We start from the raw sequence: 95,397 nt of genomic DNA on the forward strand, positions 1-95,397 counted from the left end.
CCCCCCTCAAGATGAGATTTCCCAGTATGTAAGACCCCTTGTAGACGACGAGGTTGATAGGTTCGAGGTGGAAGTGCGGCAACGTATGCAGCTGACGAATACTAATCGGTCGAGGGCTTAACCTAAGTACCCAACCAAGTGAAGATAAGCTTTGTAGCTAATTCCGAATACTTGATTGGGACCCAGAAATCCTAAGAACATCTAACTTTACGCACGTTTCGTATCTAGTTTTCAAGGCGCAAACCACGCTTTGACTGTTTGGTGATGATGGCGGAGGGGACCCACGCGTTCCCATCTCGAACACGACCGTTAAGCCCTCCAGCGTCGATGGTACTTGAACCGCAGGGTTCTGGGAGAGTAGAACGTTGCCAAGCAGTTTTCCCTGATAGCTCAGTTGGTAGAGCACTCGACTGTTAATCGAGTTGTCACAGGTTCGAGTCCTGTTCGGGGAGCCATTGCTTCCATAGCTCAGTCGGTAGAGTGCATCCATGGTAAGGATGAGGTCACCGGTTCGATTCCGGTTGGAAGCTCCAGTAATTTTCTTTATGGCCCGTTGGTCAAGTGGTTAAGACACCTCCCTTTCACGGAGGTAACAGGGGTTCGAGTCCCCTACGGGTCACCATTTCCATTAAGTTCAATGGAGGCTTAGCTCAGCTGGGAGAGCATCTGCCTTACAAGCAGAGGGTCGGCGGTTCGATCCCGTCAGCCTCCACCATTAACTTCATAAGCCGTTGTAGCTCAACTGGTAGAGCAACTGACTTGTAATCAGTAGGTTGGGGGTTCAAGTCCTCTCGACGGCATGTTTCACATTGGGGATTAGCCAAGCGGTAAGGCAACGGACTTTGACTCCGTCATGCCAAGGTTCAAATCCTTGATCCCCAGTATCTTCTTATGAGTCATTAGCTCAGTTGGTAGAGCACCTGACTTTTAATCAGGGTGTCGTAGGTTCGAATCCTACATGACTCACCATTTGCCTTATTTACAACATGCGCGTATGGCGGAATTGGCAGACGCACTAGACTTAGGATCTAGCGGGTGACCGTGGGGGTTCAAGTCCCTCTACGCGCATTAAATCCTCAGAAGTATTCATACTTCGTGAGGTACCCTGCGGAAGTGGCTCAGCGGTAGAGCATCGCCTTGCCAAGGCGAGGGTCGCGGGTTCGATCCCCGTCTTCCGCTCCAATTTTTTAAGCGCCCTTAGCTCAGCTGGATAGAGTATTTGACTACGAATCAAAAGGTCGGGAGTTCGAATCTCTCAGGGCGCGCCATTTTTTCAAGAACTACATAAACTTTCGGGACGTAGCTCAGCTTGGTAGAGCACCTGCTTTGGGAGCAGGGGGTCGCATGTTCAAATCGTGTCGTCCCGATCTTTATTAACTACGCGGGCGTAGTTTAATGGTAGAACTTCAGCCTTCCAAGCTGATCGCGCGGGTTCGATTCCCGCCGCCCGCTTAACAGCAATGAGATCACCTTCGGGTGGTCTTTTTTCATTTATCTTGCCTATTGATCCCTAGCCAGACAATGGTAAAGAACCTATTCGCAGGTAGCAGATTAGGTTTATTTTATTTATCTGGGGAAAGATAGAGGGGCTTGTGGGATTGAATAAGACATAAATTACCACGGCTAAATCTCTGCTTTTTTTCGATAAAGACTATATGCAGCGGGCGGAATGTGGTAAAATATTCTGAAATGAGTTTTTCTAGCATCTAGCTTTTATAGAGAGAAGCATTAATGCAACATAGTGAATAGATGAGGTGGAGAGTTATGTTAGAGAATGTAAATGGCCAACAGAAGCAAGCTACGAATAACCTGCTGCGCAGGGACGTACGCTTCTTGGGGCACATCCTAGGTGAAGTTCTGGTACATCAAGGCGGGAATAGTTTACTTGATGTAGTCGAGAAAATTCGTGAGATGAGTAAATCTTTAAGAGCACACTATGTCATTGAGATCTATGATGAATTCAAGAAGACGATTTCTTCCTTAGATCCAGAGATTCGTCATCAAGTCATTCGGGCATTCGCTATCTATTTTCAACTTGTTAACATTGCGGAGCAAAACCACCGAATTCGCCGCAAAAGAGATTATGAGCGTTCATCAGGAGAAAATGTTCAACCTGGTTCCATTGAGAGCATTGTCCAAGAACTGAAAAACAATCATATTCCTTTCGAAGAGGTGCAAGAGATACTTAAAGCGATCTCATTGGAGCTGGTAATGACAGCCCATCCAACTGAGGCAATGCGCAGAGCGGTACTTGATATTAATTTGCGTATTTCAGACGGAATGATGAAGCTAGACAACCCTATGTTGACTTATCGTGAGCGTGAACAATTGCGTGAAAAGCTGCTTGGAGAGGTTCTGAACTTATGGCAGACGGACGAGTTGCGTGATCGGAAGCCGACAGTCATCGATGAGGTTCGCAATGGTTTGTACTATTTTGACGAAACCTTGTTCGATGTCCTTCCGGAGATTTATCATGAACTTGAGCGCTGTTTGAATAAATATTATCCGCAAGATACTTGGCATGTGCCTTCGTTCTTGAAGTTCGGTTCTTGGATTGGCGGAGACCGTGATGGAAATCCTTCTGTTAGAGCAAATGTAACGTGGGAGACATTAGGTTTGCATCGTCAATTAGCCCTGCAGAAATATGAGGAAGTACTTAAAGCTGCTCTTGAGCATATGAGTTTCAGTAAGAATATCGTGAACGTGAGCGATGCACTTATTGATTCTATTCAATGTGACCGCGAAGCTTTGGGGAATGTGCAGGACGTTTGGCGTAATGAGAAGGAGCCTTACCGCATCAAGACGACTTACATGATTGAAAAGGTGCATAATACAGGCAACCCTAACGTTCCAGCAAGCCAGAAGTACAACAATCCAGAAGAGTTCATTGCGGATCTTAAAATCATTGATGCTAGTTTGAGAACGCATTTCGCGGACTATGTAGCAGATAAATATACGAAGAAACTGATCCGTCAGGTTGAACTGTTTGGCTTCCACTTAGCAGCTCTGGATATCAGACAGCACAGCAAGGATCACGAAAATGCAATGACTGAGGTCATGGCCAAAATGGGCATTACCAGCGACTACAGCAAGCTCTCGGAAGAAGAGAAGATCCGTCTTCTGACAGATGTGCTGAACGATCCTAGACCGATCACTTCGACATACTTGAATTACTCCGAAGGTACGCAGGAGTGTCTGGACGTCTACCGTACGGTAGGCAAAGCACAGCAGGAATTCGGGCGTAACTGTATCAATAGCTACCTGATCAGTATGACGCAAGGAGCCAGCGACTTGTTGGAAGTGGTTGTATTCTCCAAAGAGGCTGGCTTATACCGTCAAGAGAGCGATGGCAGTGTGACAAGCACATTGCAATCTGTTCCATTGTTCGAAACGATTGATGATTTGCATGCAGCGCCCGGCATCATGAGCACTTTGTTAGCTATCCCAGCTTACAGAGGTAGTCTGGATCCAGAGACACAACTGCATGAAATCATGTTAGGCTACTCGGATAGCAACAAAGACGGCGGTGTGATTACAGCGAACTGGGAACTGCGCATGGCGCTTCAGGATATTACGGAAGCTGCCAAGAAGTTCGGCGTGAAGCTCAAGTTCTTCCACGGCCGCGGAGGAGCGCTAGGACGCGGGGGTATGCCTCTTAACCGCAGTATTCTGGCGCAGCCGGTTGAAACGTTGGGTGGCGGCATTAAGATTACGGAGCAAGGTGAAGTGTTATCTTCCCGCTATTCCCTGCAAGGCATTGCTTACCGCAGCTTGGAGCAGGCGACTTTCGCGTTGATTACAGCTTCCAAATTATCGCGCTCTCCTCAAAGGCACCCACTGGAAGAGAAGTGGGAGTCGATTATGCGTGGTATTTCTGAAGAAGCGCAAACGAAATATCAGGATCTTATTTTCCGCGATGAAGATTTCTTAACTTTCTTCAAAGAATCGACACCGCTCCCGGAAATTGGCGAATTGAATATCGGTTCGCGTCCTTCCAAGCGTAAAAATAGTGATAAGTTCGAAGATTTGCGCGCAATTCCTTGGGTATTCTCATGGACGCAAACCCGTTATTTGCTCCCGGCTTGGTATGCGGCAGGTACAGGGCTTCAAAGCTTCTATCAAGGAAATGCAGCTAATCTCGAAACATTGAAAGAAATGTACGAGGACTGGTCCTTCTTCCGCTCGATGATTGACAATCTGCAGATGGCGCTTGCCAAAGCAGATCTTCAAATCGCCAAAGAATACGGCAATCTAGTGAAGGAATCGGCGATTGCTGAGCGTATTTTCAACCTTATTAGGGAAGAATATGAGCTTACTTCCGCCTTAATATTAGAGATCACAGGGCAACAAGAAATTCTTGATAACGTGCCGGTCATTCAGGAGTCTATCCGCCTTCGTAATCCTTATGTAGATCCATTAAGCTATATGCAGGTTGAACTGTTGACGGAGCTTCGGGCACTTAGGGATAATAATGAGGATGACGCGATTTTGCTGCGTGAAGTATTGCTTACCATTAACGGTATAGCAGCTGGGCTTAGAAATACAGGCTGATCCACAACTTAGTGCATGAAAGATAAGACAGGATGATAAAGTCGAGGGCCACGTCAATCGTTGGCAGCTCGGCTTTTCCTGTACTTACGCTTGGTGCCCATAGACAGGAGTTGTAAACCAACATGGGGCGATGGTTAGCTATGGTCCTTGTAATTGTAGGAGCATCGAGCTACGGCTTGCTGTCATCTTTTATTAAGATGGCCTACGATTCAGGGTTTACGGATGGACAGATTACACCAGCTCAGATGACGATGGGAACTTTACTTGTCTGGCTGCTAATCCTATTTAACAAGAAATCATGGGTTAATCCGTTTAAGGGGCCTTGGGTGAAACTAGGCTTGATCGGCATTTTTGGGTTATCTTTAACGACGGTCTTTTATAATATCGCCTTGCAAGAATTGAATGCTTCTTTATCCATCGTTCTTTTATTCCAATTTACGTGGATGACGATTGCCATGGATTGTATCTTAAAGCGGAGACTTCCAAGGAAAGCCGAAAGTTTGGCCATCGTATTTATTCTGATAGGCACATTGCTTGCGGTAAACGTTCTTGATACGAACTGGGAGCATCTCAGTCTGCTAGGCTTAGTTTATGGTCTACTGTCAGCTTTGACATACAGTGTATTTCTCTTTTTTACCGGACATGTGGTCAGTCCTCTGCCTCCTCTGATGAATTCCGCTATTATGCTTACCGCGGCTATGCCCGTCATGTATATATTGTATCCTCCGACAGTTTTCGTGCATGAGAATGGGAGTATGCTGCTGTTGTGGGGGCTGCTCCTGGGTTTCTTAGGGCAAGTCGTGCCGACTGTGGCGTTCAATATAGGAATTCCGCGTATCGGGGGGACCCTAGCAGCTATGCTGGGATCTGTCGAACTCCCTGTTGCGATCATTGCCGCATATTTAATTATTGGAGAGCCTGTGAATGGGTTACAATGGTTAGGAATGGGTTTAATTCTGGGTGGCATCCTTATTTCTGAAAACAAAACGTGACTTGCTGCGTATGTATCAGAGAGACTTAATCGAATTGTCGAGAAGCCGGAGGAAATCGAATTGAATTTTGTAGAAGCACGTCTGGCCAAGTTAGCCAGGAATGGGGATCGCAATGCTTTTGCAGAGCTTGTAGAGCTCTATAAGGACAAGATTTTCCATTTGGTATACCGTATGTTAAATAACAAGCAAGAGGCTGAGGATGCCGTACAGGAAACTTTCCTGCGCGTGTATACGAATCTGCATCGTTATGATGAGAATCAGAAGTTTTCGACGTGGATTTTTCGAATTGGAACGAATCTATGTATAGATAAACTGCGCCGCAGAAAAAATACGTATTCCCTTGATGCCGAAATGTCGGATGGGGAAGGCAATGATTATTATGCTATGCTCCCGAGTCACGAGGACACACCCGAGAAGCAAGTGATTGTGTCTGAGACACAGGAACAGATTCGTAGAGCCATTAATTCGCTGCCCGAAAAATATAAATCAGTAGTCATCTTGCGCTACCTGCAGGATATGTCGCTGCAAGAGATATCAGATGTGCTGGAAATGCCCGTCACAACAATTAAAACCCGGGTGCATCGCGGTCGTGAGTATTTACGGAAACGGTTGGAGCAGGAGGAGCAAGATGCCAACACAAATCCTGTTCCATTGTGAAACATATTTGAAATCCAAACGTATGGTATACCACAACATGCAAAAGTCTAAGAAAGGGGTGGCTGAATGATGCAATGTAAAGAAGCCCTCCCGCTCATACATGAATACCTCGACGGTGATTTGCAAAGATCGGATTCTCAGCGATTGAAGGAGCATTTGATTTCTTGCCAGGCCTGTCATGCTTTGTTCAAGCAATTGGAGAAAACAGATGCGATGGTGAGAATGCTGCCTCCTGTGAAGGCATCGGATACATTAACGGCACAGATTATGAGCGGACTGCCACAAATGAAGAAAAGAAATACCTGGATGGACTGGATACGCAAGCATCCGGCTGTTTCGGTAGCTGTTGTTTTTGCAACGGTTATGTTTGGAAGTTTCATGTCTATGTGGAATGATGATACGAATCTGATGGTCAAAGGCAATGATCTTCAAGATGTTGTTATTCAGGGAGATACGGTTACTGTTCCGCAGGGGCGTACGGTGAAAGGCGATCTGGTCGTGCAGCGAGGTAAATTGAAGGTGGAAGGCGATGTAACAGGAAACTTAATTGTGATCGATGGTACCCTGAATCTCGCATCCACGGCGCATATTTCCGGCCAAGTTACCCAGGTTAATGAAGCGCTAGGTTGGATTTGGTATAAAATAGGAGAGTTTGTTGGCATGCTCTCGCGTTGATGCATAACGTCCCCATTCGGCTACAGGCTGAGGGGGACTTTTTTTGTTTTTAGAAAAATGAACTAAAGCAGTTTAGGGAACGTCTTGTGAGGAGAGAAAAATAGAAGTATAACAAGGTTTATGTTATGATTCTATTATAGAGAGATCACTGTGTTCAGTCGCTTGGGGGAGAATAATACATGGACTTACTCACGAGCATCTCGGCTAAGGATATCGTTGATATTCTAATCGTTAGCTATGTGATTTATAAGCTAATCCTGCTGGTACGCGGGACAAGGGCCATCCAACTGATGAAGGGGATCCTTGTTGTCGTTATTACCTGGGTATTCAGTATTTGGTTTAAACTCAGTACGTTGCAATGGATGATGAATCAAACATTCACCTTCGGGGTGCTAGGCGTAATTATTATCTTCCAGCCGGAGCTGCGGCGTGCACTGGAGCAGTTGGGCCGCGGGAAGCTGTTTAGCCGTTCGTCCTCGGAAGAAGACCAGGATGTGAATAAACGGATCAATGAAGTCATCCGGGCTGCGAATTATTTGGCCAAGCGAAAGATTGGGGCCTTGATTGTTTTCGAGAAAGAGACCGGTTTAACCGATTATATTGAGTCTGGTATTGCGATAGAGAGCAAGATCAGCGCGGAGCTGCTAATTAATATTTTCATTCCGAATACACCGCTTCATGATGGGGCTGTCATTATTCGACAAGGCCAATTGATGGCGGCGGGCTGCTATTTGCCTCTGTCGGAGAATCCCTTCATAAGCAAAGAACTGGGGACAAGGCATCGCGCAGCCATTGGGATGAGCGAGGTTTCGGATGGGATGTGCGTCATTATTTCAGAAGAGACAGGACAGATTTCTTTGACGATGAATGGTCATATCATTCGGGACATCAAAGAAGAGTCGTTGATTGCCAAATTGTTCGAGGAATTGAAGCCTAAGGCCAAAGCCAACGATAAGAACCCTTTCCTGAAATGGAGGGGCCGTTCGAATGGATAAATGGTTGAGAAATACGAATGTTGTTCGCATTGTTGCACTTGTTGTAGGGATACTGCTATGGGTTGTCGTCCATATGGAGGAAACGAATCTAGCGGGTAATTCTCCCTTGCGCGAGCGTGAAGAAACAATTAATAACGTCGCGATTACGACCAAATATGATGAAACTCATTATCATATTGCCTCGATGTCACCGGCTAATGTTCAGGTCATTTTGAAAGGGAAGGAAGCTTCCGTCAAGAAAGTGACAACGAGTAATACGTATCAAATTGAACTGGATATGACGCAGGTGGGCAAAGGCGATCATCAATTGACGTTGAAACCGGTGGGCTTCCCAGCGGATGTTGAAGTACAGATTGTGCCCAGAATGGTGCATGTCATTATAGAAGAGCTCCAAATGAAAGAAGTACCGGTTGTTATTAATGTGAAAGGTACGCCAGCAGCGGGACTCAAAGCCGGGCAACCGATCGTTAAACCGGGCAAGGTGTATATTACAGCACAAACCAGCAAGCTTGATCAGATCGAGAATGTACGCGGCGAAGTTTCCGTAGATAAGGCGCAATCCGCCGTTACGAAGCAGGTTAGATTGCAAGCTTACGATAAAGACGGCAAGGAAGTCACCGTCAATATGAATCCTTCTGTTGTCGATGTGGAAGTACCGATTACGAGTCCGTTCCAGACGATACCGCTGCAGCTCAAAATAAGCGGCGAGCCACCAAAAGGATTCGCGATTGCTATGGTCACGCAAAGTCCTGACAAGGTGACTGTCTATGGTACGCAGGATGTTGTCGATAAGTTGGAATTCTATCAAGGACCGCAACTGAATATCCAAGATGTCAAAGAAACCAAAGATTATTCACTGGACATTCCTTTGAGGAATAAAGTAACTCAACTGGATCCGGCCAAAGTAACGGTGCGGGTAGAAATTGTTCCTTCCACGACGAAAGCTTTGGAGAATGTCCCACTCACGATTATTGGTCAAAATGAAAACTACTTAACCAAAGTAATAACGCCGGAATCGGCTCAACTGAATATCACCGTAGAAGGTGCGCCTTCAATTATTGACCAAATGAAACTACAGGATGTGCAGGCGATTCTGGATGTTAGTAATTTACCACCTGGTAAGCACGAGCTGAAGGTGACTTTAAACTTGCCAACTTATGTTAAGCTTGGGATGCCGCAAGAAGTGAAGGCCGTTGTAGAAATCAGTGAGAAAACCGTTAAACCTGCTAGTTCAACAAGTCCAAGCACAAGTCCAGCAAATCCATAATGGGTCATAGAGAAAGAGGAGAATATTAGATATGGGGAAATATTTTGGTACAGATGGTGTTCGAGGCGTCGCTAATGGCGAGCTGACACCAGAATTAGCTTATAAAGTAGGCCGCTGCGGCGGTTATGTCTTAACCAGACAAGCAAAGCATCCGAAAGTCGTGATCGGGAGAGATACACGGATTTCGGGGCCGATGCTAGAGGCTTCTTTAGTAGCTGGTTTATTGTCGATTGGTGTCGAAGTTATTCGAATTGGTGTCGTAAGCACACCAGCGGTAGCTTATTTGACGAAGAAGCTTGGCGCAGATGCGGGCGTAATGATTTCGGCTTCGCATAATCCTGTTGAGGACAATGGGATTAAGTTTTTCGGCGGCGACGGCTTCAAGCTGTTGGACGAGACGGAACTTGAAATTGAGCAGCTGCTTGATGCAGCTGTTGATGAATTGCCTCGCCCGGTTGGCGGCGAGATTGGTACGGTTACAGATGAGCCAGATGCGAAGCTTGCTTATCTGGCGTTCTTGAAGGAGACGGTATCCCAGTCTTTCGTTGGATACAAGGTCGTTCTGGATTGTGCGAATGGCTCAGCCTATGAGCTTGCACCTACCATATTCCGCGAGCTGGGAGCGGAAGTAATCACCATCGGCGCTGAGCCGAACGGTCGCAATATCAACGATCATTGCGGCTCCACGCATCCTGAAAACCTGCGCGCTGAAGTGGTGAAACATGGCGCAGCCATAGGTCTTGCTTTTGATGGCGATGCGGATCGTCTGATCGCGATCGATGAGACGGGCGAGGAAGTCGACGGAGACTTCATTCTGAGCATTCTGGGCGACGCGTTGAACCGCGCAGGCAAGCTGAACCACGGCACCATTGTGACAACAGTGATGGCGAATATTGGCTTTTTCAAAGGGATTGAAAAAGCAGGTCTGAAAGCTATGCAAACGGCTGTTGGCGATCGCTACGTGATGGAAGAAATGCGTAAAGGCGGCTATAACTTAGGCGGAGAGCAGTCAGGTCATGTCATTTTCTTGGATTACATCTCTACAGGTGATGGGATTCTAACCGCTTTGCAATTGGTGAACACGATTGTGGAGTCTGGGCGTAAGCTAAGCGAATTGAAAGGTATCATGCGTAAATTCCCGCAACTACTGGTGAATATTCGTGTAGCTGACAAGAGCAAGCTGAAAGACAATGCTGTGATTGAAGAAGCTATTCGCAAAGTAGAAGATGAACTCGGCGACAATGGCCGCGTGTTAGTGCGTCCTTCCGGTACGGAATCCTTGATTCGTGTTATGGCTGAAGGCCCTGACAAGGAACAGGTGGAAGCTTATGTCCATGATATTGCGAAGGTCATCCAAGAACAATTGGTATAATATAGGTCATCCCCCCAAACGTTGTTTGCTAGGCTTCAGCGGATTGGGGGATTTTCCGAAGAAAAAATAAGTTGCACAAGACGCATAAAATGAATATGATGTATTTGACTCAAGAAGGAAAGGCAGGGTAGAGGTTGACCAATAATAATAGCGCCAGAACTCGCAAGCGGAACGGGAAATGTAGCAAAGCTGCTACTACGCAGGTGAGTTGACGAGGTGAAGGTGTTCGAAACATTCGGCGGGGACCTTCCGGCATGAGGAGTGCCGTTAAGTTGGAGAGCAAAAACGTCTGGGCGACCAGGCTGACAAGTATCCAACATCCATTTATTTCAGTATGCACTTATTGATCGTCCAAATATAGATTTATTTAGGCATGTCTTTTTATTATGAACATTAAGATCTTTGAAAAATAGCCCTTGTTGAAGAGGCTTATAAAACTATGGAGGTACTACACTATGTGCGGAATCGTTGGTTATATCGGAAAGCGGAATTCTCAGGAGATTTTATTGGAAGGGCTCAAAAAGCTCGAATATAGAGGGTATGACTCCGCGGGAGTTGCCGTATATACAGCAGATGGTTTGCAGATTAAGAAAGCAAAAGGCCGCATCGCGAATCTTGAATCCAAGCTGGAGGAGACTCCACTGAACGGAAGCGTTGGAATCGGACATACGCGATGGGCGACACACGGTAAACCTTCCGATGTTAATTCGCACCCACACACGGATAATTCTCTGAAATTCTCTGTTGTGCATAACGGAATCATCGAAAATTATATGACCTTGAAGGAAGAGCTTATTGCTAAAGGGCATAATTTTGTATCGGAAACAGATACAGAAGTAATTTCACATCTTATCGCTGATTTATATGAGGGTGATATTCTTAAAGCCGTTCAAAAAGCAGTGAAGTTTATGACAGGCGCATTTGCACTAGGTGTACTGACAGAGTACGAGCCGGATCGACTTGTTGCTGTTCGTCAAGCTAGTCCATTGATCATTGGCATTGGCGAAGGTGAGAACTTCATCGGTTCCGATATCCCTGCTATTCTTGAATACACACGGAATGTGTTCATTTTGAATGATGGCGAAATGGCGCTTTTAACACGAGAAGGTGTCGAATTAATGACGCTCGAAGGCAATTTTATTTCCAGGGAAATGTTTCATGTCGATTGGGACATTGTTACGGCGGAAAAAGCCGGATTTGATCACTTTATGCTGAAGGAAATCTACGAACAGCCCAAGGCTTATCGGGATACGATGGGCAGCCGCATTGCTTCGGATGGAAACAGTGTTACGTTAAACGAACTGACGATTACACCTGAAGCGATTCGCAAGATCAGTCGTGTTCATATTGTTGCCTGTGGTACGGCCTATCATGCGGGCATGGTTGGGAAGTATGTCATTGAGAAAATGGCGCGTATTCCCGTGGAAACGGACGTAGCGTCTGAATATCGTTACCGGTCTCCGATTATTACGAAGGATACCCTCGTTATTGTCGTTAGCCAATCCGGTGAAACCGCGGATACGTTGGCTGCGCTGCGTGAAGCCAAGCGTTGCGGTGCTCACGTTCTGGCCATTACGAACGTTGTTGGCAGTTCTGTAGCTCGCGAAGCGAACGACATTATTACAACGTGGGCGGGGCCTGAGATTGCCGTAGCTTCGACAAAGGCTTATACGTCGCAACTGATTGCTTTTTACCTGCTTGGGCTGCATTTGGCCCAAACACTTGGTACGCAAACAGCTGGACAAATTACGGAAGTTATCACAGCTCTGAAAGAGCTTCCTACCCAAGTGGAAGAGATTCTTGGGCAAGCAGAAGCCTTGAAAGTGGTTGCTGAAGAGATGGCAAAACATGATAACCTCTTCTTCATCGGTAGGGGATTAGACTATGCCGTAGCTCTGGAAGGCTCCTTGAAGCTGAAAGAGATTTCGTACATCCACTCTGAGGCTTACCCTGCTGGTGAATTAAAGCACGGTACGTTGGCTTTGATCGAGGATGGTATTCCAGTTATCGCGTTGGCTACACAGCATGACCTGCTGGAGAAAACGGTCAGCAACATTAAAGAAGTGAAGGCCCGCGGCGCTAACGTGCTAGGAATCGCCGTGGAAGGCGAGCTTGAGCTGCAGAAGTCGGTAGACAGTACTTTTGTGATTCCTAAGACTTTGGATGTGTTATCCTCTGCCTTAGCGGTTATCCCGCTGCAGTTGCTCTCTTATTATGCTTCGTTGGCGCGTGGCAATGATGTTGATAAGCCGCGTAATTTGGCGAAGAGTGTGACGGTGGAGTGATTTTTTACTGATGTGACAGAAGATTGGAGTTTGGTATTAAAGTTGTGTTCCTGATCGCATTAAAGTTGTGTATTGATGGAAAAGTTGTGTTCCGGCGGTATTAAAGTTGTGTACTGAGCTTTAATGTTGTGTTCTATTCGGGATTATAGTTGTGTGCTGAGTAATAAAGTTGGTGCTACGTATTGAAGACCCTGAGTTGGTTTCTCAGGGTCTTCAATACACTTACATCTATATAGAATAGTGGTGTTTTGGGATGAGTGATATAGGATTCCGAATTAAAAGTATTCGTAAAGCGAATAATCTTAATCAATCACAATTTGCTAAGACGATTGGAATTTCCCAAGGCAATTTAAGTGAAATTGAAATGGGAAATAGTAATCCTTCAGCGGAGACATTAATCTCAATTAGAGTTGAGTATAAAGTAAATCTTAACTGGTTGTTAGCTGGATATGACTCGACCGACGGGTTTACATATGATGACAGTAGTGAGAAAAAGTTAATTGAGGAATATAGAAGCTTGAATGATTACGATAAAAATGAAATTATTGAGATTGTTCAGTTAAAAAACAGATTAAGATCGATAACGTCGCCATGAAACAATATTAATTCGAGAGTCAAAGAAAGTTGTTGTGCTGTCTCTAAAAACACACCGCTATCTCACATAATCTGCCTATTACACTTAAAGTTTGACGTCAAACCGAACGAAATCCAGGGAGTCACTCCTGCATTTTGCTCGGTTTTTTCTTTTCCTTACGCACATTCTCAGTTAATATCTAGTGTTAAAAGAAAATAAACTATTAGACTTTGAAAATAAAGTGTTAGACTGAGAAAATATAGTATTAGACCGAACTGTGGCGGTATTTGAATAAAGACACAGAGAGGGTTTGGAGGGAGTTAGTAATTATGGCACACTGTCAGTCTTGTGGTGACAAGAAAGAAGAAAAAGAATTGATTCTTTTTGATGGCACTGCTCATCCCGAACTAAACGAACGACACAAAGGGGAATTTTCTACTCCCATGTCCATTTGTTTGCCATGTTATTATGCGATTACAGGAGTACGTTAAAGGATTGAAAGGAGTGGCTAGTATAGAAATCAATTGGAATGAAATAAACTTAATTCTTCAGGAAAGATCAAGTAAAGCATCATACATGGTACAGCCTAATGAAATGAATAACGAAGATTATTCAAAAATTGTTTTTTTGCTAAATGAGATCGATCGTTTTCCTGATAATCAAAAGACTGTTGCTGAATCAGGAGCTAACCTTAATAAATACCTGTCCGAGAAGTACCGTGATTTATCTACTGACAGTATTAACCGTTTAGTTACCCGATTTTGTTTCGTTAATAGATAGGGTCTTCCTCTAATTGTGGTTATTATGAAGGGGATGTCTACAACAACGGCAGCCTTTTTCTTGGTTACGGTTCGTAATACTTTTGCCCTGTTAATCAACACGTGTGAATGAGATAATGGAGCCAACCGAAGAGAAAAGCGAAATTGATATTTCTTTATGGAACCAATTCTAAGGGGGAGACCACCCATGAGATTAAATGGCAAGCGCATTGCAGATCTAACCGCAGAAGACATTGGCCAGCTTGTATTCAACAAAGTACCCGAATCGATCACACTGGAATACAAAGCAGAAGGACCAGCTCTAAGCAGCGATGGAGATAAAAAGGAATTTCTGGGCGATTTATCGGCCATGGCAAACACTAACGGCGGGTTGCTGATCTTCGGAATAAAAGAAGCCAAAGAAGACGGGAAAAATGCAGGCTATCCGGAAGAAATAACCGGCATTAAAGATCCCCGAAACGGAAATCCCGTAAACGTCGAACAACTGAAACAAGTTTTGGACAGCGTAATCCGAGACAACCTAGCCCCCCGTCTATCCGGAATCGAATACGCACCCATCCAATACGAGGATCGGCTGGTATTCATTATAGGCGTGCCGCGTAGCTTACAGTCCCCGCATATGATCACCTTCAAAAGCGACACCAAATTTTATAAACGAACCAACTCCGGAAAGTATCAAATGGATGTAAGGGAGATTCGAGAGGCGATGTTAAGAACAAGCAGATGGAAAGAAAGCGCAGAGCAATTTAGAGAGGTTCGAATCAACGCAAAACATAGGATAGACACTGGCCCGATCTATGGTGGAACCGTTTTGTTGCATGTCATACCGCTCGGGGACAGGGAAACCATAGATCTCAAGGGGAAGAGGCGGGAAGTGCTGGAGCTATTCCCGGAAATAGTAACAAACCGAGACACTGTAACCTTCAATCTGGATGGACTTAAAAAGCATTCAACATCAGCAGAGGAATACTATTATCAGATTTACCGAAACGGAGGCATGGAATCCTGTGAGATTATTTGTCACGATAAAGACGCGGACGGATCTTGGCAAGTCCAATTGCCCGAGATCACCAATACCGCTCTCAAGCATCTGCACCACTACATGGAGTTTGCCAAAAATCAAAATATCACAGCCCCATTCGTGGTGTTCTTGAGTGTCATTCGTATGGGCAAAGCCTACGTAAGAGTGAGCCATATCGGAAAACAACATTTTTCGCAAGGCGAGGATATGATCCTCTTCCCAGGAGTCGTCATCGATGAGGATAATGCAAATTTGCCTGCAATCATGCAGTCCACATTTGATATCCTCTACCAAGCATGTGGACTAGAATCATGCAATGTCTATGACAGCGCAGGCAATTACACGTTTGACTACTTAAGATAATCCCCGTATGGCCGAAAAAAAGAGGGGCTGTAAAGCACCGTCAATTTAAAGTGGATTTAGGATCTTCTGATAATGAATGGTTTTTCTCTCGGGATATACTGAACGCCCGTTTAGTATATGAAGAAGATTTATTTTTAGACTAAACATGAATCAGTAACAGGAACGGGTTAACCAACTAAATATATAAGTAACAGCAGCGGCAGTCTAAGACTTTATTTTTCAAGCCTTGGTCCGCCGCTGTTTCATTTTTATAGTCAGTCTAATACTTATTTTTCGAAGTCTGACGATTTTCAATCCTCATAAACCCCGTTAATTCAAGTCTTTCGGTCTATAACTTTATTTGTAATTGTCATCTAGCCCATCCCCAATCGTGTTCCCTTTCTCTTTCTTCAAACCTAAAAACTCCAAAAGCCATCACACCTGCATTTCCCCTGATTTCTTTCCCAACTTTTCATGCTAGATGGATTGATCATTTTCTCAATTGTCTTCTTCAAACGGAGACTACTAGTCCCTGATCTTTCCTTATGATTTTCTCCTGCTTTACATTAAACTTTATTTGCATTTTCGCTGGTTTGTCAGGCAGTTCCTCTAAGATTTTATTCGCCTTCGCATTAAACTTTTAGTGGTTTAGCGTAAAGAAGAAATGGGTGGATAAAAGGCTGAGAGACCAAGTGGGGCGGGGATTAGCACGGGTGGAAGTGTGAGGAGGCTAGAGGCAAACTTTAAGACAAATTGACAACTACATTACATTAAGTATTAAAAGATTGTTCCTTATCCACATACTCCTTTCTTTTTATTTACTTAATTAGCTCTCCTAAAACTCAGTTATCGTGCTTTTATAAGTATTATTTCGTTTCGACTGTGGTGTTCTAAAGTATGGTCTTCATTATTGTTATTTAATTGTTGCATAAATTGATAGTAATAAAAGAGAATGAAATGAACAATTAAAAATTTGAAAATTGACAACTTAAACCAAATAACGTATATTCATAAAGAGAAAGAGAGTGAAATGAACAAAGGAGTAATCATGATGTGATAAACCTAATTTCAGGTTGTGACGTATCGGTTGATCGTCTAGATCCATATTATTATCGTAGAACGGTAGAGTTAAAATCGGTATTGTCTGAAGACGAGAAATATACTTTGCTATCTGAATTGTGTGATGAAATTACTGATGGCTCTCGAAAAGCTCGTGATTTTGCGGATCATGGTATTCCTTATTTAAGGGTATCTAACCTCACATCTGGGGGTATAGATGTGAAATTCGCGAAGTTCATATCTTCAACTACTGATATTGAGAAAAAAGCCATTATAAGCTCAGGTGATATACTGATATCTAAGGTGGCATCGATCTGGAAGGTAGCTTTTGTGGATGAAGCTATGGAGGGAGCTGTGATTAGTCCCGATTTAATAAAAATCCGACCCAAAGACAAAGAATCACGGGATTTGCTGATGAAGTTTTTAATGTCGGAAATAGGGCGGTTGTCTTTTTCGAGAATGGTTACTCAGTCGGTTATTCCAAAAATATCTGTAAAGCAAGTTAGCCATATTAAAGTTCCGTTTGTTATTACAGATGTGGGCGATTTGTCTGATAAACAGCAAATAGAAGAGCGTAGAAATTTAAAGACGCAAATTCAAATGTATTATGAAATTGATGATACAAGTAGTTTTTGGGAGATGCCTAAAGAACTGTGGATCAATGAAAGACTTGCTAGTGACCGTCTTGATGTACCGTATTATCAATACCTTAACTCTTCTTTGAATCAAGCGCTAAGTGAACGATTGAAAAGAGAAAAATGGGTTAAGTTAAAACAAATGGCAACAGTTATAAAAAACACTGTAAGTCCATCGGAGTTTAGTAAGAAAGAAATATCTTACATCGGGATGAAAAATATAAACAAGGAAACTTTCGTAGTTGAAAGTGTGGAAAATGTCCTGTTCAATACAGTTAGCAGCAGAGCACGATTTAGGGTTAAAGAAAGAGACATTCTATTAGGGATTGTAGGTCCTACAATCGGGGGAATTACCCAGTCATTAGCATTTGTTCCGAGTTCGTTTCATGATGCAATAGCTTCCAGTGTTTTTGCAGTTATTCGCCCGGTACGATGTTCTACTTACTATTTGCTTTGGTGTTTAATCCACCCATTAGTACGTTTTCAATTTAGGATGCATTGTTTTGGAACGACACAACAGATGTTAAGCACCCACTCGCTTCTCGATACATATGTACCTTTACTGAATCAAGAAAAAGTAGCCGAAATTGAAAAGATCATGAGAGTTTATACAGGGGGTGTGTGATGTTTCTATATGACTATTTGAAAACACCAAAATCAACCGAAGAGTTACAATTTGTTGTCCGGGAGAAAGGGCTAAATTGGAATGGAAAACAAGTTGAACTTTACGCCTTACTAGACCAGGCTATTTTTTCTAATGAGCGTGGGAGTTGGGCAGTTCAACAAGATGATCGCAGGCAGGAAATATTGAATGGTATTGAAAAAGCTTTGGGTGATCGTCCAATGGTCAAAATTGATCCGGATGTGATGAATAATATTTCAGGACAATATATTATATCCATGCTAGAAGTGAAAGAAATTGCTTTGAGTGTCGGACGATATGAATCTCCTAGAGATAACATTTTAAGAATTAAACGAAAATAATACAGGGGGTTGTTAGAATGGAACAGCGAGTAAATGACTTGAAAGACAAATTAAAAATGAAGGGGTATGGCAAGTTCTCTGATCTAAGTATACATGAAGAGGATGGTACGACAATCTTTCTTGCAAAAGATACAGATGCTGAAGATAGTCCAGATAAAAAAGCAATATATGTGAAGGTATTTGCTAGAGATGCAGCGCTATCATTTGATGTGCAAGAATCAGCTTTGATTGAAGCTCAATATCATGAGGCTGCTCCTGATTTTATTTGGGCGACTAATGATGAAGTTAATTATTATGCAGATTGTATTGAGTCAATTCCGTTATCGGAGATCCCATCCGTAATCGATGTTACAAAAAAGGAAAAGAAACCGTTAACGAAAAGGGAATTGTGGTCACAAAAGACCTATTCAACTTTACAGAAAAAATTTGATGATCTTCACGAGTTGCTGTATGGACCTGCGGGAAAGGATAATATTAGCAGCACTAATGAAGCAATTGATGAACTGAGTAAATTTCTATTTATGGAAATTTTTCGTTTGCATCATCCGAATTATGTCCTTCAAGATGGTGAACAAGCAGGATTGAAATTATTGGAGATCTTAAAATTTGAGTATATTGAGGAAAATAGAAAAGAAGCGGTTAAGCAAATCCGTCAAGCATTCAAAGAAATTAAAAATCATGATGATTATGTGGCTACTAACGATCTTGGAGAAAAGTGTTACATCTTTAATGAAGATGAGTATATCAAACTCGAGAATCCAACTAATTATATAGCAGCATTTAAATCTTTTCAAAATCTAGGTCAATTTGAAGATGAGAATGGAATATCAATTAATGCGACATTAAAAGATGTTAGTGGAGATATTTTGGGTCGAATTTTCGATGTGTTAATGCGTGGTAAGTATGACAATAAGGTAGGGCAAGCAACATACTTAACGCCAAGACCGGTAACGGAAGCGATGGTAGAAATGGTATTCCATGATATTATTACTAACCCTAAAGAGGCTTCCAAAATTCTTAGAGTGGACGAAAAGGGAATACCAACATTTCGCATACTTGATGGAACTTGTGGTTCTGCAGGTTTCGAAATCAAAGCTTATGAAGTATTAAAGCGTTACATTTTGAATCAGTTTACAGGAACAATGAAAGATCGGATGCAGCAACTTTTTGAGTTAATGAAAGAACATACTTTTGTTGGCGCAGACAGTTCGAGAAACATGGTGTTGAAAGCGCGTCTTAATATGGCTATGCATGGGTTACCTAAAGCGCCAATATTTTGGGTGGATAATTCCTTAACAACCGCTTCGTTGGAACTCGAACATTATGATATTGTAATCACAAATCCTCCTTTTGGAGCAGGTTCTGTAAAAAATACGACTACAGAGGGTGAGGCTATCTTGAATTATTATACTTCGGGAATAGATGACCATGGAAAGTCTGGGAGAACGGGTTTGTGTTTAGGGGCGAAGCCAAATGCAAACGGAATTTGGAAACAAGTAAATGCTACAGATCAAGCTGTTTTGTTCATTGACCGTTACTTACAATTATTGAAACCAGGAGGACGTCTCATCATTGTTCTACCTGATGGCATATTGAGTAACTCTGGTTATAAGTATGTTCGGGAATATATTATGGGCAAGAAGAATGAAGTCACTGGAGAATTCGAAGGCGGGCGTGCGGTAGTTAAAGCGGTAGTTTCACTTCCAACGGTTACTTTTCAATTATCCGGAACAGGTGCAAAGACATCCTTCTTGTATATTAAGAAAAAAGAACATGAGAACGAGAAACAAGGTCCAGTATTTATGGCTGTTGCTGAAGAAATTGGATTTGATGTTAAGAACAAGCATGAAGTTCAACTTGGCAACGATCGTAACGATTTGTTAAAGATTGTTGAAGCGTATAAGAAGGGGATATAGAAGTTGATATCAAACTATTTGGTAACTACTGTAATTCATATTTCCATATTCTTAAAACATCAATAATATGATCTTGGTAAATAGAAAGGGAGTTAATTGAATTGGCATATTTTTTTACGGTGGTTCCCAATATAGAACTCAATTATAGGCTTGATGCAAATTATTACACGGTAGATGCATTAGAAGATGAAAAAAAAATTAAAGTTTTGGATTTTGACTACTTAGATAATAGGTTGATTTCTCTTGCTAGTGGTGCGACACCCAGTGGTGCTAAATATGTCGACCAAGGAGTTGTATTTATTCGGACACAAAATATTCAAGGTAATATGATTAATAAAGCTGATGTAAAATATATTACTGATGAAGATAATCGGGTTTTAAAACGCTCACAACTACGGAAGAATGACGTGCTTCTAACTATAACGGGAGTTGATTTGGGTCGATCAGCTGTTGTATCTGAAGAATTATTACCTGCAAATATTAATCAACACAGTGTTAGGTTGGAAATTAAAAATTTGGATCCTTACTATGTATCGACTTTTTTTAATTCAAGGTATGGTCAAAGTCAGATTTGGCGTAGAGTTTATGGAGCTACTAGACCTGCTTTAAATTATGATGATATAAAAGATATAATGATACCTACTCCGCGATTTGAAATTCAAAAATACATCGGCAATAAAATTCGTAAAGCCGAAGAATTGCGTGAAGAAGGAAATCGATTAATGGAAAAAGCGGAAGGGATTTTGAATAATAAAATAGGTACAGAATTATATGTTACATTTGAATCAAATGCATCTTTATTTAACTGGGTTGATTATACTTTAATTAATAATACTAGAATAGACGCTGATTATTTTAAAAAGGAGTATTTAGAACAACACAGATATTTTTTTGAGAACAAAGCTAAATTTGAAAGGCTTAATAAAATTTCTGGATTGTCAAAAAAAAGGGTTAATTTCAGTGACTACGGTGAATGTTTTAAATATTTAGATATAAGCTCTTTGGACGAAGAAACTGGCATTTTTAATGAAAATGAGGTTTTAGTTAAAGAAGCCCCTAGTCGTGCTCAAAAAATGGTCCAAACTAATAATGTTCTTGTAGCAACTGTTAGACCCAATCGTAAAGGCGTTGGTCTAGTAACAAGGGAATTTGATGGGCAGGTAAGCTCTACTGGATTTGCAGTATTAAGTGTAGAACATTTTGATACAGACCCGTATTATCTATACCTATTATTGAGATCCGATATTGTAACTAATCAATTGGTGAGATTGACATCAGGGGGGCTCTATCCTGCAATAAATGAAGATGATTTAATGAATATATATATTCCTAATGTATGTCAAGAATCTCAACTTGAAATAGGGAGATCTATAAAGACCTATTTTGAGAACCTTAATTATGCTAAAAAACTAATTTCCGAAGCGATACAAGACATAGAATATCTTATTGAAGGCAAGCTCGACGAATCTAAAATCTCCGAAGAAAGATGACTGATTTGTTAGTGGTGAGGAGAAATATGTTGGATATAAAGAAAGTAGAAAAAGCACTAAAACAGCTGTATGCATACGGTGAAACCGAAAACATTGGGGAATTGGCCTTTTTGCAACAAAATCAACTGATTGAGGTCATAGGTCATAAGGCTGTTATAACTCCAAATTGGATCGATTATGGCAAGCAATTTAAGTTCGAACAGGATCATTTACATTCACTGTTTTGTTTCGATAGAGAGTATCAACAATATTTAATTCAAGTCGCACTGCTTACAGTATTGAAAATTCGTGATGCTCAGGATACAAATGGATTGATAGAATTTGTATCCAAAGTACCAAAGCTAGCTGAATATGTTGTAGCTCTCTTGAAGGAAATCCGATCAGACAACAAAACCTACAACAATATTATTCTTGAAGAAAGAATAAAGCGAATGGAAGCTACTTTTCTGGAGACTAATCATTTTATCTTTGATGGGACACCCCAATATCAACGTATAATCTATTATCTTGAACATGTACAGTTTTATCAAATGAAAGAAGCAATGAGAACAGAATTATTGGGCAATACAATTGACCAAAATTGGATAAAGGGTCGCAAGATATCTTTAGAATTTCAATTATCACTTATTAAGGATTATCCTATTTCAACACTGATATCTTGTGAACCACTGAGAGCATTTTCTAATCCGTTTTTTAATAATCTGTTTTCATACCCTTGGAAGTTATTTGTCTTCTTGTGGTGTGTGGTTCGAGAACATTACGAAGCCCAAGGAACACCGGTTATACGCTTTCGCTTTGTGGATGGACATATTGATGTATTAATCATGTCTAATAAAAACCAAGAGTTCCGGTACGGTGGGTTCAACGAGTTTGCTTTGGCATTTTGCTATATTAACCAATTTCAATTGTTTCCCAATGTACAGCTTAATTTAGAAGGTATATTTAATGAATTTTTTGATCGAAAGGTATTAACAATTGATGATGAGGAATACCGTATGTCCTCACATGTCGAACATGAAATATACAATACTGATATTTTTATTCCGTTAATAGCTAAGAGCAAACTATTACGCCAACGAATGCAGCAGTGGATTGACGAATTGAGGGATAAGGCATGAGCAATATCAAACTGGCTATTGAGCGTTTTTGGATAGAACCGGGGAATTTTGAGATGTGGTGCGATGCACTATCTAAGATTCCATTAGAAACGAAAGCTCGTAATGTTAAAGAACTGGCAAAGTTGTACTTCAATAGAGATACAGATAGTACAGATAAGAAATTAGATCGTTCCAAGGAATTATTCGGGTTAATTGGGTATAACTATTCTAAAACTTCGAGACAACTGGATATTAAAGGTATGTACTTCTTAGAACGCAAAGCTGGGTGTCTATGTCTGACTCAAGATGCAGTGGAACTTATTGATGCGTACCGACAAGGGTATGATTGGGAAAAAAAATTAGCGCTACAATTACTTAGTTATTCACCCAGAACACGCGTTATCATGTTTCTTTTGCTAAATGGGGGCGTGATACAGTCCTATTGTAAATCTATGAATGAATTAGGTAAATGGCAAATTGTGTACGATGGAGTGGTATACTCTCCATTTACAAGTAATTTTTTACTTAATGATATGAACCGAATGCTGCACAGGTTTAAATTACAAGCTCTTGGTCCATTTTGGAAACAAGTTATTGAAGAAAATGGAATTATCCTGGAAGATGAGTGGCAGTTTATTGGATCGAGTGGAATAGAGCCTGCTATTCATAATCTTACTGCTTTTATGCGCTGTCCGATGCAACTATTTGATTATCTAGAATGGTTTGTAGAAATGGCAGATGGGACTAGAATCCTTAATATCAATAAAATAAGTAACGATATTGATGTCAAGAAGTTATTTAATCTCGAGATAACGCAAACTCAGTCTGAACTGCAATGGTTAAAAAACGAGGCGAAAAATTTTGCAGACCATAAAGGTCTTTTTCCAATAGAACCAGTTTTCGAGCAGTTGATGGCTAAGTATTATCCTACTTGGGAAAAAGGTCTGCCAAGATTTATTGATTATTATATAACCACTGGCATAAGTGAAAGATTATTTGTACTTGTTCAGCATGAATCCGGACAACCAAGGCACGGTCGTGGATATTTAGGTAAAAGAGAATATCAGCTAATCAAGTTAGACTTTAATCGTTAGGGGGATCGAAGATGAAAAAAACGATTTGGCTCAAAGATGGTGTTTCTACCTTTCCAGTACAGCAACCAATGGTAGGCCAAAAGGAATTTTACGATGCGTTTAAATCTTATTTGCAAGACTTAAAAGATGCCCCCATGGCACGTGTATTTCCTCTAATTGCAAAATGGGGAATAGGTAAGTCGCGGATAGCCTACGAATTGATAAGTGAGGCATTAGGAGTTGATAAAGGATGGACGATTCGTAATGTTGCAGGGGAGTTAACACAAGTTCGCTTACTTGAGAAGGATTTTGCTGATGGAATTTTGCCAATTTACATTCGTTACGAACAAATGAACGAAGATTTTCTCTATGGGGATAATTGGGTAGGATACGGTGCATATATTGCATTGACTAAACTCGCAGATGAAAGCCCACCTAAAAGCATTCAGGGGAATATTATTAAACATACGCATGATCATTTAGTACCAATGGGTTTTTTGCCTGATAAACTTGCTGAACAAATAGAGCTTGGAAAACACTCAACTGAGGAAATTTTGGAGAATTTAAAGAAACTAGATTTACTTGTGGAGCAAGGTTTAGATTACTTACGTCAATTTGGTATTGTACACCTCATGGTTATTGTTGACGAAGTTGAATCTGAGTATGAACTGATCCAAGACGGTTTGCAAGAAAACAACGAAGAACGAAAGAAAAAGCTGGATGGTGAGGCAATTAAAGTTATTACTTCTGCTATCAAACATGAGGATAGCAGATCAAGACATCCTCATGTGTCTTTTCTGTTGCTGTGTTCCCCAGCTATTGGAGACCAAATTAAAGCTTTGGAAGCACTAGACCGTCGTGGCGAAAAGTTGGAAATTCATCAAAATTCATACGCTGATATTAGAGATTATATCGAATCCTTACAACAGCAAGCCAAATTACGTCAATATCCAATTGGCTTGGTTGAAGCAGCCTATACTATTGCTGCAGGTAATTTTGGATGGTTAAACGTAATTATGGCCTATTGCGACCAATATTTAGATGACCATACTGATGCTGATGCTGGAGAAGTATTAGAAGACCGTTCCAATGCTATTACACGATTCAAAGAACGTCTTATCGATGGATCTCAGTTTGATTACATTTCTGCCGATACAAGTAAGGTTTACTTGCCGATGATTAAGCGAGCCTTATTAAAACAATTACCACAGTCTAAAGATAACTATAATGCAGAACAACAAAAAATTCTCCTGTCAGCAAAAAATATTGAAGGTATTGGTTTGTTTAAAGAATTTGCAACTATGCCTTTAACCAAAAGTGAACTTGGCTTACATTTAGTTAATAATAAATATAAAACTGAATCTGATAATGTGTTTATTAATGAAGTGACTGCAGAGTCCTTTAACCTTGATGTATTATTGCGTAGCTTAGCTACTTATTCAATTAATGCTCCAGAGGATTACTATCTGTTAGGTGAAAGTAAAGAGACCTTTTTAGCACAAGTTCGCATGCTTTATCCGAAAGATGAAGTGGCTGATGCTGCTGAGGTCATTTATGAGTTTATTGAGCCTAAACTTATTCAGGGTGCTTACCAAACATTTATAGGACCAAACTTTGCCTTTTTAGAAAGACTAAATCGGCGCTATGCTAACAAGGGTGGCATTTCCAATTATTTAGTTTCAGAAGAAAAGGACCAGAAATTACAGGAGTACCTTAAATTGCGGCGTAGGGTGAACGGGCAAGACACTCAAAATATTGTACTTGGATTTACACGTATTTTGGAACAGAGTTATCAAGATATTGATACAGTTTCTCTTAAGATTCACGGAGTGGATTCCGGATGGCGGACTATAGTTAGTAATCATCCATACTTAGGAGTTCATCCACAGCAAAAAGTAGATGTGATTTGGGCGGGCAGATTAGCTGGACTCAACGATTTGGCAGATAGTAAGCTTTTAGAGATTGGTAGCCATCCCATTTTCATTTTATCCTCAACCGCTGAGATTGAAGCTGAAGTCAAACAATTTAAAAAGAAATTTCCTTACGCAGGACGATGTTTAATTCCTTTTCAAGTGACAAATCTACAAAGGGAACTACTTGAAATTTTATCGGTTGATCAGTCCTATATGGATATAAGAGCTGTTGCTCATGAACTAGCTCCAGCTTTTAAATCGAAAGTTCGTGCTCTGCGTGATGAAGTAACCAAAGTTACAAAAGAGTGGTTTGATCAAGTTGACCAACAAGGCTATGTGCTAAGACCCTTAATCTTTACCAAAGCCGAAGAGGAGAAATTGCCATTATTAGCTGAAGGTTTTTCCAAAATGGTGATCAATGGAATTACATCCACACAACTAGGAATAAAACCTGGAGTGAAGTTTAAGGCTAACGAGGACTATAACCGGTTTCTCCAAGTGTTAAAATCAACAGAGATAAGGGTCAAACTAGAAAAAGAGGGCTATCGTAACGCAGGAATGTTTGTAGCTGTCAATGATTCGGAGTATGAAGTTCAAATACCAAATGCTCTAGGTGCTATCCTTGAATACATTGGTAATACGCAAAGAACCTACAAAAATTTAGACCAACAATTCTTCTTTAGCGCTATTGATACAGTCAAGCCAGCAAAGATTGTTGAGCAATGGGTTAATTTCCTTCAAGCTCTACATTTAGTAAAAGTTAATAGCCAATCTAACATTATAAATGTAAGTAAGTCAATGCTGGAAGCTAAAAAAGATAGAGTGCAAATATGGAGAGATGAAGAGTACGATAAATTAGTAGATCAGTTTAAAAATACCATAGATAAGCATCGCTTAGGTATTTTGAGGGACGATAAATATCGAGGACGAATGGATGTTATAGATGAAAATCTTCGCCAAATTAATTTAATCCAGTTACAACATCGTACTAACAATTCACTGACTATGTGGAAGGATCAATTGGAGAAATTAAATGATTTTCACCAGGAGTGTGATTATATATTCGATGAAGAGGGGTGGGAGTCACTTCCTTTCAACGAAAATAACTTGGGGAACCTAAATATTGCAGATAGTGAAATGCCTATATGGCGGAAGCTACGCCTAGTACAGCAATTTCATGAGTATATTTCTTCTCTTCAAAAGGAGATTTTAGATAAACTAAAAGTCAAAGTACAAAGTATCAAGACTGATTCAGAATATAAAGGATACCGGTTACCTATTGCTCCATTTACAAATGCTCTTGAGAGGTATCAAACTGAGATTGAGTATGCCGCCGATTATATTCAATCTTCAAAACGTGATACGATGGTTGCTAAGTCGGAAAGTCTTGCTAATCAATTGTGGTTAGCAAACTATAAGGAAGCAATTGAACGGTTAAATACCATGATTCTTCAAATTGGTTTGCGTAAACTTGAACCAATTAAAGTTGATTGGAAAGAAAAAAGCGGTTTTTCTGGACGGTATGATGAATTATTGATCAAATTTAAAAAGTTAGTTGATAGTTTTAATGAATCCAAGGTAAAAGCAGAACGTTGGATCACTTATTTTCAGGCATCTCCAGATGAAGTGAAATTGAAGGTAAAACTAAAGGAATTCATTGCCTTTTTCAAGCAACTCCAAATCTTCTTAGAGTCTGGTTTTGATGAAGCTGTTGATGATCTTGAAGGGGAATATAGGTCTAATCCTATAAAATTCATTGACGAGACTGAAAAAAAATTTTCTGAACATCAAGGTGACACTACGAACATAATTGCAAATATCACCGAACTGGAAGCTTCTGCCCGTAGGTTGCGAAATGCTCACTATGATACTTTAACTATCGAGGCTGTAAATCGACTTTTTAAACGTCATAAAAAAGAAGAATTTGAAGCTGATACAGCAAGTCCAATAAATGAGGAGACCTATACAGATACTCTTGCAAAAGTCACACGTGAAATGCGTCAACTGACCGAATTTGGTGAAAACTATTTTGCTGAAAAGGGTGTAAAGCATGTGCGGTTTGGCTTTTTTAAGGATGTCGTTCAAAGTTCTTGTGACCTTGATTGGTCCCAATTTAATCAACAGAAACAAGAATTGGTGGACTTAGGATTGATTCAAACTCGTGTGGTGTTAATATGATCACAGAAATTCAAATATTGAAAACAATCGTAAATCGAACGGAATATAAGATTTTACGGGAATGGTTTCCAGTCAAAGAAGTGGACATAACTGAGCTTGAGGGTGGAACCTGTGTTATACCTGCAATAGTTTTAAGCAAGATTTCGAGTAATGAATGCACTATTCTTATTGATTGGGTTAAGCGGTGGGGCAATCAGTTGCTGGTTGTCCCTCCTTTTCTCTCAATTGATATAAAGGAGAAACTACAATTTGGAATTGACATAACAGTAACAAAGGTTGTTGAGAATTTATTCGAAGGTCTACCTGTTAAAGAGGTGTTTCTTACGAATAAAAAGCCAAAATTACAGTTATTGTCGGGGCAGGCTATAGCGCTTGATTTATCTTACCACTCCGGTAGCGGTCGAGTTACATTAACCACTTTGCCGTTACTTGATTATCAGTTATTGCCATTTGAAGAAAAATGCAAAGTAATATTTCAACGATTGTTATCTTTGAATGAAGTTAAGGGGAAAGAAAAAGAAATTGATAATGAGTTAGACATGGAGATTACCTTGCTTCACCAACATGTAATTATTTTAGCTGCTGCAGGAATGAATTCTATACAGTCCATAGAAAAATATCTAAAGATGTATTTCAAGACATCAACTAATACAAGCTCTACTAATTTAGTTCGGGAGCAATTGCAATTGCATAAATACCTTACTGTTGATGGTGAAATTACGCATTTAGGTAAGGAATATATTCAGCAATGCGGATTTAGTGCTTTTGTTCGAGAATTAGAAAAACATGTTGTTAGTGAAGGGGCGTGGTAATTTGAATTCTGAAACAACGCTTGCAAATAGCCTCGTAGCCAAAGTTCAGTTGGGTTTACCAAGTGCAGTAGCCAAACTGAGTGCAAAAATGCGTTTTATAGATCATATCGCACCTAAACTGCGCAAGAGCGGTGTTATTCGACCGGTGAGGAAAATGACACCATTATCTATTAGAGTGTCAGGCATTGCGACAGCTGGTAAAGTAATTGCTGCTTATGGTGGGATGATTTATAGTGCAGGAGCTGTCAGACAAGACCTATACATTAATGAGGGGTCAATTTATAAGACGAATCTGGACAGTTTAGTTGATATTGACGAAGCAGATGACATAGATGTAGTAAAAAAACTGAAGTTTATTCATATAACCCAAATGTATGATCTTCTGGAAAATATGATGAATGAAGAAGATCTTCCCCAACTTGTAATTGTTGATACACCCCTAGTGTTGGAAAGAGCTGATGCTCCATTAGAACTTTTCCATCAATTATTTTCCGATTATCAAACCTGCAAAGAACGAATTCATACATTTTGGAGCAGCTATAAGGAAAAGATGTATCCTTACAATCCTGATGGTGTGCGTTTAGTATCAATCAGCACCAAGCGTTTTGGTTCCATATTTTATGGATTGTCTGTACTAGATGGAGATCATTATATTTTGGATGAGATTACTAAAAGTGAAATTCATGAAGAGGAAGATACCTTTGAGAAAATTAAAAAAGTGGGAGTTAAAAAACTGCTGCATGGCGTACTAACTAGACGTTCTCGCACAGCAGCATATGAATATTCCTTGCTCACCAATGATAATCGGTTAGAGCCAGTTTCAGTAAGGGACCTAGGTCTAATTAATTTTCACTTTAGAGCTGGTATGCGGACATTACCGCTATTGGCTGAGGTTATTGGTAAAAAGGAAGATTGGAATACAGAAATGATAGATGAATTGGCTTCAAACTTGGTTTCTCTAGTCACTATTGACCAACCCCAAGCACTGCCGCTTCCATTATGGTATGCAGATTATGCATTAAAACCAATAAAGACAGGTACCATCATAAACTATTTTAAAACGCAAGTACGAGAAATGGTTCGAAGTGAAGAAGTTGAGAAGGTATGGAAGGAAGAAGCAGACTTGTTTGAGGGGGATGAGTAAATGCATCAAGAGAAGTTTATAGGGAAATTAATAGGTAATACAGGTAATCCAAATGATTTAAAAATGATTTTACCAGATAGTTTTGCTGCTCGTCGAGGAGAATTCGTTAAAATTGCTCATCAGGAGCGCCCTGACGAAGACAAAGCGTTTGTACTTGGTCGAATAACCTCCCTTTCTCGCAGTAACATACTTTATAACAGTGAAATGGGAGAGGGTCTTAATAGTATTGAAATGCTTCCAGGGGCACAAATAACTGGAGAAACTTTGTTTGGCTCAATTGATCTAGTGGGTTATAAAGATGTAGCTACCGGTCAAATCCGAATACCTAGGCGTCCACTTGATCCAGGTACTAAGGTTTACGGAGTGGATTATGAGTTTTTAGCCAAATTCTATCAATTTGATGAAAATCGTAGCATTGCTATTGGTAACCTAATTGGTTATGAACGCGGAGAAAATATAGTTCCGGTATATATGGATGTGGATAAGCTTGTCACTGAACACTTAGCAGTGTTAGCGATGACTGGTTCTGGTAAATCTTACACTGTAGGACGAATCATAGAAAGATTAGTTGCACAAATGAATGGTACAGTAGTTGTATTTGATACGCACGGTGAATACGGTAAAGCATATGAAAAGGGTCAAGTTTGGTTTAATAATGATCTTAAATTAATAGAAGATACCAATGAAAGGGAAAGCATACTGTTTATCCAAGAAAGATTTCGCCTTCTTCAGGAGGCGAGGGGGGGGATTCATGTTTATACCCCTCAAATGGATGAATTTGATTATAAGTATGCAAGTAAAAATAAACACCTCGCACTTCAATTTGATCGATTTGAGATGGATGACTTTGAAGAGATTTTACCCGGTTTAACAGAGCCGCAACAACGTGTATTGGATGTAGCGATTCGATATTGGAAATATAAGTACCCCCATCCCCCTCGGGATATTAAAGATTTGAGGGAAATGCTTTCAGGTGATTTAGAAGAACTTAGAAGTTGGGATGATTTATCCGATGCGGAGTCTCGTGCTCTTAGTGGAAGAAGTGCAGCAGTAGCCTCTATGAAATTAAACAGAGTAATAAATGAAGCGAAAAGCTTTTACACTCGGGCAATCGGAGAACCTACCGACATATACAAGCTTATTGGCGAGAAGAATGATAAGCTGGGCCGATTGATAATTATAGATTTGCAGGGACTTTCTGACGATGCCAAACAAATTGTAACGGCGTTAGTTTCGAGTGAAATCATGCGTGCAGCTTCAGATAAGCAGCGTCAAATCCGACCTTCTTTTCTTATCTATGAAGAGGGGCACAACTATGCACCAGCAGGTACACAGAATATTTCTAAAAAGATAATCAAAAAAATAGCTGCGGAAGGCCGGAAGTTCGGGGTGGGATTTGCGATTGTCTCTCAACGGCCATCAAAGCTCGATCCCGATGTGACTTCTCAGTGTAACACGATCATAACCATGCGTTTGAAGAATTCTGATGACCAACGATTTATTGCCAAAACTTCTGATATGCTCACTAAGGCAGATATTGATGAGCTTCCAAATCTCTCTACGGGAGAAGCTTTAATTATTGGTCGTTCAATCCCTGCACCACTACTGGTGAAAGTAGGGACTAAGGCTTTAGTTCATGGTGGACAATCTCCTGAAGTAGTTAAGGAGTGGGGAGTTTTTGGAGGATAAATATCAATTAAAGCCTTTTATTATAAATGAATTTGATCGAGGTAATATCCGCGGCGCAAATTTTCCTATGTTAACTACTTATGGTGTTCGAGATTATTCAGAATCTGTTCATTCTACTGGTTTAAATTATCTCACTGAAATTGGAAGGCATATTGAAGGTATTACTTCTCTATCAGAATTCCCAGTATACCCGGTAAATCCTCAATATAGTCACAGAGTTACTAGGGAAGTAAGGCCAGATTCTCTTTGGTTTGAAAAGGAGACTGGCAAGCCGTTGTTTATTGCTGAGTTTGAAAGATTTGAAAATTCTAAGTTAAAACATAATAAGCTTCGGGAAAAGATAGAAAATCTTTTGTTAGCCTATCATCAGCTTGGTGGAGAATTGAGAGTAATATTGTTTGTTTATTGGTCATATCAAGGTGCTATTCCAAACGATATTGAAAATTATTTAAGAATTTTTGATGAAGGTTACCGTATGGCTAACGGAAAGCATATACCTGGGCTCAATTCACTTCATACCAAATGCCTGGTGTTTCAGGCCGTGGCCAGTGGATCAAAAGAAAGTCTGACCATCAATCAGTGGATACAGGTGAGATAAAATGGTTAAAAAACGTTATCTTATTGATTTGAGAGAAAATATGTTGATCGGCGATAGATATATTCTGAAAAAATATATTAGTGAAGGAACTTATGGGTATGTATGGAAAGCTATAAGATGTTCAGATGGAGAAACTGTTGCACTTAAAATACCCAAGAATCAAGAACGTGGTGATGCCTGCTTGATCGAGGGGGAGCAGTTTATGGATCTCCAACATATTAACATAATTCAGATCTATTGGATGGGTCGGGTAGATGGTTACTTTGTGATTGAGATGGAGTATTTCCCGGGAGAGCCATTGTCGAGAGAATTAACAGAATCAGGTTTATCAGTTCCTAGAACATTTAAGACAGTTTATGAGATTTTTGAACATGTTTTGAATGGGCTGGAATGTATGCATAGCAAAAAGATTGCTCATGGGGATTTAAAACCCGATAATATATTGATCAATGCAACAGATGTTAAAATTACTGATTTTGGAACTAGCAAACTGATTGAAGATTACTTCGTCAAAACGATTGATGGAGCAGGAACTTATGCATATATAGCTCCAGAGGTTATTAACTCACAAAAGCGTTACTTGAATTCTGATATATATTCTCTTGGTGCAATTCTCTATCAATTTCTAACGGGAAAAACCCCACATGAAACCTTTATTCAAGTTATTAATAATTTTCCATATGCCAAGCCGCGCGAGCTAAATGAAAATATTACAGAAGAAATGGAGCGAGTTATATTAATCGCGCTAAATAGAGACCCATTAAAAAGATATCAAAATGTTCATGAATTTCGATCTGCTTTTAAAGATGCAGTAAATGAACAATTTAAACAGGTAAGTGAAACAAAATATGTGCCAAGAGCAACCCTTGCTGATAAAAAAGATGCACTTGAATTGGCGATTTCTAACTGTAAACTTGGCAAATTCAAACTTGCAGAAAAAATCCTTCTCACGAAAGTTTCTAATGGTCATAAATTACCTGAAATAGTGTTACAACTTGCGTATATCTACTTTAAAACGGACAGAAGATTTGATGCAATTCGGATTTTAGACGAAATTAATATTACTGAAATTGAGTCAGTTAGGCAAGAAGGCTTTACCGAAGCTCATCACTACTTAAAAGCGCGGATTGTCTTCGAGATTAAGCAATACGAACAAGCTTTAAAGTTACTAAAATGGTTATGTGAGAAAAATCCTAAATCACTTGATTATCGATACCGTTTAGCAATGTGTTATGGTTTATGTAACTTAGAAGATCAAGCAATTAGTATTTTAGAAGAAATAAACCGTGATACACCTGGAATTTGGGCTGTAGTGAAGAAACTTGGTCAGGCCTATGAACAAAAAAAAGATTATGAACGAGCTCGTGGATATTTCAAGTATGCATTACGATTACGTCCGAATGATGAGTTGTTAACGAATAAATTAGAGAAATATGATTTCTATTTGTGACTATTAACTGAGAGGACTCCTAATTCTAACGTCAATGGGAGATTCACTAAAGAATGAGAATGAATGAGTGGATGCACGGATTATATATCCAATTTTTGAAAAACAATCTCTCCATCTTGGCCAACGTGGTTATTTATCGTCAATCCCGTGAGGCGTGTATGTGCATCTTATCTTAATCTCGGTTGAAGAATCTAATAGAAATGCTCATAAAACAAACAGGAGGCCAGTCCCGGCCTCCTGTTTGTTTTATGCAGGTTCTACAAAATAGAGTATTGAATCTATTGATATCTATAATTAGATATAAGTATATTTAATTTAAAAAGGGATATAATAATTGATAGAATCTATGAAAGGAGTTGTATAAGGAGTATGTGTATTCAGAACTTGATGAAAAGAGGCTATGGAAAAGTTACAGCAGGAGGCATTTTGTTCAAAGGGAAACGATTTACTTGCCCTAGAGCAATTCGTGAACAATGGTTCGAGCGGGCAATGCTAGAAAAGGAATGGAGAGTTAAGGTTGTTTTTAAACCTGAGAATAGCGCAATTATTTATATACCTGATGGGATGGGAGACCTAGAACCTTGCAACACAATTGCTACTAATAACACCATTGAAGACATCAAACTTCAACGTTATTTTCAAAGTATTCAGAAACTCAAATCTTTAAGGGAAGTGATGAAGAAGCAGAAAGTTTATAGGAGGCATAATAAAAAGAAGAGGCTATTATGGAAGAGTTAATAGAAGAGGTCGAACATATTGTTTATGTTTACAAACTCAATATCGAGAGACAAAAAAAATATTATGATTATCCATTTACAAATAATCCGGCTCACTATTACCAACTTATGATGCTCCAAAAAACGCTTGAGGTTTGGACAAGCTGTTTAGAAAAAATAATGAAGAATAAGAAAGACCGGTGGGGGCCGGTCGAGCCGCGGAGAAGTAAGGAATTTGATAAACGAATAAAACTAGAAAAGAATGGAGTCCCTGGCTTTGTAACCCCCAATACCCTCAATGCAATGCTGACCCACATGAAGTGTTTGGAGAGCAGAATTGAGCAACTTGAAAGTACTTTCTGTATGAAGTAAAGAAAAGTAGGGCTGGTAATACCACGCCACTCAAACAATTGGCTTAAACATTTAATTTAGATCGGAAACTTACATACTTCCCTTAGTCCCAATGTTATTGATGTTTTTTTCTTTAAGTGGCCAGATCACGTTACGCATCAAATGAGCAATTGACTTAGAGATAATCTCTTTTTCATCAGATGTTAAAATTTCATTATACATTTTGAATTGGTAGCCCGAATTAATGGCCTCTATTAAATCGAAGGATTCTTGAAATTTCCAATTCTCTTGTTTATCGTAAATATCTTCAATTCCATCTTGAGGATGAGTTGATGGAAGGTTACCTTCAACACCTAGTAAATAATCTGTTGATACACGAAAGACATCTGCTAACTTTATCAGATGTTTGAGTTCAGGCTTGGCAACATTTCGTTCCCAATTGGATATAACCTGCTTCCTCGCATCAATCTTGAGTGCTAACTCTTCTTGTGTCCAAGCAAATTGAACTCTGAGTTGTTTAATTCGCTCTCCGAGCGTGCTCATATAATTTCACCTGCCTTACATATAGAATATAACACAAAATATTATTCTGTAATATGTGTATGTTTAGTGGTGTATTCAGCAAAGTATTCAGTAAAGTATTATATTTTAAATTTACAAACAAGTCTTGTAAGTACATTTAAAATATTATAATATCGAATTGAATATTGAGAATTACAAAGTCTTCCAGAGAAAAATTCTGTGGAGAGTGCTTGTAGCAAAAGAGAAGATCGTGGATTTACAAACTTCTATAATGTGAGGAGTGGTTATTTGGCTAAACGTAAACGAGCAACAACACGAAGCTCTATTGCTAGAAGAATAAAAGAGAAGAGAGGCCAGGGACAAGGAATTCACTACAGGCCATGGCTCACAATTCATGATGTTCCCTCTGAAGGACTCGTGAGTCGGATTAAAGGTTGGAAAACGGGGAGAATACATCACTTATTTTCGGAACATCTGGAAACAGCATATTTCTATACTTGTGAATGGTCGCCTAATATTTTGGATCTTCGCGAACAATTTCCTCTCCTCCCTTTAGAGAAGACTATGTTCATCGCTGAATCATTGAAAATCAAGCATCCTACCGATCCCAAAACGAGGGAGCCGATTGTAATGACAACGGACTTTATGCTAACAGTTCAAACAGAAAACGGACTGGAATATTGGGCACATACGGCAAAACCAAAGTCAAAGTTGACTAAAAGAACCTTAGAGAAATTTGAAATCGAAAGAAGATTTTTTGCTGATGAAGGTGTGAAATGGAGAATAATTACGGAAGACGATATTTCATACAATTTGGTCAAAAACGTTGCTTGGGTTCATTCAGCCCGAACGTTACTTGGTATGAACCATCTAAATAAAGAAGTCATCAATTCTATCGAAGCAGATCTTTTTCAAGCTTTATTAAATCGAACAATGCCTTGCTCAAAAGTAGCAATTGAGTGTGATCAGAGGTTTGGTTTTGCACCGGGGACTTGCTTGTTCATCATTCGCCACCTCATAGCTAACAAACATTGGTTGGTTGATATGAATAGTTTAATCAATCCTGCCTTAGGACCAATAGACATCAGACGCGCTGGGAATATATTGTGAGGTGGAACCCATGTTAGTAGAGAAATCCGAGGTGTTTGACATATTTCAAAAGGTTCAAAGCAGATGCTTTTATGACCCAAAATGATAGTTGAGGATTGCAATATGGAGATACAGGTGAACCTTGTCCTTCAAAGTAAATCGGGTGAAGAAAGAATTCTATACATAGCCCCAGACAAAAGTTATGTATATACTATTTCGCTTTCTGAAAAAGATCCATTACCCACTAGAATGGACTTTAGCAAACTAGTGGATGATTTAAATAATGGCTACTATACAAAATCAGAGAACGACCCTTATGCCATTCTCATGAATCCAACTGCAAAATATCTAGAAAAACACGGTTCCGGAGTTGATGCGAAATGGAATTTAATAAAGGATATTGTTGAAAATGAACCGGCAATATATGACCGAGTACTCCGCGGGGAAGTAATGAAGGAGCTCATTGAACGGACTAAAAAGAGTAAAACTCTTATTTATAGGTACTTAAGATTTTATTGGACCGGCGGGAAAATGAAGAATGCTTTATTGTCACATTATTTTAAATGCGGGCGTCCTATGAAGCCAGGAGAACGGAAAAATATTGTAAATAAAGTAGGCAGAAGAAGTATTTTAGCAATTGCCAATGAGAACTCCCCGGAATACTTAGGTGTAGTTATTAAGAAAGAAGACAGAGTCAAAATGAGTGCTTCATTGGCAGAATGGTATAAAAAAAATAAACGAAATAGCTTGGAATTTGTTCATGAACAAATGTGGCACCATCATTATCTTGAGAAGGTGTTTGAAGGTGGTGAGCTAAAGGAAGTCCCATTACCAAGCTATAAAGTACCGACAATAGACCAACTGAGATATTACTACGAGCAGACTGAAGATTACAAGAAGGTTTTGATTGCTCGAGAGGGTATGCGTAACTATAACCTGAAATATAGACCTGTTTTGGGAAATGCAACTAGAAGAGCCGCAGGTCCAGGAAGTATATACGAAATAGATGCAACAGTGGGAGATATCTATTTAATAAGCCAAGTGGATAGAACTAAGGTCATCGGCAGACCTGTTATTTATCTTGTTATTGATGTATTCAGCAGAATGATCGCAGGATTTTATGTCGGCCTGGAAGGCCCGTCGTGGCAAGGAGCTATGATGGCTCTAGAAAATGCAGCTATCAATAAGGTGGAGTTTTGCGCAGAATATGATATACCTATTGAAGACTCTCAGTGGCCTTGCCGTCATATGCCTGAAGTGCTTATTGGCGACAGAGGTGAGTTGGAGAGTAAAAGAGCGGATTCAATCACGCAATTTTTGGGTGTTGTTGTCAAAAATGAACCTCCGTACAGAGCAGACTGGAAAGGAATAGTGGAATCAAGTTTTAAGACGGTGAGCACTACTATTAAGAAATGGGCACCTGGGGCAGTATTTCCAGATTTTAAGCAACGCGGTGGGAAAGATTATGTACTCGACGCAAAGCTCTCGCTATGCGGTTTTATTAAAATGATGATACAGTTTATTCTTTATCACAATAACAATAAGGTTATAAAAGATTATCCGATAGATACTAGTATGGTACCTGAATCCGTGTTACCCGTACCGATTCAATTGTGGAATTGGGGAATTCAGAACCGCTCTGGGCACCTAAAGACATTTTCGAGGGACATTATTCGTCTGAACCTTCTTCCAAGTAAAAAAATAACGACTACTCGATTGGGGATTACTTTTGAAGGGATACATTATAAATGTGACACGTTAGAGAAGGCAGGGTGGTTTGTCAAAGGTGATTCCAGATCGGCGATAATGGCATACGATAGAAGATCTATGAACTTTATCTATGTAAAGACTTCAGATGGACTCGATTATTATAAATGCAGTCTACAGGAAAAATCTGATCGTTTTATGGATTTAAGTCTTGAGGAAATCAAGATGCTGCAGCATGAGGAAAAACTAGCATTAGCTAATTATAAGGACTCCCAGAATCTGGCCAAATATAAGATGAACCAGGAATTTAAAAAGATTGTTCAAGGAGAAATAGACTTGTCAAACCAAGCAAGAGAAAGAGTAGATATGACCAATAGAGAGTTTAAAGCCAATACCCAGGAGAATAGGGCTGTTGCTAGAAAGGTAGTGCAAACAAACCAGGCTTTTGATCTTGGGACAGAATCAAATCAGCAAATATTTGTCGAGAACCATACTCACTCAGAATATATCGCGGATGATGAAGAGGGAGAAGTAAAGGGAATGTCATTGCTTGATAAGCTAAAAAGAAGAAAAAACAAGGATTCAGAAAGTGGGGTTGAAAATAATGATGAAGAATAATAAGGAGGTTGCCTCAATGGACACCATTGTTGTTGAGCAGTGTATCCTCGATCTAAACCTTACATTAAATTGCCCAAGTAGTGTAAGGCGACCTTCAATTTATTTTGCTATGGAAAAGAAAAGCCGTATGATTATGGAATACCATATTGCTACTGATGGAAAGTATGCGAATCACATTAAGAGTTTATTAGAAAAAATAATTGCGATTTCTGGGGTATGTCCATTATTTCTAGAAATTCAAGAAACTCTAAGTAAAACAGAAAATGACGAACTTAGAAAGTTATCAGCAAAATATAATGTTGGAATTAAGATAGCACCTCAGTTTAGGGTTAATTCTTTTCACCGTCAGTATTTAGAAAAACAATTCAATACTATTAATAGAAGTTTATTGCAAACACTGAATATGGCATCAAAATACTCGAATTTAGGTGAACCAAGATGAAACCAATTGAACATTACACGCTAAATCCGATACTAAAAGGAAAAGTCGTAACTGCCCAATACAATGCTGATCAAGTGATTAAGGCATATGCAGGGAACCCATTGATAGAGTCACTTCCTAGTATTATGGAGGAGGAAGAGGTTCTGAATATAAGACCAAAGTATCCTGATTATGATCAATCTCAGCTTAAGATGAGCAGAAAATTAAGGCTGCATTGTGTTAAGCAGTTAAGTGATTATGTCGATATTCTCCCCATTCACATTTTAAAACAACGATTTTCTAGAATGCTACGTCATGGGTATGTTGCTCGAAATCCTCTCCTTAGAGAATATACGCGCCTGTTTCATGTGGACGTCCAGAAAATATTGGGTAGCAGCGTGGATGAAGATGGCGCGAATGTCGCTGGCATTCGTTCTGCCGCGGCAGGATTTAATATTATTGGGGTTAGTGGGCAAGGAAAAAGTACTGCTGATAATTTAAATCTTTTGCTTTATCCTCAAGTGATTCAGCATTCTGAGTACAAAGGGAAGCCATTTATTCTTGATCAATTGGTCTGGTTGAAATTTAATTGTCCCTTCGATGGAACTATTAAAGGGCTATGCATTAACTTCCTTCAAGCTGTTGATGCCGTATTGGGAACAAATTATTACAAAAGATTCTCTACCAAAGGTTCAACAACAGATACTCTTATCCTCCGAACTGCACAGATTGCCTCAGGTCACTGTCTTGGAACTCTAGTAATCGATGAGATTCAAAACTTGTTCCTTGAGAAGAGTAGTGGGTTGAAATGGAGAGTACAAGTAAATCTCTTCCTGGATATGATTAATACAATTGGTGTTCCTATTGTTTTAGTAGAACAATTAATCCACAGGTCTGAGGAAAAAACTAGATGAAAACCATTGAACAATACACGCTAAATCCGATACTAAAAGGAAAAGTCGTAACTGCCCAATACAATGCTGATCAAGTGATTAAGGCATATGCAGGGAACCCAATGATAGAGTCACTTCCTAGTATTATGGAAGAGGATGAGGTTTTCAGTGCAATACCTAATTATCCTGATTATGATCAATCTCAGCTTAAGTTGAGCAGAAAATTAAGGTTGCATTGTGTTCAGCAGTTAAGTGACTATGTCGAAATTCTCCCCATTCACATTTACTTGGAACAACGGTTTTCTAGAATGATTCGTCATAGGTATGTCGCTCGAAATCCTCTCCTTAGAGAATATGCACGCCAGTTTCATGTTGGCTTTAAGGAAATATTGGATAGTGGCGTGGATGAAGATGGTGTGAATTCGGCTGGCATTCGTTCTACCGCGGCAGGATTTAATATTATTGGGGTTAGTGGGCAAGGAAAAAGTACCGCTGTTGAGTTGAATCTATTGCTATATCCTCAAGTGATTCAACATTCTGAGTACAAAGGTAAGCCATTTATTCTTGATCAATTGGTCTGGTTGAAATTGAATTGTCCCTTCGATGGATCTATTAAAGGGCTATGCATTAACTTCTTTCAAGCTGTTGATGCCGTACTGGCAACAAGCTATTACAAAAAATTCGTAAGCAAAGGCTCAACAGTAGACACCTTAATCCCTCAAATGGCGCAGATTGCCTCACTTCACTGTCTTGGAACTTTAGTAATAGATGAGATACAAAATTTGAGTCATGCGAAAAGCGGCGGATCGGACAAGATGCTGAATTTTTTTACGCAGTTGATTAATACCATTGGTGTTTCTGTTGTTCTGATCGGGACATTTAAAGCGCTTCGTTTGTTTGGAGGATCATTCAGTCAGGCAAGAAGGGGATGTGGCCAAGGGGACATGATTATTGACCGGATGTCACGAGGAGACGATTGGGACTATTTTATTTCTAATCTGTGGAATTATCAGTGGACAGCAACAAAAACTAAGCTAACTGACCCAATAAAGAAGACAATTTATGAATTAACTCAAGGGATTGTTGACATTGCTGTTAAGCTTCATATGTTGGCACAATGGGATGCCATAGCTCTCGGAGAAAATGAAGGAGGAACTGAACGAATCACGGTTGCTAGGCTTAAAAAAGTAGCCTCGGAGCACCTTCAGCTTGTTCAACCGATGATCAAGGCATTAAAGACCAACAATAGGTCAACATTGTATGATATAGACGACTTGTATCCAAAGTGGAACGATTTTTCTCAATACCTAGAAAAAGCTGAAGAAAAAGTAAGCATTCACGGCAATCTTCGTGGGAAACTTATGCCAGAAAGTCAAATTGATCATGATCGTATTAAATATCTTGAGCTTGTTAAACTTGCAGTTAGTTTAGGTGCTCCAACAGAAAAGGCGGAGGAAATCACGTTACACATTATAAAGCAAAATGAGCCACATGTAGACATTACAGTTTTACGAATGCAGTTGGCTAAATATTTAATGAATGGTTTTGAAGAAGCAGATCAGGGAGATATTCGTAATCATATACCGAAAACATCAAGGCCATCTTCAGAGGAAATACATCAATCCCTTATTGAAGCTGGTTACACCGGCTCAAAAGATGTCCTGTTCCCGGATGAAAACGCTTCTTAAAAACTAGCAAAGGAAGTTTAAAATGATGTCATAGGGAGAAACTACTAGTATAAACCCAGATAGGATGTGGTTATACTGAGTAGTTTTTTTCCTCCTCTTTTTCCAGATGAGTTATTGTACAGTATATTGGCGCGTTTCCATCTGTATGTTGGTAATCATAGCAGTAAAGCAACAATAGCTGATCTGTATGGTAATTTGAGCGCTTGTGCTGTTACTGGACTGCCTGCTCATATAGAACAAATAGCTCATCTCACGAATGGTAAATTATCAACCAGAGAAATTCTCCAGAATCACACATTACTACCCTACTACGCTGCTTTTCTTCCAGTAGATTATATTCGGTTGGTAGAGGAAGCTATGGTAGGAGATTTCGGTGAGGCGGTTCGTGCTCGATTAGGATTGCTGGCGTGTTCGGTAAAAATGCCTGTTTTCTTAAGGTACTGTGATAAATGTATGATCGAAGACAGCGGGAAATATGGAGTTCCATATTGGCATCGTTCGCATCAACTTCCCGGAGTGTTTATATGCCATAAACATAAACATGTGCTGCATGATTCAATGATTCCAAATACTTTAAGACGAAATAGACATGAATATGTGCATCTGAATGGTGACCACCTTGGTAAAGTTTCTATAGAGGATACTTTTAATAAAAAGCAATTTGATAATTTGTACTACATAGCACAGCAGTCACATTATTTATTAAATATCCCCTACGAGAAGTGCAATCTACAGACCGTTAATTGTATGTATCGGTCCAGGTTATATAAGCAAGCGTCTATTTCTCCAGGCGGAAACATTTATTTTCAGAAGCTGCGAACAGAGATGTACGAGAGGTTGGGCTCAGACCTTCTGGAGATTTGCTGCTCTGTAATAAATGGTAGATCTCATGATACTTGGGTGCATAAATTACTGCGTGGCAAGGATCAATGTCATCCATTGCGGCATGTAATCATGCTACTCTTCATTAAAGAAACAGTGGAGTCAGCAATGGCGGAGAGAAATGAGAGATATCACCCTTTCGGTAAAGGTCCATGGCCGTGCTTGAATAAGGCTTCAGATCATTACAAAAGCGAAATTGTTGACCAATGCAGTGTTACACGGTGTAGCGATACACGGCTTCCTGTCGGTACATTTCGATGTTCTTGCGGGTTTATTTATTCAAGACGAGGGCCGGATGTGAAGCCGGAAGATAGAATGAAAATAGGTAGAATAAAGAAATTCGGAGAGATATGGGAAACGAAATTTAAAGAGCTTCAAGTACATGCGGACCTTTCTTTAAGACAAAAAGCCGCAATTCTGGGTGTTCATTATTCAACCATCCAGCTAAAATTAAGAGCCCCAAACAAAGTTGCTATATCAGTAGATTCAGCATCGGATTCAATCAAAAACCCGTCTATTACTAGGCAATTGAATAGAAGTCTACCTAAATCATTAGTAGAGGTACAGCCAGAAGATGATGTGAAAAAGGATAAGAGGAACTCTAGGCCCTTAAGAATTGATTGGTCATGCAGAGATAGGGAACTGGCGCCGTTCATTCTCCAAGCTGTGATAGATATAAAAACATCCAACCATAAGCCAATACGGGTGACTATATCCGAAATTGGACGGCGAATGAACAAACTTTCATTGTTGGAAAAAAAACTGCATTGTTTACCTGTATGTAAAAATATTCTTGATGATGCAGTAGAAACAATAGAGCAGTTTCAATTAAGACGGATACGATTAGCAGTGGAAAAACTATATCAGGAAGATGCATCTGTAGTGAGATGGAAGGTCATCCGGAAGGCAGGGTTGCGAAAGGAAGCAGCGCAAAAACTACAGATTGAAATCGATCGTCTAGTAAACGAACATAATGCTTCCCAATGGAGAAGAAATACACAAATTGTGTGATTGAAGGTGATTCTCCTTGAATAGAGTTCATTCATTTCCAACTCCCTATCCGGACGAGGAATTAAGAAGTTTGGTTTATCGATTTGCCCTTCGAAAGGGCTGCTCATTATCAGAGGCAATTCAAGATTTATTAGAAATAAACTCACGAAGAGTCCCTTTTTTACCGCACAACTTGTCAGTACTGCAGAGGAAACTACGTGCATCTTTGTTTCCGGATATCCGTTCATTAGTGGCAGAACATACATTTTATCCATTGTATGCTCCATTTTTATCTGAACAAAATAGTTCAGTTTTATTAGCGAGGATGACGGAATATCAAGAGAATAAAACGAACGCTGTGCTGATGGTGCCCCCGATTTTCTCCAGAGAGATTAGATACTGTCCTCAGTGTATGAAAGAAGATGATGATAACTTTGGAGAGGTATTTATACACCGTTCCCATCAAGTGGTTTGTATAGATGTGTGTTACAAACATCGAATTCACTTAATTAGCAAGTGTTCAGAGTGCGGAATCATTTTGGGACAGTTATACGGTGCTAGGTTTTTGGGATCACCATATTGTCCAAATGGCCATTCTTTACTTGATGCATTGAACACAGTTGGACAAGATGAAATTTCCCAACTAAAGGTGCTTTTAGCAAAGGATATTTACATGCTCCTTAATGGTACTTTAAAGGTGCACAGGCTTTTTGACATTTATAGCTTGGTTGCTAAGGATATGGGATATCAACATAGAGACGGGCGTTATAGGAATCAAAAGTTCCTTGATGACATATTTAAACATTATTCTAAGGGAGTGTTTGTGGAATTTGACTTGATAATAAAGTTGATTGAGAAACGAAGTGCTTTAAGGATATTCGATGAAAAAAATGCCGTAGGGCATCCCATATGTCATTTGCTGATCATTCATTGGCTACTGGGGGGACTACATAGTCTCATTGAGAATGTGAACTTAACAAGAAAGGAATCGGAGCCCTTTGGTCAGGGCCCATGGCCTTGCATTAATAAGGTTTGTGAGAAGAATTTAGTTCATACGGTAACCGCTTGTGAATGGTATTACTCGAAAAGGTTGAACAGATTCATAGGTAAGTTTCGATGCGAGGATTGCGGGATGATTTATCAATCTAATTGCTCGGGCAATGAGTTTGAATATGATATCAATAAATCAAAAGTTGTTGAATTCGGGCCGATCTGGCATGAGAGACTGGAATCTGAATATAACCAACAGAAGAGTATAAAAGAGATAGCTGAAATACTAGGTGCCAATAGAAGCACAATTAAGAAGTATTTACTGCTTATTGAACAAGAGAAAAATACAGTTATGAGGCCCTATTTCAAGGGGAGTTTGGAATGGATTACGCAGTTATACGACTACTATGATCGAAGTAAAAGCGTATATGAGACTAGCATTTTATTAAAGACAAGCAAAAAAGTAGTGACACGATACATTGAGGAAAGGATTATTTATGAATCAGTTATTCTTCCTACACTAAGAGAGTCTGCCGCAGCGACTGAAAGTGAACCAGAAAAGTTGGAACCGAAGACGAAATTACTCAAGTTGCTTAAAAATAACCCTGACCTAAGCAGATTGGGTATCAGGAAAGCTATGGGGAGTAAGATGATCTCCTCGCTCTTGAGAGAAGAAGGGGAGTGGATGAATCATATACTTCCTCCGGCAGATCATCCATTTAAAAGCCCGTACTGGGAAGATGAAGACTTAAAGTTGGCCTCTGTCTTAACGCAAGTATGTGAAAGTGTTTATAAAACTCCACCTAATAAACAGATAAGAAGATACACGATTTTAAACCAATTATCAGTCAGAGATAAAGCCCGTTTATTGAATCATGCTGATAAACTGCCGCGCTCCTTGGAATTGCTGGAGAAGAGTTTGGAGTCTTTGGAAGATTATCAAATCAGAGTAATCCCGCAAACAGTTCAGTTGTACCGAAAACATTATGGCAATGCTACAGTTCCAATGCTTTTAGGTACTCATAAATATAAGAACTGTTCTCAGAGGGTGAGAATTTGTATCGAGGAATACATAGCAAAAAACTGAAATAAATGAACCAGTAAATAGGTATTTCAGGATATAGCAAGTTAGTAAGGGTGAGGGTTATTGGAGCGGTGGTTTGATAAGAATGAAGACACAATTATTAAAATTGTGATTGCCGTATTTTTGGGATTTGGTGTAGGATTTGCAATGAACCACGAGTGGTTAAGAGCCATCGAGTCAATTTCCATTTGTGTTCTTCAATTTTTTATATACCGTTGGGGTAAGAAGTTAGACGGGCATAAGGGAGAAGAGGATAAAGAATAATAACGAATTTCTTATACGAACATGTTGGATATTAAGCGCTCTAGAGGTCATCATTTTGATATTGTTGAGTGTCCTATGTAATTCATCTAAATTGGATCCGAAATGAGCTGCATTTGTTGTTGCTTCGAAGTAATTTTAATAGGCTTGATGGGGGATTGCTTATGAAATTTGAGATTAATGAAAAAATGGAGCATAAGATTAGGGAATGGGACTCGTGTAAAGCAGTCGATGTGACGGGAGCTAAGTTTGAATATTCATTCATCCCAACAGGTATTGGATTAGTAATTAAGGTTCAATGCGATATCTGCAGAAGAATATTAGATCTTACCGAAGATTGGGAATAAAAGACGATCTGAGGAATTAGTAAACATTATGAAAGACCCTGGTGAGTTCAATGTATCCAGGGTTTTTGGTTTTCCGCTAAGAATAAGATATGAATGGAATGGTACATTATCTCGACTGACAGCTTTTTAGAATATTAGATTTTATAAATTAAATCCGCATTGAAAAAAGCTATTGAAAACTCTAATGATTTAAATTTAATCTTTGATACGAATAGATTCAATAATGAACATAGTTAGGGTTCTTTAGAGATAGCTGCTTATGTGTTGTTGTCCTTTTTCTTTTGTGGGATTAAGTCAATTCCTTGGCAGGTAATGACGAAACAGTTGGTGAATATTTATAAGATTAATAATCTATCGTAGAATCGTTTTCTTGAGGAGTAGAGGGTCACAATAATAAGTAAGGTGAAGATTGAAAACTTCAAGTGTTACAAGGGAAAAGGAGAAGTTCACACTTGAGCTTAGTAGCGGGATAAATATTATAGTTGGGAATAACGAGGCAGGTAAATATACAATATTGGAGTAAATTCATTTAGCTCTTACTGGACTTCTTAACGGTAATCAAGAAATCGTATTTGAGTGTCACTATTACAGTAGACATTTTTGAAAATGAGAGGAGAAAGGGAGATGCTTACCGTAGAGCAGTACATCGAACAAATGAAGAAGAAAGACAAACTGAATGAGTTTAATTTTAAAAACCATGCTGAGAATATGACGACTGTAATCAAGTACGTGATGGATTACTTTAATACCTATCTTGACCCGGAATCCATTGACTACGAGAAGATGAAGATTGAACAGTCAGTATCAAAAATTGAACAGGAAATCGGCAGTATTTTTCCAAAAAGCAAGGACTTTATTATAGATTACTACAAACGAACAAAAGGCCGTATAGATAAGATTTACAGATCATGGTTTAAAGAACTCAAATATGTCGATCTTTTTAACTGCCAAGAGGATTTCAAAGATGCCGTAGATAAGTTTTGTGAGAGCAGTAAGATGAGGGGAACAGGCATCGAACAAAATAAGGACAGGCTCATAATCTTAACCGAAGAAGTTAGAGAACAAGAAATTGAAAAGCCATCAATCGCAGGATTCAAATATTTAGATCATTCATTAATTGCTTGGGTTAAAGAAGTTTACCGGGAATATGGCGTTAATTTATTTCAGTTTGCTCAAAGTTATATTAGGCCATATTACGAGGAATATGTTGAACTCATTTACAATAGAGAACGGGAACAATTTTATTATATAAATCGATATAATCACAGATATAACAACAACCCCTTTGATATCGATGAAATGTATGAAGAGAATCGCCATAGACCGTTCATTAATGGAAGGAAAGGCGAATTGGAAATGCTAGTAATGTATGTTTGGATTTTTGAGGATGTACACGATACCGAATACTGGCCTGAGTATGTGAATTTATGTGTATCTACAGGTAGAGTGAGTATCGTTGGACCTGTGAACATTATGATTCCTGTGAAGATCAAAGACATGGAGTATCCGAATGAAATACTAAGTTCCATTTCATTTGTTGAAACGATAACAGGTTTGATTAAGGAACAACCGGAGGGTAAGTATATTTTGCGTCTGCATTATGAGAAGGATAATGATGCGTTCTGGAAGGACACCGCGAAGTTGAATCAGATAATTATAAATCTGTGTGATACTTTTGCAAAGTACGGTGAACCGCTTGCTTTGGAGCTGCTGCCTCCGTTGCGTGCCCCGGAATATAATGCAGAGGAATTTTTTACCCAATATCGTCTTTTGGAAAAATCAATGAAAAAATACAGAGACATGAAAATTGTACTGGTAAACGGGCCTCACAGACACAGTTCCAAGCCCAAATACCTTATGCAAACTACTGAGGATATCGTCAGATTAAGAGGCATTGTCAAAGAATTGAAATTCAAAATGAAGTTTGCAATCGATATCACAAAGCTTATGAAAAATAAGAATTATCTAAGTCAATTCGAAGATGACTTTAACCAGCTTTCTGAAATGCGGAATGCAATTGTTGGCATACATCTGTCAAAGATATCGACCAGATCCACTTTTACGAATTACCTGTATAAAGAAGACAAAGTTTATTTGAATAAACACGATTATCCCCGGACTTCTGATTTAATGGGATGTATTTCTGCTTTATTAAACGATAACTTAAGTCGTTACTTTATACCTGATGGAATGAGCAGCGCCCATGAACTTGAAGATCTGACAGATGACCTTCTCAGAGGTGGTTTCACATTCTCAGCACAAGGGAGCTGATAAGTGATGCCTAGGGTGCGTCAATTAGAATTTATTGATTTTAATCAAAAGTCAATTGAGCGATTGAAAGAGCTTAATGGAATGGAAGTTCTTATTCCTGAATCTAGAGAGATTTTCCTAAAATGGTGTGATGAAATTCGTGTGAATAAAAGAGTTACTCAATATCATCCGTTTGTTATCGACTATCAAGAAGAAACCGCATATAGATCTAAGAGGGATAAGGAACATAAGTTTAGAGATATACTGGAGCGTTCCATGACCGTACAATTCAAAACTGAATTCCGCCGTAATAAAGCCGTTCTTCCGATAGTTGTATCCAATGAACAAGTTAATCGAGTATCCAGAATTATTAACATATTGATTCAGTCTATTCAGGAACTGGGCGGTTCAATTTCAGTTGATTCGAGAGAGGACGATAATGCAGAAGTAAGATTACTTGGTCAAAATTTTTCAATACAAGTAAGGGAAATTATGGTGAAAAGGCGTTCTTTGTTGTCTGAATCGGTAAGTGAAAAGACATCATTAGTGTTCGGACCAATGTATGAGAAGCTCCCAAGTGGAAGACTTGAGATTCAATTTCATGAAATTTTGGATTATAGAATAAAAAATAGAATTGCAGAAACAATTACGTTTTCAGATTCTGTTGACGAACCAATAGAGGAACAAGTTGGGGAAATATTCAGGTCTTTATTAAAAATTATTGGCGAGGCTTTGATAGCCAAATTCATTGCAGGTCAAGAAGATGAAATAAAGAGACAAGAACAAATGCGGCTTCGTGAGGCCGAGACAGAAAAGAGAAAGAAACTTGAGAAGTTAGAAGAACAAGAACGTCTAAAAAAACATCTGATGGAAAATATTGATACTCAAATGAGGAACTGGTATAAGTCACAAGATCTTCGAAAGTACGCAGGCGAATTGGAAGCAGTCATCTCTACTCTACATGATCCAATTAAAAAGAGACAATTAACAACATATATACAGTTTGTTCACCAACTTTCCCAAGAAAGTGACCCGATTTTGGGAATTCTTAATGAAATCAGGCTTTTAGGAATGGAATGACAAATATGATTTTAGTAACGTAGTATCGCCGCGGCTCTTTGCGTCTGTATCGACAATTTTTATCCAGGAGGATTTAGCAAAATGGAGTATGTACTTCGTGATACTGATATTTTTGATCCAATACTTGCTGAGAAATTCGATACTGTCATCTTGAATGAAACACACCAATTTGAAGCGGGAAAAGTGTATAAATTCATTGCGAGCTTTCATGTTGATCTAATAAAGGAACTATCTATTTTTGATAGATTTATTCTACCGGCAGCTTCGGATAAAATAAATAAACGTAAAAAGAGTGGCGAAAAGGATAAGATGTACGATGTGCTTGGTTTTCAGTTAAAACAACTTGAAAATATCTTACTGAAAAACAACATTGAATTTTATTCATCAACTATTCAGGGAGATGAATTAGAGTCTACGCATATTATAAAGATTGAAATTGTAGAGGATAAGTCAGAGCGTGTAACTACAAGAAAAGGTAGGAAGCATCAACAGGGGAAGGTCAGTTCGGTCGTTCCAAGTAAGCCATATACAGTAAATCTTGTAGCTAAATTATCTTCAGAACGGTTAAGTGAGTTATATTATAAGATTTTTAATGTTATAAAAGATAAAAAGATAATGTCAGAGATTTTAGAGATTGATGAAACTGAAAACGAAAACTTATTATTTCAGGCATTTGTCAAAGAATATGGTGAAATGTGGCTGACTACGAAAGAAAGAGAGAAAGAATTGTTTGATAAGCTTATAAACAAAACCACTGAAGTTTTAGAAAAATATAAGGAACAATAATTTTAGTAGCGATAGGTTCTTGTTACTACTAAAGTGTCATGTCCGAATGCAGACGTTGAGTAGCCACAATTTGACGAAGAAACTATCTGACGCGGTCGCGGTTAATCACGATATCCCGAGCCGTCTTGATTTTCGCAGCAGTATCATGAAAGCATCAGGGTTACATATCGCAGGTGAACTTTCATATCCATTCGAACCTGTAGTGCTAAGTGACGAGGATGGAGAGTTTATTTTCATATCATCCCATACGCCGAGGCTGGAAAAGCACGTTATTTGTTTGGGGATGAAGACATCAAAATTCATGATGCTATGAAGAAGATCGTCGAAACCATCAAAGCTAAAATGGACCTGAATGCTCGTAATGTGTTAGTTGACATGCTTTTGTTACGCCTAGTGGTGAAGCACAGAATAATATTCGGAACGACCGTTGTTCATCGGTGGGTCTGAACATGTGAGTGCCAAGGATTTTGACGTTTTAACTATAAGGCACAAGGTCATGGGCTGAGCAAGTCGGATATTCGGAAAGCTATGAGGGGAGAGTCCTTTCTCAAATCATGAAGGAAGATGGCAAGTGGTCAGAGAGTTTATTGCCTCGGGCAGACTATCCATTTAAAAGTCCAATATGGGACGAAGAAGATAAGGACCTAATGTTGGTGATAAAGCAGGTTTGTCATGAATTATATAAGAATCCTCCCAACAAACAAATTAGAAGATACACAATTCTGACTCTATTGTCGAGTAAAGATAAAGCGCGAATAATAATCACCGTGATAAGCTACCGAGGTCTATGGACATTTAGATCGGCATTTGGAATCACTAGAACATTATCAATTAAGACAAATCCCACATACTGTCGCTTTATACAGAAAGCATTATGGAAATACTGCTCTTCCTATGATTCTTAATGAAAGAAAATATGAGACTTACTCTCAAACACTAAAAGATTGCATTTAAGAACACCTGCGTAGTAACGAGTAGTATTTAACATAGGAGTTTGATTTCATGATATTAATAGTTAAAAATGCCGTCCGATGTTTATCCTGCGATGACATTGTGGAATCAAAAACAAGATATGATATGATATACAGTCATGTAGTTGTGGGAACATTTCTGTTGATGGCGGACATGATTATTTGAAACGATCATGTCCTTCTGGAAGTCCAGATGAACGGTATGTAGAATTATCGGAATGGGATCTAAATCCAAAAAAAAGAAACAATAATATTGTTCGAAAAAGGGGAATGCCTTTGAAGATATTTGGCTTGTACGGTAAAAGTGGTACAGGAAAAAGTTGCAAAGTACGGATGCTGGCCAGCAGGCTTGGCGTTAGTGCTATCATAGACGATGGCATACTTATAGTTGATGGGATTCATGTCGCAGGGTTCTCAGCAAAATGTGAACAAAACTTGCATGCAGCAACGAAACGAGCTATTTTCTTTGGGGAGAAATACCGGAATGAAGTATTAACATATATACGAGAGAGAGAAATTAGCGAACTTATTGTAATTGGAACGTCAATCAAGATGCTTCATATTATTCTAGAACGACTAGAAATTAGAAGTGAAGTCTCTTTGATACATGTTGAATCTGTTCAGACGGTAGAGGAGATAGAACAGGCGAGAGTTAGTCGTGAGAACGGGTTCCACGTTATTCCCATAAATCCTGTGAACGTGGAAGGGACGTATACGGGGTGGTTTAAAGTAGAGGCTCTCGTATTCGATAATAGCAGGTTAGAAATTGTAATTGTAAAACCATTCGAGGATCTGGCTAAAGGTAACCACTTCTAAAACACTTAGGAGGTAACAATGCTATTTGAAATAAATGCAGAAATGGAAAAGAAAATAAGGGATTGGGACTCATGTGAGCCGGTTGATGTAGCAGGAGGTAAGTTTGCCTATATATTTATACCAACAGGTCTTGGTACTGTCATCCATGTTCATTGTGATATCTGTAATAGAAAATTGGATCTTACAGATGATTGGGGCTAAACTAACATCAATAAGCTAATTCTAGGATCATTGATTAATAAACGGAGTTCTCAGAATCATTTATAATAACTTATGTGCTTGTAATCAACACATAAACTCATATACATAAGAACATATGTTTGTTACAATGGCTATATAGATATTCATTGAATTACAATATTTTTTACGACAATAAACGACATGATAAAAGCGTAACTTCTGGTAATATATTACTATATTGTTGGTGATATATTACTATTTCGGGGGTTAGCTCATGGAAGGAATTGTTCAACTAAGAAAGTTTTCACAAATTGATATTAAGGAAAGTTTCTTTGACTCCTTGAGAGCCGATTATGATGGGTTTGACAATTGGTTTCAAAGTAAGAGCGAACAAACTGCTCATGTGATGCATAATGAAAATGGAAATTTAGATGCATTTTTGTATGTGAAAAAAGAAGTAGGCCCTGTTTCGGACGTTGTTCCTGCACTGGGTTTAGGAGAATGGTTGAAGATCGGTACGATGAAAATAAATCCGCATGGTACACGATTAGGTGAACGATTGATTAAAAAATCCCTGGATTACGCTATTGTCAACGGGATTAATCAAGTGTACGTTACTGTGTTCCCCAAACATGTAGCTTTAGTGAGTTTATTTAAGCGGTATGGATTTATTGAACAGTCTCGCAAGCAATCGGAGCGTGGGGATGAACTCGTACTTACTAAACAGCTTGATCGTTTACAGAACGATATTCTTTTAAATTATCCGGTTATTAGAACCAGACATGTAGACAAATATATGTTATCAATTTATCCTGAGTTTCATACACGATTATTTCCGGATTCAATCCTTAATAATGAGAGTTACGACATTATTGAAGATGTCTCTCACACGAACAGCATTCATAAAGTATATATTTGCTCTATGAATGTTTCAGCATTAAAACGTGGGGACATTATTGTAATGTATCGTACGAAGACTCCCAATACAAGTGCATATTATACTTCTGTAGCAACTTCCATATGTGTTGTAGAAGAGATCAGAAGTAGAAAAGAATTTGCAAACGTAGCAGAATTCATTAAGTATTGTAAAGATTACTCTGTCTTTTCCGAAGAGGAGCTTAAAAATTCTTATTTTGAACAGAAAAAACATGTCTTTGTCATTAAAATGACCTACAATGTGGCATTTCGCAAAAAATTAAATCGTAAGCGCCTTATTGAGGAAGTCGGCCTTGATTCATCCCCCTCAACCTACTGGGGATTCTTTAAATTATCTGAGCAAGAGTTTGAACAAATAATAATTAAAGGTGAGGGATATGAAAGTCTTATTGTCCATTAAACCCGAGTTCGTTGAGAAGATATTTAATGGAGAGAAGAAATACGAATATCGTAAAGTTATTTTCAAGAAAGACATTGATACCATCGTTGTTTATTCGACTATGCCAGAAGGAAAAATCGTAGGTGAGTTTAAGATAGACAAAATTTTATTAGACCAACCTGATAACTTATGGGATGAAACCAAAAATGAGTCAGGAATAAGTCATGATTTTTTTCAAAGCTACTTTAAGAATCGCACAGAAGGATATGCAATTAAAATATTGAATCCTGTGCTGTATAGCGAACCTATAAATCCCAAAACAAAGTATAGAACTTTTCACCCTCCTCAGTCGTTTTGTTACATAACCTAGTACTTATACTAATGATTGAACTTGGGGGGATCTAATGAGGAATCTTATCTTTGTAGGTGGTATTCATGGTGTTGGAAAATCTACTTTCTGTACAAAACTTTCTGACAATCACGGAATTAAAGCGCATTCTGCAAGCAAGCTAATAGCTTTTAAAAAGAATGAAACTTTCACGAAAGATAAAAGGATTCAAGACATTAAGAGCAATCAAATGTATCTACTCGAGGCTCTTGATGAGGTTGAGAGCAATGTATTTTTATTGGATGGTCATTTCTGTCTGCTCGACATAAATGGAATCATTACCAGAATCCCTGAACAGACTTTCATTGATATATCGCCGCGGGCGATTGTGGTCTTGATTGATTCAGTTAAAGAGATTATTTCCAGGCTACAAGCAAGGGATAGCCACCTTCATAATCATTCAGTCATTAAAGAATTTCAGGATGAAGAGATTGGTTATGCAAAAATCATTTCTGAGAAACTGAATGTTCCTTTAATTATCTTAGATTCTGAAAACAGGGAATTTGAGAATAGTGAACTTAAAAACATTCTTGGTTTAGCTTAGAAAAGCGATGATTAGTACGGCAACTTTTGAGTCATCTATTTGGATCGTTAGCAACAAGATAGATGAAACATGTTTGATGAATACTTTAAAATCTGCAATAAAGAATCAGAACTTCCAAGAAGACTTTGGTGTCTTCAACACTCGTATCCCATTTTGGCAGCCCCTCAACTACGCCAGTCTCATTTTAAGTGTTTTGGTAAATAAATGGGGGTTGTATTAATAATTGATTGACTATGGTACTTTAGAGACATAGAATAGCAGCGGAAGCACCGCAAACTCGGACTCATAACCGATGTTTGTGGTGTTTTTTGATATTATAGCCATGTCTGTTTTCCGGAATACATTTAGTACAAACCAAATTGCTTTCTAAAATTAGAATATCCAGAATATATATGATTAGCAGGGCCATATATTGTCTAATATGAATTTATAAGCTGTAAATTATGGGGGACGATAGTATGAATTCAAGAGTAGTACGAGCCAGATTGATTATAAACTGTGATGTCATGATTGACGATACACTTATTAAAAATATTGAAGAACAGTATCTTGAAGTAAGTAGTGATGAAGAGGCAGGCGCTCGTGTTTTATTTGCTTTTTTAAATCCTAAGATGCCTACAGTCGACCAACTTCAAGCAGAATCTGGTTCTTGGGATGGTGTGTGTGATTTTAAAAAAAGATTTAAAGAGTTGGAATTAACACTTGAGACAGACTAAATGAAGAATACTTTTACTTCCTTGGGAAAATATCCTATTCGACATCCAGGCTTTATGGTACATTAATGTAGTACTTATTACACAAGGGAGCGTAGGATTTTGCCGAATATAGCGATATCGAAGTTAATTGCCCATGACTTAGCTTTAGACAAAGCTAGCCCTAAAACTTACCAGCAACTCATGGAGCTATCTCAAATTCCTTCTGAGGTACTTGATTTTTTCTCTAAGCATATTTCCAATTCAGTTATTGCAAAACAAATTAGAGCATGCACGTTTACACATAAAGAAGCTGCAGTTCTGCTCAATTGCAACGAAATTGCTCGAAATCCGGATGATAATCAACTATTTATTAATAACAGTATAAATATGACCCAGCTACTGTTTAACGTTATGAAAGCTTCAAGTTCAAGAAGTTCAGGGACATTAATTTTCATTTTATACAACGATTTGGATACTGGTCTTCCTTATCTAGCGATTTTGAAGATGGATCCTAACAAAGCTATTCAAATTGATCGCACTAACTATAAGTTTGTCATTCAAGAAGATATTTTGCCAAGTATAAACGAAAAACTCCATAAATGTGCGTTTATAAAGCTTAGCCCAACTCTTTGGGATGATGATTTTCATCTCAAGGTACTGGATAAACAGCAGGTAACAGGTGAGGTTTCTAAATATTTTCTACTATCCTTTTTGGAATCAAGAGCGGTGATTGATAACAAAGTAATGACAGAACTTGTTAGTGTTAATTTAGTTGAGTATGCAATTCAAGAAAAAATTATACAAACTCAATCGGAGATTGTTAATTTTAATGCAAAAGTAGACAGATTACTCAGTAATGGTAGTGATATTGATTTAGATCGGGACTTAGACAGTCTTTTTAAAACATACGTAAAGGGGGATGCCGACCGAGGAGATAAAATAGATGGATTTAAACAAAGGCTTGTTCAAAAACGAGAAAACGTGATGTTTGAATTTGTTGCTGAGAAAAAACCTACTATTGCAATGTTTGCAGATGTGGATAGTTCAATTAAAATTCAATTTCCACTTCAAGATATGAATACAAAGGTATTTCTTGATTATAAGCATGAAGAAGATGGTTCTGTGACAACTATAATTAAACTTAAAGGTGTGGAACTAAAAGAAAAGTTTAAGTAGGGAGTTAATCTATTATGGGTACATTGCTAAATAAATTTTTAGCAATAATAGCTGAACTAGAGTCATACGAACTAGATTCTTCGGAGGACTCCAGTCTTTTTAGTGTGAAATATTCAGTTCCTCTATCAATAATTAGAATAATTTCGCAGAGATTTGATGAAGTTTTTAGCAATTTAGATGTAAGTTTTGAGCTTTTATATGAGAGAAGAATGGACTTTAGCGCGTTTAAACAAAATGATCGGTTTTTAAATACCGATCTTCCTTTGGATTTAAAACTAACGATTAATAAAGATGTTAAGCTTTGCTTGCCGGAAAATACCTTTGTTTTCTTGAAGACTGAATACTTCTTTAAGCATTTTAATGCACTGAATAGTGAATTATTTCAAAGGATTAATATTGAAAAAGAAATTGTGGTTCATCTACCAATTCAAAAACCTTACTCAAATTCTTATTTAAAGCTATTTCCTATCGGACTAAATCCTATTACACCTGCCGAGAAGCTGACTGAGAAAACGAGGGAAGAATTTGACCTTGTAAAAAAAATCCATGACGAAGTTACGCGTGGCGGAGATAGACATCCATTACCTGATTACTATAAAATTGAAGGTTTAACGGATTCATTTAAATCTTGGTTTGATCAAAATTTATTTCACGCAAGTCTTCTTTATATCGCAAATAAAGTAAGTGAAGGTCGAAAATTTTTAATTAGAGGCCATAAGAACATTGAAATATCATTATCGCAAGAACTAATAATACAGAATGCTCCAGCGATTTTTAATATTTATCGCTTTTGTTACGAGGAAAAACATTATAATGACAAAATTGAAATCGCAAGAAATATATTTACAATCTATTTGAACTCGACTGACTCTACAGCGAAAATAGATGAGTTATTGCCGAAGATCGAGAAAACTATATCAAATCATTTTTCGGCCTATATACAAGACAGTATTAAAAAGTTTTTTAATGATCGCAAAGATGTAGTTAAAGAAGCACATAAATTTGGAACTGATTTAAAAGCGGAATCAGATAAGTTACTAACATACATTAATACATCACTATTAGGAATAATTACAGCACTTTTTTCTGGATCTTTGGGGTTATCAAAAGGTGAGCGATGGTATTTAATTGTAGCACTTACGCTTCACGCACTGCTTTTTATTTTTTCATATTTATTCAACCGCAGTTATGTTGAGAAACGAAAAAATGAGATAACAAGATTATATGAAAAATATACTTCTAAATTTGTGGTACTGGCAGAAGATGACCTTGAAGAAATTAAAAGTATTTACATTGAACCAGCAGTTGAAAATGTTAATTCATACTTAAGGCTTTATAAACATGTGATATTCGGACTCATTGCATTTATGATTTTATTGATTGCAGTAGGTTTTGGGCTACCAGAGAGTTTATTTACAACAAGCAATACAAAAACTAACAATGTTAATGCAGTTACAAATAACGTATATGATAATAAGCCTTAATGCTTACTTTTGTTCTTAAAAGTAAGCATTAAATTTAAGTAAGATATAGTCCTTAGAACACAACAATAAGTACTTGTGATGAAAAAGCCAGTGAAATGAACACTTCCAGGACACAACTTTAATACCAAATATCAAAGATTGTCTGGTGATAAAAAAGTCGTGAACCAGTAAAAAAAGTCATGAACCAGTAAAAAGAGTTGTGAACCAGTAAAGAAAGTCGTGAACCTCTAAGTCAGTCCCGATGAGTTTTATCATTCATCGGGACTATTTTTTTAAGGAGTGATACATATCGAAACAATAGGTAGTCGTATTAAAATGATTAGAAAGCTAAATAAGATTAATCAAGTTGACTTTTCTAATCAGATTGGAATATCACAGGCAACGCTTAGCGAACTAGAGCAAGACAAGTATAAGCCATCGGTTGATACTATTCTCGCCATTGTTCAAGGATTCGAAGCGGATGTTGAATGGATTCTTATTGGAACGAAGAGTGCTGCAGGTAAGGCTTTCGGAATCAGGGAAGTCAATGAAAAAGAGGCTAACGTATTAGTGCATTTTGATAAGCTAAAAACAACTGATCAAGATGAAATTATTGATTTCATAAAGTTAAAATTAAGTCGATATTGAGTGACTTTATATTGTTGGTAAATGACATTATGCTAGATTTATTATTTTGAATATTTCACGTTACTGAGTGTTTAATTTGATGACAAAAATGGGGAAATATACTGATTAAGTAATTCCAATAATAATTTAATTTTAATGGCTTCGCTCTTTTTTTAAAGACCGAAGCCATTAGTCGTTTTGAGGGGTATGTAATATATAAAGTTGGAAGTGAGATCCTAGATTCTATTATTTTTTATCATACTAAAGAACTATATTAGAAAAATGCTGTTATAATATGTATATTCGTGTCACGAGCATCTATGAATTGCAGGAGGCAGGTAGTTTGAAGACTAAGGTTAAAACCTTTCAATATGGATAAATAACATGTAATAGATGGTGGTGATTATTATAAAATTTATTAAAGAGAATTGGGATAAGATAGAAATTTATATAATATCTCTTTGGTTATTATTTTTTCTGATTATCGTATTAACAATAAATGTACCAATATATTTTGGTAGGGGATGGGCATTTATTGGCATTACTAAATTATTTAAAATGAATATAGTGGCATTATTTTCGATATCATTCTTAATTATTGGATTTATTTTCTATAGCAGATTTAAATACAAGATGGGTGGGAGTCAAAGGACAGCTTTTAAAATAACAAAAATACAAAATGTTAATTTTGAACACCTAACATTTATTGCAACTTATATAATTCCATTAATTGCGTTCGATCTAAGCAAAACTAGATTTGTTATCGTTCTTTCACTTATTCTGATTATTATTGGAATGATTTATGTGAAAACAAATATTTTTTACGCTAATCCTTCATTGGCCTTGTTGGGGTATCACATTTATAGAGTTGATGGAATGTTTAGAACAGAAGAAAGAAAAGAAATTATAGTTATTTCTAGACAACGGCTAACTCTTGGAATGAATGTAAGATATAAAAAACTTGATGACAAAATATACTTTGTGAGGGTTGAATGAAAATGACAAAAGATGAGTTGAATCAAAGCCTTAATACTTTTTTTCAAGATGAACACGAATTGCTAGCAGAAATATATTTTATTTTAAAAGTAGGTACTGAAACTGTTCTTAGATTTGCTGATATTGAGCGAGATTCCCAAATAGATTTAACTAGTCAGTTTATTGGGAAAGTTAAATCTGAGCTAATTGAAGATCAGAATCTAAATGTGATCAGTATTTCTGATGCTGATGATAGAACAAATGTTATCTACGAATATGACCTAGAAGAAATTCCTAATGAATTAACTGTAATTGATCAAATAATTGAAAATGAGGATATAGAAACGTTTACGTTTGATAATGATCGGCTTGAAGATATAAGAGGAATAGTTATTTTAATTTCTCATAATGGTGAAAATTTAGTTTTATATAAAAAACATTATCCAATAAGTCTTTTTAAAAAAGATGGTGGATTTAATATTAAAAGGTGGGGGAATCAACAACGATTTACTCAACTAGATGAAGACATTGTGAAAATAAATATTTCATTTGATTTTATAAAATTAAATAATACATTATTCATTAAAGATCTAAAGACTTTAGAGAAATTTTTTGGATTTCATGATGTAATAAAAAGGAAAGCTGAATCTTGCTTGGAAAAAATTATAGAAGCAGAAATACTAGAAAACCCTGAAGATTTAAAAACCCTAATGGAGGATATTACTTTTGCTCGAAAAATGACTAAAGTATATTCTTCATCACCGGTTTTGGGGAAAATACCTACACTTACCATAATATCCTTTGTAGAAAATTACCCATCATTAGTAGGGAAATTTCAATTTAATGCAGATAAAAGTAGAATCTCACTTTCTACGAATATTTCAAAGCAATTATTTATTAAGCTGCTAAATGACGACTTTCTACAATCGGAATTAACAAATCTTTACTATGCTAGTTTAGCAAAAGATACATTACTAGAAGTAATAGTATAATCCTTACATTGTTTATGGATTTCATCTTTATTCATAGGAGATGTCAGAGTCTCTACATGTGAACATATTATGCTGGAAGAATAGTACAATAAATAGTGTATAATTATGGAAAACCTCTGTCGAATGAAGGGGTTTTCTCTTTAATTGTGGAATAAGTCTATAGAACTAATAAGCTACAGATAGGAGCAATACCATGCTAACAGGAGAAGTTCGTAATAAGATTGATAAAATATGGTCAGATATTTGGGCAGGCGGTATTAGCAACCCATTAACCGTTATAGAGCAGCTTACTTACTTGATGTTCATTCGTTCTCTTGATGAAAAGGAACTGGAAAACGAGAGCTTCGAGGCACTTGGCGGTGAAGGGATACCGAAGATTTTTCCACAGGATGAAGATGGGCAAAACATGCGTTGGAGCAAATTCAAGACGAAAGATTCTCGTATTATTTACGATATTGTCGGTACAAAAGTTTTCCCATTTATTAAAACAATGAATGGTGCGAATACGACGGCCTTCTCGCGTTATATGCAGGATGCGATGTTCCTAGTGCCTACACCTCAGGTATTGCAAAAAATGATTACAGGCCTAGATGAGCTGTATGAACACGATATTAAAGACTTGGATATGCAGGGCGACCTTTACGAGTATATGCTCGGTAAGCTGGCTTCCGCAGGACAGAACGGCCAGTTCAGAACGCCAAAGCATATCCGCGATATGATGGTGCGTTTGCTTGCGCCTACTCCTAACGATAAAATTTGTGACCCTGCCTGCGGTACAGCGGGCTTCTTAGTATCTTCGTCAGAATATATCCGAGAGAACTTCGAAGCTGAGATGACTAGTGAGCAGTGGGAGCATTTTGCCGGAGAGATGTTCTCTGGATTTGATACAGACCGTACCATGTTGCGCCTATCGGCTATGAACCTGATGCTTCATTCTATTAACCAGCCTCATATCGATTATGTGGACAGTGTATCCAAGCAGAACAGTATTGCTTCCGCGTATGATATTGTACTTGCCAATCCGCCATTCACAGGAACGGTTGACGCCGAGAGTATTAACGATAACTTGAAGACAGTCTGTGATACCAAAAAGACGGAGCTTTTGTTTCTGGCACTCTTTTTGCGAATTCTCCGTAAGGGTGGACGCTGCGCATGTATCGTGCCAGATGGTGTATTGTTTGGTTCTACCAAGGCACACAAAGCTTTGCGTAAAGAACTGGTGGAGAATCACCAGCTTCAGGCTGTTATCTCAATGCCGAGCGGTGTGTTTAAACCTTATGCCGGTGTGAGCACGGCTGTTCTTGTTTTTACCAAGACGGGTGCAGGCGGTACAGATAAGGTTTGGTTCTATGATATGAAAGCTGACGGCTTTTCGTTGGATGATAAACGATCTCCTGTTGAAGCCAATGATATTCCCGATATTGTTACTCGCTTCCATAACCTTGAGGGTGAGATGGATCGCATGCTAACTGAGGCTAGCTTCTTGGTAGATAAGGCTGCTATTGAGGCGAATGAGTATGATTTATCAATTAACAAATATAAAGAAGTGGTTTATGAAAAAGTGGAGTACGATAAGCCGGAAGTGATTATTGCTCGGCTCGATGGATTGAACCTTGATATTGCTGCCAAGATGGAGGAATTGAGGGGGCTTTTGGGTGAGTAAGTGGGAAATGGTGAAGTTTGGTGATGTTTTTAAAATAGCTTCAGGTGGAACTCCTTCTAAAAGTAAGCCTGAATATTATGAAAATGGGACCATTCAGTGGGTGAGAACTGGTGATTTGAAAGATAAATATATTACCCAAGTAGATAATTGGATTACAGAAGAAGCACTTAGAAATAGCTCAGCAAAGTTATTTCCAATTGATACAGTACTTATTGCAATGTATGGGGCTACTATTGGTGCTTGCTCGATTCTATCCATCGAAGCTGCTACCAATCAAGCCTGTGCAGCTTTTTTGCCTAACAAAGATGTGGATAGTTCCTATCTATATTTTTTTCTTTGCAGTAAGAAGGATGACTTTATTAAATTGGGAGTTGGCGGAGCGCAACCTAATATTTCAGCTACAATTCTTAAGGATGTGAATATTCCTCTCCCACCACTCGAAACACAAAAGCAAATCTCCAAAACATTAGACACCGCAGCAGAACTGCTTGCCATGCGCAAACAGCAGCTTGCAGAGTTGGACAGCCTTATCAAATCCACCTTTTATGATATGTTTGGAGAGTTAAAAAATATCGAGACCAACGCCTTAATAGATTTAATTAATGAAGGTGCTGGTTTGTCTTACGGGATTATTCAACCTGGTGATGATGTTGGTAATGGAGTAGGTATTATTCGCCCCGTGGATATGGTCCAAGGGACGCTAGTCCTAGAAAATATTAAATACGTACCTTCAGAGATAGAAGCACCTTATAAAAAAACGAGATTAATTGGAAATGAAATATTGATTTCCGTAAGGGGAACAGTAGGTGCTTCGGTACTTACTGATGAAAGATGTAAAGATATGAATGTAGTAAGAAATATTGCGGTTATCAGACAAAATGATAAAGTTGTCAACAAGGTATATTTGAATGAGTATCTTAAATCTGAATCGAGTCAAAGGTATATTCAAGAAAATACGAAGGGGGCTACATTAAAGGGAGTAAACCTTTCAGCGTTAGGGGAACTTCGAATTCCATTGCCACCACTCTATCTGCAAAACCAATTCGCCACCATCGTCACCAAAATCGAAGAACAAAAATCCCTCGTCAAACAAGCCATCGACGAAACGCAACACCTGTTCGACAGCTTGATGAGCGAGTATTTTGAATAACGAGCCTATATTTTATCCGTGAGGTGAATCCAATGACTGCCAACTTTGAATTCTTACAGGGACAAACAGAATACGAATTATTTGCTACTGCCTGTATCGAGGCTGAACGGGTGCTTGCCACCTCTCCTGCCATGGCAGCGGTGGGCAGCCGGAAGGCCTTTGAGCTTGCGGTCAAATGGGTATACGCCGCTGATAATACTATCACGCTGCCCTATAAGGATAATTTGCAGTCATTGATTCATGAGCCTTCTTTCCGATTCGCCATGGAGAACCAGACCTGGGGGAAGCTGCCTTATATCATTAATCTGGGCAACCTTGCTGTACATACCAACAAGTCGGTTAGCCGAGGCGATGCTTTATTATCCCTAGCCTCTCTGTTTGAGTTCGTGCAATGGATCGACTATTGCTATGGAGCGAGCTATGAGGAACGCTCCTTTAATGAAGCGAACATCCCAGCTGAGAAGGTCGTTCTCGACGAGGCGAAGATCAAAGAGAAGGATAGTTTACTCGAACAGAAGGATTCCGAGATCGAGGCACTCCATGCCAAAATCGCAGCAATGAGCGATCGGCTTACAGCTGACAAAGATCAGCATCAAGCACAGCGGCATTTTACCCCTGAGGATATTACTGAATTTAAAACACGCAAAAGATACATTGATGTTGAGTTGAAGCTGCTGGGTTGGACATTTGGCGATGATGTGAGGGAAGAAGTAGAGCTGTTTGGCATGCCTAATCATGAGGAGAAGGGCTATTCGGATTATGTGTTGTATGGCAAAGATGGCTTGCCCCTTGCAATCATTGAAGCGAAGCGTACTTCGAAGGATCCGAAGATTGGCACTCATCAAGCGAAGCTTTATGCGGACTGTCTTGAGAAAATGACCGGCAGACGACCGATGATGTTCACCACGAATGGGTTCGAAACCAATCTATGGGATGACGTTACCTCTCCGCAGCGTAAGGTGAGCGGTATTTTTTCAAAGGCTGATTTGGAAAAGCTGATGAACCGCCGCACCGAACGCAAGGTGTTGGATGAAGTCATCATTGATGATAAAATCACAGACCGTTACTACCAGAAGGAAGCCATCCGTGCGGTAGGTGAGCATATAACAACAGGTCATAGACGTGCGCTTCTCGTGATGGCCACAGGTACGGGGAAGACGAGAACTGCCTCCAGTTTGACGGATGTGCTATCCCGCGGGGGCTATGTGACCAATACGTTGTTCCTAGCAGACAGAACAGCATTGGTTAAGCAGGCGAAGGACGACTTCAAAAACTACTTACCCCATATGTCCCTATGTAATTTGCTGAGCAATAAGGATGATAAGACCGCTCGTATTGTATTCTCGACATATCCGACTATGCTAAACACCATAGATAAGGCAAAAGGCGATGATGGAAAGCGTCTATTTACTCCCGCGCATTTCGATCTGATCGTGGTGGATGAGGCGCATCGAAGTATTTTCAAGAAATATCGGACGATATTTGAATATTTTGACGGTCTTATCGTGGGATTGACGGCAACACCGAAGACGGAAGTTGATCGTAATACGTACGATTTCTTCGAGATGGAGAGCGGCGTGCCAACTTATGCGTATGCCTATGAGACAGCGGTAGAGATTGATCATGTGCTGGTTCCCTACCATAATATCGAGATCACAACGAAGTTCCTAGAGCAGGGAATTACTTATGACGATCTTTCTACAGAAGATAAGGCACGTTATGAAGAAGATTTCACAGATGAAGACGGTGAGATGCCTGAGTTTATTCCCTCCCCTGCGGTGAATGAATTTATTTTTAACCAAGCTACGGTTGATAGAGTTCTAGAGGATCTGATGACCAAGGGGATCAAGGTGGCAGGCGGAGACAGGCTTGGAAAAACGATCATTTTCGCGCAAAATAAAAAGCATGCTCAATATATCGTTGAGCGTTTCGATAAACTTTATCCGCAGTATAACGGTAGTTTCGCTAAGCGAATTATTTCGGATGACAGCTATGCGCAGAGCATCATTGATGATTTTAAGGTTCCTGGCAAAGAGCCGCATATCGCGGTATCTGTGGATATGCTGGACACGGGTATCGACGTCCCGGATATTGTCAATTTGGTGTTCTTCAAACGCATTCGCTCCAAGACGAAATTCTGGCAGATGATTGGCCGCGGGACAAGGCTTCGTAAGAACCTGCTCGGAGAGGGAGAAGATAAGACGCGTTTTGTCATTTTCGATTATCTAGGGAACTTCGAATTTTTCCGTCAACAGAAGGAAGGATTGCAGGGGAATGAATCTCACAGCTTGTCTGAAGCGATCTTTGCGAAGCGCGTTAGGCTGATCCATCATACTCAGCAGTCCACCTTCATCGATGAACCTTATCAAGCTATTCGTTCGGAACTGATCGATACGGTCCTATTGCAGATAAAGGCATTGAACGTGGAGCTAATCTCGGTGAAAATGCAATTGCAATATGTAGAGAAGTATAAACAGGGGGCTGCATTCGTTTGTCTGTCCGATGTAGATAAGAGCAACCTGATTACCTATCTTGCACCTATCGTTTACATGGATGATACGGACGAGCATGCCAAGCGTTTTGACAACTTCATGTATGGACTCATGCTTGCTCAGATCGAGGGTTCGGCGCAACTGAACAAAGCTAAGAAGCAGCTGATAGAGATCTCTTCCAATCTACTACAGCGGGCTACGATTCCGCAGATTAAGGAGAAACTGGCGCTGATCAGCACGATTGGAACGGACGATTTCTGGCATAGCTCGGATATGCTGAATTTTGAGAAGGTGCGTGTTGAGCTACGTAGTCTTATCAAATTCATTATCGATGAAGGCAGTGGGAAAAATCCGATCTATACGAATCTTGCCGATGAAGTTCTAAGCATTCAAGAGGGCAAAGAGATGTACCAGGCCTATGACTTTGAGGACTACAAGCTGAAGGTTAATCGCTATATTGAGAAGAATCGCGACACACTGGCCATTCATAAACTTCGGAACAATATCCCGCTTACTGCTCTCGATTACGAAAGTTTAGAGAAGATTTTCACAGGAGAGTTAGGTACGGCTGAGGATTATCAACGAGAGTATCAGAACACGCCATTCGGTCTTTTGGTGCGCAAAATCGCTAAGCTGGAGTATGAGGCGGCGACCGTTGCATTCTCAGAATTTATTAATGATCAGTTCCTAAGCCAGGCGCAAATCGTTTTTGTGAAAAAGGTTATTGATTATATCGTGCAGAACGGCTATATCGATAATGTATCGGAACTGACGAAGCCGCCGTTCGATAAACCACAGAGCTTCGTAAAGCTGTTCGATGGCACGAAGCAAAAGCGACTTGTAGAGATGGTAACACAGATCAAGGAGAATGCGGTTAAGATCTTGAGTTAATGCGGAGATGTGAGGATAGATAGGCATTGCGGAAAGAGGAGAAGTATGATCTTTGATGTTATTTCAAAATATCATCTGCTTTTAAGGCTTGATAAGCACCATAGATATAAATCGTGGGAGCATTGCTATCGATATTTCAATAAAAACTTTATTTCCGTTCAGAATGAAGAAGTATTGGATCACGGGTGTCTTCACTTAGCATTTTACTTAGCAAGTTGGGGAATGTTGCGTGGAGGGGCATTTTTACTCCAAAAAGATTATCGCGTACATGAGTACTTTCTAAAGGAAGTAGTTACGAAATCTCACTATCATAAGTATTATGATCGAGAACTTCACCTAAACATGAATAAGATAAGTATCGAAGGTATAGATGAACTTATTCAAGACACAACTGACGCATTTATCAACAACATCCCTCAGATTAATGGTGAGGATAAAATGATAAACGTAACAGATACATTGGCTTCAAAAATATTGCTCGGTGTATATGGCAATGTTCCTGCATATGATCGATATTTAAAAGCTGCATTAAAAAGACATGGGATAAAACAACAGTTTGATGAAGAATCATTAATGGAGATCGTAGATTTCTACTATCTAAATCGTGATGAGTTTGAAAAGTGCCAACGTTTGTTTAGAGAAGATGGTTCAACCTATACACCGATGAAGCTAGTTGATATGTATTTCTGGCAGGTCGGCTATTTCATGGATAATCCGGATGACTATAGTGAAGAACTGAAAAAAGTAGATGAATTCATTGCTGGTTTTTATTTAGCGAGAGGTAGTGTTCAAGTTAAATCAGTAAGCAAAAACGCTGGATCAACTGAAAAGATTCGAGAATACATTATTGAAGTTTTAAATCAAGCTAAAGCACAAGGTGTTACAATCATCGATTTAAGGTCTGGTGATATTCATAAGAATCTTAAGCTAGCCAACCGAATGCCGTCTATCTGCAGTGCAATGGTATCGCTTGGTGCCTTTAACTTTGAAATCATTAATGATACTCCAAGTGGAGCAAGTTCGACAAAGGTAGTAAGGTATTTTTTGAAGTAGTTAAAAACCTTGTGCTTCTTCGAGGCTCCTGTAAGAATCTAATTAATAAAAAAAGGTACAGTACCTCAAAAAAATGAGGTTATTGTACCTTTTGTATTTTCTTACGTTGGCATAGTCGAGCTTTCAAAATATGTCAAGTCGTTAATGTTTTTTTTCAATTTGCGATCGATACAATTTCCAACTATCTTCAGCCATTGCGTATAAAGATTTATCCGTTCCGTTTAACAGCCAATATTTCGTTCCATTCAGATGGTGATTGCTTAGGTGGGTTTGTTGCGCAATTTCTGTAAGAATTAACTGCGTTAGTCTAGAAATGGAATAGACTTTGTTATCAAAAGACCATCTGACTGTGGGTTTACCATCTTCCAAATTGATTGTTGCCTTTGAAATAAGCTCGTTATTAAATTGGTACTGGGACTTACTTGAAGGGAGTAATGAGATATGATCACCATTATTAATTATCCCTTTATCAAGTAGTAACTGAAGACTATTCTTCCTACGTGTTGCTTTTAATTTTTGAGTATTCTGCACATCTGACTTAATTATTTGAATAAACTCCTCAAATGGATTGCTACGTTGCAGCAATGCGGAAGCTATTCCATCGTACCTCTCCCCAATATTCATTGAAAAATTCGCTTCAGGAAGTTGCCTATTGATTAGAGAGGAAACAAGATCAAAGTGTTCATTGGAAGTTCGCAAAGTATTCCAAGTTAATAACATAGTATCGTCAATTTCGAATGTCCAAGGCTTCTGATCAAATATCCATTCCATATCAGTCACTACTGTATTAATGAAATTATCAATAGTTGTTGAACCTTTATCAGTTTGTTTTTTGATTTTAATCGATAGCCAGCCTGACTTAATAAGTCGACGTTTGTTCTGAGGGTCAGTTATGAAACTTATTCGTAAATCCCCACTCACTATACCAATTGGATCTCTATACCAAAATGTGGCTCCACCGGCAAAGTCTCGATGAATATCGTGAAAAAAGCTAAAGACAGCCTTCCAATTCCCCGAGACAATGTGGTTGTAACTTTTACTCATTTGTAAAGTCTGTAGTTTTTCTGATAAAAAATGAAAATCCTCTGTTGATCTTACTCTCTTCTCTAGCTCTTCTAGGAAGTCATAATAAACTTCAACATCATATTCACTGAAATATGGTAGTTCAATGGGTTTTAATGATGTGTCTATGTTATTAAATAGTGCCATTATTTTATTATTTTTCTCTTTATGATAAAAAAGAAACCATGGCGGGATCCCAAAGAAATCAGCTACATCCCTAATTCTTGGATAACTGACAGTCCGAAGGGATTTATTTATTCTTGATGGCCATCTAGATTCATCTTGGACAGCCTTACAAAGAAAACGTATTGACGAATCGATAGATTTCAATAAAGCAGCAATAAGCTCAAGGTCTACCCATTCTACATATGCTTTTTCAAACTCTTCGCGCCAAGTTGTATGATTTGTTTCATAATCCTCTATTTTAATCGACACGCCCGTTCCTCCAGTCATCGAAATTTGCGCCAATTTCTAGTAATGTTGCGCCACTCGCTTACTAATATATTCCCTATAATACTATTAACGCAACAACCTTAGAAAAGAGATTAGGATAAATAAAGAACTTAAATTCACGAAAAATATCGAATATCCAATATTTTATTGAATTTATTCCTATAATATTGGATATAACTGGAGGTGTAATCAAAATAACTAATTGGATGGTGCTGTATGGAAAGCTATAACTCTATTGGAATCGCTACTATTACTTCTAGAGGAATTAGTTTTAATAGTTTGTTTTACTCATGCAGTCGAGCTATTAGTGAACAATGGTATGAATATGCCAAACTTCATGGGGAAACTCAAATTATGGTCTTATATAACAATAGCGATCTATCAAAAATCTGGATTCAATTAGTCAACTCTAGATTTGAAATTGGGGAAACGGATGTTGCATATCTTTTGGTTCGTGAAGAAGTGTGTAACTCAAAACTTGAGAGGTATTTTGAGAGTATTCAAAAGCTTAAATCATTAAGAGAAACACAAAGAAAGGTGGAAAATAGATGAGTAAAAGGCAGAGGAAAACAACACAAATAGTGATTGATAAAAGAATAAAGGAAGGAAGAGGAAAAGGACATTTCACAGATTACAAACCATGGTTAACGATTCATGATGTACCCTCACAAGGTGTAGTAACTCGAATATTAGGGTGGAAGACTGGCCGATTGCATCACTATTTTTCGGAGCATTTTGAATTAGCACATCATTATCAAATGGAGTGGGCTCTCAATTGCGCTGATATACGTGAACAATTTCCACTTTTACCGCTAGAAAAAACACTCTTTATCGCAGATAAATTAGGCATTAAACACCCTGTTGACCCGAAGACAAAGCACCCCATTGTAATGACGACTGATATGTTGTTAAGCGTTCAAAAGGAAGATGACATTAGGTTTGTCGCACATACTATTAAACCAAAGTCTAAGTTAAACAAAAGGGTTTTGGAGAAGTTCGAGATAGAAAAAAGATTCTTTAAGGATTCAGGAATCGACTGGGCATTAATTACTGAGGCTCAAATAAACTATGAACTTGTCAAAAATGTTGAGTGGTTGCATTCAGCAAAAGGATTAGATGGCAATCAGATTTCAAAACAGCTTATTACAGAACTTGAACCAATGCTATATAAAGCCATTCAAAAGGAGGAAATGCCATTAGCTAAAACGACTTTGCAATTTGATGAAAGTGAAGGACTAGATCAGGGAACCTGTATGTTTGTAGTACGTCATTTAATAGCAAATCGATTTTGGGGAGTTGATATGAATAAAAGAATTGTTCCTACCCTTCAGCCATTAAAAGTATATAAAAATAAGGTTGATGGAGGTATAGGTTATGGAATTATACGTTAGTAATTTATTCGATAGACGCGATGGTGAGGCCAAACTAATCGATTGTGAAAGAATACTCTGGATGAATCGTGATAAGGATCTAGTCGTGACAATCTCAATTCTAGATAAGAAAGGCTTACCTGTTCTGAAAAGCCTTTCCGCAATGGAGTTAGAAATAAAAAGTGGATTTCTACTTAAACGTGAATATGATCCTTATACAAAATTTATGATAACTGACAATAAGTTAACCACTAAAGAAATTCAAATTAGGGATCATGCATGGAGTTTAATTAGTGAAATGGTTGAGATTGAACCTAATGTATATAATCCAACGGAAAGATATCAAATGATTAAGAAAGCATGTGATGAAACAGGTAAAGGGAAAAATAGCTTTTACAAATATCTTCACTATTATTGGACAGGAGGCAAAATGGTAAATGCCTTGCTTCCTCGATTTCGGAAATGCGGCAAGCCGGGTGGAAGGAAAAACCCAACTAAGAAGATGGGAAGACCTAGAGAAACGAAAAAGGCAATTAGTCCCGATATGGAGGGTGTCGTGGTTAACGAGGGGATTCGAAAGATCTTCGATAAAGTTATTAGAGATATATATTTGAAGATTAACCGACGTGATTCTGTACGATTTACGTATGTCCAAATGCTTAAAAACCACTTTGCAATCGGAACAGAGATTAGAAATAAAGTGGAAATACCTATAATTCCACCTGAGTATAAAGTTCCAAGTATAACTCAGTTGCGCTATCATATTAAAACTCATTTTCCACGTGGTAAAAGGTTGGTTGCAAGGGAAGGGGAGGTTACTTTCAACCGTGATTTCCGACCACTTCTTGGCTCGGAAACAAGAAAGGCATCAGGTCCGGGACAAATCTTTGAGATAGACGCTACTGTAGCTGATGTGTATCTAGTTAGCTCTGATGATCCAAATCAGATAATTGGCAGGCCAGTTGTTTACATTGTCGTTGATGTGTGGAGTCATATGATTGTTGGATTTTATGTTGGTTTAGAAGGGCCCTCTTGGCAAGGCATGATGATGGCTCTTGAGAATACAGCAGTCAATAAGGTGGAGTTTTGTGCCCAGTACGATATTCCCATTCAACCAGAAGATTGGCCATGTCATCACATGCCTGAAAATTTTTATGCTGATCGCGGAGAAATGGAGAGTAAGAACGCAGACTCATTGGCCAAAGCTCTCGGTATTAAGCTGAAGAATGCACCTCCATACCGTGCTGACTTAAAGGGGATTGTTGAGCAACAGTTTAGGACATTGAATCTAACGCTGCAACCTTGGATGCCAGGAGCAGTTAAGAAGGAATATATAAAACGAGGAGGCCCCGATTATGTATTAGATGCGAAGTTAACACTTAAGGATTTTTCAACCATGTTCATTGAGAGAATCCTTTATCGAAATAACTCTCATTATATGGAGCATTATCCACTAGATAAGGCGGAAGCAAAAGATAACGTTAAACCGATAGCTCGTGAACTTTGGAATTGGGGTGTGGCGCATAATCATTTTCTTAAAGAGGTACACCCAGACATCGTTAGGTTAAATGTAATGCCAGAAAAGAGCGTTACTGCAAGTCGGGAAGGAATCTATTTTGAGGGGATGTATTTTGGTAGTGAAGAACTTGTTCGACAAGGATGGTTTGTAAAGGGAAAGTCCATTAAAACGATCATTTCTTATGACAGAAGATGCATGAATCATGTATATGTCAAAACGGATAATGGAAGGGGTTTTATTAAATGCTTTTTGTTAGAAAAGTCCTCGAGATACCAAGACCTATCCCTTGAAGAAATAAAAGAATTACAGTACCAAGATAAATTAAATCGGAGTATTTATCGTTCAACCGAACTGCAAGAAGAAGTTGCATTGAGTGCTAAACTCGAAGCAATTGTAGATAAGGCAACAAAACGTATGGAAGAGCAAATAGATACAACCTTGACCAAAACAGAGCGGAAATCTGGCATTCATCAAAATAGAGCAGAAGAAAGGGACGAGATTCGAAAATCTCAGTCCTATGAATTAGGCAAATCTCAAAATAGTGCAGAGGAACAAGAAGTTAATGTAACTTCAATTGATTCCTATCGACCAAAATCAAAATTAGAACTATTAGCAAGTATTAAGGAGGAACGTATTCATGGCTAGAAAGCTTGTTTTTGAAAATAAGTATCAGTATATCCCCAGCTTAGTAGGTGAACAAGTAGAGGCAGTATACGCTGAACAGGTAATTGGAGGTTACAAAGATAACCCATTTATTGAATCGTTGCCTCCTATCTTTGAGGATCATCAGGTCATTTCCAAAATTGCGAAATACCCCGATTATAACGAAGAACAGCGAAAGCTGGGGAAACAAACAAGACTACATTTGGTTCAACAGATTTCCGACTACGTAGAGCCACTGCAGTCACATATACTCATTGAGCAGAGGTTATCAAGACTAATTCGGCATGGATATAAGGCTAGAAACCCACTGGCTCGGGAGTCAATTCGTCAATTTCATATTGGCTTTAATGAGATCCTTGATGCTGGTGTAGACTCATCTGGTTTAAATATAGCTTGAGTAAGGTCCACTGCTGCGGGCTTTGCCATTCTTGGAGTTAGTGGACAAGGAAAGACTACGGCGATAGAGAGCTCTTTATTGCTATATCCTCAAGTGATCCATCATGTGGAATACAAAGGAAAACCTTTTATTAGGAAACAGATCGTGTGGTTAAAACTTAATTGTCCATTTGATGGTTCGCTTAAAGGGCTATGTTTTAACTTTTTGCAAGCAATCGATTCCCATTTGGGGACTAATTATTTTCAGAAGTTTGCCTCTAAAGGAGCATCCGTAGATATGCTCATTCCAATTATGGCACATCTTGCAACCCTTCATGGTCTTGGAGTCTTAGTTATAGATGAAATTCAAAATTTGAGCTTTATGAAAAGTGGTGGTGCCGAAAGAATGTTGAATTACTTTACACAACTGATTAATACGATTGGTGTTCCAGTTGTCTTGATAGGGACGTTTAAGGCGATGCGACTTCTATCAGGATCGTTTAGTCAGGCTCGTAGGAGCACAGGGCAGGGTGATTTAATTATGGATCGATTAACAGAGGGGGACGACTGGAACTATTTCATGAATGCTTTGTGGAGATATCAATGGACAGCAAAAAACTCTCCACTGTCGGAATCGATAAAGAAAACAATGTACGATCTATCTCAAGGTATCGTTGATATAGCAGTTAAACTCTATATGCTTGCTCAGTGGGAAGCGATGGAGGAAGCGGATCCGAAGGATGAAAAGATTACAGTAGGACTCCTAAAGTCTGTTGCCAAGAGACATATGCAGTTAGTACAGCCGTTATTAAAAATATTGAGAAGGAACGATCCAGCCCTATTATCCTTAGTGGATGATCTATATCCAGAATGGAATGTTCTAGATCAGTATCTCAAAAAATCATCTGAAAAAGTAAATATTCAAGGTGAGATTCGAACGAAGATATTGCGCGATGATAAAATCGAACAGGATCAAGAGAAATATATTGAACTTGTAAAGACAGCAATAGATTTTGGGGCCACATTTGCTTCAGCAGAACAGATAGCACAGCGAATCTTACAATCGAATGAAGCAGAAAAAGATTTTGTAGAGCTTAGGAAGCAAGTAGTGGAAGAGGTCACTTTAAGTGCTGGGACTGAAGATATTACACACCCTGTAGATAAAACTGCGAGTAGTAAAAAGAACTTACAGGAATCAAAAGCGAAGAAAAAGCAGAAGGAAGAGGAAATTTTAGAAATAGATGATTTAAGGAATGCTGCACGAGGAACAGATAAGGGAAGTGAAGCAATTTATGAAAAATTAGTCGAAATGGGGAGTATTCCGTCAAACGATGATATCTCGAGACTAATAATCTAATCTAGTGAAAATCGTACTAAACTGCATAGGAAAACGTGCTAGCGATTGAAGAGTAATTGAGTATTAATAGAGAGGATGATGATTCTATTGCTAGCACATTTCCCTACTTTATATAAAGACGAATTGTTATATAGCGGTATTGCCCGTTATCACCAAATTTCTGGTAATAGGACTCAGAAACAGACTATTGAAGACTTATTCGGAGATCGACTTGTGTGTGCAACTGTTGATTTGCCAAGTCATTTAGATAAACTAACAGATCGGATTAATGGTGGCTATTCAGTAAGACACTTTATCCAATACCATACGTTACTTCCGTACTACTCAACTTTCTTAAATAAAGAAAAAGTTAATGAAGCAAGAGAGCTGATGGCCCACGGAGCTTCATCGGGAGTAGTACACTCAAAATTAGGTCTTCCTGCGAGTCTTATTAAGTCTCCAGCTCAGCTAAAGTTTTGTCGGCAATGTTATAACGAAGATTTTGAGATAGGTGAGCCTTACTGGCACCGTTCTCATCAATTACCCGGTGTTGTTTTTTGTGATGTTCATAAAAAACAACTAATCAAAAGCAAAGTGACTTGCTCTACAAGTGATCACAAATTTGCATTTATACCGCTTTCTGAACTTAATACAGAACAATATCAGATTGAGGAGATTAACCCAAGATGGGTTGGGCATCTCCAGTTCATTGCTGAACAATCGGCGTTAATTCTGAATGCATCTCTCGGACAAAAAATACCCAACTACACGCCTGCATTGCAAGAGAAGGGGTATATGAATGACGGGGGGAGAGTTCGTTTCGATCGGCTTATAAGGGATTTTCAAGATTACTTTGGTGATGGGCTACTGCAATTTCTCCATTGCCCCATTAATTTGAAAAGTACTGATTCATGGCTGCATAAAGCAGTAAGGGGGAATAAAGAACTAACCCAGCCCCTCAGACACTTGTTACTATGTAGATACATTAACCAATCAAGTGAATCAAATAGAAATAATACAAGTACTTACCCATTTGGTGAAGGGCCGTGGCCATGTCTTAACAAGGCTGCCGTTCACTTTGAAGCAGCTGTCATTGAAAAATGTCAAGTTACTCGATGTTCCAAAACCAGGTTACCGGTCGGATCTTTCTCGTGTTCGTGTGGGTTTGTCTATTCACGTAGAGGGCCTGATAAAAGCATAGAGGACAGATACAGAGTAGGTAGGATTAAATGTTTTGGTGAGGCATGGTACACGAAGCTAATTGAACTGAATGGCAGCGACAAATCGTTGCGTGCAAAGGCTGCAACATTGGGTGTAGATCCTGGAACAGTGAAGAATCAAACGTCTTTCTTAACGAACAAATGTAAAACCAAAGTAAAATATCTCAGTATCGGAGGTATTTCTCCAAAAAAGAATAGAGAGAGAAAACAACGGAAAAGCACTTTTGGTAGAATTAATTGGGAAGAGAGAGATGCACTGTTATACCCCGAAATAGTAAACGCCGTTGTAAAAATTAAATCAAAGGACAAGCCACTTCGAATTTCCAAGAGTTCAATAGTAAGAAACATTGCGGCGGATAAATTGTTCTTTAAGATCACAGATAAAAATCTTGAGAAACTACCCAATACGAAAAAACTTATGCAATCATCGAGCGAGTCCACAGAAGAATACCAACTGAGAAGGCTTGTCTTGGCGGCTAGCAAACTGAGATGTACGGAGATGAAGGTCTTAGGCTGGAGGTTATTAAAAGTGGCTGGATTAAACCACCCCTTAAATAAAACCGTGTTTAAAAAAGTGAATGAATTAATTAGCTGAGACCGAACGTCCTATAGAAGAGGGGACTAAATGTATAACCTAGGATTTTTCCCAACTCCATATCCAAATGAAGATTTTAGAAGTGTGGTTTATCGATATCATTATTATGAACATGGTACAGTTTACTCCAAAACAATTCAGCAATTATTTGGCCTAAACACATTTAAAATTAGGCATCTTCCACGAAATCTTGAATTTTTGGGTCAAAGAGTACCGCGGCAGGTAAAAATGTCAGATATTTTACTTAAGACAACCTTACATCGACTTTTCCAGTTATTTACTACGAAGGATCAAAGTAAAGAAATTATTAATGATGTTCTATATGGCGATGAAGGTAAAACCTCGTTAGCCGGGGTTTTATCTGGAAGTTCAGAAAAGGGAATGATAAGTGAGAATATTTGTTATTGTCTAGAATGTTTGAATGATGATTATAAAACTTATGGTGAATGCTTCGTTCATAAATATCATCAAGTCCAATATATGGATGTTTGTTACAAACATAATGTATATCTTATTTCGAGGTGTCCGACATGTGATGAAGTACTCGCAAGATCAATTGGGGATAATCTCTTGTCTAAACCAGAGTGCCCCAATGGCCATTTATTAGTCGATGACGATTTGAATCAAACAGATACTTTGGGACAGTTAAAGTACGATTTGATTAGGGATATTATTTATCTTAATGAAAATAACTCAGATTTAGATGCAGTTGAGATGGCGCAGAAGTTCATTGCTTGTTTAGGGGATCGGGGGTATATACATCCGTCAGGAATTGTGTATAAAACCCAGCTATTACAAGGTTTTTTTGAATATTACTCTGAGAGTAAATTGATAGAGTTAGGTCAGAAAAAGAGTCAATTATATGCCCGGAGAACAATAAAGAGACTTTTTAATCCAGAATATATGAACTCACAAATACTTTTTTATATTTTACTCATGAGGTTTCTTGATAGGTCCGTAGAGCAATTTTTAAATACAAAATACTCATTTGCGGTAGACCTACCATTTGAATCTGGGCCTTGGGAGTGTCAGAATCCAAACTGTAGTTGTAGTCAAAAGAAAACGATAAAATCCTTTAAAATGATACAAAGAGGAGGTTTTATTTCTGGAGAATTCGAATGCAAAAAATGTGGTTATACGTACATTCGAAAAAAGCGATTCAAGAATAATGAACAAGACGAAACTTTTTTTATTGTGACAATAGGATTTAAATTACATGCTCAAATACAAGAGTTGGTTAATAGTGGATTAAATTTTACTGAAATATCTAAACAATTACATATTTCAGAAACAACCGTAGCGAAATATTCCCCAGGAAAATCCAAACGAATAAAGAAGGAAAGAACGAATATTTACTTGGATGAAATACTAAAAGGTATGAAAGAAGTAAGTGCTACTAGAGATGAACTCAAACGAATCCGATTTAGAGAAGTATTCAGGCATTTGTTACATGAGGAGAAGATACTAAGCAGGACAGATTTAAAGAAGCTATATCCTGTTCAATATAATTGGCTATCGAAGTATGACAAAGTATGGTTTGATAAAAATATGCCTACTGTATGTAAGGGAGGAAGTAGAGAACTAAATCTAGATTTAATCGATCTTGAAATAAGTAACCATATAAAAAGTATTTCAAAGCAATTATATAGTGAAAACCCTGTGAAACAAATAAAACCTTATACTATACTGGCACGATTGTCGAAAAAGGATACTGGTAGATATGGAATGTACAAATATTCATTCCCCTTATCCCAAAATGCTTTAAGTGAATGTGCTGAACAGAAGATAGATTATTTAATTCGTATTATACCGAAGATGGTTGAGTTTTTGAAAGGAAATCGGTATCGAGAAATTACTTTTGACAGCCTCAAAATTAGAAGAGGATACAAATATTGTACTGGCGATGATCAGCTTAAAATAGAAGCAGCGTTAAGGCACTATATTGAAAATACGAAGTAGAAATATATGAAACTGGTCTAGTATCTAATGATTTGCGTAATACAATTACCTCGAAATTAGTAGAGTTTCAGAGTGTACAGAATTAAAAGGGGGAATATGCCTCCTTTTTTTGTTTTCATTTGTTTGTATGAGAAGGAAAATAATGTCGATTGCTATCGAATGTATTATAATGGGAGTAGGTAAAAAGATATAGTCTGAAAGGCAGGGCTTATAGTCTATGAACATGAATGACCTAGATGACTTAATTTTATATGGTTACGAATGTGAATACTTAGATTTCAAAGAAAAACAATATTCTAAAGAAAAACATGTAGATCTACTAGCAGATGTTATGGCTATGGCCAATTCAAGGCATGTAGGTGATAAATACATAATAGTAGGAATTAAGGACCGTCCGGAAGGAAAAGAAATTAAAGGGATTAACCCCGAGGAGTTTATTGATTCTTCTGTATATACGCAGGTCATATTAAGTAATATAGAGCCTGATATTCAGATGGATTATTTCAAATATGACTTTAATGGAAAAGCATTAGGGGTAATCAGGATATTTAATACTGATAAAAAGCCATATATGATAAAGCGAAAAAATGAACGATTTAATGAAGGTTCTTGTTTAATTAGAAAAGGAAGTTTGAATGCTAATGCAAAACGAAGTGACTTTGATTATATGTACAGACATCATGGGGAGATAGAGATAAGACTCCTGGAGGATACATTACTGGCTGTGCATGACCGAGAGGGTTGTGCTTCCATTGAGGTGTTAATAACCAATAATACCGAATATCCATTAACGTTTGTTGCCGGAATGTTAATCGTATCAAATGATAAAGGAATAGAGCTTTCTCAGCATCCAGTGTATGGGATAAACGAAATAGCTGGAGCTGACTTTAGATTGGGTTTACAGCCGAAAACAGAAGTTATAGGGCGCTTATTTGTTGGGTTTAGTTCTGCTGATCCTCTACGATTGGATATGGATGAGCATGGTATTTGTGAGCAGCCGTTGGTGTGTCATTTAGCATTCAAGGATGGACGTGACAATATTTATCATACAGAGGTAGCGGGAAGAGTAATTGCGGATGGTGATTTCTTATGGAAGGTGAAGAGCAAGAAGGGCATAAAACATAAGTTTAGGACGCATTAGATTATTGTGAATGTCTGTTGTTGTTGCGGAATTACAACGTTCAGTAATTATATCGCCAAAAGGAGAGATTCTTAAGATCAATTTCATCCATCGTGACAATAAAGTCATATTTTTATAGGTAAAGGAGAAAGTATTTATGTATATATCGCAAATAAACATTCAAAACTTTCGGAGTTTTAATGGAATAGATAACATTATTGAATTTAGCGAGGGAGTAAATGTAATAATTGGCCATAATAATTCTGGAAAATCAAATTTGTTAAAAGCACTAGATTTAGTTTTAAATTGTGGATCCCCTAAAAAATTAGCAATAGATGATTTTAATAAGAGCATAAGTATTAAGGATTTGAAGGCGAAGTCACCTAAGGTTTCAATTACAGTTACATTTTCAGAATCGGTAAATGAAACAGAATACTCTGAGGATCTAATAACCGTGTCTACATGGTTGACTGAACTAAAAAGTCCCTATAAAGCGCAATTAACATATGAGTTTTATTTGCCAGAAAAAGAAGAGGCAGAATATCAAGAAATGTTAGCTGACATAGTCTCAGATGATATTGAGGAGTATTGGTTATCAATAAAACATAATTTTTTAAGGAAGTATAAGAGTAATATTTATGGGGGAAATCCTAACTATAAACAGGTTGCAGATGTTGAAGCATTGAAAAAAATCGATTTTCAATTTTTGGATGCAATACGAGATGTTGAACGGGATCTGTTCACTGGTAAAAACACCTTATTAAGGGAAGTAATAGATTTCTTTATAGATTATGAAATAAAGATTGATAAAACAAAAAATAAATCTCAACAACAAACTGAAATAAAACAACTGAAAAAAGAGTTCTCAACTAATGCCTCTCAGTTAATTAACACTTTAAAACGAAGAATGGAACGTGGGAAAAGAGAAATGCTCAGTTATGCAAGTAATACTGGAGCATCGTTTGGAAACGCTGAGCCTGATTTTGATGGTCATATTTTAGACACTGAACTTTACTCAGCGTTGAGATTAATAGTTAAATATCAATCGGGTATAACCGTTCCAGCTACGCATAACGGGCTAGGATATAATAATTTAATTTTCATGTCACTTTTATTAGCAAAAATGCAGAGGGATGCATCAGGAGATTACCTAGGGAGCAATGCAAAAGTTTTCCCCATACTAGCTATTGAAGAGCCTGAGGCACACCTGCATCCTGCAATGCAGTATAAGTTTTTAAAATTCCTAAGAGAGAATGCTAAAGAGAAGGTAAGGCAGATTTTTATTACAACACATTCTCCTAATATTACCTCTGCAGTAAGCTTGGATGAAATCATTTGTTTACACAAAAAAGATGATAATACCTTAAACATAGGATATTTAGGTAAAGCATTTGGCAAAGATTTAAAGTCTAAAACGTATGTACAGCGGTTTTTGGACTCTACCAAATCAGATATGTTATTTGCTAGAGGAGTAATTTTAGTAGAAGGAATCACAGAGCAATTAAATATGTCTATATTTGCACAATATGAAGAATTTGATTTAGAGAGTAATCATATATCGGTCATAAATATAGGTGGTCGCTACTTTGAACATTTTCTCAAGCTCTTCAATTCAAATAATAACTATACGCTTCACAAGAAAGTTGCTTGTATAACTGACCTTGATCCAACTAGAAAAGAGATAGCGGGTGATGATGGGTATAAAAAATGTTATCCATATGAACTTGAATTAGATGTGGGTAAATATATTTATAAATCCTGCTCAAATGACTTGGTTGATAAGTTTACTATGGGTACAGATGGAAAGAGTCAGCATAATAATATTGCATGCTTTTCGCAAAGAAAAAGCCAAGGAAAAACATTTGAATATGCTCTTGCATACACCAATCTGGATTGCAAGTTGATTTTGACGGAATCTATATCGAATTGCGAGGAACTTACTGATTTATTTGACTATTATCGAGACGGGAAACCGTTGGGTGAGATGATTGAATTGCTAGGGAAAAAAGGAAAAGAAAACAAAAGAATTATCGAAAGTATACTAAGTTACAAGGGAGCAGATAATCGGGAACATTTACTTGCTTCTAGGTATTTAAACTCCATTCAAAAAGGTGAAAATGCTTATGAATTAGCGAAAGCTTTAGATGAGAATCTTCTAAAGAAGAATGCTGCTAATTTCAAGGTTCCAGATTATATTAAGGATGCGATAAGATGGGTGTGCAGCTAGTCAATGCTGATTCTCAAATAGATATGGAACAACATTTCAAAATTACTGCTGGTCCTGGAGCAGGTAAAACAAGATTTTTAATACGCCATATTAAGAACGTCCTTCATAATTCAACTCGTTTAGGAAGAAACAGAAAAATCGCGTGTATCACATACACAAATGTGGGTGTTGAGACAATTCTACAAAGACTTGGTGATGAAGTTGATTATGTGGAAGTTTGTACAATACATAGTTTTCTTTTCACACATATAGTTAAACCATACTTGCACTTAATCAGCGATAAACATGAGATCAATCATATGAAAGTAGATGCACCATACGAACATATTGTCTCTAATGGTTATTTTAGAATGACAGACTTGAGTATGAAAAAAATACAAGAGCAGGAAATGAAAAAAGTATTTTGGTTTATTGATGGAGATTCTTGCAAATTGCATATACGTGGAAGAAAAAGTGATTTTCATAAGAGCCTTTTAAAATATAAAAAGATGTTTTGGGAAAAAGGAATTATACATTATGATGATGTACTGGCCTTTGCATGGGAGATTTTAAACTCATCTAAAGAAACTCTTCGAATAATTCGTTCTAAGTTTCCATATTTCTTCATTGATGAGTTTCAAGATACGAACCCAGTACAAACTGAGATTATTAAATTAATAGCCGAAAAAGAAACAATTGTTGGGGTTATTGGGGATAAAGCTCAATCGATATATGAGTTTCAAGGCGCAGATGTTAAACAGTTTGATAATTATATATTGTCGGGAATGGTATCTTACAAAATGGAGGATAACCATAGGAGTTCTGAAAACATTATTAATCTCTTAAATGGAATTAGAAAGGATATTGTTCAAAGGAGCCCAGACCTGAAAGAAGGGAACCTTCCATCTATTATCGTAGGGCAACCTTTGCAGGCACTAAAACATATACAAGATATTGTTGGTGAGGAACAGGTAACTACCCTTTCATACTCGAATCTTATGGCTAATTCGATGAGAAATAACACGGATTATGAAGATGGGCAGAAGTGGATGTTGATTGAAGATGCTTATATAGATTCAAATCCTGATCGGAGGAAAATTTTTATCTCAATGATAAAAGCAATAGAATATGCTAGACTTTCCCACTACAAAGAAGCTATAAAAGAATTAAGCAGACATTTAAGGATGTCAGACGATTATAATGGGCAAAAGACTTCATTAATTGTTATTAAGATGATGTTAGATGAATATCACGAATACAGTAATAGACCATTATGGATATTCTATGAGAAGCTATTGGGATTAGCTCACTTTAAGTTTCCAAAGATAAGAGAGAGTAAGGACGAAAAAACTGCATCAGAAATAGAGATATTTTACAAAAACACGTTATATTCAAATATTGCACTGAATGTAAAAATAGCCGAGGATGATAGCTTACATCGTACAATTCATAAAGCAAAAGGTAGCGAGTTCGACAATGTATTAGTAATTGTCAAAGGTAGGGATGGGTATAAGTACAATGAGGAAAGGGATTTGGGATTCTTGCTAAATCCGGATATTGATGGGAATGAGGATCACAGGGTTAACTATGTGGCTTGTAGTAGAGCTAAAAAGAAATTGTTTATTAACCTGCCTGAAATATCAGAAACGGCAAAGAAGAAGTTAGAGGTTATATGTATTAGAACTTTACACTAATAGAAACGTTGTTTCTTCAGGGTATCTAGATATAAAAATGAATAAATGAGGAATGGCGATTATGGTAGAAGATTGGCAAGGAGTACCCCTTCAAGAAATATCTACAATCGGTATAAGTACCAGTTTAAGCCGGAATTTAAATATAGATAAGACTCAGGTTGTTAATTATCGTACTTTATCTGAGAATAATGTGATTTCTGTAGAGAATTCAAAGCTTGAGTATAGTCAGCCACAAAAAAGATATAATTTATATTCAAAAGGTACAATTCTCATTTCATTGGGGAAGTTTAGTATTGGAATTGGTTTACTTGAAATCGATGCTTACGCAGAACAAGGCATTTGTGGCATTTACATTAATCCCGATTACGCTCTCCCAGAATATATATTTTATTTTTTAAAATGGTATCGATCGAAACACAATGAGCGCTGGAATCAAACATTATTAGGAAATATTCTCGTTCCTATTCCATCAAAGATGGAACAAAAAAATATAGTAGATTATATGCTGAAAATTGATACCATAAAACGAAAACGCGAAAAATTAATGTCTCTTGCATCCCAATATACATTAGCTCAGTACGGAGAAATTGTTGAAAAGGGAATTAGGTCACAACCCGTAAGTACTCTCGGGCATTTGTTAGATAATATAGAAGTCGGCCAAAAGATTCATCGTCATCAAGTCAATAGCGGCACTTTGATTTTAAAGGGGAAACCAAACAAGTATATACACAAACACTTAATAGAAATAGAACAGGGGGAACAAGGTTCCCTTTATCCAATACTAGCCAAACCAAATGATGTATTGTGGTATCGATACAGCAATAAGCAAACAATAGATCCAGTAATATTTCATAGGTGGGAAAGGCCAGTGGCAATCTCAAACGATTGGATACGCCTTACACCATCAAATAAAGTGTCCAAAGAATTTTTGGCAAAATACTTGGAAGAAAATTATCATGATACGAAATCTCTTTTTCAATATAAAAATAGAAGAGAGTTAATAGCGGTTATTTCGCAACTACCGATTAAAGTTCCTAGTATTCAAGATCAACAAATGTTCTCTTCAATTGCAATTATGACAAATAAAATAATATCTGATAATAGAGTAGCTTTAGACAAAATGAACTCGCTGTATCAGACATATGCTGATGAGATTTTCTTATCAAGGACACTTTTTGGAAGGAGTCAAAGACGATAAATGTTTAATGAACATGAATTTAGGGAATTTTCAGATGAGCTGTGGAAAGCGGCAAATCAAGATGGCAGAGGTGATTCCACGGCAATAATCGAACATATATCATACATCCTGTATTGTAGATTCAAGGGACATGATTATTTTTGGAATGACTTGATTAGTATTATTAATGCTAATGGGGCTCAGCAGGCTACTGAATTTTATCAAAAGGAATTGAGATCTAATATAAGATTTCTTTTCAGTAATGATTCCGAATTTTCTCCGCTCCCATTCGGCCCGAACGCTTTTGAACGTATTATCTATTTGTTAGACATAAACTTTAGTTATTATTCTGAGAACGAATTGATAGGGAAACTCTTTGAATCCCTTTTAGATAAAGCATATAGCCAAAAATCAGGGATCAACACAACTCCACGACTTCTTGCTAATTCTATGGCCAGAATGCTTATTGACACTAGTGACCTTGCGTCTAATGAATTAAGCATTTGTGATCCAACTTGTGGAACCGGGACGTTACTTATCTCAATTATTGAACAACTAGGTTTAAGATATCAACTTCTTTCAAACCCGATAGGGTTTGAAATTAATACTCTTGTTTCGAGGATAGCACAATTAAACATGATATTTCGGGGCTTACCTTCCTCAGAAATACATAACAAGGACAGTTTGTCTTTGTCTGAGAGACATCGTGGAAAATTCGATTTTGTCATCACCAATCCACCAATTTCAAAAAGATATGACCGAATGCCTGACACGATGTGGTATTCAATGGGAATGGGGTATTCAAAAAATGGCACACGAAGCTATGAGTTTATTGAGCTAGCACTTTCATTATTAAAGAGACAAGGTCGTTGTGCAATTATTGTCCCTGAGGGTATGTTATCAAGTAATGTGAGGTATGATATTGAGTTTCGACGTAATATATTATTGAACTTTCAAGTCGATGGAGTTGTTTCTTTACCACCGGGCATATTCCCTGGTACCGGAATAAAGACATCGCTCTTACTTGTTTCTAATAATCCAAGTAGTCTTAATAGGGAGATATGGTTTTATGAGTTTGATCAAAGACCCAATCAGTTACGCAATGATAAGCAATTATGGGATGAATTAATTGATTCATGGAATATGTATATTAAATATGGAAAAGGACCAGATATTAATCAAGACCATAATTGGATTACACCTTCTTGGGAAATTGAGGACAAACAGTACCAACTTGCTGCATCATCCTACAGAAAGCGTGTATTCGATAGAAAATGGTTGGACCCAAATCGCTTAATAAATGAGCTAAGAGAACTTGAAGGGCAAATAAGGACCGAGATGGATGAACTTTTTATGATTCATTCTAAGGAACGGACAGAATCCCCTCAAATAGGCACTAATTTCAAAGAAGTTACAACCACAGCCGCTGAAGCGGATTTAAACACTGTTATGCATGCTTTAAAGGAGCATTTATCAGAAAAACAAAAGGCTTTATTCGACATTTTTGTAGATGCACAGCAGCCTCTTGCCATTCATGAGGCTGCAAAATTAGTGAATAAAAAATTAAATGAAAGTACAAAATTGGGAGTTCAAGAAGCAAAGCAATTTACGGAATTATTACAGGCCCTAGGACTTATTGAAGCTGTATCATCAGGGGTGATGCTTTATCCCAAACAATCCTCTGAGGAGAGCGATCGAATAGTAAGCTTTCATAAGCCGATAAATATTATTCTATGGAAGAGAGCAACAAATTTGCTGAGGAGTTAAAAATTGTATGAGACTACTTAAGATACATATTAAGAAATATAAACAATTAAATGATTTTACAATTAACTTTAAAAGTATTGAAAGAAGCGTTGGGAAGGACCCTTTTCGGTTTTTAATTGGTAGAAATGGTGTTGGTAAAACATCACTGCTTGAAGCGATGGGACTAATTTTCACATGCATTATGCAAGATGAAACACCGGGATTTTACTTCGAGATGATGTATTCAATAGAACTTGATGGAGTAACAGTTAAAATCGAGGTACAGCCTAATGGTGATATTCTACAGCTTTCTCAGCGGGGTATTCCAGGTAATGCGCACGAAATAGATACAGAATCACGACTACAAGTTCATGTGGTGGACTCAACTGGCATGAAAACTCGGCTTGATTTACGTAAACGCCCGTTCAGTGAGTGGAAGGAATATCACCCTCGGCGGATTATTGGATATGCGTCGGGCCCAACTAACATTTTTGAGGATGTGTTACTACATTCACCCGAGGAATCGATTAAGAGTGATATTTATGATGCTCGTCATGGATCTCCTGCAGAGCAAGATTATGATTTGCAAATGTTAGAGATTGAGCATTCACTTATAAATCTACATCGTCTTTACGATGATGCTTCGTACTTATATATTGATGGTGAAACGTCAAAATATGTATTGCTTTGTTTAAGTGCTGCTATACCTTCATTATATTCGGAGAAAGAACCCAAACTTGATAAAAGGTATATTGCCCTTCGTGAAAAGTTGTTTGATATGATCGGAGGGGTAAAACCGATTGGAGTTACCTTTGTAGTTGATGAAGAAAAGCTTAAGGAATACATTGAATCGCATCAAGTTCCTCCTAGGTTTCAATTACTTGTAAAATGGATGAGTACACAAAGAGAACTACCTAAGGATCAGGCAATTTGCCATGTTTGGAATATTTCCAGAGATAAGACAAACACATCAAACGCTATTTTTAACCAAAGCATTAAAAAAGAGAGAGTTGCTTTTTTTTCCATTTCGGGGCATCAAAATGATGAATATCGATGCCAGGGGTTCGGGTTCGATATTAACCCATTTGATCTACTAACTATGCTTCTTGTTGCTAAACGAGAAGGCTTCCTTTTGGATGCACACCTCATGTTTAAACATAAAGGGTTAGAGCAACTAATTCATGAAGATGCCTTAAGTGACGGAGAGTATCTGTGGGTCGGGCGTCTAGGTCTAGTTCTACTATCACGTGCAAATGGAAATGGAGACGTTCTATTTTTATTTGATGAACCTGATGTCCATTTAAATGAATCTTGGAATGAACAATTCGTGGAAATGCTTCATCAACTGTCTGAAAATGACAAGGGGAAAACGAAGGATGAGTTTATAATCGCCACACATTCTACACTTTTGCTAACAGATGCGGATCCTGATCAATTGTATTTGTTAGAAAGATCTAGAATTGAACCTACTCATGTTGCGCCGATGTCAATCTCGACTTTCGCGGCAAATCGTGCAGAGATATCAAAACGTATTTTTGGAGTGGACTCACCTATTGGTCAATACTCAATGAGGTTGTTGAAGGAAAAATTCAACTCCGAAGATAAAAGAGAGTTAGTTGATCTTATGAAGAAAGTAGGCCCGGGTTACTATCGTTTCCGTATCCACACTCAAATAGAAAAACTGGAGCAATCAAAAGATAATGAGGAAGGAGGAAAAGAAAATATTACTTCAGACGAAGAAGACTAATGTAGAAACTGACATGCGTTTGGTATGTCAGTTTATTGAACGGGTTCTTCATTATGTGGCATATTCCAAAAGAACAAGATTTAATATTAATGATTTTAAAAAAAACTTTATGGGTCAAGGAGTAGATTGGTTTATTCGTTACAAGGCTGTAAGAGGTGGTCTTTCAAACTTATTCAAACTAAAGCAAGAAGATCGTAAAGCCCTCCACCTAGCCTTCCAAGGAGATATTAAGTTTTTTACATATTTAGAACGATTAAATTATAAATTAAAGTTCCCTGACCTTCCAAATTGCGTAAAGAAAGTTGCAAAGCCTTTTTTTGAAGCACTTTATGATGATATTTTGGGAGGTTCAACGGGATTTCGTATGAATGGACTTTCAGTGCCGCAGCTAAGGCGCGTACATGTAAGAAAGGGGTATTTTGAGGCAAATAAAAAAACTAATGGCTATTTTAATCCGGTATGTCCTGCATGTCTCGGTGAGATTGCCGTTACAGAAAAAGATGGTTATGCTGATTTGGATCATTATTTAACTAAGTCAATTTACCCAACTCTATCTATTTCTCCAGATAATTTAATTCCACTTTGTAAAACTTGCAATGAGAATATCAAAGGTGCTCAAGATCCATTAAAAAATTATCCTAAAAAAGGAGGTCTTCTAAATATTTTTTTTCCTTACCATCGTCCGGGCATAGATTCTATCACTGTAGAGATTAATCAACGTGATCCTGATGAAAAGTTTATGGTTGTTACCGTAAAAGGGAAGGAATCTGAAAGTATTAGAGTTGAAAATTTCGAAGCTTTATTCCAGTTAAATGAACGATGGTCTGGGAAAATAAACTCCAGTTTGTATGAAACGGTCAGAGCCCATATTATAAGTGAATTCATAGATGGAGAGGAGCTTTTAACTGAAACCTCGGTTCGAAAGAAACTTAACAAGATGTATACTGCAGAGATGCGTATACGATCAACTGTCCCAGATTCCTACTTATTGGCTCAATATATAAATATCCTTACTGTGAGTAGTGATAAATTTGTGGGGTTTTATAAGGATATAACCGAAACAATAGAACTTGAATTAAAAGAAGGATGTTTATAGAAAATTTGAGTCCAATTGGTCGGTTCACAACTTTCTTTACATGGTAATTTTTAGTGGTTCACGACTTTCTTTTTTTTGCCTTTATCACGAGCCGCGGCAAACCCGGTAAAATCAACAAAATCGGTTCACGACTTTTATATCACCTGACAAAGATGTCTCGATGTAAAAAAGTCGGAAAGTAGTAAAGAATGTTGGAAAACGACCTCAGAGAGAAAGTCCCGATGAAAAATACACACTCATCGGGACTTTCTTTTTTTATATTGAAAGGAGACAAGCATTTCTTCTTTCTTAGGAGATCGAATTTGTTTCTTCGATCTGCTTCATTTGAGTTCTTACCGATTGACTCCATCAAATTCCCCTCAAGTCCTAGCTTACTCACTTGTTCGAAGTATTGTACCGCGTCACCTTCATACACTTTTACCTTTGTATAAAGGTCTGTTTCTACAAATGATTCCTCTAATAACTCTTTTTGTTTGATAAAAACCGAGCTGACAATGCTTCGAAATATGGCTTGCCATCATTATTCTGGTAATCTGTGATTCTGTAGCTCAGGAAATTTAATTGTCATATTAGTATTGTGTATACAATACACGTTAAGTTTTTTTATATTGGAGACCATACATCTGAAACCTTCTAATTTTAATTTTGAGATATGATTACTGGAGTTGATAGGTTTATTTTCTGCAGCATAAGTTAAAAGTTGTGGAGAAACAAACATAATAAAACACCTCGTGATAATTGTACAATGAGGTGTTAGAGATTGCTTTAGGAGATTGTATGGAATATAAATATTACAAAAACAGTAGGATCAATAAAGATGTTACAAAAAAATAGGATTTTCTCAATTGCAAAAAATAAGTAAAACTTGGCAATAAATTAATTGAACCAGCAAAAAGCAACTTAGCACCAACACAGAAAAAGAAAATCCAAGTTATCAGCTTTTGAAAAAATATAAGTGAACCATACATAAAACCTATTTTTATTTCACTTTGATCTGACTCTGCAAAGGTAGCTGCACTCTCATCATTAAATTCAACCCCTTCAACAAGCAAGGGACTCCCACAATTGCCACAAAACTTTTGTGATTTGTTATTTGTTGAGCAATTCGGACATTTTATCATATGGATACCTCAAGTAGTCCACAGTTGTGTGGAATTTATTATATTACAATAATATGCAAATTCTAACATTATTCGCCGAAAATTTCAGTAATTATTTTTCTGATGTGTGTATTTTTACTTATAAAAAACTCATTTTATTAGATAAAAAAGAAGAAACGCTATAAAATAACGTTTCACCTTATGTAAATCAATCTTTACATCTGTGTGTCTTTATTAGTTAATGTAATTAATGGATACATTACAATTTCTTGTTCTATCGTGCTTCATTAATAACATCTAATAGACTATACGAAAGAGTATTTCCTACAAAAGGTCTCAATGCATCAATCAATCTTGCCCTTTTGTCTTGATCATCCCAAATTTCACCATTATTGTGAACAATACAGTTTCTAATTTCATTCAATTTTAGTATTATATCAGATTCTGTCGGCAATGTCGTACCTAGTTCCTCGAAATACTTCTCCATTCTATCGAACAATGGCATATTACCATATCTTTAGGACTAAAGGTGCTTCTTTCGAATTTGCCACATATTCAACTAGATTATGCAAACATTTCTCGAAAGTTGATGCAACCGATATAAAAAGAGAAGTATGTGAAATAATAGGAAATATAGTGAGCATCTCTATATTTTTTAATTCAGTAAATACATACGGGATCTCTTCTTTTCCAGTATTAATTGTAATACCTTCTGTTCGCACAACATATTCATCTAATTTCTTACTAACCATTCTTTAGCTAGAAAATAGAGCTAATAGAAATTGAAACTGTTATGTATATTATGTAGTTACTTAATCCAATCCTCTTTACACTTCCCTATTCACAAACTTGTTTACATTCTTTATTCATGTATGGGACAAATACATCTACGTGACTCGTTAAGACAAAATCCAAACTCTGAGACATTATGTAGCAGCAACCAGTGCCGCGGAACTTCAAGATCGATATAGTATTTTCGTTTAATACATCTTAGTTACTATATCATATTATCTTTGTGCTTAAATTAATAATAAGTAAAATAGAATCCATTATAAGGAAGTTGAATCCTATAATTATAATTTATTGGAAAATAATTGAATTTTATAATATTATTATCCTGTAGTTAAATATAGTAATAATTGGAAGGAATGGTACTGTGTTCAATCATGGTTTAAAGAAATTATTAACTGTAGGGCTTATCGCATCTTCACTTGTTGTTACTGCTCAATCAGCTTTTGCCACTTCACCTTATGTAGAAGAAAATGAGACGTATAATAATAACATTAACACACCGACAAGTTTTAGCTGGGGTCAATATGCTACAGGATACATTGAAAGTAGTTCTGATAGTGATTGGTGGTCTTTTTATGCAGACGCAAACCAAGGTGGAAGACCTGTTACTCTAGTATTAAACACACCTCAAAATAAAGACTACAGATTTACTGCAATAGATAGTATTGGTTCCCGTCCAGACAATTTCACATGGGGAACTCAACAAAACGGTCTAATTACGGCTTCATTTACATTGAGAGCAAACACTACCTATAAATTTAGAATTTATGGAACTGGCCCTGACGATTTCACTCCTGTATCTGGTAATTCTTCAGATAAGTACTATTTATCTGTTAACTAACTCATAACTATTTTTAAACATCTATTCCCCTTTATTTACTAAGGGGATTTTTTATTTTCTAACAACTTTCGAGAAATTGGCTGTTGAAAATTATTTTCAAATTCTTTTTTATAAGATAATAAAATTAAATTTTTTAATATGTATTTACAGTATATTCCATTATTAATTCTCAAGTAAGTGAGATGCATAACCGCCCCTTTCCTCCAAGATTGTTGGCTGGTTATTTCTCCTCCCCTGCTTGTTTTCTTATTTTGGCTTTTTTCCTAGGGATAAAAAAATCCATGTTGAGTGACATTAAAGTTGGTAACTCAACTTTCGCACCTAAGAAAGCAGTCTAATTCCTTGCCGCTGTAAGAGTATAGAAGAAAAATATGCATCTCTTGACAGAAAAACACCCTCTTTGTTTGGTATCATGGAAGTATCGAGCAACCATGCAAACAAAGAAAGGTGTTGTAATTCATATGTTACACCAAAAACCCTTGTCTGAACAGGCAAAAACACGTTGTTCTATCTGGTTCTCAACCTTACAAATTGGTCAACTCTTACGAAAAGCTGGAATTAACAAGTCGTTTGGTCCGTCCAGTTTAGCTGTGTTTCAAATCTTGTTCTCTCTCGTGTTTGAAGGTCGAAATTGGTTTCGTCTTTTGGAGAGTGAGCGTGGTGCGTCGCTACCTGGAAAAGACGTCATCTATCGTTTTCTTAATCAAGGCACTTTCGCTTGGCGGAAGTTTCTTCATAGCTTTGCTTTAAAAATCATCCAGCACTTTGAATCGCTTATTACTCCTTCGCGGACGCGTGTTTTTATCATCGACGATTCCGTTTTAAACCGTAATCGGAGTAAGAAAGCCGAGCTTCTAGCTCGAGTATTCGACCATACGACTGGCCGTTTCACCAAGGGGTTTACCATGCTAACGCTCGGTTGGTCAGACGGGTTTAGCTTTGCTCCAATTGACTTCGTCATGTTTTCTTCGGCCAAACTGGTGAATCGAATTTGCGAAATGAAAGAACATCTATACAAGCGCAGTCATGGGTACAAACGTCGGCTAGAGGCTCTCACCCGTAAGCCGGACGCCGTCGTAGACTTGTTACAGCGTGCACTTTCTGCTGGATTTACAGCTGGTTTACTCAAGCACCGTTACTTCGGAAGCTTGATACAATGGGACTTTCGGTTATTGGAATTGCTCAAAGAGATGAAACAACGCTATCGCTTGAATGACAAGTTGATGAGCTTGAAAGAGCTATACAGCACGCTTCCTAAAAACAAAAACAATGAAATCTTAGGTTCTGTCATCGTCGAAACAGCTTGCGGGTTACCTGTTAAGTTGGTTTTTGTCCAAAACCGTAACAAACGCCGGGAATGGCTGGCGATCCTCAGCACCGATCTGACGGTAAGTGCAGAGGAGGTCGTTCGAATCTACGGAATGCGTTGGAGCATCGAGACCTTTTTCAAATTCACCAAAAGCTATCTTAAGCTCGGAACTGAATTCCAAGGTCGTTCATTTGACATGCTGATCAGCCATACAACGGTCGTATTTAGCCGTTATTTAGTTATGGAATTTGAACGGCGGCAGGAGAATGATACCAAGTCGCTAGGCGGTCTATTTTTCCTTTTTGCAGATGAAGTAAGAGATTTGGATTACCAAACCGCGTTGCAGCAACTAATGACATTTTTCCTACAGATCGCCAAAGCCAAGACAAAACGGGAGAAGTCCAATGTATTTTGTCAACTCCATGAGTGGATCCTCGGTTTGCCCAGCTACATCAAGGGTTTGTTCAAAGATCTAAGCTGCGAAAGTTGAGTTGGTAAGAAATTTAAGCATTATAGAAAGTCCCAATTTTTCAGATGTTCGGGACATTATTAATTGCAAAAAAGAATGAATTTAATTGCAATATTGATGATTAAATAATAATTGAGAATGATATATTTAAATCAAACAATTCTTCTGTTTTAACAGAAGGAGAATGAGGCGTGATATCAAATTATTGGTTGTTAGATGCGTGTGATCAAAAAGAAATAGATGAAATCATTAAAATAAAGACTTCTTTAAATATAGAAAAATCAAAGCTGATATAAATACATGATCTCTTAGTTAGTCCCGGTGAGCTATTACAGTCACCGGGACTATTTTTTTTGTAGACTTACGAAGGGGCATTCAGCTAACGGACAGGATAATTGAAAGATAATCTGCCGTTTGTGGTTTATATAATTCTGACTATATTCTTTGAAATCGCAGAATGTTCTTCAAATATTTTCAAATCATGAAACGGTAAGGGGATTAATCCTTGTTTATGAGCATTTGATAAAAAATTCTCATTGTTTTCTGTATTAGAATAAACCCCAATAGGTCTATTACTTTGTATATTTTCACACCAATAACACTCATCACCAGTGATTACGTAGTCTTTGTTATCATTTGTAAAATAGATAACAGAGGATCCATCGCTATGTCCACCAATGACTTTAAACCTAAAAAGATTTTCGTAAGTATATTCATCTTCTACGGTTACTGGATTACATTGCAGCAGTTTTTCTTTAATGGAATCCGAGCAATTGTTAATTGCAAAATCGTAGTCAATTTTAGAAATAATTATTGTAGGGTTATCCATTAGATCCAAGTTTTCAATATGGTCAAAATGGCTATGTGTTATAATGACAACATCAGCAGATACTTTATTGTTTATTATCTTTCCTAATTCATTTTCGACTCCAGTAAATGTAATTCCCCACTTAGATGCAGTAGCCTCATCTCGAAACCCTGTATCAATAAATATAATTTTATCATTATACTTTGCTATATAATAAGACCACGAAATAGTTGTTTTCATTTCTGAATTACCCATATCACGATAAATATACTTATAGTAAAACGGAGATTCTCCAAATTTAACAGCATAAAGTTCCATAGATTCTTTCATCCCCTTTAGTATTCTTATTTTTAGTATTCGATAATATTTTTAGTATTCCTTTGTAAAGCTTTATGCAGCTGTGGAAGGTTTTCAACTGAAAATACTCACCTTTTAAACTTACGACAGCTACCAAGGCAGAACCGTTTTAGAAAGTTATTACGCTAACGGGCAGGATTGCGTAGTGGTTACTTAACTACTGGGAAGATGGTAAGATAAGGATATCCTTTGGAAATTATTCACTCTATCGGGAGGAGTCAAGAATGATTCAATCAATTGTTCATATTGCTCTTGTGGTCAAAGATTATGATGAAGCCATAGATTTTTATACTAAGAAGCTGAACTTCACTTTAGTTGAGGATATCTATCAACCTGAACAAGATAAACGATGGGTAGTAGTATCTCCACCAGGTTCTGTTGGTACCACAGTATTGCTTGCAAAAGCATCAAAACAGGAACAAGATATGTTTATTGGAAACCAGACGGGTGGTAGAGTTTTCCTGTTTTTAAGCACGGATGACTTCTGGAGAGATTATAATGACATGGTGTCAAAGGGAATTGAGTTCGTTAGAGAGCCCGAAGAACAATCATATGGAATTGTCGCCGTATTTAAAGATTTATATGGGAACCTATGGGATTTACTAGAGTTCAGTGAAGATCATCCTATTTCCAAGAGAATAAAATAGTAACTACTTAGGTCTACCCAAAATTTTGTTGGATATTTTCTTCGTTGGCACAAGGGAATATGAATAAATATGGAGAATAGAGATTTATTCCATATTAGGGACGTGAGCCAATTGAAATGCAC

The 95,397-nt window shown here is 37.9% G+C and carries 75 protein-coding genes, 12 tRNA genes, 2 rRNA genes and 1 pseudogene; 86 read left to right on the forward strand and 4 right to left on the reverse strand.

The genetic code is table 11. The features are described from left to right. From IEY34_RS22150 to IEY34_RS22340, 39 genes are all read left to right on the forward strand, one after another. Positions 1-125 (forward strand): 23S ribosomal RNA (locus IEY34_RS22150); the annotation flags it as partial. 132 nt (positions 126-257) lie between these two features. Continuing rightward, positions 258-374, forward strand: a 5S ribosomal RNA gene (gene rrf, locus IEY34_RS22155). A gap of 5 nt (positions 375-379) precedes the next feature. Next, positions 380-455 (forward strand) — tRNA-Asn (locus IEY34_RS22160). Positions 456-457: 2 nt separating this feature from the next. Further along, a tRNA-Thr gene (locus tag IEY34_RS22165) sits at positions 458-533 on the forward strand. 14 nt (positions 534-547) lie between these two features. Beyond that, positions 548-622, forward strand: a tRNA-Glu gene (locus IEY34_RS22170). A gap of 17 nt (positions 623-639) precedes the next feature. Next, positions 640-715: transfer RNA gene (locus IEY34_RS22175), tRNA-Val, on the forward strand. A 12-nt stretch (positions 716-727) separates the two neighbouring features. After that, positions 728-800 (forward strand) — tRNA-Thr (locus IEY34_RS22180). A gap of 10 nt (positions 801-810) precedes the next feature. Further along, positions 811-882 (forward strand) — tRNA-Gln (locus IEY34_RS22185). 11 nt (positions 883-893) lie between these two features. Further along, a tRNA-Lys gene (locus IEY34_RS22190) sits at positions 894-969 on the forward strand. 19 nt (positions 970-988) lie between these two features. Continuing rightward, positions 989-1,068, forward strand: a tRNA-Leu gene (locus IEY34_RS22195). Positions 1,069-1,107: 39 nt separating this feature from the next. Beyond that, positions 1,108-1,182: transfer RNA gene (locus IEY34_RS22200), tRNA-Gly, on the forward strand. A gap of 9 nt (positions 1,183-1,191) precedes the next feature. After that, a tRNA-Arg gene (locus IEY34_RS22205) sits at positions 1,192-1,268 on the forward strand. A gap of 25 nt (positions 1,269-1,293) precedes the next feature. Then, positions 1,294-1,367 (forward strand) — tRNA-Pro (locus tag IEY34_RS22210). 14 nt (positions 1,368-1,381) lie between these two features. Beyond that, a tRNA-Gly gene (locus tag IEY34_RS22215) sits at positions 1,382-1,452 on the forward strand. Positions 1,453-1,764: 312 nt separating this feature from the next. Next, positions 1,765-4,551, forward strand: a complete 2,787-nt coding sequence (gene ppc / locus IEY34_RS22220; RefSeq protein ID WP_189015219.1) for a phosphoenolpyruvate carboxylase — start codon at positions 1,765-1,767, stop codon at positions 4,549-4,551. 122 nt (positions 4,552-4,673) lie between these two features. Then, entirely contained in the window at positions 4,674-5,543 is an 870-nt protein-coding gene (locus IEY34_RS22225; RefSeq protein ID WP_189015220.1) for a DMT family transporter, read from the forward strand. 60 nt (positions 5,544-5,603) lie between these two features. Further along, positions 5,604-6,200, forward strand: coding sequence for an RNA polymerase sigma factor SigW (gene sigW, locus IEY34_RS22230; protein WP_189015221.1), 597 nt, complete (start codon positions 5,604-5,606; stop codon positions 6,198-6,200). Positions 6,201-6,266: 66 nt separating this feature from the next. Continuing rightward, the gene (locus IEY34_RS22235; RefSeq protein WP_308423042.1) at positions 6,267-6,875 is read left to right on the forward strand and encodes a zf-HC2 domain-containing protein; all 609 of its coding nucleotides are present in this window, start codon (positions 6,267-6,269) and stop codon (positions 6,873-6,875) included. Between the two features lie 179 nt (positions 6,876-7,054). Continuing rightward, a complete protein-coding gene (cdaA, locus tag IEY34_RS22240) occupies positions 7,055-7,870 on the forward strand; it encodes a diadenylate cyclase CdaA (protein WP_189015222.1) in 816 nt (271 codons plus the stop codon). Further along, positions 7,863-9,137, forward strand: coding sequence for a CdaR family protein (locus IEY34_RS22245; protein ID WP_189015223.1), 1,275 nt, complete (start codon positions 7,863-7,865; stop codon positions 9,135-9,137). Before cdaA ends, IEY34_RS22245 begins: the two co-directional genes overlap by 8 nt. Before the next feature lie 31 nt (positions 9,138-9,168). After that, positions 9,169-10,509 (forward strand): phosphoglucosamine mutase, encoded by a 1,341-nt coding sequence (glmM, locus tag IEY34_RS22250; protein WP_189015224.1) that lies wholly within the window; start codon positions 9,169-9,171, stop codon positions 10,507-10,509. 455 nt (positions 10,510-10,964) lie between these two features. Further along, positions 10,965-12,794: a glutamine--fructose-6-phosphate transaminase (isomerizing) gene (gene glmS, locus IEY34_RS22255; RefSeq protein ID WP_189015226.1), complete on the forward strand. Its 1,830-nt coding sequence runs from the start codon at positions 10,965-10,967 to the stop codon at positions 12,792-12,794. A 253-nt stretch (positions 12,795-13,047) separates the two neighbouring features. Further along, entirely contained in the window at positions 13,048-13,389 is a 342-nt protein-coding gene (locus IEY34_RS22260; RefSeq protein WP_189015228.1) for a helix-turn-helix domain-containing protein, read from the forward strand. 474 nt (positions 13,390-13,863) lie between these two features. Beyond that, entirely contained in the window at positions 13,864-14,148 is a 285-nt protein-coding gene (locus tag IEY34_RS22265) for a hypothetical protein (protein ID WP_189015230.1), read from the forward strand. Positions 14,149-14,334: 186 nt separating this feature from the next. Next, positions 14,335-15,531, forward strand: a complete 1,197-nt coding sequence (locus IEY34_RS22270; protein ID WP_189015232.1) for an AlbA family DNA-binding domain-containing protein — start codon at positions 14,335-14,337, stop codon at positions 15,529-15,531. Positions 15,532-16,563: 1,032 nt separating this feature from the next. Continuing rightward, the gene (locus tag IEY34_RS22275; protein WP_189015234.1) at positions 16,564-17,829 is read left to right on the forward strand and encodes a restriction endonuclease subunit S; all 1,266 of its coding nucleotides are present in this window, start codon (positions 16,564-16,566) and stop codon (positions 17,827-17,829) included. Further along, positions 17,829-18,188: a hypothetical protein gene (locus tag IEY34_RS22280; RefSeq protein WP_189015236.1), complete on the forward strand. Its 360-nt coding sequence runs from the start codon at positions 17,829-17,831 to the stop codon at positions 18,186-18,188. Before IEY34_RS22275 ends, IEY34_RS22280 begins: the two co-directional genes overlap by 1 nt. Before the next feature lie 17 nt (positions 18,189-18,205). Beyond that, positions 18,206-20,104, forward strand: a complete 1,899-nt coding sequence (locus IEY34_RS22285; RefSeq protein WP_189015238.1) for an N-6 DNA methylase — start codon at positions 18,206-18,208, stop codon at positions 20,102-20,104. A gap of 101 nt (positions 20,105-20,205) precedes the next feature. Beyond that, positions 20,206-21,594, forward strand: a complete 1,389-nt coding sequence (locus IEY34_RS22290) for a restriction endonuclease subunit S (protein WP_189015240.1) — start codon at positions 20,206-20,208, stop codon at positions 21,592-21,594. A 26-nt stretch (positions 21,595-21,620) separates the two neighbouring features. Further along, positions 21,621-22,712 (forward strand): hypothetical protein, encoded by a 1,092-nt coding sequence (locus tag IEY34_RS22295; RefSeq protein WP_189015242.1) that lies wholly within the window; start codon positions 21,621-21,623, stop codon positions 22,710-22,712. Next, positions 22,709-23,785, forward strand: a complete 1,077-nt coding sequence (locus IEY34_RS22300; protein ID WP_189015244.1) for a hypothetical protein — start codon at positions 22,709-22,711, stop codon at positions 23,783-23,785. Before IEY34_RS22295 ends, IEY34_RS22300 begins: the two co-directional genes overlap by 4 nt. An 11-nt stretch (positions 23,786-23,796) precedes the next feature. Next, a complete protein-coding gene (locus tag IEY34_RS22305; protein WP_189015246.1) occupies positions 23,797-27,855 on the forward strand; it encodes a hypothetical protein in 4,059 nt (1,352 codons plus the stop codon). Continuing rightward, a complete protein-coding gene (locus IEY34_RS22310; RefSeq protein WP_189015248.1) occupies positions 27,852-28,667 on the forward strand; it encodes a hypothetical protein in 816 nt (271 codons plus the stop codon). Before IEY34_RS22305 ends, IEY34_RS22310 begins: the two co-directional genes overlap by 4 nt. Before the next feature lies 1 nt (position 28,668). Then, complete coding sequence (locus tag IEY34_RS22315) at positions 28,669-29,811, forward strand: hypothetical protein (protein WP_229757784.1); 1,143 nt, start codon at positions 28,669-28,671, stop codon at positions 29,809-29,811. Then, positions 29,812-31,500: a helicase HerA domain-containing protein gene (locus tag IEY34_RS22320; protein WP_189015258.1), complete on the forward strand. Its 1,689-nt coding sequence runs from the start codon at positions 29,812-29,814 to the stop codon at positions 31,498-31,500. Beyond that, positions 31,490-32,098, forward strand: a complete 609-nt coding sequence (locus IEY34_RS22325; RefSeq protein ID WP_189015260.1) for a hypothetical protein — start codon at positions 31,490-31,492, stop codon at positions 32,096-32,098. Before IEY34_RS22320 ends, IEY34_RS22325 begins: the two co-directional genes overlap by 11 nt. A gap of 1 nt (position 32,099) precedes the next feature. Next, positions 32,100-33,548, forward strand: a complete 1,449-nt coding sequence (locus tag IEY34_RS22330) for a serine/threonine-protein kinase (protein ID WP_189015262.1) — start codon at positions 32,100-32,102, stop codon at positions 33,546-33,548. Between the two features lie 369 nt (positions 33,549-33,917). After that, a complete protein-coding gene (locus IEY34_RS22335; protein WP_189015264.1) occupies positions 33,918-34,286 on the forward strand; it encodes a hypothetical protein in 369 nt (122 codons plus the stop codon). Beyond that, positions 34,274-34,636 carry a hypothetical protein gene (locus IEY34_RS22340; RefSeq protein WP_189015266.1) on the forward strand — a complete coding sequence of 121 codons (363 nt, stop codon included), beginning with the start codon at positions 34,274-34,276 and terminating at the stop codon, positions 34,634-34,636. Before IEY34_RS22335 ends, IEY34_RS22340 begins: the two co-directional genes overlap by 13 nt. A 69-nt stretch (positions 34,637-34,705) precedes the next feature. Here the strand turns inward: IEY34_RS22340 and IEY34_RS22345 are convergent, their stop codons facing one another. Beyond that, entirely contained in the window at positions 34,706-35,158 is a 453-nt protein-coding gene (locus tag IEY34_RS22345) for a helix-turn-helix domain-containing protein (RefSeq protein WP_189015268.1), read from the reverse strand. Positions 35,159-35,425: 267 nt separating this feature from the next. On the opposite strand from IEY34_RS22345, the gene IEY34_RS22350 reads away from it, so the two are divergent. The 30 genes from IEY34_RS22350 (at position 35,426) to IEY34_RS22490 (ending at position 67,614) form a co-directional block, all read left to right on the forward strand. Then, positions 35,426-36,247, forward strand: a complete 822-nt coding sequence (locus IEY34_RS22350) for a TnsA endonuclease N-terminal domain-containing protein (RefSeq protein ID WP_189015270.1) — start codon at positions 35,426-35,428, stop codon at positions 36,245-36,247. A 102-nt stretch (positions 36,248-36,349) separates the two neighbouring features. Next, a complete protein-coding gene (locus IEY34_RS22355) occupies positions 36,350-38,551 on the forward strand; it encodes a TnsB C-terminal domain-containing protein (protein WP_189015272.1) in 2,202 nt (733 codons plus the stop codon). Between the two features lie 16 nt (positions 38,552-38,567). Further along, a complete protein-coding gene (locus tag IEY34_RS22360) occupies positions 38,568-38,993 on the forward strand; it encodes a hypothetical protein (RefSeq protein ID WP_189015274.1) in 426 nt (141 codons plus the stop codon). Next, entirely contained in the window at positions 38,990-39,886 is an 897-nt protein-coding gene (locus tag IEY34_RS22365) for an ATP-binding protein (RefSeq protein WP_189015276.1), read from the forward strand. The genes IEY34_RS22360 and IEY34_RS22365 overlap by 4 nt, the downstream gene beginning before the upstream one ends. Then, positions 39,883-41,553 carry an ATP-binding protein gene (locus IEY34_RS22370; RefSeq protein WP_189015278.1) on the forward strand — a complete coding sequence of 557 codons (1,671 nt, stop codon included), beginning with the start codon at positions 39,883-39,885 and terminating at the stop codon, positions 41,551-41,553. Before IEY34_RS22365 ends, IEY34_RS22370 begins: the two co-directional genes overlap by 4 nt. 66 nt (positions 41,554-41,619) lie before the next feature. Further along, on the forward strand, positions 41,620-43,446 hold the full coding sequence (locus tag IEY34_RS22375) for a TnsD family Tn7-like transposition protein (protein ID WP_268240161.1): 1,827 nt from the start codon (positions 41,620-41,622) through the stop codon (positions 43,444-43,446). A gap of 16 nt (positions 43,447-43,462) precedes the next feature. Then, on the forward strand, positions 43,463-45,502 hold the full coding sequence (locus IEY34_RS22380) for a TnsD family Tn7-like transposition protein (RefSeq protein WP_189015282.1): 2,040 nt from the start codon (positions 43,463-43,465) through the stop codon (positions 45,500-45,502). Positions 45,503-45,562: 60 nt separating this feature from the next. Then, positions 45,563-45,763 (forward strand): hypothetical protein, encoded by a 201-nt coding sequence (locus IEY34_RS22385; RefSeq protein ID WP_189015284.1) that lies wholly within the window; start codon positions 45,563-45,565, stop codon positions 45,761-45,763. Positions 45,764-45,924: 161 nt separating this feature from the next. Then, the gene (locus IEY34_RS22390; RefSeq protein ID WP_189015286.1) at positions 45,925-46,107 is read left to right on the forward strand and encodes a hypothetical protein; all 183 of its coding nucleotides are present in this window, start codon (positions 45,925-45,927) and stop codon (positions 46,105-46,107) included. A 409-nt stretch (positions 46,108-46,516) separates the two neighbouring features. Beyond that, on the forward strand, positions 46,517-46,630 hold the full coding sequence (locus tag IEY34_RS22395) for an AAA family ATPase (RefSeq protein ID WP_229757785.1): 114 nt from the start codon (positions 46,517-46,519) through the stop codon (positions 46,628-46,630). A gap of 101 nt (positions 46,631-46,731) precedes the next feature. Further along, positions 46,732-48,378, forward strand: coding sequence for a hypothetical protein (locus IEY34_RS22400; RefSeq protein WP_189015288.1), 1,647 nt, complete (start codon positions 46,732-46,734; stop codon positions 48,376-48,378). A gap of 6 nt (positions 48,379-48,384) precedes the next feature. Then, the gene (locus tag IEY34_RS22405; RefSeq protein WP_189015290.1) at positions 48,385-49,437 is read left to right on the forward strand and encodes a hypothetical protein; all 1,053 of its coding nucleotides are present in this window, start codon (positions 48,385-48,387) and stop codon (positions 49,435-49,437) included. A gap of 81 nt (positions 49,438-49,518) precedes the next feature. Beyond that, positions 49,519-50,223, forward strand: a complete 705-nt coding sequence (locus IEY34_RS22410; RefSeq protein WP_189015292.1) for a hypothetical protein — start codon at positions 49,519-49,521, stop codon at positions 50,221-50,223. A gap of 46 nt (positions 50,224-50,269) precedes the next feature. Continuing rightward, positions 50,270-50,536 (forward strand): hypothetical protein, encoded by a 267-nt coding sequence (locus IEY34_RS22415; protein ID WP_189015293.1) that lies wholly within the window; start codon positions 50,270-50,272, stop codon positions 50,534-50,536. A gap of 689 nt (positions 50,537-51,225) precedes the next feature. Next, positions 51,226-51,360, forward strand: coding sequence for a DUF7695 domain-containing protein (locus IEY34_RS38160; protein ID WP_444544033.1), 135 nt, complete (start codon positions 51,226-51,228; stop codon positions 51,358-51,360). Beyond that, the gene (locus IEY34_RS22420) at positions 51,306-52,010 is read left to right on the forward strand and encodes a DUF7695 domain-containing protein (protein WP_444544035.1); all 705 of its coding nucleotides are present in this window, start codon (positions 51,306-51,308) and stop codon (positions 52,008-52,010) included. Before IEY34_RS38160 ends, IEY34_RS22420 begins: the two co-directional genes overlap by 55 nt. Before the next feature lie 18 nt (positions 52,011-52,028). Next, positions 52,029-52,211 carry a hypothetical protein gene (locus IEY34_RS22425; protein WP_189015297.1) on the forward strand — a complete coding sequence of 61 codons (183 nt, stop codon included), beginning with the start codon at positions 52,029-52,031 and terminating at the stop codon, positions 52,209-52,211. 253 nt (positions 52,212-52,464) lie between these two features. Then, positions 52,465-53,526 carry a GNAT family N-acetyltransferase gene (locus tag IEY34_RS22430; RefSeq protein ID WP_189015299.1) on the forward strand — a complete coding sequence of 354 codons (1,062 nt, stop codon included), beginning with the start codon at positions 52,465-52,467 and terminating at the stop codon, positions 53,524-53,526. Then, entirely contained in the window at positions 53,504-53,875 is a 372-nt protein-coding gene (locus IEY34_RS22435; protein ID WP_189015301.1) for an ASCH domain-containing protein, read from the forward strand. Before IEY34_RS22430 ends, IEY34_RS22435 begins: the two co-directional genes overlap by 23 nt. A gap of 34 nt (positions 53,876-53,909) precedes the next feature. Continuing rightward, positions 53,910-54,437, forward strand: coding sequence for an ATP-binding protein (locus tag IEY34_RS22440; protein ID WP_189015303.1), 528 nt, complete (start codon positions 53,910-53,912; stop codon positions 54,435-54,437). A 458-nt stretch (positions 54,438-54,895) separates the two neighbouring features. Then, positions 54,896-55,153 (forward strand): hypothetical protein, encoded by a 258-nt coding sequence (locus IEY34_RS22445; RefSeq protein WP_189015305.1) that lies wholly within the window; start codon positions 54,896-54,898, stop codon positions 55,151-55,153. A 99-nt stretch (positions 55,154-55,252) separates the two neighbouring features. Then, positions 55,253-56,308, forward strand: coding sequence for a nucleoid-associated protein (locus tag IEY34_RS22450; protein ID WP_189015307.1), 1,056 nt, complete (start codon positions 55,253-55,255; stop codon positions 56,306-56,308). Positions 56,309-56,322: 14 nt separating this feature from the next. Then, positions 56,323-57,792 carry a hypothetical protein gene (locus IEY34_RS22455; protein ID WP_189015309.1) on the forward strand — a complete coding sequence of 490 codons (1,470 nt, stop codon included), beginning with the start codon at positions 56,323-56,325 and terminating at the stop codon, positions 57,790-57,792. Between the two features lie 315 nt (positions 57,793-58,107). Then, positions 58,108-58,419: a helix-turn-helix domain-containing protein gene (locus IEY34_RS22460; protein ID WP_189015311.1), complete on the forward strand. Its 312-nt coding sequence runs from the start codon at positions 58,108-58,110 to the stop codon at positions 58,417-58,419. Positions 58,420-58,791: 372 nt separating this feature from the next. Continuing rightward, a complete protein-coding gene (gene kwaA, locus IEY34_RS22465) occupies positions 58,792-59,394 on the forward strand; it encodes an anti-phage protein KwaA (protein WP_189015313.1) in 603 nt (200 codons plus the stop codon). Beyond that, entirely contained in the window at positions 59,391-60,365 is a 975-nt protein-coding gene (gene kwaB, locus IEY34_RS22470; RefSeq protein ID WP_189015315.1) for an anti-phage protein KwaB, read from the forward strand. Before kwaA ends, kwaB begins: the two co-directional genes overlap by 4 nt. Positions 60,366-60,558: 193 nt before the next feature. Continuing rightward, positions 60,559-62,028, forward strand: coding sequence for a type I restriction-modification system subunit M (locus IEY34_RS22475; RefSeq protein ID WP_189015317.1), 1,470 nt, complete (start codon positions 60,559-60,561; stop codon positions 62,026-62,028). After that, positions 62,021-63,178: a restriction endonuclease subunit S gene (locus tag IEY34_RS22480; protein WP_189015319.1), complete on the forward strand. Its 1,158-nt coding sequence runs from the start codon at positions 62,021-62,023 to the stop codon at positions 63,176-63,178. The genes IEY34_RS22475 and IEY34_RS22480 overlap by 8 nt, the downstream gene beginning before the upstream one ends. A gap of 32 nt (positions 63,179-63,210) precedes the next feature. Continuing rightward, complete coding sequence (locus IEY34_RS22485) at positions 63,211-66,561, forward strand: DEAD/DEAH box helicase family protein (RefSeq protein ID WP_189015321.1); 3,351 nt, start codon at positions 63,211-63,213, stop codon at positions 66,559-66,561. A gap of 45 nt (positions 66,562-66,606) precedes the next feature. Continuing rightward, positions 66,607-67,614: a hypothetical protein gene (locus IEY34_RS22490; RefSeq protein ID WP_189015324.1), complete on the forward strand. Its 1,008-nt coding sequence runs from the start codon at positions 66,607-66,609 to the stop codon at positions 67,612-67,614. A gap of 141 nt (positions 67,615-67,755) precedes the next feature. Here IEY34_RS22490 and IEY34_RS22495 read toward each other — a convergent pair whose 3' ends face one another. Continuing rightward, positions 67,756-69,111 carry a hypothetical protein gene (locus IEY34_RS22495; protein WP_189015326.1) on the reverse strand — a complete coding sequence of 452 codons (1,356 nt, stop codon included), beginning with the start codon at positions 69,109-69,111 and terminating at the stop codon, positions 67,756-67,758. 234 nt (positions 69,112-69,345) lie between these two features. Here IEY34_RS22495 and IEY34_RS22500 point away from each other — a divergent pair, with 234 nt between their 5' ends. The 14 genes and pseudogenes from IEY34_RS22500 (at position 69,346) to IEY34_RS22565 (ending at position 88,952) form a co-directional block, all read left to right on the forward strand. Continuing rightward, a complete protein-coding gene (locus tag IEY34_RS22500) occupies positions 69,346-69,681 on the forward strand; it encodes a Mu transposase C-terminal domain-containing protein (protein WP_189015328.1) in 336 nt (111 codons plus the stop codon). Continuing rightward, a complete protein-coding gene (locus IEY34_RS22505; protein ID WP_189015330.1) occupies positions 69,678-70,520 on the forward strand; it encodes a TnsA endonuclease N-terminal domain-containing protein in 843 nt (280 codons plus the stop codon). Before IEY34_RS22500 ends, IEY34_RS22505 begins: the two co-directional genes overlap by 4 nt. Further along, entirely contained in the window at positions 70,504-72,663 is a 2,160-nt protein-coding gene (locus IEY34_RS22510; RefSeq protein ID WP_189015332.1) for a TnsB C-terminal domain-containing protein, read from the forward strand. Before IEY34_RS22505 ends, IEY34_RS22510 begins: the two co-directional genes overlap by 17 nt. Further along, positions 72,656-73,078, forward strand: coding sequence for a hypothetical protein (locus IEY34_RS22515; RefSeq protein ID WP_189015334.1), 423 nt, complete (start codon positions 72,656-72,658; stop codon positions 73,076-73,078). The genes IEY34_RS22510 and IEY34_RS22515 overlap by 8 nt, the downstream gene beginning before the upstream one ends. 21 nt (positions 73,079-73,099) lie before the next feature. After that, a pseudogene (locus tag IEY34_RS22520) lies at positions 73,100-74,413 on the forward strand (ATP-binding protein); the annotation flags it as partial. A 75-nt stretch (positions 74,414-74,488) separates the two neighbouring features. After that, positions 74,489-76,207, forward strand: a complete 1,719-nt coding sequence (locus tag IEY34_RS22525; RefSeq protein WP_189015336.1) for a TnsD family Tn7-like transposition protein — start codon at positions 74,489-74,491, stop codon at positions 76,205-76,207. Between the two features lie 30 nt (positions 76,208-76,237). Next, complete coding sequence (locus tag IEY34_RS22530) at positions 76,238-78,166, forward strand: TnsD family Tn7-like transposition protein (protein WP_189015338.1); 1,929 nt, start codon at positions 76,238-76,240, stop codon at positions 78,164-78,166. A gap of 217 nt (positions 78,167-78,383) precedes the next feature. Further along, complete coding sequence (locus tag IEY34_RS22535) at positions 78,384-79,307, forward strand: AlbA family DNA-binding domain-containing protein (RefSeq protein ID WP_229757787.1); 924 nt, start codon at positions 78,384-78,386, stop codon at positions 79,305-79,307. 136 nt (positions 79,308-79,443) lie between these two features. Next, positions 79,444-81,513 carry an AAA family ATPase gene (locus IEY34_RS22540; protein ID WP_189015340.1) on the forward strand — a complete coding sequence of 690 codons (2,070 nt, stop codon included), beginning with the start codon at positions 79,444-79,446 and terminating at the stop codon, positions 81,511-81,513. After that, the gene (locus IEY34_RS22545; RefSeq protein WP_189015342.1) at positions 81,498-83,186 is read left to right on the forward strand and encodes a UvrD-helicase domain-containing protein; all 1,689 of its coding nucleotides are present in this window, start codon (positions 81,498-81,500) and stop codon (positions 83,184-83,186) included. Before IEY34_RS22540 ends, IEY34_RS22545 begins: the two co-directional genes overlap by 16 nt. Before the next feature lie 61 nt (positions 83,187-83,247). Beyond that, positions 83,248-84,384, forward strand: coding sequence for a restriction endonuclease subunit S (locus IEY34_RS22550; RefSeq protein ID WP_189015344.1), 1,137 nt, complete (start codon positions 83,248-83,250; stop codon positions 84,382-84,384). Further along, positions 84,385-86,130 carry an HsdM family class I SAM-dependent methyltransferase gene (locus IEY34_RS22555; protein ID WP_189015346.1) on the forward strand — a complete coding sequence of 582 codons (1,746 nt, stop codon included), beginning with the start codon at positions 84,385-84,387 and terminating at the stop codon, positions 86,128-86,130. 7 nt (positions 86,131-86,137) lie between these two features. After that, positions 86,138-87,856: an AAA family ATPase gene (locus IEY34_RS22560; RefSeq protein WP_189015347.1), complete on the forward strand. Its 1,719-nt coding sequence runs from the start codon at positions 86,138-86,140 to the stop codon at positions 87,854-87,856. Beyond that, positions 87,810-88,952, forward strand: coding sequence for a hypothetical protein (locus IEY34_RS22565; protein WP_189015349.1), 1,143 nt, complete (start codon positions 87,810-87,812; stop codon positions 88,950-88,952). The genes IEY34_RS22560 and IEY34_RS22565 overlap by 47 nt, the downstream gene beginning before the upstream one ends. Before the next feature lie 791 nt (positions 88,953-89,743). On the opposite strand, the gene IEY34_RS22570 is transcribed toward IEY34_RS22565, so the two are convergent. Continuing rightward, positions 89,744-90,073 carry a zinc ribbon domain-containing protein gene (locus tag IEY34_RS22570; RefSeq protein ID WP_189015351.1) on the reverse strand — a complete coding sequence of 110 codons (330 nt, stop codon included), beginning with the start codon at positions 90,071-90,073 and terminating at the stop codon, positions 89,744-89,746. A gap of 1,135 nt (positions 90,074-91,208) precedes the next feature. On the opposite strand from IEY34_RS22570, the gene IEY34_RS22575 reads away from it, so the two are divergent. Continuing rightward, complete coding sequence (locus tag IEY34_RS22575; RefSeq protein ID WP_189015353.1) at positions 91,209-91,685, forward strand: hypothetical protein; 477 nt, start codon at positions 91,209-91,211, stop codon at positions 91,683-91,685. 431 nt (positions 91,686-92,116) lie between these two features. Beyond that, positions 92,117-93,484: an IS4 family transposase gene (locus IEY34_RS22580; RefSeq protein ID WP_444544034.1), complete on the forward strand. Its 1,368-nt coding sequence runs from the start codon at positions 92,117-92,119 to the stop codon at positions 93,482-93,484. 400 nt (positions 93,485-93,884) lie between these two features. Here IEY34_RS22580 and IEY34_RS22585 read toward each other — a convergent pair whose 3' ends face one another. Beyond that, complete coding sequence (locus tag IEY34_RS22585; RefSeq protein WP_189015355.1) at positions 93,885-94,589, reverse strand: MBL fold metallo-hydrolase; 705 nt, start codon at positions 94,587-94,589, stop codon at positions 93,885-93,887. A 263-nt stretch (positions 94,590-94,852) separates the two neighbouring features. On the opposite strand from IEY34_RS22585, the gene IEY34_RS22590 reads away from it, so the two are divergent. After that, positions 94,853-95,275, forward strand: coding sequence for a VOC family protein (locus IEY34_RS22590; RefSeq protein WP_189015357.1), 423 nt, complete (start codon positions 94,853-94,855; stop codon positions 95,273-95,275). Positions 95,276-95,397: the final 122 nt, after the last annotated feature.

The sequence above is a fragment of the Paenibacillus marchantiophytorum genome, from assembly GCF_014640555.1.
Classification (GTDB): domain Bacteria; phylum Bacillota; class Bacilli; order Paenibacillales; family NBRC-103111; genus Paenibacillus_E; species Paenibacillus_E marchantiophytorum.

Bases quoted from the DNA above. Each gene is read 5' to 3' on its own strand.
- ppc (WP_189015219.1), top strand. From the start codon at position 1,765: ATGTTAGAGAATGTAAATGGCCAACAGAAGCAAGCTACGAATAACCTG.
- IEY34_RS22225 (WP_189015220.1), top strand. From the start codon at position 4,674: ATGGGGCGATGGTTAGCTATGGTCCTTGTAATTGTAGGAGCATCGAGC.
- IEY34_RS22235 (WP_308423042.1), top strand. From the start codon at position 6,267: ATGATGCAATGTAAAGAAGCCCTCCCGCTCATACATGAATACCTCGAC.
- cdaA (WP_189015222.1), top strand. From the start codon at position 7,055: ATGGACTTACTCACGAGCATCTCGGCTAAGGATATCGTTGATATTCTA.
- IEY34_RS22245 (WP_189015223.1), top strand. From the start codon at position 7,863: ATGGATAAATGGTTGAGAAATACGAATGTTGTTCGCATTGTTGCACTT.
- glmM (WP_189015224.1), top strand. From the start codon at position 9,169: ATGGGGAAATATTTTGGTACAGATGGTGTTCGAGGCGTCGCTAATGGC.
- glmS (WP_189015226.1), top strand. From the start codon at position 10,965: ATGTGCGGAATCGTTGGTTATATCGGAAAGCGGAATTCTCAGGAGATT.
- IEY34_RS22260 (WP_189015228.1), top strand. From the start codon at position 13,048: ATGAGTGATATAGGATTCCGAATTAAAAGTATTCGTAAAGCGAATAAT.
- IEY34_RS22270 (WP_189015232.1), top strand. From the start codon at position 14,335: ATGAGATTAAATGGCAAGCGCATTGCAGATCTAACCGCAGAAGACATT.
- IEY34_RS22280 (WP_189015236.1), top strand. From the start codon at position 17,829: ATGTTTCTATATGACTATTTGAAAACACCAAAATCAACCGAAGAGTTA.
- IEY34_RS22285 (WP_189015238.1), top strand. From the start codon at position 18,206: ATGGAACAGCGAGTAAATGACTTGAAAGACAAATTAAAAATGAAGGGG.
- IEY34_RS22295 (WP_189015242.1), top strand. From the start codon at position 21,621: ATGTTGGATATAAAGAAAGTAGAAAAAGCACTAAAACAGCTGTATGCA.
- IEY34_RS22300 (WP_189015244.1), top strand. From the start codon at position 22,709: ATGAGCAATATCAAACTGGCTATTGAGCGTTTTTGGATAGAACCGGGG.
- IEY34_RS22305 (WP_189015246.1), top strand. From the start codon at position 23,797: ATGAAAAAAACGATTTGGCTCAAAGATGGTGTTTCTACCTTTCCAGTA.
- IEY34_RS22310 (WP_189015248.1), top strand. From the start codon at position 27,852: ATGATCACAGAAATTCAAATATTGAAAACAATCGTAAATCGAACGGAA.
- IEY34_RS22320 (WP_189015258.1), top strand. From the start codon at position 29,812: ATGCATCAAGAGAAGTTTATAGGGAAATTAATAGGTAATACAGGTAAT.
- IEY34_RS22330 (WP_189015262.1), top strand. From the start codon at position 32,100: ATGGTTAAAAAACGTTATCTTATTGATTTGAGAGAAAATATGTTGATC.
- IEY34_RS22335 (WP_189015264.1), top strand. From the start codon at position 33,918: ATGTGTATTCAGAACTTGATGAAAAGAGGCTATGGAAAAGTTACAGCA.
- IEY34_RS22340 (WP_189015266.1), top strand. From the start codon at position 34,274: ATGGAAGAGTTAATAGAAGAGGTCGAACATATTGTTTATGTTTACAAA.
- IEY34_RS22345 (WP_189015268.1), bottom strand. From the start codon at position 35,158: ATGAGCACGCTCGGAGAGCGAATTAAACAACTCAGAGTTCAATTTGCT.
- IEY34_RS22355 (WP_189015272.1), top strand. From the start codon at position 36,350: ATGGAGATACAGGTGAACCTTGTCCTTCAAAGTAAATCGGGTGAAGAA.
- IEY34_RS22360 (WP_189015274.1), top strand. From the start codon at position 38,568: ATGGACACCATTGTTGTTGAGCAGTGTATCCTCGATCTAAACCTTACA.
- IEY34_RS22365 (WP_189015276.1), top strand. From the start codon at position 38,990: ATGAAACCAATTGAACATTACACGCTAAATCCGATACTAAAAGGAAAA.
- IEY34_RS22370 (WP_189015278.1), top strand. From the start codon at position 39,883: ATGAAAACCATTGAACAATACACGCTAAATCCGATACTAAAAGGAAAA.
- IEY34_RS22390 (WP_189015286.1), top strand. From the start codon at position 45,925: ATGAAATTTGAGATTAATGAAAAAATGGAGCATAAGATTAGGGAATGG.
- IEY34_RS22400 (WP_189015288.1), top strand. From the start codon at position 46,732: ATGCTTACCGTAGAGCAGTACATCGAACAAATGAAGAAGAAAGACAAA.
- IEY34_RS22405 (WP_189015290.1), top strand. From the start codon at position 48,385: ATGCCTAGGGTGCGTCAATTAGAATTTATTGATTTTAATCAAAAGTCA.
- IEY34_RS22410 (WP_189015292.1), top strand. From the start codon at position 49,519: ATGGAGTATGTACTTCGTGATACTGATATTTTTGATCCAATACTTGCT.
- IEY34_RS22415 (WP_189015293.1), top strand. From the start codon at position 50,270: ATGCAGACGTTGAGTAGCCACAATTTGACGAAGAAACTATCTGACGCG.
- IEY34_RS38160 (WP_444544033.1), top strand. From the start codon at position 51,226: ATGATATTAATAGTTAAAAATGCCGTCCGATGTTTATCCTGCGATGAC.
- IEY34_RS22425 (WP_189015297.1), top strand. From the start codon at position 52,029: ATGCTATTTGAAATAAATGCAGAAATGGAAAAGAAAATAAGGGATTGG.
- IEY34_RS22430 (WP_189015299.1), top strand. From the start codon at position 52,465: ATGGAAGGAATTGTTCAACTAAGAAAGTTTTCACAAATTGATATTAAG.
- IEY34_RS22435 (WP_189015301.1), top strand. From the start codon at position 53,504: ATGAAAGTCTTATTGTCCATTAAACCCGAGTTCGTTGAGAAGATATTT.
- IEY34_RS22440 (WP_189015303.1), top strand. From the start codon at position 53,910: ATGAGGAATCTTATCTTTGTAGGTGGTATTCATGGTGTTGGAAAATCT.
- IEY34_RS22445 (WP_189015305.1), top strand. From the start codon at position 54,896: ATGAATTCAAGAGTAGTACGAGCCAGATTGATTATAAACTGTGATGTC.
- IEY34_RS22455 (WP_189015309.1), top strand. From the start codon at position 56,323: ATGGGTACATTGCTAAATAAATTTTTAGCAATAATAGCTGAACTAGAG.
- IEY34_RS22460 (WP_189015311.1), top strand. From the start codon at position 58,108: ATGATTAGAAAGCTAAATAAGATTAATCAAGTTGACTTTTCTAATCAG.
- kwaA (WP_189015313.1), top strand. From the start codon at position 58,792: ATGGTGGTGATTATTATAAAATTTATTAAAGAGAATTGGGATAAGATA.
- kwaB (WP_189015315.1), top strand. From the start codon at position 59,391: ATGAAAATGACAAAAGATGAGTTGAATCAAAGCCTTAATACTTTTTTT.
- IEY34_RS22475 (WP_189015317.1), top strand. From the start codon at position 60,559: ATGCTAACAGGAGAAGTTCGTAATAAGATTGATAAAATATGGTCAGAT.
- IEY34_RS22485 (WP_189015321.1), top strand. From the start codon at position 63,211: ATGACTGCCAACTTTGAATTCTTACAGGGACAAACAGAATACGAATTA.
- IEY34_RS22490 (WP_189015324.1), top strand. From the start codon at position 66,607: ATGATCTTTGATGTTATTTCAAAATATCATCTGCTTTTAAGGCTTGAT.
- IEY34_RS22500 (WP_189015328.1), top strand. From the start codon at position 69,346: ATGGAAAGCTATAACTCTATTGGAATCGCTACTATTACTTCTAGAGGA.
- IEY34_RS22505 (WP_189015330.1), top strand. From the start codon at position 69,678: ATGAGTAAAAGGCAGAGGAAAACAACACAAATAGTGATTGATAAAAGA.
- IEY34_RS22510 (WP_189015332.1), top strand. From the start codon at position 70,504: ATGGAATTATACGTTAGTAATTTATTCGATAGACGCGATGGTGAGGCC.
- IEY34_RS22515 (WP_189015334.1), top strand. From the start codon at position 72,656: ATGGCTAGAAAGCTTGTTTTTGAAAATAAGTATCAGTATATCCCCAGC.
- IEY34_RS22525 (WP_189015336.1), top strand. From the start codon at position 74,489: ATGATGATTCTATTGCTAGCACATTTCCCTACTTTATATAAAGACGAA.
- IEY34_RS22530 (WP_189015338.1), top strand. From the start codon at position 76,238: ATGTATAACCTAGGATTTTTCCCAACTCCATATCCAAATGAAGATTTT.
- IEY34_RS22535 (WP_229757787.1), top strand. From the start codon at position 78,384: ATGAACATGAATGACCTAGATGACTTAATTTTATATGGTTACGAATGT.
- IEY34_RS22540 (WP_189015340.1), top strand. From the start codon at position 79,444: ATGTATATATCGCAAATAAACATTCAAAACTTTCGGAGTTTTAATGGA.
- IEY34_RS22545 (WP_189015342.1), top strand. From the start codon at position 81,498: ATGGGTGTGCAGCTAGTCAATGCTGATTCTCAAATAGATATGGAACAA.
- IEY34_RS22550 (WP_189015344.1), top strand. From the start codon at position 83,248: ATGGTAGAAGATTGGCAAGGAGTACCCCTTCAAGAAATATCTACAATC.
- IEY34_RS22555 (WP_189015346.1), top strand. From the start codon at position 84,385: ATGTTTAATGAACATGAATTTAGGGAATTTTCAGATGAGCTGTGGAAA.
- IEY34_RS22560 (WP_189015347.1), top strand. From the start codon at position 86,138: ATGAGACTACTTAAGATACATATTAAGAAATATAAACAATTAAATGAT.
- IEY34_RS22565 (WP_189015349.1), top strand. From the start codon at position 87,810: ATGAGGAAGGAGGAAAAGAAAATATTACTTCAGACGAAGAAGACTAAT.
- IEY34_RS22570 (WP_189015351.1), bottom strand. From the start codon at position 90,073: ATGATAAAATGTCCGAATTGCTCAACAAATAACAAATCACAAAAGTTT.
- IEY34_RS22580 (WP_444544034.1), top strand. From the start codon at position 92,117: ATGCAAACAAAGAAAGGTGTTGTAATTCATATGTTACACCAAAAACCC.
- IEY34_RS22585 (WP_189015355.1), bottom strand. From the start codon at position 94,589: ATGGAACTTTATGCTGTTAAATTTGGAGAATCTCCGTTTTACTATAAG.
- IEY34_RS22590 (WP_189015357.1), top strand. From the start codon at position 94,853: ATGATTCAATCAATTGTTCATATTGCTCTTGTGGTCAAAGATTATGAT.